The organism is Sphingobacterium kyonggiense (assembly GCF_039536825.1).
Classification (GTDB): Bacteria; Bacteroidota; Bacteroidia; order Sphingobacteriales; family Sphingobacteriaceae; genus Sphingobacterium; species Sphingobacterium kyonggiense.
In genome coordinates, this window is sequence record NZ_BAAAZI010000008.1 from 1 (window position 1) to 115,343 (window position 115,343).

Consider the following 115,343-nt stretch of genomic DNA (forward strand, 5'->3'; position numbering starts at 1 on the left):
TACTCATGTCGTTAAATTTACGTTTTAATTGTTCGGATTTTGTAAACCATTTTCAGGAACGGACATATGAGATATCAGACCGCTACGCTGTTAGATGTGAGACAAAATACAATGTAAAACTAGTTGAAGCATTTCTAAAATAGTGAACTGTTCCTAGATTTGGTTATAAAATTCTAGGTCATGATTAAGGTAAAATTTAAGAATCGGGCTTTTTAACCCATTTATGACAAATGAGGTAAAATACCTCGGACAAATTGGCTATGTTTGTCCATTTTGGGCAAATTATTTAAAATACGACAAAACAAAGGTTTAATTAGGTCATGATTGCAGATTTAGTAGACAAGGAAATCAAGGAAATATATAAAACCTCCATTATCCAACAAACGGCTTATTGGTCGGAAGTGAAAAAACTTCAAGGAGTAGAATCTTTAGCTTTTAATTTTAAGGTTAAAAATCGGGAGCTATTTGCTGATTCAACGGATGAAAGTTATTTCATTGGTGATTTCTTGATTATCACTCAGGCAATTGATCAGGATCATAGCATTGCTTATGTTCCTTACGGTCCAGAGATTGAACCATCTGAAGAAAATCAAGGTTATTTCCTGGAACAACTATCCGAAAGCCTACGTCATTATCTTCCTAAAAACTGTATCATGATTCGTTATGATCTTTCTTGGGAGTCACTATGGGCAAAAGACGAAGACTGTTATGACATTCATGGTAATTGGATTGGGGTACCTGATAAACGTATTCAAGAACTACGTTATAATTTCAATACAGAAAATTGGAATTTAAAGAAAGCGAATACTGATATTCTTCCTTCAAACACCATCTTCATGGACTTGAGAAATCCTGAAGATCAATTGTTAGGAATGATGAAGCCTAAAACACGCTATAACATCAATTTATCAACACGAAAGGGCGTTCAAGTGAGATCTTTAGGGTTAGAGAGCCTTGATATTTGGTATGAATTGTATCGTCAGACTGCTCAACGAAATAACTTTTTCCTTCACGATATTCAATATTTCCGTATCGTACTTTCAGCACGAGCTAACGACACTCAATCTCCAGCAGATGTATATTTATTGGTAGCTGAAGTGGATGAAAAGCCTTTAGCAGCTATGTTTTTAGTTGTTTCAGGAAATCGAGGCACCTATCTCTATGGTGCTTCAGCAACAGAAAACAGAAATTATATGGCCACTTATGCTCTACAATGGAAAGCCATGCAAGAAGCTAAAGATAAAGGATGTACGGAATATGATTTTTTTGGAATTTCTCCGCAAGCTGACCCATCTCACCCCATGTATGGACTTTATCGCTTTAAAAGTGGGTTCGGAGGCCAAATTTACCACCGCATGGGTTGTTGGGACTATCCATTGGATAAAGAAAAATACAGTTACTATGCTTCCATGGAATTCCAAAACCAGAGCTATCATCTTTGATGGAGTAGTGTTTAGCGGTAAATACTTAGTAAGTAATCCTTTGAGAGATAAAGTTGTATTGAGTTTAAAAAACCAAATCCCTTTTATGGTCTGCACCTATTTTTTTAATGGCTGATAATATTTTTTTCCTTATTTTAGGGACAAATTATTAATCTAACTACATGTTTGAACGATATAAGCCTGGGAAACATTTACTACTCACTTTACAGGTTTCCAACTTGGAGCTATTATGCTCTTTAGATGGCTTTATGACTTTTTGTACAGAACGTATAAAAGCCTATGACTTGCAGGTGGTAGGTCTATCATCTCATGTATTTGATGGGGATGGTTATACAGCAGCAATCTGTTTAAAAGAATCTCATATTTGTATTCATACTTGGCCTGAATTCAATCAACTAACGCTTGATATATATCTATGTAATTACCTAAAAGACAATTCAGAAAAGGTCTTTCAATTAGGTGAAGATTTCAAAAAATATTTTGAGGCGGAGGTATTAAATGAAACCATGGTAAACCGATAACCGATGCAAATAACCTGTTCTAAATGTCGTCATAAACAACAGTTCCAGTACGAAGTACAGGAATATAAGGGTTATGTTTGCCCGAATTGTCATGCTTATTTCAAAGGAACAAACCCTGAAAGTTGGGTGTTTGTAAAGAATTTCACCTTGCCTGAAAATCCTCTATGGCCAGTATTGAATGAAAAAGTAAGCATACATAATCGGGATTACTTTATCATTACGAAAATACAACGCGATAATGAAGGCACTTATAGCAATGAATATGTAGGATTGGCAAATAGCGAGGAAGATATTTATTTAAGCGAGGGTCCTGAATATGCATGTGAGTTAGAATTAATTGAACCAAAGAGAATTGACCGAGAATCTGCAGATTCGCTACGCTTGGATACCCAAACTTATGAATTTGAAGAATCGAGCACAGCAAAGGTGACCTATGCAGAAGGATTTGTCTTTGAAGATTTGGACAAAAGATCGAAGTCAACCACTTATATAAAAAGTTACGATGATTCTAAGTTTGTATCCAAAGAACTGATAGACGATGAAATGGAATACTATTTTGGAACATATTGGAATAAGACTGCCTTTGCAAGGTTGTTTTCTAAATATGACGCATTTCAAAACAATCAAAGAAAGGTTCAAGAAAAATTTTTACTAATTGTTTTGCCATTATTCTTGTTACCTGCAATTTTATTCTATTTCTTGAATCAAGAACATTTTGTCAAGCAAACCATAAAATTCAATGAAACCTTCACTTCAAGTGAAATTCAAAATAGCTTTATTTCTACGCCGTTTGAATTAAAAGGCACGAAAGCTAAACTATTAAAATATGATGGTTTTACAGTACCCAATATTGGAAATATTACCTTACAGATCAGTTTAGTAAATGAATTAACCAACCAGGTTACTGTCCTTAGGCCATTTATACATGCTACAAATCCGAAAAATCAAGCCAATGCTTTAACCATAGATTTTTGCAGGATAAAACCTGGGAAATATCATTTGGTTTATGAAACCTCAGGAAATCAAACTTTAACAAGCCCTCTTAAATTAGAAGAACAAGTAACTTTAGTTTATGGTGGTGCCAGTTATATGCCATTGATAATGACTTATATCATTGGAATTATTTTATTAGTGATTTTACTAATTGATTCTGGGAAAGTTAGCACGATAGAAAAATTGACTGTAGATGGAACAGTTAGCGGAATGACAGTCGCCAAACACAAAGGATTGGTGGTTTACCTATTGGCTCTTAGTTTATTGCTATACGGGCTTCAATATTATATTGAACACATGCAACCGTGCAGCCATACCGTGGATTTAGATGCACAAGTAGACCATACTCAAACAGGAACAACAAGAACATATAGGAGATCAGTTCTATTTTACGGAAACCATAAATAACAAGTATAACACATGAATTACGATTATTTTTTCAAAGGTATTGCAGCATCTGTGATTTATTCACTCATTGGGATTGTCATCTTACTTCTCGCTTATTTAATAATTGAGAAACTGACACCAGAGAAATCATGGCAAGAAATTGTAAAGAATCAAAATATGGCATTGGCGATTGTATTCGCGAGCTTTATTTTAGGCATTTCAATTATAATAGCTGCGTCCATTCATGGATAGAAAGAAGCATCTTTCCATTTTCCTATTATTAGCTGTATTCATCATTGCCATTTGTGGATTGGTATATGAATTGGTGGCGGGTGCATTAGCTAGTTATTTGTTAGGCGATTCGGTAAAGCAGTTTTCTTTTATCATTGGGACCTACCTATTCTCTATGGGAGTCGGTTCCTATTTGGCCAAATTCATACACAAAAATCTCTTTGATCGCTTCATTGAGATTGAATTACTTATTGGACTTATTGGAGGCACAAGTTCTGTTATCCTTTTTCTATTATTTCAGCAGGTCAATCATTTTCAATTCATTTTATACTTCATTGTATTCTTAACCGGTTGTTTATGTGGTATGGAAATTCCCTTGCTAATGAACATCTTAAAAGATCGCGTGAAATTTAAGGATTTAGTTTCAAATGTTTTTGCTTTTGATTATATAGGTGCTTTAATTGCTTCCGTATTATTCCCCATTTTGTTAATTCCAAAACTAGGAGTCATGGGGACTTCTTTGGTATTTGGAATTATAAATGTTTCGGTAGGTGTCTTTTTAGCTTTTTATTTGAGCAAATTTCTGAAAAGACCTTTACTCATGAAGATTAAGGCTATTCTGAGCTTAGTCTTCCTAATTGGCGTATTTGCCTATTCAGACAACTTACTGACCTATTCGGAGAATCAGCTTTACGGCAATAACATTATCTATAAGCACTCCACACCCTATCAACGTATTGTACTAACCTCTGATAATGGCAATTATCAGCTTTTCCTCAATAACAACTTACAGTTTAACACCAAAGACGAATACCGTTATCATGAAAGTCTAGTTCATCCGGCAATGTCTATTGCTAAGGAACCAAAGCATGTGTTGGTATTAGGCGGTGGCGATGGACTAGCTGCTCGAGAAATATTGAAGTATCCCTCCGTGGAGGAGATTGTATTGGTAGATTTGGATGAAGGAATGACTAAATTGTTTCAGACCAATGAAATCTTAAGGAAATACAATTCGGATGCATTGAATAGCCCTAAGATGAAAATCGTCAATCAAGACGCCTTTATTTGGTTACAAGATCACCACAATACCTATGATGTTATCATTATTGATTTTCCAGATCCTTCAAATTATAGTTTAGGTAAATTGTATACTACCGCCTTTTACAAGCGGTTAAGGGCTTTAATGAAGGAAAACACGCTCATAGCCGTTCAAACTACATCACCTTATTATGCCCCAAAGGCATACTGGTGTATACATGAAACTATTCGCTCAGTTTACCCACAAATACATGCCTATCATGCTTATGTACCTTCTTTTGGGGAATGGGGATACTGTTTGTTTTCGCCAGATCAGAAAGCAGATTTCAATGAAGTGAATCACCAAGTTAGCGGGCTTAAGTTTTACGACTATAAACTGGGGAAATTAAGTGATTTTGCGGAGGATATGCAACCTAGAAAGGTTGAAATTAATCGATTGGATAATCAAATATTAGTACGGTATTTTGATGAGGAGTGGAGTAAAATATAAGTGGAACCGTCGGGATTTTCTAAAGGGCTCTATCCTACTTGCTATCTCAACGCAATTTATCCAAGCATGTAAACGAGGAACGAACAAGTTATTTCTAAAGTTAACAGGTACCAATCATATCTTAGGACATCGATTGCGCTTTCCTGACTTCCCAAAACCAAGTAATGAAGTTCATATTCCTTACCTCATTTTAGGTGGTGGAATTGCTGGTTTATCAGCAGCTTATCAATTAAAAAACAAAGGAATATCAGACTTCCTTTTGATTGAAATGGAAGATAAACTGGGTGGTAATTCAAAATCTTCTGAAAACAAACATTCAAAATATCCCCTAGGCGCTCATTACCTACCAATTCCTAACGCCTCTAACAAAGAATTATATACTTTCTTAGAAAAGGCTAAAATAGTTACTGGATGGACAGCAGATCAAACGCCCATATTTGATGAGGAACAATTGTCTTTTGCCCCTCAAAGTCGATTATTTATTCATAATTATTGGCAATCCGGCGTAATTCCAGAGTATGGTCTAGAAGAAGATGATTTGAAGCAAACACAGCGTTTCCTTGCCCAAATGCAACATTTCAGCAATCTTAAAGGTCGTGATGATAAGTTTGTATTCGACATCCCAACTTTATTTGCATCAGAAGCACATGATTTCTGGGAATTGGATAAAATCACTCTGGCGGAATGGATGAAACAAGAAGGATATTCATCTAAATATCTATTTGAATATGTCAATTATGCCTGTCGTGATGACTTTGGGACAGGGGTAAATAACAGTTCAGCCTTTGCTGGAATACATTATTTTTCGAGTAGAAAACACGATTATTTCCCAAATGATGATCGGGTATTAACCTGGCAAGAAGGTAATGGACGATTAGTAGAAAAATTAAAAGAAATTGCTAGTCCCACATCCATAAAGAACAGTTTAGCTTATAAAATAGAGCAAGAAAAGGATATAGTTAAGGTTTATGTATATGATTCAAAAACCAATAAATCAACAATCTATACAACAAACAAATTGATCAATTGCTGTCCGCAATTTGTAAACCAATATTTGATTCCGGAAAGGAAAGAATTAAGTAAACATTGTCAATATGCGCCATGGTTAGTTGCAAGCATAGTGCTTGATGAATTTCCAGCGAGTATTGGTGAAAGTCTTTCTTGGGATAATGTAATTTACGGTGCTAATGGACTAGGATATATCTACAATCAACATCAAAGTGTGGCTCAATTTAAGAGTCCATTTGTTCTAAGTTATTACCATAGTTTAGATGGGAAGGATTTGAAAAAAGAGAGGCAAAAATTGTATGATTGGACAGAAGTACAATGGAAAGACTTCATCATAAAAGATCTTTCTATTGCACATTATGGAATTGAAAAGCATATTTCTTCCATTGAGGTTTATCGCCTAGGACACGGTATGATCTCTCCTGTACCAGGTTATTTAAGTAGTAGCATACGGAAGGATTTAGCAAAGCCAATTGGCAATCAGATCTTTTTTGCACATTCTGATTTATCAGGATTATCCTTGTTTGAGGAAGCTTTTTATCGAGGAATTCAAGCGGCTGATTACACAGTTACTTAAGCATGATTCAAATAAATACTATATAGTATTACATATCATAAATAGCGATATAAAATGATAGAAATTTAATTTAAATTTTAAGAGCAGTCCATTACAAGAATTATGAAAGTCCAAACGTCGAAATCCTTTAACAAGCAAGTTAAGAAGACCTTATTTACTATCGTTTTATTTATTCTCGTATACATACTCTTGGTGATTGCAGCCATTGCAGCAACTGGTTTATTAGCTTATTTTGGCTTTTATATAGTTACCAATTTCCCTAACGTGTATGTATGGATATTTGGATTGGCATTGGTGGCATCAGGCTTAATGATCCTGTTTTTCTTATTTAAATTCATATTCACCAAAAATCAAAATAGTTTAGAGGGTATGTTTGAAATTCAGGAAGCAGATCAACCTGAATTATTTGGGATGATTAATGAGATTGTTCAAGAAGTCGAGACTGATTTTCCTAAAAAAGTCTACTTAACGTATAATGTAAATGCTTCGGTTTTTTATAATTCTAGTTTTTGGAGCATGTTTATGCCCATACGTAAAAACCTACAAATTGGATTAGGACTGATTAACTCGGTTAACAAACAAGAGCTAAAAGCCATATTAGCCCATGAGTTTGGACACTTTTCGCAGCGAAGTATGAAGGTTGGGTCTTATGTTTATAATCTGAACCAGGTTATTTATAATATGCTTTATAATAATGATTCGGTAAATAATATCAGTAGTACCATAGCTGGTTTCAGTAGTATTGCAGCAATACCCATGCTTATCCCTTTATATTCCATAAGAGGAATACAAGCTTTATTAAGAGCGTTGTACAATTTTATTAATATAAATTATATGGCACTTTCTCGGGAGATGGAATTTCATGCAGACGAAATAGCAGCGAATGTTGCCGGCTCTAAGGCTTGCAGTAGCTCTTTATTAAGGTTGGGTTTTGCGGACTTTGCCTTAAACGAGACTATGAATTTTTATATTGATCGTTCAAATGATAATATCCATCCAAGGAACATTTATGCTGACCATCAAACTGTAAGTTTGTTTTTAGCAGAAAAGAATAAATACCCTATTCAAAACAACCTTCCTTCCATCGATTTAGAAAGCAATATAAAATACAACAAGTCCAAAGTTAATTTTCAGGACCAATGGGCTTCTCATCCAAGCACAGAAGACCGTGTAATGGCAATACAAAGATTAAACATCGAAGTTGAGAATGAAAAAATTGGTGATGCCATGAGTCTTATCAAAGGTACAGAAGAACTCATCACTAAAATTTCAACCTGGTTGTTTGGTACGGGCAATCCAGAACTTCCTCAAATAAATTGGGATACTAACCAATTTAAAGATGCTTATATCCGAGATTTCAATAAAAACAGTTTTGATGAATATTATAATGATTTTTATAACCTGAATTCTCCTACTAATTTTGATTTCAGTAAAGTTGATTTTAATGCGAATACTACTGGAAGCAATATGTTTTTCACTGACGAGGATACTGAACTTTCTTATGAATTGAATGGAATAAGACAGGATCTGGCAATTTTGGAGGCTATTCAACGCAATGAAATCAAACTGAAAACATTCGATTATGATGGCAAAAAACTCAAAAAACAGGAAACTAAAGACTTAATTCCACAACTAAAATTAGCAGAAACCCAAAAGGATGAGGAGCTGAAGTCCATCAACTTAAAAATATTTGAACATTATTTTCAAAAAGCAAAAAGCGTTAATCGGGAATTTGATTTTCGCCAAGCTCATGATACGTTAAGAGAATTTGAGAGTCAATTAAATCATCAGGTTAATTTCAATCAACAAGTCTACGATAAATTGGCCTTTTTGAGTCAAACATTAGAATTCACAGACATCTTCAAGAATTTGGATAATTTCAAACCAACAGAAAAGGAATTAAAAGAGGAAATAAAGACTCTTGTTAGTTTCCCTGGGATGAAAGAGCACATACATGTTGATTCACAGACTCAATTGAATACTTTTTTCGAGAAAGAAATGGTCTATTTTGACCACGGCACCTATTTAGATGATGAATTACAGGCTTTATCTACTGCTGTGAGATTGTATATTCCCTTAATAGATAAAAGACTATTCTTACAAAAGAAAATTATTTTAGACCTTAAAAGAGAAATACAATAAGCAACTGGTTTTTCTCAAAAAACTGAAGATTTAAAACAATAACATCAGGCACTCCCTATCTAGTGACACCAACTTAATTATTGGCAAAACATAATGCCACACATCTTAAATACCATTATAATTTGTATAATTTTATTGTAAATATTTAACAATACAGTTTAAAACAACCTTTTCGTTTTAACCCTATTGGATTTAAATTTCACTTACCTTTCTATTCATTCCCTATTATAACATCTCTATTCTGGCATGTTATCCCCCATTTTGAGCCAATTTTACACCTTAGCAAGTTTTCCTAGAATATTCTCTCTATTGATGTTATTGAAATAATCGATCTAATAAAAAATAATTATAAACATTATTTAATACAGAATTTTAAGATTATTTAACATTTAACAAGTAATTGTTGTAATTTGCATCTGGTTTTAACAGGGCCGACCTAATCGAAAAACAAAGAAGAATTAACAAACAATCAACTAAAAAACAACCAAAAACAGATCATGAAAAATATCTTTACTATGATGTTATTCATTGTCCTGTTCAGTTCGTTTGCACATGCACAGAGCAATCGACAAATAACAGGTACAATTAAGGACAACCAAAACCGTCCTGTGGTGAATGCCAGTATCTTGGTTAAGGGTACCAACTTAGGTACAGCCTCTGACGCTGGTGGTAATTTTGAGATTGCTGTTCCTACGACAGCATCCACCTTAATTTTCTCCGCAATTGGCTATGAGGATCAAGAAATTAGCTTTGGAAACAAAACTCGTTTAAATGTTATTCTTGCAGAAAAGAATACAGGAATTGACGAGGTCGTGGTAGTTGGTTATTCTACTGTAGACAAGAAGCACTTAGCGTCTTCGGTATCTCAGATGGATATGAGCCAAACGAAAACACGTCCAATTATGAAAATGGAACAGGCATTTAGTGGTACTATTCCAGGAGTAACCATGCTACAAGGAAACAGTTTGCCAGGTAGTGTTCCAGGAAGTATTGCTATTCGTGGTGTAAGTACTTTACAGAATGCCTCTCCCCTAGTAATCGTTGATGGTATGGAGCAATCTTTAACAGATATTGACCCGAACCAAATCAAAAGTCTTACTGTATTAAAAGATGCTGCATCCACGTCTATGTATGGTTCACGAGGTGCAAACGGGGTAATTATCATTGAAACCGAACGTGGTTCTACCGGTCAATTTAAGGTGGATATTAACGCTTGGGCTGCAATTGATGATCCTATCGACCTTCCGACATTTGTCAATGCAACAGATTACATGAAACTAAACAATGAAGCCAAATTGCTTCAAGGACAAACGCCATTGTATTCTGCAGAAGATATCAGCAAAGCGGAGTCAGGAGAAATCAAAAGTGTAAACTGGCTAAATGAAATTATGCAAAGTAAATCCTACTCCCATAATCAAGCTGCCTCTGTTTCTGGTGGTGGTGGTGTAGGTACTTTCAATTTGATGTTAGGACATATTCAAGAAAACGGTTTAAATAGCATTGAAGGTTCTGAGAAATTCTCAGCTCGTTTCAATACCAATGTGAATATTGCCAATAAGTTTGTCTTATTAGCTGACTTTTATGCGCATAGATTACAGGTTGACCGTTTATTAGCAAATGATGATGGTCATGGCCTTTACCAAATTGCTTGGAGAATGAACCCTACACAACAAATCTTTTTTGAGGGGACAGATATTCCTAATCACTACATGCTACACAACAACTTAAATCCTGTAGCATCCATCAATCATGGAGGTACTAAGAACTACATGCATGACCGTAGTACAATCAATTTAAGACCAAAATACTACATCAATCCAAACTTAAATATTGAAGGTAATGTGTCTTATATGATCAATAAATCGGCTAACAAATCCGTACGTGAGACCTTTAAATTTTATGATGTAAACGGTAAACCAGCGACAATTTGGGCTAACAGTGTTGGTGCAGAACAAGGTGTGAGTCAATCTCAAATTACTGCTAGAGCATTAGTAAACTACACCAAGGATCTACGTGGAAATAAGGATAAGCTTTATTTTACTGGAGGTACTGAAATTATGAACTTCACATACACTGATTACCGTGAAGTGAATAAAGCATCATTCTTTGGAAAATTAAACTACTCTTTTGCTGATCGTTATTTATTAGAGTTAACAGCTCGTTCAGATGGTAGCAGTAAATTTGCTCCTGGTCAAAAATGGGGTTTCTTCCCTTCTGCTGCTGTTGCCTGGAATTTACACAACGAGTCCTTTATGTCTAGCTTTTTGGAAAACAAAAGCATTACAAACTTTAAAATCCGTGGATCTTATGGTTTAATCGGTAATGAGAATGTTGATCCATATTTATGGCAAGAGGTTGTAAATACTTGGGGATGGATGATGCGTGTTCCAAATCCTAATTTTTCATGGGAAAAGCAAAAACAATGGAACATAGGTGCTGATGTCACTTTATTGAATAATCGTTTGAACTTAACTGCTGAGGTTTATGATAAGTTCTCTTACGACTTAATTTATTCTGACTTCCCTGTTCCTCCATTGACAGGTTCATACTCCTTAACTTCGGCTATTAACATTGGTGAGGTTAGAAATAAAGGATATGAGATATCCGCATCTTGGTCTGATAAGATCGGAAATGTGAACTATACCATTGGCGGTATGTTCTTCGACAACACCAATAAGGTAGAAAAAGCAGGCTATAACCGTACAGATACCTTAATTTTCAAAAACACCAACGATAAAATTTGGTACAATGGTATTGCAATCGACAACTATTATGGTTATGAAACAGATGGTTTCTTCCAGAATGAACAAGAGATTGAAGGTACTACAGCCAAGCTTTCAAATACTTTGCCTGGGGATGTTCGTTATAGAGATCAAAATGGAGATGGTATCATCAATGATGATGACCGTGTAGATTTAGGTGATCCATTCCCGCATTTAAATTATTCGATCAATTTGAACTTAAAGTACAAGCGTTGGGATTTTGCTGCATTGGGTCAAGGAGTAGGTCGTCGTACTGCTCGTTTATCAGGAATGGAAGGATACCCAATATTAGTTGATGGTACTTCTAATGCTTTAGGAGCTCCACGTCAAGAGTATGCGGACAACCGTTGGACACCAGAAACACCAAATTCAAGATTCCCACGTGTATGGACAGGCGCAAGTACCAATACATTCTTAAGTAATGTTTGGTTGAGTGATGCATCATTCTTCCGTATTAAAATGTTGCAATTGGGCTATACATTCCCGAAATGGGGTAATACATTCCACAACGTTCGTTTATACGTGAATGCACAGGATGCATTTACCTTCACCAAGTTTGAAGGTTTAGATCCAGAGCGTAATGGTGGAAATGGGAACTATCCGCGTATGGCAACTTATAGTTTTGGTGTTAAAGCCACAATCTTTTAATCTTTAATCTGAAAAGCAATGAGAAAATCAATCATATATTTTGGGCTTTTGGCAAGTATGTCTTTAGCCAGTTGTGAAAAATTCTTAGATAAAACCGATCCTACAGCTACCTCTTTTGTTGAATTCTTTAATACGGAAGAAGACCTTCGCCGTGTAATCTATAGTAGTTATGTGGATGTATTCACCTCTGTTGGGGCAAGAGGATTATTATTCTATCTTGATGATGGAAAAACAGACAATGCTTATAGCCGTGTCGAAGGTGATCACCACCAACGTATCGCAAATGGTAATATCAATGCAAACACGCCCGCATTCTTATATTATTATGAACTTCAAATGAAACATTTGGGTCGCTTAAATACTTTTATTGCAAATGCTAATGTACCATATGTAGAGGATGAGGCGGTTCGTACAAAGTTCAAAAGTATTTTAGAAGCAATGCGCGTGTGGCATTACTTTAAATTAACTAGCAGATGGGCAAATGTGCCATTCCTTTTGGAACCTGCTAACATGGAAACTGCCCTACAACCCGCTAAAAGTAAAGCGGAAATCTTAGAAACCTTATTCCCATTAGCAGAAGAAATCTCTAATAGATTACCGGATAAAGAATATACTTCTGATGCTTATATGTTCAATAAGTATTCTTTTAAAGCTATTATCATGCGCTATGCTTTGTACAATGGCCGATATGAATTAGCAGCAAAATTAGCAAAGGAAATCATGGATAGTGGAAATTACTCCCTACATCCAAAGTATGGTGATATGTTTAGCTATAAGGCAGACAAGACCAATAAAGAATATATCGTGAAGTTTGATATGGAAAGTCATGCCAACTCTGCTACAAATTCTTTCCGTGACTTAGCCCCACAATACCGTACAGGGAATGGACAATCGTATGTAGTTCCTACAAAAGCATTGGTGGATTCTTACTGGACTTTACAGGGACGCCCAATTGACGCATGTCCATTGCATACGAAAGAAGAGTATGAATTGAATCCTAAATTAAACCGTGACCCTCGTTTGGCTTCTAGTGTTTTTGGACAAGGAGATACTTTCTATGGGGATAAAATTGACATCTATAATACTGGAAGCTTGTTCTATTACGAAAATCAACGTTCTAGTAAATCAGGCTATTGGTTTAAGAAGTTTGTCGATGAGACGGATGCCTTCAAATCTGGTGGAAATATGCACTTTCCTCTATTGCGCTATGCTGAAGTTCTATTGACTTATGCTGAGGCACAAATCATGTTAGGTAATGTAGATGATTTAGCTAAAGATTGTATTAATCAAGTACGTAAGCGTGCTGGTTTGGATATGACAATTGCCGATGTGAAGTTGACTAACAAATCCAAAGAAGAATGGATTAAGTTGATTCAAAACGAGCGTCGTACAGAGCTGGCTGGAGAAGGTCTACGTTATGATGACATCTTGCGTTGGAAAATTGCAGAACAAGTTTTAAATCAACCAGCATTAGGTCACACCCGTATGGTAAATGGTAAAAAAGAAACCATTAAAATTGAAGACCGCGAGTTTAAACAGAATAACTATTTGTGGCCATTCCATGAGAATAGCTTACGCGTAGAACCGGGATTGGTACAAAATCCAGGATATTAATCTTCATAATTTCATTTTAATAAATTGGGACGGGTAAAATCGTCCCTTTTTTTGTTTGTCTTGTTATTATAGATATACTGGTATAATTTTGTTGTCCTATGAGTAGCTCTATCTATCAAGAGAATCCAATTAAGGTGCCTAGGTTTGAAGAATCCGCAGGATACTACACAACTAAGCGCCGGAGGAAAATAATGGCCAAAATCAAAGGAAAAGATAGTAAACCTGAATTACGATTAAGGAAAGCATTATATCTACTGGGATATCGTTATAGGCTACACGTTAAAGAACTTCCTGGTAAACCGGATATCGTCTTCAAAAAGTATAGGTTAGCCCTCTTTGTGGATGGAGAATTTTGGCATGGCTTCAACTGGGAAAACACAAAAAATCAAATAAAATCAAATCGAGGTTTTTGGATCCCGAAGATTGAACGCAACATGCAGAAGGACTATCAAGTGAACAAAGCATTACGAGATTTAGGCTACGTTGTTTTCCGCTTTTGGAGTTCGGATATTCTAAAAAGACTTCCTATTGTACTTAACCAAATACAATTATTCCTAGAGACCAGAAAAGAATACAAATAAAAAATGTGGCTTCATTTCACTTTAAAAGCAGACAGCTAATATTCATATCAGCCAAATAATATTTTTTCAATTTACCCTTCTGTGACTATTTATAATCAGCTTATTTTCTTACCTTTAAAATAAAGGATAATCCTATTTTATTTGACTCCAAGCAGTCAAATTTAACCAAGAAAAATAAACGATTTAAGTCAATATGATAAAACAATCTCCAGGAAAAGCATTAAGACTAGCCATTCAAAATGAAATCCCCTTACAAATAGTAGGTACCATAAATGCCAATCATGCTTTACTAGCTGAGCAATCAGGATTTAAGGCAATTTACTTATCAGGTGGAGGTGTTGCCGCGGGTTCATTAGGTATACCCGACTTAGGCATAACCAATCTTCAAGATGTTTTAATAGATGTGGAACGTATCACCAATGTTTCTAGCTTGCCCTTATTGGTAGATATTGACACGGGATTTGGACCTTCGGCATTTAATATAGCTCGAACGATAAAGTCATTAGATAAAGCCGGAGCGGCCGGAATTCACATGGAGGATCAGGTTGGAGCTAAACGTTGTGGACATCGACCGGGCAAGGAATTAGTCAGCCAGTTAGAAATGGTTGATCGCATCAAAGCAGCAGTAGACGCACGTATCGATCAAGAATTTGTATTAGGCGCTAGAACTGACGCTATTGCATCTGAAGGAATTGATCAAGCCTTAGAACGGGCTGTAGCGTATGCAGAGGCTGGAGCAGATTTTATTTTTGCAGAAGCAGTTACTAATTTATCGGATTATAAATTATTTGCTGAAGCTACTAAATTACCTGTTTTAGCTAATATTACAGAATTCGGAAAAACGGATCTTTTTACGGTTGAAGAACTTAGAGATGCGGATGTATCCATTGTTTTATACCCTTTATCTGCCTTTAGAGCAGCAAATAAAGCCGCATTAAATGTATTTCAACATATCCGTAATGACGGATCCCAACAAGCAGTAATAGATAGCATGCAAACTCGAGAAGAGCTATATCAGAGCATTGATTATTACGCTTATGAGGACAGATTAGACCAATTATTTAAAAACAAATAATATGAAGGAAGCTAATGATACTGGTTTTAAACCAAAGAAAAGTGTAGCCCTTTCGGGTGTTCCTGCTGGCAATACAAGCCTTTGTACGGTTGGTAGAAGTGGTAATGACTTACATTATCGTGGATATGATATTCTAGACTTGGCAGACCAAGCTAGCTTTGAAGAAGTGGCTTACCTGTTGATTCATGGAAAACTACCTAATCAAGTTGAACTAACTGCTTACCAGAAAAAACTAAAATCCCTACGTGGTTTGCCTCAAGCTTTAAAAGATGTATTGAAGCTGATCCCTAAAACAGCACATCCAATGGATGTTCTACGAACATCTGTATCTATGTTTGGAACTTTAGAGCCTGAGCCCCTTGCTCATGAAACTGAAAAGGCTCGTGATATTATTGATCGATTAATGGCAAGTATGGGCTCTGCCCTACTTTATTGGTATCATTTCAGTCATAACCATAAGGAAATCCAAGTGGAAACAGACGATGAAACCATTGCAGCACACTTCTTACATCTATTACACGGCACTAAACCTTCGGAGAATTGGATTAAGGCGATGCAAATCTCATTGAATCTTTATGCTGAGCATGAATTTAATGCTTCCACATTTACCGCACGTGTCATCGCTGGTACCGGATCGGATATTTATGCCAGTATCGCTGGTGCTATTGGTGCTTTAAGAGGTCCAAAACATGGTGGAGCGAATGAGGTTGCTTTTGAAATTCAAAGCCGTTATCAAAATGCTGATGAGGCTGAGCAAGACATTAAAAACAGACTTGCAAATAAAGAGGTTATCATAGGATTCGGACACCCTGTATACACGATAGCTGATCCGAGAAACCAAGTAATTAAGCGAGTAGCTAAAGAGCTATCAGAAGAATTGGGTGAAATAAAACTGTTCGATATTGCGGAAAGGTTGGAAACCTTGATGTGGAATGAGAAGAAAATGTTCCCAAATCTAGATTGGTTTTCAGCTGTTGCTTACCATATTATGGGCATTCCTACTGATATGTTCACACCATTGTTCGTGATGTCCAGAATCTCTGGATGGGGAGCACATGTGATTGAACAACGTGAAGATGGGAAAATCATTCGACCAAGTGCTAATTATACAGGTCCAGAAAATCAAGAATTCATTGTATTAGAAAACAGAAAATAAAATAATCATCAAAATAAAATAGAATAATTAAGGATATGTCATCACACATTTCAAATAACAGACCTGAACCAGATCAAGTATTGGTCGATATTGCAGACTACGTTTTAAATTACAAGGTAGATAGTGATTTAGCACTTGAAACAGCACACTATTGTTTTCTAGATACCATTGGCTGTGGTTTTGAAGCCCTAACCTATCCTGCCTGTACTAAGCTTTTAGGACCTATCGTACCAGGAACGATTGTTCCTAACGGCGCAAAGGTACCTGGAACTGCATATCAATTGGATCCTATTCAGGCTGCATTTAATATTGGAGCTATGGTTAGGTGGTTAGATTTCAATGATACTTGGTTAGCAGCTGAATGGGGTCATCCATCTGATAATCTAGGTGGAATCTTAGCAGTAGCTGATTGGATTAGCCGAAACAACATCGCTAATGGTAAAGCTCCATTAAATATGTCAACTGTAATTGCAGCAATGGTTAAGGCTCATGAAATACAAGGTGTTTTAGCGTTAGAGAATTCGTTCAATAAAGTTGGATTAGACCATGTGATTTTAGTTAAAGTAGCATCTACAGCGGTGGTTGGCATGCTATTAGGTTTAACTAGAGAGGAATTAATCAATGCATTGTCTCTAGCCTTTGTAGATGGTCAATCCTTAAGAACATACAGGCATGCGCCTAATACTGGTAGTCGCAAATCTTGGGCTGCTGGTGATGCAACTTCTAGAGCTGTGCGTTTAGCATTAATTGCGCAAAAGGGTGAAATGGGATACCCTTCTGTATTAACAGCTCCAACATGGGGCTTTTATGATGTGTCTTTCAAAGGTCAGGCATTCAAATTCCAACGTTCTTATGGAAGCTATGTAATGGAAAATGTATTGTTCAAAATCTCTTTTCCAGCAGAATTCCACTCACAAACAGCCGTAGAAGCTGCCATGACATTGCATACTCGTTTACAAGAAATGGGTAAATCTTCAGAAGACATCAAATCAATTAAAATACGTACGCATGAAGCGGCAATCCGTATTATTGATAAAAAAGGTCCATTACATAATCCTGCGGATCGTGATCATGCTATTCAATATATGGTAGCTGTACCATTGATCTTTGGAAGATTAACAGCTGCTGATTATGAAGATAATGTAGCTCAAGACGCAAGAATTGATATCCTAAGAGATAAAATCACTTGTGTGGAAGATCCTCAATTCACTCTTGATTACCATGACCCAGAGAAACGTTCCATTGCAAATGCTCTAACTGTCGAATTAAATGATGGGACTGTATTGGAAGAGGTGGTCGTTGAATATCCAATCGGACATAAGCGTAGAAGAGAAGAAGGTATTCCAAAATTGATAGAAAAATACAAGATCAATGTGGCTCGTATTTTCGCGGACAAACAACAAAAAGAAATATTAGATCGTACTTTGACTTATAAAAGTTTTGTCAATTCACCAGTAAATGAAATAGTAGATTTAATGGTCTAACCATTTATTAATCTCAACATAGAAACAGCCTCTATTGAAAAATAGAGGCTGTTTTATTTTTATAAAAATGAAATTGTATTACCAATTACTCTTAAATCCGGAATAGAATTTAAAGTCTTTTCTAGCCAATTCCTTTAACGAATGTGGCACCTCCCATTGCTCACCAAAGCGCTGGAATTCCAAACAGTCATTGACAAAGTTCTGTATTCCGACCTGATCAATATGACTGAAGACACCTCCGGTATGCATGGCATATCCAATTCCCAAAACAGAACCAACATCACCATCAGTAGGATTTGTTAAGATCCCACTTTCCAGGCAACGATAGCTATCAAGCGCTAGCACATGTAATAATCGATATTTTATCATTACTGGGCTAGGAAGCCCATCTTGTTTCACCAAATCAGGATCTTGCCAAGCCACTTTCCCTGTTTCTTTATTTCTATAATCATAAAATCCTAGACCAGACTTTCTACCATGTCTTCCAGAATTGGTTAGCTTCTTTAAATAAGCATAAGCTCTTTTCTGGCTATCATGGAGACTTGGAAGTTGATCATATACATGCAACATCAAGTCCAATGAAATTTCATCAAGAACAGCTAAAGGGCCTACTGCAAATCCGGCTTCTTTAGCTAATTTATCTACCTGCTGAACCGACACACCTTCCATAAGTAAGGTTATCCCCTCAAGTAAGTAATTGAAGAAAATCCTTGAGGTAAAAAAGGCAGGACCATCATTTACCACAATAGGTGTTTTCTTAAGCTTAGAAACAAATTGTAAAGCTTTATCTAATGTCTCATCATCAGTTTCTTTACCTCGAATAATCTCCACCAATTCCATTCTATCTACTGGTGAGAAGAAATGAAGTCCAATAAAACGATCAGGATCAGCGACATGCTTTGCAAGATTACTGATAGGTAAACTTGTAGTATTGGAAGCAAAAATGCCATTTTTATTTAATGCAGGTAAACTTTCTTGGATGACTTGAGCCTTTAAGGATTCATCTTCAAATACAGCTTCAATGATGATATCTTGATGATTCAAACCATTCAAATCAGCCTTTGGGTGAATTCTATTTAGAATTAAATCTTTTGAATCGACGTTCATTTTACCTAATTGAATAAGTTTAGAACAAACATTTTCAGAATAGGATTTGCCCCTTTCGGCAGCTTCCATACTAACATCTTTCAGTTGAACATCGAGACCTGCCCTAGCACCCTCATAAGCAATCCCCGCTCCCATCATCCCTGCTCCTAAAACAGTTAATTGTTGAAAATCATAAGGTGCTTTAGCTTGATAATTTCGTGCATTTTGAACCGCATAGTACATGGTTCTAACCATGGCTTCTGTCTCTCTACAATTTAAAATGTATTCAAATTGCACCAGTTCCATAGTTAACTGTTCCTCCTTACCAAGAAATTCTCCAGTATTAAAGATGATGAAACAAGAAACATGTGCAGGGATGTGAAGATTCGCTTGTTTATTTAACTTTTGAATTTCTTCATCCAAATTAATTGTCTCAGATTCCTTGCTCTCTTCAACATCTTGTTTATTCTTATAGAGAATATAATCCATTGCCCAAGATTGAGCATCCTCTTCACTTGAACAGCTTTGATCTAATAGGTTTAACTCCAAGGCTTGGTTAACACCATACATTTTACCCTTGGTCAGCACTTCGAAGGACCTTACGACCCCTATTTTGGATTTAAGATTAACTACGGAACCTAAACCTAATAAAATAGAATAAGCACCTTCAGGAAATCCAACTTTAACCTTAGGATCAGATGAAATTATTTTATTCCCCAGTAGACTCAGTGTAAAACCTAGTCCACTCAATGGCTTGTCAATAATGGAGACAATAGGCTTGTTTAACTTATCAAGCCCATTCATTAAGTTTAATATTTCAAATAATCTCTTCTTAAACTGACTCTTTTCTTTAGCCTGTAAAAACAGCTCTTTAAGCTCCATGCTTTCAAGAGGGACCGCGAAACGTAGAATTAGACCAGTTGCTTCCGTATCAGTAAGCATGCATAGCATACGATCCAAAATCAGCTTAAAATTATCCAGATCAATCGTTAAAGAAGTAGAATTCGATGTATATATTATCAGCTCTGTGATGCCTTCTTCAAGAGAGTTTTCAAAAAATATACTATCGTGAGGTTGTTGTTTTAAATTCATAATTTGAAATAATTTCAGGCCTATTTAGCAGCGTAGTCTACATCATCTATGATAATCTTTGCTAGAATTTCAAGCATGATTTCTGAGGTTCCTGCAATTATAGTTCCTACACGCACATCTCTATATAGACGAGCGATTTTATAATCTTCTGTAAAGCCGTAACCACCAAACATCTGCAAACATTCACCGACAATTTTAATGGCCAATTCACTAGTTTGAAGCTTCGCGATAGAACATTCCTTAACGGCATAAACACCTTCGTTTTGTAAATCGCAACAGTGATATACAAAAGCTTTAACTGTCTCTAAGTCTGCTTGCATTTGTGCAAAACGATGTCTTATTACTTGGAAATCTTTAATAGCACGATTAAAGGCATGTCTTTCTTTAATGTATTTCAAAGTATATTCCAGTGCAGATTCAGCAGTAGCATAACTGTGGATTGCAGCAGTTAATCGTTCTAATTGCAAACCTCCCATCAGGTATTTAAAACCTTGGCCCACTTCACCAACTAGATTGGACTTTGGAACACGAACTTGATCAAATGCAATCTCTGCAGTATCTGAAGCATGCCAGCCCAATTTATTAATTTTATTGCATGAAACTCCATCTGCATTCCGATCAATTACCAACAAGCTAATACCTTTACTTCCAACTTTGGGATCAGTCTTAACTGCTGTAATGAAAAAATCGCCATAATACCCATTGGTAATAAAAGTCTTTGAACCGTTGACTATATATTCATCGCCTTCTAATACTGCTGTAGTTTTCATTTGTTGAACATCAGAACCTACGCCGGGTTCAGTAATAGCAACTGCGCTAACCATATCACCATTTATGGTAGGTGCCAAATATTTTTCCTTTAACTCTTCAGACGCATACTTCCAAAGATATGGTGCTGACATATATTGTATAACCAGTGCAGATACACTGAATCCACCAGAATAGCATTTAGAGATCTCTTCACAGAATATCAATGAATAATAGAAATCCAGATTTAATCCACCATATTTTTCAGGAAAGATCAAACCCATAAAACCCATTTCACCCATTTTTTTCCAAATGGATTTATCAATTTCTCCTGATTTCTCCCAAGAGTCGATATGAGGTATAATTTCTTTTTGAATGAAAGCACGAAGAGTCTCTCTAAAAATCTGGTGTTCAGATAAAAATCGCATGATTTATTTATTTGTTTATACTTGGTGAAGCCTTGATTTAAATAATAGCATAATGATATTTTCTTGTAATCATTTATTTGGAGCCATCAGCTTCATTATGAAGTCTAATTTAGTTATAATGGACTAAAGATTAAATTTAATTTAACAATATTTCCATTTCATTCAGTAAAAATTAAGCGACAAAAATCAAAAGGTTAAACAAATTCAGTCAACCTTTTGATTAAAGCATTAGTTCTAAACAATTATTCGAAATACGCTAATTTCACTTCTTCAAGCTTTTCAGAAAAAATATTATTTGGGCAATTCAACAATTGGCGAATTGCTATGAGTTGATAAAAACTACGGTCATCTAAAATATTTAAGAATAAAAAGATCTCTTTTAAGATTAGACGCTCTTTATCATCTGAACGGGTAGACATAATTTCCAATAGTGATAACTTAATTTCATTCAAACTAAGATAATAGTGTGACAAGCCACCACCTAAACTCCAAAAACTTTGGTCAATGATATCTTTGTATTTAATTTTTTCAAACAAGGTATAAATCTCCATCTGCTGAGATTCATCTAGGTTTTCCAAGTTATTGTCTGATGTGAAGCAATTGAGAACTACTTCTCGCATTTTATCCGTTAAATTAAATGCTTCTGAATTGTTTGTTGTTATTTCCATGTATAGTTTATTTTTCGTTGAATACAATAAGCCCCTATATCCCCATTTAAGTGGAGACATGTGTTTTTTCCCTAGAATTTTTGTGACGGATAATTGAAGGAACCTTTCAATTATGTCATTGATTTAATAGACTCTACCTGACCATCATATTGTGCAGCAATAGATAATCACATATATATGCTCCCTTACAACGGAATACATATGCTATTTTATATCAACCTAATTCTTCTTATCCAAGAATTTATGTAACAAAAGTAATATATTATAAATTAAATTAATGTTAATTTATTAATAATTACCATATTTTTATTAAATCACATTTCTTAATTAGATATTTTCAGCAATTATTGCATAATATTTAAAATTTAAATTTATTAAATCTTTAATAAGCCAAATCCTTAAGTATCTTTAAGTACAATTGCCAATCAATAAATAACATGAACTATTAAATTTACTTTTACAAATCTTTTAATAATGATTCACACGGAAAGGCTTATCCTAACACCTATAGCTACTGAATATCGTCTCGATTTATTTGAGATGGATTCCAATCCTGCTGTTCATAAATATATTTACAACCAGCCCGTAAAGTCAATTTCAGAAGTAGATGAATACATCAAAGCAATTCGACAACAATATCTAACATTTAACACAGGAAGATTAGCTGTTTTGAATAAATCAACCAATGAATGTGTAGGATGGTGTGGCATTAAATACATTGACTTCCAAATGAACAATCATATCAATTTCTATGAATTAGGCTATCGATTCAAAGAAAGTGCATGGGGAAAAGGATATGCTTTTGAATCCAGCTTGGCAGTGATAAAACATGCCTTTGAAACATTTGCTATAGCAAGCATTTTTGCAACTACTCATCCCGATAACACAGCATCTAGAGTTGTGCTGGAGAAACTTGGGTTCCAATTTGTTGAACAATTTGAAGAGGAAACTATTGACTCCACCTGGTATTGCTTGGATAAAGCGACCTTTAAAGCTAAATTTGACAATTAGGCAAATAAAGCCATGATTACTCTTAAAAAATTCACATCGAAAGATTTCACGCAATTAATTCAATGGGTTGATAGCCCTAAACTACTTATTCAATTTGCTGGTCCAAACTTTAATTTCCCGCTAAATGAAGAACAATTAAAGCAACATTTAAAACTCCCGAACAGAAGGCATTTTGTTATTTATGACTCCAGCAGAGATCAACCTATTGGCCATGCGGAGATCCAAAAAATAGCGACTGAAACCGGTTTAATCTGCCGAGTAATATTGGGCAACCCTACTGATAGAGGTAAAGGTCTTGGCAAAATACTGATTAGCGAACTTTGTCATTATGGATTTGAGACCTGTCATTTCAAAAGTATGGAGCTGAATGTTTATGAATGGAATATCAATGCTATCAAGTGCTATGAATCGGTGGGATTCAAAGTAATTGAATCTCAAGAACATCTTGTGAAATATAATAATGAGCAATGGCGAATTGTGCGAATGCATCTAGATAACAAAAATTTCAAATCATATTTAAAAACATTTTAATTGTTACTAATTTAAAAAACCCTTTTGTACAAGCCTAGCCTAAAGAGGTTCTAGACAAGTAAGTCATAAAATTCCGAATATATTCAAGTATTAATACGGTTAATAATTTGTATATTTAATATTGAAATTCGATCAAATTAAAATGGGTATCATGACAACTTTTAATGATAATTTCTCCAAACAAGCCTCTATTTACGCTCAGTTTCGTCCATCTTATCCCCATGAGCTATATGATTACCTTTCAAATTTAACTTCAGCACATGATCTAGCATGGGATTGTGGAACTGGAAATGGACAATCGGCCATTCATTTAGCTGATTTTTACGATTCTGTATATGCCAGTGATCCAAGCCAAGCTCAAATTCAAAATGCTTTTGCTCATGACCGTGTAACGTATCATATCGAAAAAGCAGAAAGCTCAACATTAAATGACCGTTCTGTAGACTTAATCACCATCGCGCAAGCTATACATTGGTTTGATTTCGATAAGTTTTACCAAGAAGCCAAGCGTGTAATAAAAAAAGATGGTATTATAGCAACTTGGGCTTATGGCATCCCTAGCATCGATCGGACGATAGATCCATTGATCAAACATTTTCACAATAAAATAGTAGGCCCCTATTGGCCAATAGAAACCAAAAGCATAGATCAGGAATATACTACCATTCCATTTCCATTTCGAGAAATTGAACCTCCGGAATTCTATATCCGAAAACGGTTTAAATTAGAAGATTTATTGGGTCATTTACGCAGTTGGTCTGCTACCCAACTTTTTATTGAAAAAGAAGGTTATAACCCAATCGACAATTTACAAATGGAATTAGAAAAGCTATGGGGTGATTTAAACCAGCCTAAAAATTGCAGCTGGAGGTTGTATTTAAGGGTTGGTAAATTACCTGCTTAACATAAATTCATATTATTCAACATATTACAAAACATTTTCCAAGAAAATAGGTTTGTAATTTGGGCATGGTGATGAAACACACCTCTAGAAAACATGAAAGGCCAAATCTTAGAATTTGGCCTTATTTAGTTTATCAATAAGAATGAATTATATGATTATCTACTTTAACACCTTCTCATATGCCTTCCGCATTCCTCCTCGCAGGACCACTTCGCCACAATACGTATAACCTAATTTCTCAAAAACACGTAACATACCTACATTATCAAAATTGGTATCAACCTTAATCGTCTTATAGCCTTTTTCCAGACAGATTGGTTCAATTTTCTCCATCATGGAACTAGCCTGTCCTTTCACATAAGGCTCTTGGTTAACCGCTATTCGATGAACAACAGCATATGGCCAATCTGTTAACCATTCTCCATTAATATCTTCATATGCTGGTTCAACATCAAAAATAAGCGCTAAATAACCATAAACATGATTATTTCTATCTACATGTACATAAGCATAGCCAGCTTCTATATCCTCTTGAATAACTTTTAGATTCGGATAACCATTTTGCCACTGATCACTCCCCTCCTCTTTACGCTTCTGAATCGCCTGCTGAATGATACCCCAAATTGCTTCTGCTTCAGACATGACAGCAGGTCTAAAAATCAAATCTTTGACGGTAATAGAATCGCTCATTTTTAATCGAATTTTTATATAACAAATATAACAAGATCAAGGCTCTAATCCCTTACTTATTTAAAGAATTAACAACCCTAAAAACAGTAATTCCCCGATTCACATCGAGGAATTTACTTAAGAGCTAATTAATAAAAATCAGCTCTTTGAACCAATTGAATTAAAGATGTTTGTACTATATGTTTTACAGTTTTATTAAACAATTGAAATCGCCTTAAGCACAATACATTGTCCAAAACAGAGCATGCGTAAAGCATGTAACAGTATTGGAATTATTCGTAAAAATGATTTGCTTACTTCGGTTTAAGTTGTGGCAAATTTCAAATGTTGAAACTAATATACTAAATATATTTAAAAAACATAATTCTATTATCCATGTATTGCATTTATTACAAAAAAAGCACCTCCCCAAAAGGAGATGCCTAATAAACAAAAAGTATAAAAAGAAAAATTATGCAGTAGCAGCTTGATCTATATCCGATTTTATTGTTACTGCGGATACAAATGAAATTCGTTGACCATAATCTAATATATACTGCTGAATGGACTGCTCTATTCTTTCATTCGTATTCACACGTAAATAGAACTGTTTATCATCCAAGTCCAATGAAATAGACAAAATCTGCGGAAAACGTTTTTTCAATATTAAACTGATGTTTTCCCGATCCAATAAGGTCTTTAATGTTGCTCGAAATGAGAGAATATATTTTTCCATGTTGTTTTATATTTGGTATAGTAGAATGTATTCTATTACTATTTAAAAATCACTTTTGGTAATCCTGCTTCCCCATAATATAATGCTTTCACTACTGGCTTTAATAAATGAGTAAGAAGCAAGTAAATACTAGGATCAATAGCAGTATGTGCTCGGACTACAACTTTTTGATCTTCATACATTTTTAGATCCATAGATTCTAAAGCATGCTGCCATCTCATAAGATCAAATTCTTCTGGCTTCATAAATGCCATTCCCGCTGCTAAAGAGCTTAATTTATTTCCAATAACCATATATGCCCATGAAGGCACAATAGCATCTGTAGAACAATAAACCGCAACGTATTCATCCTGAAATATACTCCAGTCAAATTCTTTTATTTGCTCCTTAAACTCCTTTTCCTTAAGCATCAATCCTGCAAATAAAAATTGAGAGATATCGAGTGCCTTCGCCTTTTTTATTGGCTGATGTTCTAAAGGATCTAATGTTATTAATCCCAGCTGCTCCACCTTATTTACAAACTGCTCCATTTAGTAAATTGTATATGTTTATTGTTCCTATCAGAATCCTATTCAAATTTATAAAACAGCTTTAATTAAACAAGTTTTTAATTGTTTTATTAGTGTCATCATTTTATGATAAATCTCCTCGACAACTGAGTATTTAGCAGAAAAACATTCATATTAAATGATCTGAATTCATAACAAACACTCATATTGTTATAAAACAGTATATTTGTATTTAATTAAACAAGGAAATTATTGTTAATGAAAAAGAATAATGCTGATCAAATATTGATGTTGTTAAAGATGCGAGGCGAGTTAGATGCCTCAGTCATTGCTGAAGAGTTGAACTTGAGTAAGGAAGGTGCGAGACAACATTTGGTCAAGCTATTTGATGAAGGTTATGTGGAGAAAGTTTGTAAAAGCAACGGTGTTGGAAGACCTTTTACTTATTATTCATTAAGTCAAGTTGGAAAAGACAAGTTCCCAGACAGCCACGCTGATATTACCGTTCAACTCCTACGATCTGTAAAAAAGCTATTGGGTGAAAACGCATTGGATCTATTGATTGGAGATCGGGAACAATTAACCTATGCACGTTATTCTGAAAAGCTGGGGAATGCTAAGGGAATTGAAGATAAACTTTCCAAATTAGCAGAGATACGCAGCTGTGAGGGTTATATGGCAGAATGGAAAAAAGAAAATGACTGCTATTATTTTATAGAAAACCACTGCCCTATTTGTGCAGCGGCTACGGAGTGTCAACAATTCTGTCGTGCAGAGCTTAAAAATTTCCGCAACTTATTAGGTGAAGAATTTCAGGTTAATAGAACACAGCATATCCTAGCTAATGAAAGCAGATGTGTTTATGAAATAAAACCGCAACTTAAATCAGCAGTTAAATAATATTATTTATCGAATTTCCCTGGAGCGTCTATATAGTTCTTCCACCAATTTAGATTTCCTGAAACTAAAATCTGCCCCAAAGCTGTTAACAATTAATCCTCGAATTAAATTGTCCCTGGAAGAGATGGCGAATAAAATACTCTCATCAGCTGGATCGGTCATCCCTTCGAATCTATAAATATCATCGATGACAAACTCCTCGGGTGATAGCTCCGTAGATTTACCTGCGCATAACAGACATTCACCGTCTTCTGAAAATAAAAAGTCTTGAATGTATCCCTTTTGTTGTAGATCGTTGACCGCTTCACTAAGCGTATCATAACTGCGTTTTCCTTGATTAGCCATAAATAAAACTTATTTAAATGTGTAATTACCCAATCACTTCCCTGACAAGTTTAATTTACAGAAAATAACGCATAGACCTATAAACCAATCGTTTATTTACATTATTCAGACTTTGCTTAACTAAGTCCTAAATAAATTAAAACATCGGCATGGTTTTTACCGTTTTACAACTAAACACTTTTGTTATATGATCGTATCCCTATACATCTTCGGGTGTATCCTATTAATATTTAGTCTACTTCCCTTAATCCGAAATGATTATTGGACATTTCGTGTTTTTGAATATCCACGAATACAAAAACTACTATTGGTAATCCTATGGTTTCTAATGTTCTTTCTTTTCACCGATAATAGACCATTAGCTTTAAACATTTTGTTTGGCGCATTAATCCTTAATGCTGTTTATTTAGCTTGGCAAATTGCCCCTTATACTCCGCTAGGCAAAAAACAAGTGTATAAGATTAAACAAGACAATCAGGATAACCAATTAGCAGTCATGATTTCCAATGTCTATGAGGACAATACGAATTATCAAGGTTGTATAAACGAGATCAATAAAGCACAACCAGACATTATTTTATTATTGGAAACCAACCATGAATGGGAAAAGAAAACAGAGATCCTAGATGATACTTACAACTATCAAGTGAAAGTTCCGATAGATAATACCTATGGAATGCTCCTCTTTTCTAAGTTTCCTATCCATGAGCCTCAGGTGCATTATCTAGTAGAAGAAAACATACCAAGCATTTTCTGTAAGATAAAGCTTCCAAGTGGTCAATTAGTACAAGTATATGCGGTGCATCCAACACCCCCTGTACCTAATGAAAATCCAAGGTCAACAGAACGTGATAAAGAGTTATTATTAGTGGCTAAAAAAGCTGTCAAACAGAAATTACCGGTCCTTGTTATTGGCGATTTAAATGATGTAGCTTGGAGTTATACCACAGAACTATTCCTCAAAACAAGTAAACTATTGGACCCTAGGCGTGGAAGAGGTTTCTTTAATACATTTCATGCAAAAATACCTTTCCTTCAGTTCCCATTGGATCATGCCTTCATATCGACGGATTTTAAATTAATCAAGATTAAGAAATTGGATAATTTTGATTCAGATCACTACCCTATTTATGTGAAAATCCAATTTGAGAAACAAGCAGATGCCGAACAAGCGGAAAATGAACTAGAAGCAGATGCAGATGATAAAAAACTAGTACAGGAAAAAATAAATGCCGACACCTAGCATACATCCCTTTCTTAAATAGGAGCCCTTTCTTCTCTATGAAGCGATAAAATTATATTAACTTTACCTATAATAATTCAGCATAAAAACATGGAAACTACTAACGATTGGAAGAATTATATTGAAGTAAACAGGAAACTTTGGAACGATAAAACACCTGCGCACATAGAATCAGAATTCTATGACATGAAATCCTTTTTATCTGGAAAAAGCTCTTTAAATGATATTGAACTAAATCTTCTTGGGGATGTTCAGGACAAAAGAATTTTACACCTACAATGTCATTTCGGACAAGACAGCTTGTCTTTAGCCAGAATGGGTGCCGAAGTTACAGGGATTGACCTTTCAGATGAAGCAATTGCTACTGCAAAAGATTTAGCAAAAGAATTAGGTCTAAATACGGCATTCATTCGTTCTGATGTCTATGCTACTCCTGAAGAATTAAACGGACAATTCGACATCGTATTTACAAGTTATGGAACCATTGGCTGGTTACCGGATTTGAATAAATGGGCAGATGTTATCTACCGTTGTTTAAAGCCAGGCGGCAAACTCATCTTTGTAGAGTTCCATCCTATGGTATGGATGTTTAGCAATGATTTCTCTAACATTCAATACCCCTATTTCAATACAGAAGCAATCATTGAAACCAATGAAGGCACCTATGCAGACCGAAGTGCGGACATAAAGAACACCGAAATATCTTGGAATCATCCTTTATCCGAAGTACTACAAGCCTTAATAGCGAGCAACCTTCAGTTAAGCTCCTTTGATGAATTCAATTATTCACCTTATAACTGTTTCTTAAATACTGTAGAAATAGAAAAAGGCAAATATCAGATCAAAGGATTAGAAGGAAAAATCCCAATGGTATATGCCTTGGAAGCTTTAAAAAAATAACACACATGCATTTAAGGCTTGTTATAAAGACTACAATAGTTTTACTATTTCATTAATCCTATGAAAAACATATTATACTCCATTATAAAATTACGCTTAGTATTCGGCTTCTGTTTGATTTCAACTGTTTCAATGGCACAAGACAGCGAAGTTGCTCGAGAAGCCAGGGCTTATATTGAAGAAGATACATTTACGATTTGGAATGTTTCAGATAAAAAAGAAGCGGTCATATTTGCTAATATGGCCTATATCCGTGAAGAACCAAACAGTAAAAGCCTACTATTGGATTCCCTTCCTGTAGGATCAGCCATAAAATTTATTGGAAATGATGCCTACAATCCAACCTTTATACGAGGTATGGAACTACCATGGTATCATATTGAGTACACTGTGAACAACAAAAAGAAGAAAGGGTACATATGGTTAGGTTTAGTGTCCTTAGACGTGAAGAAAGACCCTAAAACAGGAAATCAATTTATCTATGGATTTCCATGGAAAAGTAATGAGGAGGATAATATTTATTATTGGTGTGAGCTGAAAGTCTTAGATGCATCAAAAAAAGTAATAGCTTCCAAATCTTTCCCATTCTACCACAATGAACAAAGCTATACTATAGCGGAATTCACAGAGCCAAATGGAACTCCTGAGGCAAAAAGCATCTACAGTATTCAGTTTTTAGGTGAAGCGTGTGGTATAAGTACCCAGGTTTTCAATTTTGCTTGGACAGGAAATAAACTTATCGATCTTCCTAAAACCACCTCTGTTAGTGATGCTGGTGTTTTTTATTATTCCGAAGAACTTCTATTTCCGAATCAACACAAAAAAGGTAAAAAACTTATTGTAAAAGCTATTGAAGAAGGCGAATCAGAAACCGACATCAATGACGAAACTGTTTCGGAGATAAAATATAAGGTGAAGAAATCAGAAGAGACCTACGAATGGGATGGAACAAACTATGTCAAAAAGAATATTTAAGATAAACACAAAATTAAAGCCTGATTAATTTCAGGCTTTTTATTTTAAGCATATTCCTCTTCTCTTGCATTCTGTAAATCCCAAGCCATTTGTAAGTTTAGCCAATATTCGGCACTGATCTTAAAAACCTTCTCTAGCTTTACAGCCAGTCTTGGAGAAATATTTCTTTTACCCTTCAGAATTTCACTTAAGTTAGTTGGTAAAATCTCTAATTGTTGTGCAACAGTTTTCTTCAGTAATTCTCTGTCCTCAATCTCTTCTTCAAGAAAAACTCCTGGATGAAACGCCTTAACCTCTAAAACGTTTCCTTTGCTGTCGTTAATTGTGTAGTTCATATTTTAATAAACTTCTATTCGATATCTAATGGAAACCTATATTCCCCTTCTGTATTTAAATAGCTACTAAACAAATTTACTAAATAATCATCCTCGATGACAATATACATCCCTACTTTCTTTTTCATTTTCATTCATGCTAAATGCCCATGATATTTAGAAATATATTGACACAACAATAACCACATTTTGGTAAATCAAAATGTGATTATTATGTATGATAAAAATTCTCTCTAGTGATTGTTAAAAAAACAAAAAGGCTGGCGCAAGCACCAACCCATTTGTTTCTTTTATTTGCATTACTTAATTAAGCAACGATGAATCTTGAATAACCTCTAAAATCACATCATAGACATGATTCAAATCCTCCTCCGAAATACAATATGGTGGAACCAGATAAATGGTATTTCCCAATGGTCTCATCAAAATCCCTTTATTTAAAAAGGCTTGATATAAGTACTCTTGTTGTGCATGGAAATAATCCGATTTCTCGGAGATACTACATTCAAAAGCTAAGATTGTTCCTGTTACACGAACGTTCTTAACCATCTTCATTTCTTGTAATACAGTTTTAAAACTTAGCTGTTGAGCACAAATCCTTTCTAAATTATGCTGCGTATTCTCAGCTAGCAATAAATCCAAACTAGCCAATGCAGCTGTACAGCCTATGGGACTAGCAGTGAAAGAATGTCCATGGAACAAGGCCTTTTTCTTTTCCTCCGCATAAAATGCTTGATAGAGCTCATTTGTACATGTGGTTATTCCCATCGCCATGGTACCACCCGTTAAGCCTTTTGAAAAACACATCACATCCGGCTCTTCAGTTAGATGATCAGCCGCAAACAATTTTCCCGTTCTTCCAAAGCCTACAAAAACCTCATCTTGAATCAAGAATATCCCTAATCCTTTACAGTAAGCCATTAATGCTGACAAATGATCTGCCTCATGCATCAACATTCCTGCTGCTCCTTGAATCAAAGGCTCGTAAATAAAACAGGCAATTTCCTTTTCATGCGTTTTAATGATATGCCTGATGGCATCCATATTCTCTGCAGTAGGCGTATCGATAAAGATGACCTCAAATAACTTATCAGAAAATGGAGCTGTCCAAACACCGCGTTCACTGACAGACATGGCGCCAAAGGTATCGCCATGATAGGCCTGCTTAAAGGCTAATATCTTCTTTCTATTAACTCCATGATTAAAATGAAACTGTAAACACATTTTCAAGGCCACCTCTACAGCTGTAGAGCCATTGTCTGTATAAAAGACCTTTTGTTGATTTTTAGGAAGTAATGCCAACAATCGCTCCGAAAGCTGAATCGCTGGCTCATGTGTGAATCCAGCAAATATCACTTGTTCTAAGGTCAACAACTGTTTATACAAGCGTTCTGCAATATATGGATTTGCATGCCCATGTATGCTCACCCACCAGGATGAGACCATATCCAAATATCGCTGTCCATTATAATCAAAAAGATAAGCTCCATCTCCCCTTTCAATTGGAAGGTGAAGGCTGGTTTTCATCTGACTATAGGGATGCCAATTAACCGCTTGATCTCTTTCTATTAGCTGTTGCTGCATGACATCACCTCCCGCTCCACTTTCATTGGTTTTAAACCAAGATTAGTCAACATCTGCATATCTTCTGAAACACCAGGATTCGGCGTGACTAAGAGTGTTTCCCTTTCTCCTGTGAAAATAGAATTTGCACCTGCCATAAAACACCAAGCTTGCTCCGTTTCCGTCATCTCAATCCTTCCTGCACTCAAACGCACCATAGAAGCAGGCATAACTATCCTTGCTGTGGCAATCGTACGAACCATATCCCATACATCTAACTTAGGAAGGTTTTCCAATGGTGTTCCTGCAACCCTAGCGAGTGCATTTATAGGAACAGACTCTGGATGCTTTTCCATATTACTCAAGGTCCGTAACATGGATATTCTATCTTCTATTCGCTCTCCTAACCCAATAATACCGCCTGAACAAACTGTAATACCAGCTTTTCGTACATTTTTGATCGTTTCAATCCGATTGTCAAATTTACGAGTAGAGATTATTTCATCGTAAAACTCCTCTGAAGTATCCAAATTATGGTTATAGGCATATAATCCTGCTTCCTGTAGACGCTGTGCTTGATCAGCTGTTAGCATCCCTAGCGTACAACATACTTCCAAACCCAAATCATTGACTCCTTTGACCATATCAATAATCCGATCGAAATCCCGGTTATCACGGACTTCTCGCCAGGCTGCTGCCATACAGAATCTAGAAGATCCCGAATCTTTTGCCTTTTGGGCATGTGCCAAAACGGTTTCAGTAGGAAGTAATGCTTGAACTTTAATATCGGTATGATATCTGGCTGCCTGACCACAGTAGGAACAATCCTCTGGACATCCCCCTGTTTTCACCGACAATAAGGTCGATATCTGAACCTCATCTGGCCTTTGCCACGCCCGATGAACGCTTGCTGCATCATAAACTAATTGTAATAAAGGTCGATTATAAATCTCCATCAACTCTTCCTTTGTCCAATCATGTCTTAATTCATTATCTGTTCTCATATGTTTTAATCTAATTCTTCAATACGTATAAAAGGCATTGCCTTCGTCAATTCTTCGGCAGTTAACTGCTCTAATTCTGGTAGGTAAATAAGTTTAGTACCCATGGGCACCTGTTTGCGAATTATCCGTTCACTTGCTGGATTAAAAGGTCCATTAAAAACAAGAAAACTTAATTCTAAGCCAGCATTTTGTATAGCCTGAATACTTAATATGCTATGGTTAATGCAGCCTAAGTAATCACGGCAGACCAAGACAATAGGTAAATTCAACCTTTTCATTAAATCCAGAATAAATAGATCTTCTGATAAAGGCACAAATAATCCTCCTGCACCTTCCACCAAGAGATTTCCCTCATAATTTGGAACTTTAAAAGCCTCTAAATCTATTTTGATTCCTTCTTCTGCTGCAGACTCATGAGGAGAAGCGGCTTTTTGTAATCGATATTGTTCTGGAAATACAAGCAAACGGTCCCCAAGCAATTCTTTCACACACTGCGTATCGGAGCTTTGCAAATCACCAGATTGAACAGGTTTCCAAAAAGCAGCATCCCATAATTTCAATAGAAATGCTGAACTGATGGTCTTTCCTACCCCTGTACCTATTCCCGTTAAAAAAAACTGTTTATGCATAATTTTTTAATATCTCAATCAATAAGTCCATATCTGCCATACGATGATCAGCATGAATACTTATTCTTAAACATTCCTGACCTAGGGGTACTGTTGGAGGCCAAATCGCATAGGTCAATAAACCCGCTGCCAAAAGTTGATCAACAAGTCCATTTAAGGAATTCCCTTCTGCTACTTTAAATATCTGAATTGGACTATCGGATTCAGCAGTTAATGGCAGTCCCGAAGACTGAAAATAAACGATGTTGTTTTGTAGCCTTTCTTGCAATTCCGAGGACTCTAATAAGTAATCATAGGATTCCTTGACCGCTAAGGCATGAAAGTCTGGAATAGCTGTACTGTATATGAATGGACTTGCGTTTTGTACTAAATAGTTTTTCAAAGCATGAGAACAGAGTATAGCCGCCCCATATAGTCCCATAGCCTTGCCATAAGTAACTGTAATGGCTAAAAATTCATGTTGTATTTTTTGCTGATTTGCCAAACCTAAACCAAATACACCCAAGGCATGTGCTTCATCCAAGATTACCTCAGCTTTATAGCGTTTCGCTAAGGCAATAACAGCAGCTAATGGAGCCTTGTCTCCATTCATGGAATACAGGCTCTCTACAGCTATGAAAATTCGTCCTGAGGACTTCTTTAAAAGCGACTCCAAATGCTGCATATCATTATGCTTAAACTTCCATCGAGTTCCTGTACTCATCAGGTAGCCATCCATAATGGATCGATGTACAAACTCATCAACGATAAGGGTATCTCCTTTTTTAATTAAAGTAGAAATAAGGGCAAGATTGGCCGTATATCCTGATGGGAATAGCAAAGCAGTATCCACTGCATGGAGTTTCGCTAGGTATCCTTCAACGGATGTCAACACATCAGAATTGCCGGAAATTAATCTCGAACCTGTATTTCCTAAGAGACTTTTCGGATGCTGCATTAAGGTTTCGTGAATTCTACTTAGGAATACTTTATCTTTTACAAGACCCAAATAATCATTCGAATAAAAATCAATTCCAGTATTACGTGGTTTTAATTTTCTAGTATGAATAATTGTTGGTTCTGGTTGGGATTCCTTAGGCAATTGATTCCACATTTTTGGTTTTGCTTTCTACATCTTTTACAATGGCTACTAACCAATCTGAAAACAGTTTATCTTCCATCATCAAAACTTCGTTGGCATAACTTTCCCAATCTGGATGAAAATCATTCAATTGACTGATCATCTCTTCTAAGTGTCCTTCTTCTTCTAAAATGATGGATTTCACCATTACTTTGGATTGAGCTGCACTTAACTCTTCCTGATAGATAGGATACAAAGCATCTGCTCGAACTTCAATAGCATAGGTTACAAATAAGTAAGCCGCATATTTTAACTCCTGTCCGCTCAATTGAAATTCGGACTTTAGATAACGACAGACCTGAATATCCAAACGATGTAGATATTGTTTTGATGCCTTTCCTGCAAGCATTGACGCCTCTTCATAAAATTGAAATCCGGAGACATCCAGTTTGCCAATTTGCTTTTTTAGGTAAAATGCATGTCGATGTTCTTCGGCAGCATGTTTCAGTTGAATGATGCCAGTCATGCATTCATCTTCGCAAGCAGAAATCTTTCGAGCTCCTGCATTTTCCATAAAAGAGAGACTATTTAGCCAACCAGCATGAAGCTCCGGATTGGCAATAATAAGGCGTAACGTTTGGTTCATGACTTTAATATTTCCAACAAATGTACTACCTTGCCGGACCATCTAAGGGTACCAGTATAAAGATGATAAATAGTCCGGTTGATATATTATATGCCAATTTCATCCATTTAGATCGAAATTCCAGTATTCCGATTTATTTACAAATAGCCAATCAATTGATTCTCGCTATTAATCGAGGAACATTGAAACCAGGCAGCAGGTTATTAGGTACTAGGCAACTAGCCAATCAACTTCAAGTTCACCGCAATACAGTTATAGCAGCATTCGAGGAACTCTTAGCTCAAGGTTGGGTAGAAATCAAGCCTAATAAGGGAACTTTTGTTGCTGAAGAACTTCCTTTAAGTCAAAAAGCATTAATATCACCTAAACGTTATCCTCAAAAAACTGGTTATTCCTTTGAGAAAACATTTCTTTTTGACAATCCCTATGAAATAAGCAATTGCCAGTACGTCTGGAATGATGGTACTCCAGATATTCGCTTAACGCAAATCAATGACCTTTCTCGGGTTTATAGTGCAAATTTAAAGCGAAGAAGCAACCAAGCTAAAATGGGTTATTACAACCAAGAAGGCAGCGAATACTTTAAAGAGCAATTATTAAGCTATTTGAAAACTTCTAGGGGCTTACGGATTAACCTCAGCAATCTATTGATTACTCGAAGTATGGAAATGAGTCTCTATATCCTGACCGAGATTCTTTTAAAACCTAAGGACATTGTCGTTATTACCGAATTGAATTACTTTTCCGCTAACATGACCTTCCAAAAATCCGGAAGTATTATACGAACTGTACCTGTTGATGAGGAAGGTTTAGATACTCAAGCATTACGGTCCATTTGTGAAAAGGAAAAGATAAGGATGGTTTATCTCAACTCTCACATGCATTATCCAACAGTGGTAAGCTTAAGTGCCAAACGCAGAATGGAAATCATGCAATTGGCCGTAGAGTTTAACTTCATTATTGTGGAAGACGATCCTGATTATGATTTCCAATTTGACAAACCTGCTTTGATGCCCTTGGCAGCCAATGATGAAAACGGAATGGTCATTTATATCAGTTCTTTTGGAAAGTCCCTTGCTCCTGGTTTTAGAACGGGATTTATCGTATGCCCAGACAATTTAATGCAGGAAATGTATAAATATTTAGGTTTAATTGACCGTCAGGGTGATGTCCTTATGGAACAAGCATTAGGGGAACTAATAGAGGAAGGATTGATCCATCGACATATCAAAAAATCCTTGAAGTCATATCGTGAAAGAAGAGACATCATGGCTAGAAAGTTGAATGAAGATTTTAAGGAGGAAATAACATTTGAAATTCCCAATTCTGGATTGGCTTATTGGTTGCATTGGAAGAAACCAATCAATTTGTTAAAGTTAAGCCAAATTGCAGCAAAACATGATCTCTTTATTCCTAAGACCTTATTATATCAGAAAAAGGATTTGTGTGCTATGCGTGTCGGATTTGGCAACCTGACGGCTGAGGAAATTATAGAATCACTTGATATCCTAAGGAAAAGCTTTAATGAATTAGAAAAATTGGGGTAATTAGTTACTGACTACCTTCATATCATCTTTTGATGAAACCGGGCTTTTATAATGAATGTATAATCGTTTATACTTAATCATTTCTCGAGTGTCAGCCATATAAGTCATCTTATTATCTCTAAAAACTAACCTTGCCGCTTTCTTCTCCATACTCGTGGCAAAATCTAGAAATTCTCTAAAGAAATTTCGACGTTCATTCGTGGAGAACCTACTCTGTTGACAAATCAATAGGATAATTCGCTCATTGAAAAATATCTTTATCCTTGACCCTTGTACATTCAACAAATAAACGATAGGCTCTGGACCATCATTAGGGAATAAGCCGAAGCCTACCCTTCCGGATTCATCATTAAATACATAGGCATAAAATTTAACAGTGCCTATTACACTTGAATCTACTAAAATATTCTTTGATAACATGTGGCAGTTAATTTTTGGACCTCATTATTAATCAATGAGTTGATATCAAAGATATAATTTTTTTCGATAAATCCTATAACCAGCCTTTTGAATTAACCCAAACTTAACGTAAAAACATCAAAACCCACTACAATCTTAATTTATAAGAGTAAATTGTCAAATATAACTTCCTTTATATCCAAATCATTACAATAATCGTAAACGACATAAAACCAATATCAATAATTTTTTACGCTAAAGAAGTAATATTTACACTTGGGAATTCCATGTGTTGAACTACATATTACCTCGTATTTCTCTTAAGTTTGCTTCGAGACGCTTAGGGAATTTCTAAGGATGTGATAGGGATCTCCTTCGGATCTCGTTCGGTCGGAACCGAACGAGATCCGAAGGAGATCCGAACAAGTTCCGAAGGAGATCCGTAAGAGTCTCGAATCCAACCCCTACCAAACCCTTGGGAAAGACGATGAGAATGCAGACAAAAGACATCAGAATTACTTGTCTTTTATTTAGGATTGAGTATTAAGTATGGAGAACTTCAGTTTGAAAAATGGAGTTAAATTATATCGGTGAACTTGAGAATTAAAGAGAAATAATACTGTTAGATCAAAAAGATGTTTAATTAAAAAATTCCAATGTTTCGGCAATTGCCTTTAGATCTTCCAAAATCTTCTGGTTGTTTTCCGTTTCGATGTTCGCATTAATTAGTACAATACGTCCTATATTGCTTTTCAGCTCTATTGATATGACTGCAAACACCCCAGGGTCACTACCTGTATGTGTCAATCTCCCTTTAGAATTATAGCTCCAAAACATGCCTTGGTTTATCGTGTTCTTTGTCAGATTCTGAGGAAGATTGTTAGCATCAAATTGCTTTTTAAAAAGCTTATTAAGTGATTCTGACACTAAAATCTTTGATGATCCATATGGAGAGGTAACCAAAACTTTGACATATTTTATTAAATCTTGCAAAGAAGTTTTCAAACTTCCATCTGGATAGGTTATTGAACTGTATATTTTCACCGATTTATCTTCATTCACAAGATCCTTATAAAATGGATAATTTGGCTTATTTATTTCATACAATGTTGCATATCGACCAGCTAATTGTTCATCATAAAACCAGTGTGTATCGCTTAGATTTAAAGGTTGGAAGATATATTTTTGGGTAAATTCATCAAAAGACATATTCGCCTTTACCTCTATCAGGTATGCCGCTAAAGCTGAGGCAATATTGGAATAACTATAAGTACTTCCCACAGGAGCTTTGTTAAAATTCTTTTTGCTGTAGGATTTACCAGTTTTACTAAGGCAATCTCTTAAGAAATCAGCAAGTGACTGATCATGTTTTTTACCAAGATGATAACTCTTTATAAAAGTATCTTCAAAATCAATGATTCCAGAGGTATGGGTAAATAGATGTTTTATTTTGATGATATCTTTGGGGCGATATGGATTTATAACCTCAAATGGGAGTATATCATTAATAGCAGTCTCTTCGTTGAAATAGTTTAATTCAAATGCCTTTACCAAAGCTAGAGCAATCATTGTTTTACTGATGGATGCCACAGGCATGATCGTTTGTGCTGTAAAAGGAGTTTTCCTCCCAACATCAGCATATCCATAAGCTTTTGAAAAAAGGATGGAATCATTCTTTATCACCCCTACTGCAAAGCCTGGAAAATCAGATTGTTTATATATTTTTTGGAATCTCTCATCAAGATTTTGAGAATTGGTCTGAGCACACAATGATATGGAAAGTAACAGCAATGGAAGGAAAAAGACCTTAAAATTCATGACAAGAAGTTCAATTAGTGGTATTTACAATCGAAAATACTAAATAATTCTAAGCATGAAAGCAGATAAATGTTTGAAATTTTAATAACCCTTTAGTAAAGGCATAAAAATGGGGTACAAAAAAAGCTTCTTATTTCTAAGAAGCTTTTTGGGTAAGTAATGGGGCTCGAACCCACGACCCCTAGAACCACAATCTAGTGCTCTAACCAACTGAGCTATACCTACCGTGATTTTGTGATACAAAAGTAGAACTAAAATCTATATACTCCAAATATTTTTAACAGCTTTTCTTGCTTTAACTCCGAATAAGCTCATTTCTAATTAGATATTTTTTTAGCCAGCTAAGTAAAATGCCTTAGTGCCGAGCAAAAATCGTACTTCCTTGCTATATAAAGCTCGATTTTTACTTGTGTTGTAAAGTAAAAGACATGTTTAAATCCTACGAAAATCGTAAATAAACAGCTTAATAAACCTAAAAAAGGGACAGCGTAATCTATTACACCATCCCTTTTTTTAATATCACCGAGCAAGGTATTCTTTGCTCGGTGCTGATATAGTAATCTAAAAATAGTCTTTTTATTAAATTAAATCCACACTGCGCTTCACAAATGCGGTTAATTCTGGACCTGTTAATAGGCCACGAGATAATAGAGCTAAGTCAAAAGCTTGTTTGGCTAATTTCTCTCCATCCTCATCGGAAGATTCTATAATGCGTTTCACTAATGGGTGATTACCATTTACAGTTACTTTGTAGTTATCCGGTAAATTGCCATAGAATCCCATGCCGCCACCTGTTTTAGCCATATCTTTCATACGACGCATAAACTCATCTAAAGTCACCGATACAGGTAAATCACTTTCAGATAATGCATCAACCTCCACTTTCATATCATTTCGGGAAATGGCTTTATCAAAGATCTCCGATGCTTTCTTGCTTTCTTCTTCGGACAAATTCAAGGTTAATTGCTCATCTTTAGGAATTAATTTCTCAATTACATCAGAATCCACACGTTTCAATTGTACCTTCTCTCCTCCTTTTTGCTCTAGATAACCTGCAAAGTGAACATCTAAAGGCCCATCTAATACCAATACATCATAGCCTTTTGCTTTTGCTCCAGAAATAAAGCTGTCTTGCTGAGACTGATCGTTCGTGTATAGATAAACAATGTTGCCATCCTTATCCACTTGGATATCTTTTACTTTCTCGTAAAACTCCTTCATGGTATAGTAAGCTGCATCTACATCCTTTAACAAACAGAAATCATTTGCCTTTTCAGCAAATTTCTCATCTGTCAGCATACCATATTTGATAAACAAACCGATGTCATTCCACTTTTCCTCAAAACCTTTACGATCAGCCTTGAAGATTTCCTGCAATTTATCAGCAACCTTTTTGGTAATGTAATTGTTGATTTTCTTGACATTGCTATCCGCTTGAAGGAATGAACGCGAAACGTTTAGTGGGATATCAGGTGAATCGATTACACCTTGTAATAGCATCAAAAACTCTGGAACGATATCTTTTACCTCATCAGTAATGAACACCTGACGAGAATACAACTTGATTTTATTTCGTTGAATCTCTAGTTCATTTTTGATTTTAGGGAAGTAAAGAATACCTGTTAGGTTAAATGGATAATCTACGTTCAAATGAATCCAGAACAAAGGCTCATCCATCGAGTGTGGATACAACTCATGGTAGAAATCCAAATAATCTTGATCAGTCAATTCAGAAGGCGCTTTTGTCCAAGCCGGATTGGTGATATTGATGATATTATCTTTTTCTACAGTTTTGTATTTTGGTTTACCATCAGCATCTTCCCCATCAGGTTCCGATTCTGTTTTTGTACCAAAACGAATTGGAACAGGTAAGAATTTAGCGTATTTATTTAAGATCTCCTGAATTCTACTTTTGTTCAGAAATTCGGCAGACTCTTCGTTGATATGAAGGATAACATCCGTCCCACGAGTAGTTCTTGTACCCTCATTGATTTCATAGGTTGTTGATCCATCACAAGTCCAGTGTGCAGGTTCAGCACCTTCTTGGTAAGATAAAGAATTGATTTCAACCTGGTCAGCAACCATAAATGCTGAATAGAATCCTAAACCAAAGCGACCTATGATCTCATTCGCATCATTTGCCTCTTTGAATTTCTCCATGAATTCGGTTGCACCCGAAAAAGCAATCTGATTAATATATTTCTTGATTTCTTCTGCAGTCATACCGATACCATGATCTGAAATGGTAATGGTCTTAGCTGTTTCATCCAATTTAACATCGATCGTTAAATCACCAACTTCGCCACTGTATTGACCTAGTGAAGCTAGTCTTTTGATCTTTTGTGAAGCATCTACTGCGTTGGATACTAATTCACGTAAAAAGATCTCGTTATCAGAATATAAGAATTTCTTAATTACCGGGAAGATGTTCTCGGTATGAATGGAAATGGTACCTTTCTCTTCTTGCATATAGTTATAAATGTTATGTCTTAATTAGTTTAGTTTTACCTTAACAATAGGCATTCCATTGTTAGAATTAGGTCAATTTGACATGATAAACTGCAATTTTTGCATAAAAGAGCTACATTAGCCTAAAATTTAGTGAAATTTCTTCCTATGATATTAAGTAAGCCCGACTTTTTAAAATCTCCCTTAGAACATTTCCGTGGAAATATTGAGCAAATATTTCGCAGTAAAGTGCAGATATTCCGAGAGAAATCGGTTAAAAATGGACTTCCTTTTGTTTATACCTTGGTACTCCAAGATCAACAGGAGCCATTATTGACCAGCATATCTTATGGGGCTTCATTCGCCATTGCGCCAGAACAAAAAAACAAGGTTGAGCTATTACTTCAGATGGAGACTAATGATATGGCTTGGGCACATGTGATTGGATACCTGGCCAATCATCTACGAGGTGATTGCCCATTTCATGAAGGAGAAATTATACGTTTTGGACAAATGATTAGTCAGGAATCCAAATTAAACAGCTTTGTCGTTTGTAAACCTGATATGGAGGAGCTTCAAGGAAGCATCATGGATAGCAGAAAATCAAGTAGCGTGCATCTCATGCAACTATTACCGATTTATGAAGAGGAAGTATTGAGCATTGCGAAGTATGGTTTAAATGGTTTTATTGACCGTTTAAAAGACAAAAAAACCGACCCAAAAAGAAAGCCTATATAATTTTTTCATTTCCTCATGTAGCATTTGATGTGACGTTACCGTATTTAAGAATGAACGTTCTAAAAAGTTACAGATAATTAGAGAAAAAGACCATGAGGAAAATTAGCATTTTATTCGTTTTAATTGCAGGAATATTTAGTTTGACGAGTTGTTTAAAAGACGACGAGGGGACTTATCCTGATGCTGCTGGAGTAGCCGTAGTAAACGCCTACCCTATTGAGAGCAATTTATATTTTTTAATTGGCGGCCGTGAACTTCCAAATTATGCCGGTCAATATAAAACTTACACAGGATTCTACGCCATCCCAGGAAATAAAAACTTTAAAGTATTTAACGGATTGAGCAATGAACTCCTAATTGATACCACCATGAATTTTGTGGATAGCTTATCCTATGCAACCTTTGTATATGGTGAAGCAGGAAAACCGATGTTCTTACGAGCTAAAGATGAAGCATTAAAGGACTTAGGTACAAAATCAGCAGCTCGTTTCTTCCATTTTGGAAACAAAGCTGGGAAAGTAAATTTATCCATTGACAACCAAGATATCACCGCTTTCAAAAATAGAGTTCGTGAAAGCAGTCAAACAGTAGAGAATACAGAAAAGTTCCAAGTAGTAAATTCAGGAACCTATACTATAACTGTTACAGATGAAACAGGACGTCAATTAGTTAAAAAAGAGAACGTAGAATTCCAAGCAGGAAAATACGTGAATATTATGCTCTTGGGAACCTTAGATGACAACAAATTCCCATTGGAATTGGGCGTAATCTATTAATATTAGGCAGCTTTACAATACATCCATAATTTAGGAGAGCCCATTTTACATGGGCTTTTCTTATTTTTACCCTATGAATAATCAAGAACCTAGCATACCTATTCTTGGAAAAAATGAAACATTTGCCGCACTCCATCTGAAGGCACATGAATACATTTTGGAAAAGCAAGAAGATTTAGAATACGAATATGGTTTTGGACAATACGATCGTTATACCTTAGATGAAAACAACCACATCCTCTCCTATTTCTTAGATAACGAATTGAAGCTTCAAATCGAATACCTGATTATTGGTCAATTTGAAAAGGACCTGCAGCAGTGGACCTGGCAATGGGTAGAACAAGCAGATCTATTGAACGAAGGAAGTGATTTGGAGATTATTCGCAATTATGGTGAGTTCTATGGTATGGAAGCCCTTCATCTGGATAAATGGATAGCTGACTTAGGCTATGCTTGGGCAGTGACTGCCATTGCAGCATATTTAAGGCGTTCATTGGGTATCTTTAGATTACAAGGAAATTCTATTGATCAATTCATCCTATTAAAAGAAATCGTCGCTTAAACTTATCGACATTTAATAAGAAGGACTATCCAACTATTATTTTAATCGTAGTTGAAAATCCTTATTTTCGCACACATTTGTTTTTTACGTAAAGAGAGGCGCATGCAGTTAACGAAGTTAGAGATTAAAGGGTTTAAGAGTTTCGGAGATAAGGTATCCATCAATTTCAATGAGGGGGTTACAGCAATTGTAGGTCCTAATGGCTGTGGCAAATCGAATGTTGTTGATGCCATTCGTTGGGTATTGGGTGAACAGAGTACCAAAAACCTTCGTTCGGAGAAAATGGAAAACATTATTTTCAACGGAACTAAAAATCGTAAACCAGCAAACCTTGCCGAAGTTTCTTTGACTTTTGACAATACAAAAAATATCCTTCCAACGGAGTTCACAACAGTTACCATCACCCGGAAATTATTTCGTACAGGTGAAAGTGAATACCGCCTGAATGATGTAAAATGTCGATTAAAAGATATTACCGATCTGTTTTTAGATACGGGTATTGGGGCAGATACTTATTCCATCATTGAATTAAAGATGATTGATGAAATCATTGCCAATAAAGACAATTCACGTAGGAATTTATTTGAGGAAGCCTCTGGTATCTCCAAATATAAAGTCCGCAAAAAACAAACGCTATCGAAGTTAAAAGATACGGAATCTGATCTTTCCCGAGTGGATGATCTACTGTATGAGATTAATAAGAATTTAAAATCCTTAGAAAACCAAGCTAAGAAAGCGGAGAAATATTTTGCCTTAAAAGCAGAATACAAAGAGGCTAGTATAGGCCTGGCTTATTATAAGTTAGAGGGTTTCCATCAAGACCTTGAACGCATTACGGAACAAGAAACCCAACAGCAAGATCTATTATTAAAAACCCAAACCCAGATTACGCAAAAAGAATCGGAGTTGCAGGCTTTAAAGCGAGAAATCTTAGCCAAGGAAAAGAATTTAGCTGCTCAACAAAAGGCAACCAACGAGTATGTCAATAAAATACGCAGCTATGAGTCTGAAAAGAAAATTAAGAATGCCCAAATGCGTCACCTTCAAGAGAAGGAGACTCGTCTAAGCAATGATTTAAATAATGATAAACAGCAACTCAACCATGTACTTTATAATATTAAAAGACTGAATGAGGAACTGTTTGAAGAGCAAGAGAAGCTAAATACAATACAGCAGGACCTAGAAGTCAACAAACAAGAAGTGGAGGCTTTACGTGGTCAACAACAAGCCGCTAAAGGAAAGTTAGATGAATTCAATAAATCCAACAACGATTTACAAAACAACATCTACAAATTAGAAAAGGATATTGCGGTACTGGGTATTCAAAAAGATGCCTTAGAACAAGAATCCTTACGCACCAGCAGTGATACACAATCAAAAGAACAGGAATTAAATCAATTCAATAAAGTGGTCGCTGAGCTGGAAGAACGTGTTAGCTTACAGCAAGAGCAATATGATGTAGCTATGCAAACCGAAGAGGAATTGCAAGCTCAAATACAGCAAACGGATGCTCAAATCAAAACCACGACAGAAGAGCTAAACAAGGAAATTCGTATTGCAGATGCAAAACAAAACGAGTATAACTTGACGAAGTCTTTGGTCGATAACTTGGAGGGCTTTCCAGAGTCCATTCGTTTTCTTAGGAAACATGCGGGATGGAAGAAACAACATCCCCTATTCTCGGACATCTTATTCTGTAAAGAGGATTATCGCATTGCCATTGAGAACTATCTGGAGCCTATCATGAATCACTATGTGGTAGAAACCAAAGATGAGGCCGTACAAGCGATTAAATTACTGAGTGAGGCATCACGTGGTCGAGCGAATTTCTTTATCCTAGACGCCGTTAAAACAGCGGATATCCAAAGGAAAGAATGGCCTATGGATGATCGCATGATTTCTGCAATGGATATCATTTCGGTAGAGGATAAATATAAGACGCTTTGTAGCACATTACTGCATGGGGTATTTTTATTGAAATCCGAAGAAGGAATGACTTTAGAGTCTGACCTTCCGACAGATGAACGTATCATTCTACAGCGAGAAGGTAAGTTTACCAAAAACAAATTAGGCCTTAGCGGTGGTTCTGTTGGTCTATTCGAAGGAAAAAGAATAGGTCGAGCTAAGAACTTGGAAAATTTAGCCAAAGAGATTAAAACGCTAAATCAACGAATTGAGACTTTCCAGAAAACAGAAAGAGAGCTTCAAGATCGAATCATTAGCTTAAGAGGAAGTTCTCAAAAAGAATTTATTGATGAACAGAGGGTTCAATTAAATCGCTTAAACAACGAATTGATTTCTGTTAAAACCAAACAGGAACAGTACCAGACTTTCATTACCAACAGTCAAAACCGCAAATTGGATATTGAGACAAAAGTTGCCACATTAAGTGTAGAATTGGAAAAAGCGGAACCAGAATTAACGACTTTAAAGATACAATCTGAAAACAACCAGGAAGAGCTCATGCGCCTGCAAGAAGCCTTTAGGGATGTTTCGGAAATTCTAACGGATAAATCCACCGTATTTAATCAGGAAAATATCAAATTCCATCAGCAACAAAGTAAGGTGTCTACCTTGAATAAGGACTTAGAATACCGAGAGCACCAGCAGATGGATTTTGAAAAGCGCATTGAGAAAAACGCTACGGAATACGATCAAGTTAAAGAAGATATTAAAGAGGCCATGAAGTATGTGGATCATAATGATACCGATCTATTGGCTATGTATGAACAGAAGGAATCCTTAGAAAAAGGTCTTCAAGAAGTTGAAGAAGATTTTTACGGCTCCCGTAAAGTTATCAATGATGTGGAAGATGATATCACATCCCTTCGTAAGAATAAAGACTTTACGGATACTTTGATATCGGATTTAAAAGACAAGAAAACTACGCTTCAGATAGACTTGAATGCCTTAAAAGAACGCTTATCTGTAGAATTCAATATTGAATTGCAAGACTTATTGGAGGGCGAGATTCCTGAGAATAGACCTGCAGCACAAGATCTGGAGCAACAGTGCAATAAATTAAAGAAGCAACTGGATGAATACGGCACGATCAATCCGATGGCCAAGGAGGCATACGATGAGATGAGTGACCGTCATAATTTCATTCAAAAGGAAAAGACGGACCTAATGGAAGCTAAAGCATCGCTTTTAAGCACTATTATGGAGATAGATCAAACAGCGAATGAAAAATTCATGTATGCCTTTACAACAGTTCGTGAGAATTTTATTCAGGTATTCCGCTCTTTATTCAATGAAGAGGATTCTTGTGATATTATTCTAAGTGACCCTAATAATCCATTGGAATCTGATATTGATATTGTAGCAAGACCAAAAGGAAAACGACCTTTATCAATTAATCAGCTTTCAGGTGGTGAGAAGACATTAACATCGACGGCTTTATTGTTTTCTTTGTACCTACTTAAACCTGCCCCATTCTGTATATTCGATGAGGTGGATGCACCTTTGGATGATACCAATATTGATAAATTCAATAATATTATCAGGGAATTCTCCAATCAGTCTCAGTTTATCGTGGTTTCTCATAATAAACGAACTATTGCAAGTACGGATATTATCTATGGAGTTACCATGGTGGAACAAGGTGTTTCCAGAGTGGTTGCAGTAGATTTAAGAGATGTAGCTTAGAGTTTCATCCTATATAGATAAAAAATAAAGCAGGAGCTAATTAACTCCTGCTTTTTTATTATAAAATATTTTTGTTTAAATTTACTATAACCAACTACAAATAAACCATTTATGTTATGACTTATAATCAATCCTTATTATTATTGGTTTCCATAGCAACATTTGGAACCGGTTTATTCTTTCTCCTGGATGGCATCCCCGATAATAACCATATAGGTTATATTTCTTTAGGGATTTTGATTGCCGCGAATGCCTTTTATTATTTCTTTTCCAATGAATGGCTAAATAGGAAAAAACGATTTTAGGCACTCTCCTATTTGTATTAGTCTACTTTTTCAAGGTATTTTCAAATAACTTGAATATCCGCTTATACTCATCGGTCCAGCTACTTGGAGTTACAAATCCATGATCTTCTACCGGATAGACTGCTAAATCCCAATTATCCTTTCCTAATTCAATCAGACGTTGGTTCAGACGAACAATATCTTGGAATTGGACATTCACATCAACCATCCCATGTAACATCAAAAGATTTCCTTTTAAGCCATCCGCAAAGTAGATTGGTGAACTTCGTTTAAAAGCAATAGGGTCCTCAATAGGCGTATTTAGAATGTTGGCTGTATAGCCGTGGTTATAATGAGCCCAATCCGTTACAGAGCGTAAAGCTGCACCTGATTGGAATCTATCAGCTTCGGTAAATAAGGCCATCAGGGTTATAAAACCACCATAAGATCCACCATAGATCCCTACATGATTAGGATTGACGTTGTAATTTTTCACTAAATAATCTACAGCATCGACCTGATCTGTCAGATCTTTTCCTCCCATGTGCCTATAGATACCTGTACGGTGATTACGACCATATCCAGAACTAGCGGTATAATCCACATCGATGACAGTATAGCCATTATCAGCTAGCATATTATTGAACATGTATTCTCTGAAATATTGGCTCCACCAGTAATGTACATTTTGCAAATAGCCGGCACCATGAACAAATACTACTGCAGGTTTATTTGGATGCGGGTTCTTAGCCGGGTAAACTCGAGCATAAACATCATCTCCATGTCGGTTTTGGAATTTCACCAATTCCGGTTCTCGCCAAGCATAGCTGTTAAATTCAGTACTGGTCGATTCCGTTACTTGTTTTGCATCTGCTTTTGGTTTATTAGCTTGGATATATAATTCCCATGGTTTATTGCTCGTGGAATGATTAATCGCCAACCAACGTTCATCCGGGGATAAGGTCACTTCATTTCCTCCTTTAGCAGTAGTTAACTGCGTAAAATTAGAACCATCGGTATTTAAGGAGTAAAAATGCGTTATTCCAGGATGCTCCTTGTTACCTGAGATATAAAAAGTCTTCTTATCATTGGACAATTGAACAGATTGCACTTCCCAATTTCCTTGAGTTAATTGTTTCTTCTGACCATTGGATAAATCATAGGTATAAAGGTGGGAATAACCTGTTGCTTCACTTTGGAAATAGAACGTATTTCCATCGATCCATCTAACCTCTCTTCCAATACCTGGACCAGATATCCATGCTTCATCATGCTGTCGATCGATTAAACTTAGGCTAGCATCTGTAGGATCAACTTTCAATATCCAAAAATCCTTATTGTCTTGAGATTTAGCGGTGATTACCCCATATTTTCCAGAAGGTGACCAAGTAAGCATCCCCCAATTAATTGGACGATCTTTATTTTCCTTTTTAAGTTGAGTTAAACGTTCAGGGTAATCCGATAAATAGGCAGGAAGGTCATTAATTCCCGGAATGGTAGATGCATTCAATTCCAAGACAGTATCACGATCCAACTGATAAACATAAGATGCGTAACGTGCTTGGCTATTGCCTACCTTGGTTCGCATGTTTAAGTCTTCTACATATCCTGATCGGGTAATAAAATCTGGAACGATTGTATTGCGATTACCTCTAGCCATATGTATCAACCTGTAATTGATATATTTCCCATCGGGATTGATACTTAATCCGGCTAACATAGCATCGCCAATATAAATTGGTTTTAGGGCTTTTGAGGCTCTATTTCTTTCAGGTTTATCTTTTTCCTTAAATACATCAAATAATTGCTCTTGATCCTTTTTTAACCATTCATCTTGTGGACTCAACATTGGACCTTTACTTGGCGCATTTCCCCGAACAAAATTACTTAGCTGTTTTGTTTCCAGGCTTGTAAGATCTAAACTGTAAATGTTTTCATTTCTGACATATGCTATTTGTTGCGTGTTTAAAAAGCCAATAAGGTTCTCACGTTCAATAGTTTGCGTAAGACGTTTAGTTCCTTTCTTTTTGACATCTACTAGAAATAGGTCGCCATCACGCTCATATAAAGCTAAACTACGGTTATCATTATAAACATAATTTGGAACCTGATCCAGCTGTGCAATACTATCTGTGCTCAGTTCATACTTTTGTTTATTGACATCCCAACGGTAAACTTCTGATTTCTCCAAGTTCTTAGGATTCCAATTAAAATAGAGAAACTTACTATCTGCTGACCAGCGGTAATTGCTAGGTGAAGTTCCCATCCATTTGGGATCACGCATGATTTTTTCCACTGTTAATGGTGCTAACTGTGCAAATACTTGAGCAGTAGGAAAAAGTAAAAACAGGGATACTTTAAAAGATAACTTCCGCATATCGTTATTTCATTTTTAGGATTATAGCAATAATACAAGATTATTGATTGATTGACAATAAAATTAGCCTTTTTCAGAGGGAATAACACGTAACATTTCCTTCTCAATTCCTCTTATTAGATTGCTTTAATTAGGGTACAAAAAAAACAGTGTCCCTTAAGAGGAACACTGTTTTAAATCGTTTAAGACAGGAACTTACAATTTTTTAACGCGAATATTGCGTAAGAATACTTCTGTTCCATGACCTAAGAAACCGATATGGCCTTTGCTATTTTGCAGACCTGGATGGTTCTTTTTATCAGCAGATCCATTCTTTGTAGCTTGTGCTAAATCGCCATCTACAATGACCTTGCCGTTCACAGTCACTTTAATTTTATTTCCTTGAACTCGAATTTCTTCTGTGTTCCATTCACCAACCGGATTCAATGAACCACGCTTTGCAGCGATGATACCATATACAGAACCGTGGTATTGATAAGGCTGTAAATTTTTGTAAACTTCAGCTCCATCGTCTAAGATCTGGATTTCCATACCTGCATAAGCGGCATCACCTTCTATTGGCGTACGGATACCAACACCGTTATTAGCTCCTGGCGTTAATTTGAATTCAAAACGATACACAAAATCACCATACTCTTCTTTGGTGTATAAATTCTTACCAAATTTAGCATTTGGGTTAGAACGGATCCATCCTTCCGGAGTGATCTCATAAGCTGGAGTACTGGTCCATTTATCTAGATTAGTACCATCAAATAACACATCAAAACCTTCTTGCTTTTCTTGCGCATTTAAACTGAAAACCTCTTTTCTAGGTAATTCTTTTACGAAGATATCACGATACCATACACGTGAACCATGTGCTTGAAGTTCAATTTGCTCCGTAGGGAAAATCGACTGGTTTCTGTCCCAATAGTTTTCCAATGGAACATTGTCTACTACTAATTTACCATTTAACCATACCCAAACGTTCTCACCTACCATCTTGATTTTGAACGTATTCCATTCTCCTAAAGCATTATCTGCTACTAATAATGGATCTTTCTTTCCTTTAGAATTGTTATATAAACCACCAGAACCTACTTGAGCACCTACATTTGTTCTCGAGATATCCCAAATTTGAACTTGAGGAGTACCACGTAAGTAAACACCTGCATCTGGTTCTTTTCCGTTTGGATCTAATTTCCAGTCCACCAACATTTCAAAGTCGCCATATTGCTTTACAGTAGCAATGTTATCTCCATGTCCGGAGAATACCATATCACCATCTACTGCAGACCAGCTATCACGCATTTTCTTGTCAGCTTCGACTTGTTTTTTAGCTAATTCATCAGCAGACATTTTAGAACGCTTGATCGGATTTTCTACCAATCCTTTCCAACCTGTTAAGTCTTTACCATTGAAGATAGAAACAAAGCCTTCACCTTGAGGCATCTCTGCCAATTGACGCACAATAGCTTCTTTTAAATAAGAACTCTCACTACCTGACAATTTACCAGAAGCTTTTTCCAAAATAGCACGAACATCCTTACCTACAAATGCACTGTTATCCATAGCAATATTCATGGCTACATTAGAAGCTGCATCTCCTAGTTCCTTATCATCCATGTATTTAGCAGCAAACATTAATGCTTGGTATGTTCCAGTAGACTGAAGATTATTTAATGCTGCTTTTCTTTGGTTAGCATTTTTAGCTATTTGGAAAGCATCACGTAAGTATAAAGTCTTTTGTTCTGGGGTAATTTTACTAGCATTGATCTGTTTGATCAAGCCGTTGAAAATCGTATTGAAAATAGTAGCATCCTTCTCTGTACGGGAAAGTTGAATTAAAGTTCCCAAAGATTCCGGATTAGACCAATTTGCCAATGCTTGAATAGCTTCAGCTTTCAAAGGTCCACGACTATTTACATAGTTCTGAACCGCTTTTAAGGCCTCAGAACCACCAACACCTGCGAATATAGGGAAATACTTCCCTGCAGATGGTGCTGCTGAACGTGAAATATTAGCCGCTAATTTTTGAATCTTAGCATCTTTATCCGAGCTAGCATTTAAAGCGATGATAGCTGCTTTTTGAGCTGCACTAATTTCTTCTGCATTTTCAGAATCTAAAAGTGTAATGGTTGCTTCAAAATTATCAGCATTTACTACGTTTGCTAATGCTTTGTAAGCTGCTAAACGAACCGCTGAATCAGAGGATTTCGTTAAACCAAGTACAGCAGCAGAGGATTTCTCATTCGAACGTTGAGATAGAATATCCAATAAAGCTAATTGCGTCTTAGAATCAGCATTAGCAATGGCAGCATTAACAACACCCATTGTTCCCATGTCTTTAGAAGAAAGGATTAATGTTTTGATATTTTTTAACTCTGCTTCTGATGCTGAAGGTATTTGTTTGATCAAGAATTCTGTATTTGAACCTTTACTCAATACTGATAAAGCATTAAGCGCTGCAATTTTAGCTTCTTCATCCTTCAGAGAAGAATAACCCTTTTCAATAGTTGAAATTGAATTTTTAGCGTCTTGGTGAGCTAAGAAATTCAAAACTGCTTCTTGCGCATCTGCATTTAAAACTTTAATGGATGAAGCAAGTTTCTTTAAATCAGAAGCAGAAGCTTCATCAGCTAACAATCCTAAAGCAACATTGCGCAATAATTTATCATCACTAGCAGCTAACTTAATTAAGTTCTTTTTCTGTTTTGAAGGTGCGATCTCAGTCAATACACTCAAAGCACCCGCCTGAATAGTTGAAGATTTAGCTGCGCTAGCTTTTTGGAATAAGCTAGTAGCAAACTTAGTTGCAGCAGAAGTTTCCTTTTTATCCACTAAGTTCTCGGCATATAAAACGGCTAAACCAGCAGCATTCGAACGGTCAAAAGCAAAGTTCTTTGCCTCTGCTTTTTGCAAGAATAAATCAGCAGATTTTACACCTGCAATCTTACTTAAAGCTGTTAAACCTGCGAATTGGAAGTTATCAGAATTGTATTTACTCAACAATTCCATAATCTTTGTTTCCGCATCAGCAGATTCTAAATCGCCTAATGCTGTAACTATTGCTGTAGCTATTTTTTCAGAAGATTCAGCTGCAAGGGCACTGTTTAGTGCTGCTGCAGATTCCTTCGTACGGATTCCATTTAATACGCGAGCAGCCTTTTCTGCTAATTGCTCATCAGCTAGATAAGGAACCACTTGTTGGATAGCATCATTCTTAGCACAGTTTTTCAATAGTTCTAAGATATAGCCTTTATTGTTCACATCAGTAAGTTTTGCTAATGCGCCTAATAAACCTTTTACATAGACTTCACGCTTGGCTTCCATTCCAGGTTGCATCACGTAAAATGCATAAGAATTTGTAGCATACTCTACAGGAGCATTATTTCCTCCTTGCGGTTTTAGACCAGTCAATAATGCGGTAATATCGTCTGCTGTGAAGTTTTCCAATTCCTTCATAGCTTGAGTAAATTTCCCAATCTCTTCAGCAGGTTGTTGTGCAAGAACATCAGCAATTTTGGTTGCTGTAGTTCTATTTGCAGGTTGCTGAGCGTAGGCAGCAACTTGTATAAATAATAATGCGGTTATCGTGTTAAATACTTTTTTCATGATTTAGTTTAGGTTTTAGAATGACCAAGGGCCTCTCATTGGTTGATTAATTAAACGGTTTGCTGCTTCATCATTCACAAACTCTTGTTTAGTAGAATCGTAATTAAGTGTTCTGTTTAAACGCAATGCCGCTAATCCCAAGTTCACCAATGTACATGAATAATAACCGTTCTCTTCATTTAAAGCAAACTTCTGACGAGTCCTTACAGCTTCAACAAAATCAGTTACCTGCGGTGCTGGATCAGGATATTGAGCTAATTTGCGTTCCATATCCGGAATATCCGATTTAAATCCACGGAATAATTTTCCATTTGGTCCTTCAATATAAGCTTTACCTTCTTCAGTACCGGCTCCATCTAAGATGATTTGACATCCATCAGCATAGGTATAAGTAATCATGCGCCAAGTACCAACTGCATCTGAATGCTGTTGAGGTGCATCCACCTCTATTTTCACAGGGCTCTCATTATCTTTACCTAGGAAGTATTGAACTGGATCTAAGTAGTGTTGTCCCATATCACCTAAACCACCACCATCATAATCCCAATATCCACGGAATGTTGTATGTACGCGGTGTGCACTATATGGTTTATGAGGTGCAGGACCTAACCACATTTCATAATCCAATTCTTTCGGAACTTGTTGTACTGGTAGATTTTCCTTCCCTACCCAATAGAATTTCCAGTCAAATCCTGTATGCTTACTGATCGTTACTTTCAGTGGCCATCCTAACATACCTGTATCCACCAATTTCTTGATCTTTTTAACAGGTACATTCATACCGTAGAAGTTCGCATCAAAACGGAACCAGGTATTCAAACGGAAAATATTACCATGCTGTTTTACAGCCTCTTTTACTTTCTTACCTTCTCCAATTGTTCTAGTCATCGGTTTCTCACACCAAATGTCTTTACCTGAGCGAGCAGCTTCAACAGCCATCAAGCCATGCCAATGTGGAGGAGTTGCAATATGAACGATATCTACTTCCGGATTATTAATTAAATCGCGGAAATCATGGTGCTCTTTAATACCACCACCTAGTGCTTTTTGCGCTAGTGCTAAGTGACGCGTATCTACATCACAGATGGCAACCGTCTTTGTGCCGGCATAGCCAAAATGTCCACGTCCCATAGAACCTACACCGATTACACCTTTGGTCAAATGATCACTCGGTGCTAGGTAGCCCTTACCTAAAACAAAACGGGGAACAATGGTAAATGCTGCCGCCCCGATCAAGGATTTCTTTAGGAAATCACGTCTAGAAGAATTTTTTATTTCTTTCATAATATTGATGGTTCCATAGAGGATAATCAAACACAAAACTCCCTTTTTAACGCTAGTTTTTAACGTCAAACACAGAGTAGATGCCGATTATTGCTTCATTAAAAATTTATATCGTAGATTTAGTTTACAAGTGTAATCAAACTTTTTAAAAATGTGTTATTCATTCCTGCCATTTCTGTATTTATTATAGACAATATCTGTCTTTTTTCTTAAAATTCATCTTATCAATCGATTGCGTAAATAGAATATTACGCATTTTGACTATATTTTGAATGCATTGCAGTTTATATGGATAATAACAGTAATAAAGTAAACCTCAATCATTACAATCCATCCCTAGTTTTCACAGCTTCTAATAATTTAATATTAACTTAATATTTAAGTGAAATGTCCTACTGTTAAACCTTATAAACGCCTTGAATAAAATTATTTAGCTAATATTCTACCTGATTTTATCCAATAGTTATTCAAATTTGTTTAAATATACCTAATAATTATGGTTTAAAAATAGATAAAAAGCTTAATTTAGCTTTCATCATTTTAGTATGGGTAATAAATAATAAGCTATAGCTTGTCATTTCCATTCAAAAATCCTTAATTTTAGCTAAAAGACATATCAATGCAAGTCGTACCTAACAGAACAGAGCAACTAAACCAAATAAAGACAACCGACAAATGGGATATTGTAATCATCGGAGGAGGCGCTACAGGCCTAGGAACTGCCGTTGATGCTGCAAGCCGTGGATATAAAGTATTGCTTATCGAAAAATATGATTTCGCTAAAGGAACCTCCAGTAAAAGCACTAAGCTTGTGCATGGAGGGGTTAGGTATTTAGCCAATGGTGATATTAAATTGGTGATTGGTGCCCTACGTGAGCGAGGCCTTCTATTTAAGAATGCACCACATGTTTCTTCGGTACAATCCTTCGTTATTCCAGTATATTCAACTTTTAGCAAGTTGAAATACCTGATCGGACTTAAATTATACGATTGGTTAGCTGGAGCCTTGCGTGTTGGGAACTCCATTTCCCTTTCTAAGAAAGATGTAGTCGAAAAATTACCTCATATTGAGCAAAAATCACTTCATGGAGGGGTATTATATTATGATGGCCAGTTTGATGATGCCCGTCTAGCAGTTAATCTTGCTCAGACAGCGATTGAACATGGTGCTACGGTTCTGAACTATGTGGAAGCAACAGGTTTCTCCAAGAATGAGCAAGGAAAAATCAATGGATTGACCATCTTCGACCGAGAAACCCAAGAATCCTACCAGGTCAAAGCAAAGGTTATTATTAATGCTACAGGCATCTTTGTTGATGATATCCTCAAACTCGATACTGCCAATCACAAAAATTTAGTTCGCCCAAGTCAGGGTTCACATATCGTAATTGATCAAAAATTCTTAGCTGGTAAAGATGCCTTAATGATTCCAGAAACCTCGGATGGCCGTGTTTTATTCGGGGTGCCTTGGCATGGAAAAGTTTTATTAGGAACAACAGATATCCCTATTGATCAGCATCAGATTGAGCCTAGACCGATGGAAGAGGAAATCGAGTTTATCCTAGCAACAGCTAAAAATTACCTTGATCCTGCTCCTACTCGTGCAGATATATTAAGCATATACGCCGGATTAAGGCCTTTAGCTGCTCCTACAGACAAAGATTCAGGAAGTACTAAGGAAATCTCAAGAGATCATAAACTGATCAAGAGCGAGTCTGATTTGATCACTATTACCGGTGGTAAATGGACCACCTACCGTAAGATGGCAGAAGATACTGTAAACTTAGCTATTGAGACTGCCAAGCTGATTGAAGTACCATGTAAAACGAAACAATTGCCTATTCACGGTGCTACCAAAGACAGGTATCATGGACACTGGAGTCTTTATGGTAAAGACTATGCTGCCATACAGCAATTAGCACAAGAAGATCCGAGTCTAAGAGAAGAGATAGTAGCTGGTTATGATTACCAAGCAGTAGAAGTCGTTTGGTCATGTCGCAACGAGATGATTTGTAAAGTGGAAGACTTTTTAGCACGTCGAAGTCGTTTGTTACTTCTGGATGCCAAGGCTTCTATGGTTGCAGCACCGAAGGTTGCAAGAATAATGGCCAAAGAGCTTGGTAAATCAGAAGAATGGATAGCACAAGAAATTAAAGCGTACGAGGAATTAGCTACTCGTTACTTACTATAAAATAACCTTTTATAAAACAACATAACATGAAAGAATACATTATTTCCTTAGACCAAGGAACGACGAGCTCTCGTGCAATTCTATTTAACAAAAAGGGCGAAATCGTTAATATCTCTCAAAAGGAATTCCAACAGTTTTACCCAAAATCTGGATGGGTAGAACATGATCCTCAAGAGATCTGGTCTAGTCAATTAGCTGTTTTCACTGAAGTACTTGCGAAATCTAAAACCAAACTTGATTTCCTTAAAGGCATCGGTATTACCAATCAACGCGAAACCACCATCGTTTGGAATAAACGCACCGGCACACCTATTTACAATGCTATTGTTTGGCAAGACCGTAGAACAGCCGATTATTGCGCTGAATTAATTAAGGCGGGTCATTTAGAAAAAGTACAGGAAAAAACAGGTCTCCTAATAGACTCATATTTCTCTGCTACAAAGATAAAATGGATTTTAGATCATGTCAAAGGTGCTCGAAAACTTGCTGAGCGTGGTGAATTAGCATTCGGAACGGTAGATAGCTGGTTAATTTGGAATCTAACAAATGGCGAAGTGCATGTTACGGATGTTTCCAACGCATCAAGAACCATGTTGTACAACATTAATGAGCTGAAATGGGATGAAGAGTTACTAGAACTATTTGATATTCCGGCAAACATCTTACCGGAGGTAAAAAGCTCTTCAGAAGTCTATGGAAACACATCTACCGAATTAGGCAATAAACAAATCCCTATTGCAGGGATTGCAGGAGATCAACAGGCTGCCCTATTTGGACAAATGTGTACGAAGAAAGGAATGGCTAAAAACACCTATGGTACGGGTTGTTTCTTATTGATGAACGTCGGTAATAAGCCTGTCAAATCAGAAAATAAATTGGTTACTACCATTGGTTGGAAGATTGGAAAAGATGTTGTTTATGCCTTAGAAGGCAGTGTATTCATTGGTGGTGCTGTTGTTCAATGGCTACGTGATGAACTGAAGATCATCAAGAAATCGAGTGATGTCGAGGCTTTAGCCAGCAGTGTACCTGATACCGATGGCGTATATTTAGTACCAGCTTTCGCAGGATTAGGCGCGCCACATTGGGATGCAAATGCTCGAGGAACTTTATTCGGTATCTCCAGAGGTACTTCAGATGCGCATATTGCTCGTGCTGCATTAGAAAGTATAGCATACCAAACCTATGATATTCTGAAAGCTATGGAAGCCGATTCGAAGACCAAGATCAAAGAATTGCGTGTAGATGGCGGAGCTACTCAAAATAATTTCTTGATACAATTCCAGGCAGACATCTTGAATAGCACGGTTGTAAGACCAGAAATCACCGAAACTACGGCTATGGGCGCTGCTTTCTTAGCAGGTTTAGCTGTTGGGTTTTGGAAAGACGTTAAAGAATTGGAAGCCCTTTGGAAAGAAGACAAGCGTTTTACACCTAAGAAAAATCCAAAATTAAAAGAATATATTGCATCATGGAACAGAGCAGTCAAATCAGTAATCTATTGGTCAGCGAATCCATAAACATGAATCTAATAACTAAACACTAAACCTTATATGACTCCATTTTTAGCAGAATTAATTGGTACCGGAGTAATGATCCTCCTTGGAGGAGGTGTGGTAGCCAATGTGGTTTTAAACAAAACAAAAGGCAATAATAGCGGTTGGATCGTTATCACAACAGCCTGGGCACTTGCTGTATTTGTAGGTGTCAACATAGCAGGCCCGTATAGCGGTGCGCATTTAAACTGTGCTGTAACTATTGCCAACCTAGCTATGGGTAAATTGGACGTAGCCACGTCCCTTTCTTATATTGGCGCACAATTCTTGGGTGCTATGATTGGTTCAGCCATCGTATGGCTGATGTACAAAAATCATTTTGACGAAACAGAAGATCCTGGAACTAAACAAGCAGTATTCTGTACTGCACCTGCCATCAGAAATTACCCAATCAACCTTATTTCCGAGATTGTCGGCACATTTGTACTAATCTTTACCATCCTGCATTTTCAGGATGCTAAGTTTGCAGACGATCAAGTTATTGGTTTGGGCTCTATAGGCGCCATACCTGTTGCTTTCTTAGTATGGGTAATCGGTTTATCTTTAGGAGGTACTACGGGATATGCTATTAACCCTGCTCGTGACTTAGGACCGCGCATCATGCACGCCATACTTCCAATTAAAAACAAAGCAGGATTCGACGGAGCCTATGCTTGGGTGCCTGTACTTGGCCCAATAATTGGAGCTTTATTGGCTGTAGGATTGAATTACTTCATCCATTAATCAGAAAATATTATGAAAAAGGGATTCTTTAAGTTTTTAAACAGCATCAATCAAAAGATCTTGCCCAAGTATAGCAAGAAGGACCCTTCTAAACTCAGTAAGCTACAACAGGCTGTTGTAGCTTACCGATATTTTGTTTTAATAAATTCGAAAGATTAGGTACTAGATAACTAATCACTCAAGTTTTCATCAATTCTTATTTCAATAGATTTCCTAGATTGGAAGCAGGAAAATTAACATCTGCTTTATCCAAAATCGCTTTGATCTCTTCACCCACCTCATTCTTAGTTGCCCAATAAACTTCACGTTTTGTCCAAGCGCGAATAGTTAAGGTAATACCAGAATCCTTCAAATCGCCTACAATAACCTCTGATTTCGGGGAATCTAAAATTCTTTTATCATTTGCTAAAGCAGTCATAATTGCTTCTCTTGCCGTCTTAATATTTGTATCATAGGAGATTAATACGCTAAATTGCATACGTCTTGCAGCAATCTTTGTAAAGTTCTTTATAACTGAATTCGCCAAAGTACCATTTGGACTAAAGACCCGAATCCCATCATCATCAATCAATGTAGTATAAAGTAAATCAATACGTTCTACAGATCCAGATGAACCATTAGCTGAAGAGATATAATCACCGACATCAAATGGTCTGAACATCAAAATCAACACCCCACCTGCAAAATTGGATAAGCTTCCTTGCAAGGCCATACCTACTGCTAAACCAAATGCCGATAATGCAGCAATAAAGGAGGTCGTTTGAATCCCCATGGTATTAGCAACCGTCAATAGCAATAAAGCGTATAAGGTAAATTTTATTAAGCTCTTAATAAATGAGCGTATGGAAATATCGACATTTCGCTTTTCAAAACGACGGTCAACAAACCTTAATGCAAAATGAATAACATATCGTCCAACGAATAAGATGAAAAATCCAATGGCGATACTCGGTAATTTCAACAATACCGAATCAAATAACTTTTCTAAACTTGTTTCTAAGTTTGCAAACTTCATACTACTGTGTGATTTATTGAACTGCAAAATTAAAAAATATATCGTTTTTAGCGTAGATATGGCAATATTTTAAATAACTTTAACATATGGGATTGATGTATTTTGATAATAATGCGACAACAAGAATTGATGATCAAGTCTTAGCCGTTATGATGCCGTATCTCCAAGAATCTTATGGAAATGCTTCTAGTGTTCAACATAAGTTAGGCCGACAGGCCAATCACGCTATTGAAAACGCTAGAAAACAAATCGCAAACTCCTTAAATTGCCATACCAAAGAATTATTTTTCTGTAGTGGTTCTACCGAGGCAATCAATACCGTTTTAAGGGCATTCCCTAAAGCATACAAAACCAAAGGAAATCATATTATCAGTTGTAAAACAGAACATAAAGCTATATTAAGTACTTGTGCAGCTATCCATAAAGAAGGAACTGATATTCAATTGTTAGATGTGGATTCTAATGGCAGCATAAATCTAAAAGAATTAGAAAATGCCATTCGAGAGGATACTATTTTAGTCAGCTTAATGGCAGCCAATAATGAAACCGGCGTACTACATCCCATCGCTGAAATTGCTGAAATTTGCACTAGAAAAGATGTCTTGTTTTTTTGTGATGCTACCCAATGGATCGGCAAAATACCTTTGGACCTTCAAAAGATTCCCATTGACATTCTTTGTTTCTCGGCACATAAATTCCATGGTCCTAAAGGAGCAGCTGCAATATTTATCCGTAGAAAATCTAAACCCATTCAGATTCCAGCTTTAATTGTAGGTGGGAATCAGGAAAGTGGTTTCCGAGGAGGAACCTATGCCGTCCCTCAAATAGCGGGAATGGGCGAATCCTTATTCTTATCAAATAAGAAACAGTATACAAGTGAATTACGAGACTATTTTGAAGAAGAACTTCAAAAGAACATACCCGACATAAGTATTCATGCAAAGGCAGTAAATAGACTACCCAACACCTCCAATATTCAATTTTTACATGTTCGAGGAGCAGAACTAATGACCAAGTTACCTGACATGTGTATATCTTCTGGTTCGGCATGTGTATCGGGTTCCCGAGATCCATCCCACGTGTTGAAAGCGATGGGCCTAAGCGACGAAGATGCCTTCTGTAGCCTCCGTTTCAGCTTTAGCAGACACAACACCATTCTCGAGATAGATCGAGCCGTAGAGCTGCTTAAAAACGTCGTCACACAAATTCGAGAGCAGTCTCCTATCTGGCAAATGTATAAGGAAGGCTTATTATGACAATGCGCAGATGATAGGAAAAACAGGAAAATGAAAAATTGATTAACTTTGTAAAATACTAGCAAGAGGAAAAAAAGCATGGTAACCATAACAGATAAAGCGAAGGAACGTATTGAAGAAATCATGAGCAGTGAAAACTACGACCAAAACTACTTTGTCCGCGTAGCGGTTGAAAGTGGCGGGTGCTCTGGTTTGTCTTATAAATTGAACTTTGATAACGAAGAGAAAAAAGGCGATCAATTTTTTGAAGATAATGGTATCAAGATCTGTCTTGATATTAAATCTTATCTCTATTTGGCAGGAACTGAATTAGATTATTCCGATGGATTGAATGGAAAGGGATTTGAATTCCATAACCCTAATGCATCCAGAACCTGTGCCTGCGGGGAAAGTTTTTCCGTTTAAGCGTTAATAGCAATTAATTTTTACCATAGACTCCACAAGAGGCTGCTTATTCAAGTGGCCTCTTGTTCTTTTCATAGGCAATTATTAATCGAGTTACCATTCCGTATCGAGCCATCCCCTCAGCTTGGTTATTATGCTTTAGGTATTGATCGTAAAACAAGCCTGATATATCCGCTATCCAACCCGTATAATTCTTCCAAAACTCTTGATCGGTTTTAAAATCCCCCAATACTTTTGGAGAAAGTTGCTCCTTATATCGCTTGAAAAGAACCGGATCTACTAAATAGAGCGAACGCAATAAATAGCTCACACTTTCATAATAGGCTGAGTAGGCAAACCAAGGATCTTGTTGCTGATGTAATTTGACGTAAGCAATAAAATTACACTCATCCTCAAATCCAATCCCCATTTGATGCGAAAGCTCATGTGCAACTGTAAATGGATAACTTGCCAGTGGCATCTTGCCATTGATATGCGCTTCATGGGTCAATGGATTGAAGTATCCGGAAACCCCAAAATAAGAAGCCAATGTATTGGAAAATGGGTATTTAATTTGAACTTGAGTTTTCGACAACATGGGAAAATCCATATCATTCTTCATCAAACTTTCAATACGCTTCTCTGCCTCTTTCCGTTGCAAACTATTAAAGTCTAACTTTTCACGAAGTGCATTAACTAGTTGAATATGATTAGATAAAACAGAAAGATGATCTTCTAAGAGTACAGTATCTGTATTTAAATTTAACTGTTTGCTAATTGGAGTCCTGTAATAATTCAGGCCCCAAGATATATGGAAGTAGGCATATATCCCCAACAATAAAATAATCAGTTTTGAAAAACTATATAAGGCTTTTTTACCCTGTTTTCGAAACAAAAGAAAGATGCTTTTGAGCAATAAATATATACCCAAAACCAGTAATAAAGCATAGCTAACATCACCAAAGCTAAAAGGAATCCATCCGAATAGAATCTTAGGAATCCATGAAAATATTGGGTAAAAACTCTTACTGTAGTAGTTTTCTACAAAGTTTCCATTGCTCATCAAACCATTTAATAAGAGTATAAGGAGCAATAAAGAGAATACCCAAATTCCTATGCGTTTCAGCGGATTACCCTTCATAAAAGTTATTCTTCGTTCTCGAAATACAACTTGTAATAGTTCATACCCTTATCATCATCATAGCCCTTCTCCAAATATTCTCTTTTACCATGAACATAGATGTGGAAATTCTTATCGAGTTTTAAAACCGATTTATAACTGCTCGCCATTTTCTTTACGGCATTTCCAGCAATATCAAAGTTCGATTGAAATGGCGATTCAAATTCATCTTCAAAGGATTGCTTATAATCTTTAAATAAGCTGACTGCCTCCGGATTACCAATCACCTCTTCATTAAATTCCTCCTCATCAAATGTCTCCTTGGATTTAAAGTAATTCATCGACCGATTCAACAAATCAATTTTATCCGCTTTATCCATGTCAAAAACTTCATCAATCTTATCGGTAACAAAGTTTTTATAGACCTTCATAAGATTTCCTGTTTGCTGAAAATTATCATTTCGAGTCTTAAGCTTCAAGAAGTCATCTTTCCAATATACGGCCTCAGAACCGTTCGTTTGATCTACACAAAGGACCTTATAGCCCTCCTCCTTCTCCGTATTGATAATGATCACACCTTTATCCAGCTTATTGATGTTAATAGCTTGCTGTTCATAGCTCACATCCAAACCATCAGCTTGAGGAAACACTTTCAAATAAGCCTCCTTATTTTCCGATTTGAAAATCCCGATTGCAGCATGCTCCTCTCCTTCCATTTGTACATTTTCCAAGGCAACGACATACAATTCTCCCGATTTAATCTTGGGATGCTCTGTCACTTCATATAAATACTTGGCAATGGAATGTGAGAAGTTCACAAAAGAGATCTTTTGATCAAAATATTGCTTCGAAAAGTAGTATAGTTCATTTAATTCCAATTCCTCATTGGGATGGTAGAATCGATATACTTCGTTTGCTTTTGCAAATGGACGCATAAAATATTGCATCAATAGATCGGTCAACACTTCATCAGACTGTAGGTCAATCTCATTGTCCGACAGCGTATAAAATTCATCCTGGCTTTTATTTCCTACATGATGGATGATTAGGTGATCAAAATTAGCGTCTTGATGAAAAAACATAAATAATATTTAGAATTCAAAAATAGTGATTGCACTTCTATAGGTATTGACATGTGCATTGACAATATCCTTAATTTGTGGTGAATATCCCCCACCCATACTGACCTCAACAGGGATTCCGCGTTCCTTACAGGCCATAAAAACCAAGTTATCACGTTTCATACAGCCTGCCATCGATAGTTTAAATTTACCTAACTTATCGCTTGCCAACACATCCACCCCTGCCTGATAATATATAAAATCGGGTTTTATTTTGTCGATGAAAGTATTCAATTCCCGATCCAATAGACTCAAATAGGCTTCATCTTCTATCCCGTCTTGTAAAGCAATATCCAAATGCGATTTTTCTTTTTTAAACGGAAAGTTCTTCTCTCCATGAATGGAAAAAGTAATAATATCCGAATGATCTTCAAAGATATGTGCTGTTCCGTTTCCTTGGTGCACATCCAGATCGACGATTAATATTTTCTTGGCAAATCCCTTTTCAAACAAATAAGCTGCTGCAACCGCTTGATCATTTAATAAACAGAAACCTTCGCCAAAATCTCGTCCGGCATGATGCGTGCCCCCAGCAGTATTAAATGCTACCCCATATTCCATGGCAAAATGACTCGCTTTAATCGTTCCATCTATGAGGTACAATTCCCGATCTACTAAGCTTCTCGACATGGGAAAACCGATCCTACGGATCATCTTAGGGTCTAAGGTCAATCCCAATAAATCATCCACATACTGCGACTCATGTGCTAAATAGACTGTCTCCCGATCAATTAATGTTGGCTCGAAAAAATTAGCCTCTTCCACCAGCCCCTCATATAGCAACTGAGAAGGTATTAAATCATATTTTAACATCGGAAATCGATGCCCTTCGGGCAAAGGATGTATATATGCCTTATGATGCGCAATCTTTAACAAGGATATTTTTTTAGAAACGAAGATATGCATTCCTTACCCAAAAAGGGATTATTAAGCGTATTAAAAACCAATTTTTAGCTTGTTTTTCATATTTTTTATTATCTTTAATTAACCAGGTATAACGTTCAATCCTTTGAATGCCTGTGGCATAACCAGTATAAACAAGGGTAATTACAGCAATTTAAAAGCAAGTATAGTCCATCATTTTATTAGAAAGCAAGGAGGTCATATGTTCCATCGTAGAAATAAAAACAACCCCAACGGACAATCCGAGAAGGCTTCTTCGCATCCATTTATCAAGACGCCAAAAATGATTACTGGCCTAGAACAAAATCGGGAGATCATAAAAAGGGTAATCGCGGATTTAAAGAATAAAAACTTTGAGTTCAGTATTAATTGAAAATTTTAAAACGAAAAAGCCCATTTGCTGTTATTCAAATACAAACTATTGATTAAACGGATATGGCTATAGACATTAATTCACTATTAGACGCAGAAATCGTACGCACTGAAGAGGATTCTATGACGCAGAGCATGGTTGTTACCCTTTTAGTCGATACAGAAGCCGGTGAGCATTCCCAAGAACGCAAGCTTCGTTTTGATCATGTGACGCATTACTCCAGATCCGAAATCCCTTATGAAGGTTACCCCGTAATCCTGGAAGTCTCAGAGGTCGTACCTGAAATCGATAAATCCTTTGATATTGACCCCAATAGAAAAAGATATAAAATCGATACTACTTCGGGAATTGTGGTCTTAGAGTTTGAAAAATGCGTGGAAATTGAAGAGTCCTAAATAATTTTCCCTAGTTTTACCTTTATTCAAAGGTCGACATGTATATCGATATTCATACACATCATCCTAAAACACAAAGCAATTCATACTTTGCACTAGCAAATATGATGGTTTCTAAGGATTATCTAACCTATAAACCTTGTTCCATAGGCATTCACCCTTGGTATATAGATGATAACTTTGATAAACAGCTTGAGGCTTTAGTCCAATTACAAGCCAACGAAGCTGTTATCGCTGTAGGCGAATGTGGATTGGATAAAATGCACAGTACGCCTTGGGATCGACAAGTAATGGCATTTGAAAGGCAGATTGCTTTGGCTAATGAATTAAATAAACCCATCATTGTACATTGTGTCCGGGCATATGCCGAAGTACTAACTTCATTAATGCGCATGAAAACCAAGGTACCGGTTATTCTCCATGGCTATTCCAAAAATTGGGAATTAGCCAAAACCTTACTCCACCATGGATATTACCTTTCACTTGGAGCAAACATCCTGAAAGGACAGCATTTAGATCTTTTACAAAACATCCCTCTGGACCGCCTTTTCTTAGAAACTGACGATAAAACTATAGCGATCTCCGATATTTATGCTTACTTTTGCCACGCTCGAAAATTGACTAAAGAGCAATTACAAGAGCAAATAGTACAGAATTTCAATCGGGTATTTAATTATAGTTTAGTTTAAATGATGGATTTATCTTGGTTGTCCCGTACCGAAGCCCTAGTCGGTCGTGAGGCATTGGAAAAATTAGCTAATTCACATGTTATGGTATTAGGTTTAGGTGGTGTAGGTTCCTTCGCCGCTGAATTTATTTGCCGTTCGGGTGTTGGTAAAATGACCATTATCGATGGTGATACGGTAGATCCAAGTAATCGTAATAGACAACTTCCGGCATTGGCTACCAATCATGGCGAAGCGAAAGCCCAGATCATGAAGGAGCGTTTATTAGCCATTAACCCCGAATTGCAACTAAATGTTATCCAAGAATTTATTTTACCGGACAGTATCCCTGGATTATTAGATCTTAAACCCGATTACTGTGTAGAAGCCATAGATAGCATAACCCCCAAACTTTTCTTTATTCGTAGAGCTTTAGAAGCTGGTATTCCATTCGTTAGCTCTATGGGTGCAGGTGGTAAATTAGACCCTACCAAAATCCGTATTGCTGATATTGGAAGCACCTTCAACTGTAAATTAGCACAGCATATTCGCAAAAAATTAAAGAAACACGGTATCAAAAAAGGCGTTAAAGTGGTATTCTCTACAGAATTGCCAGATAAAGAGTCCTTGCTTTATACAGATGGAAGTAATTATAAGAAGTCGGCTTATGGTACCATGTCTTACTTGCCAGCTGCATTCGGAGGTACGCTAGCCGCAGTAGCTATTCAAGACCTAATGGACAAAAAAGGTTAATACCTAAACGTATAATCATTGGTCAATTTCCTAATTCAGATTAACATCGAGTGAATCTCGACCAGTTTTGCTTGAGTCAAACCCCTATTTGCTTATACTTTGCTTTGGTACTCTCATGGAATTCTAATGGATCTGTTAGGGATCTCTTTCGGATCTCGTTCGCTTCTAACCGAACGAGATCCGAAAGAGATCCGAACAAGTTCCGAAGGAGATCCGAAGGAGTGTAAAAGAAAACCTATGTAAATAGATATGAGATATGGGACCACTACGCTATTAGATAGGAGATAAAAGGCCTTAAAATGCAACCAAAAAGGAAATAAAAAGAAAGCAGAACATATTTAAATTCTCAGGGGCTCCCATAAAACAAAAAGAATTATTTACCAGTCAATTACTGTTAAATAATTCTTTTTGTTTTATGATTGAGGGCTAATGTTAAACTTATATTTGCCTAAATGTAAAGCTTTCTGTTATTCCGAAATTTTACCAACCACTATTTTCAACATATCATCATAACCTAGATATTGTTGAGCTAAATCTTGTACCCGATCCGCTTGAATATTTAGAATACTGTCGGTATAATACTGGTAATAATCAAGGTCTAAACCAGAAAAGTAAACTGATTTGAATTTATCTACATGGGAGAAAATGGATTCTAAACTACCAAGCATACTTCCCAACATATAATTACGGACTAAATCTAGCTCATTGTCATCAGCTTTTTCTTGCTGTAAATGATCAATTTCTTTTTGGATTTGGACTAATGTATCAGCTGCATATTGTGTTCCTACATCGGTAGAAATGCTAAAGAATCCGGCATGATTTAGATTGGCTACCATGGACCCAATACTGTAGGTATAACCTTTATCTTCACGGATATTACTCATTAATCGAGATCCAAAATAACCACCAAACAAGGTATTAACGAATTGCAAGGCTGGATAATCTGGATGTATACGTTGTAGACTTTCTTTTCCTAATCGGATACTGGATTGTAAGGCATCCGCACGGTCAATGATTTGCAATTCTTTATTTCCCGTTCCTTCCGAAACAAAATTCTGAAGCACAATGGCTTTCTCCCCTTGCCATTGCTCCTCAAAATAAGATTTAAAGAGTGCAATAGTTTCATTACTGATGTTTCCAGAAAGGAAAAGGGTTGCATTCTGCGGCTGTATTTGTTGCTTATATAAGCTAATTAAATCAGGTTGATTAAGATCTGAAAGCAATTGTTGCGTTACCGTTCTACCATATCGTGTTGCACCAAATAGGTTCTGGTAAAAGGTACGTCTGGCTACAAAATCATTTTTCTCTAAGGATATCTGTAAACTTTGCTTGTTGTTTTTGATATAAGTATCCAATTCCAGTTGCGGAATCTGTGCATTGGTTAGCACATCATGAACTACTGGAAGAACCGCTTGAACATGTTTGCTCAAGCTATATAAGGTTAAAGCGTTATGATCAAAGCTAAATTCAGGCACCAAATAGGCTCCATAATAATCAATTTTGGATGCTATTTGGGCACTACTAAGTTTGGAAGTGCCTTCTTTCAGCATGGAACTTAAAGCTGAATTACGAATTGGGTTTTCCGGATCTTCAAATAGATTTTTAAAGACAAATTCAGCCTTGATTAATTCTTGTTCAGGTGCATGAAAAACAAATCCCTGAAGTCCGTTTTTAAAGACGATATGTTCTGGTTTTTCCAATTGTATATGACCAATTGGTTTCAAATCAGGTGCTGTATTTCTACTCAGCATGTTCAATTTTCTTTTGAGCGTGATAGATTAAGGTTGATGAATTTTCTTTTCGGAAGGTATCCGCAGCGTATCGCTGTATGTCGGCAGCAGTAACTGCTGCATAATGATCCACTTCTTGATTATACAAGTCAGCATCACCTAATAACTCATAAAAAGAAAGGTTCATAGCCTTATCCAATATGGAAAGTTCAGCAAAACGCATGGTTGATTCTGCCTTATTCTTCACTTTAATTAATTCTTCTTCAGCAATTGGTTCGGAAGCCAATAGCGCTAATTGCTGCCATAATGCTGTTTCAGCTTCTTCAAGACTTACAGATTCATGCGGTTTACCTTCAACAATCAATAAATTATGATCCAAGCTGCCCAAAACATAAGCGTTAACCTCAGAAAACAGGTTCTGATCTTTGACCAATCGTCTGTATAAACGTGAGGATGTTCCTCTTGAAAGGACATCGGTAAGTAAATCTGCCACATAATAATCCGGGTGTAAACGGTCGACAGTGTGGAAAGCCATATAAATACTGTCCACTGGAACTGCGGCATGTACATCTAACCGTCTTGGGCTCGATTGTGCCGGCTCTTGAGGTAAATTCCTTTGGTTATCTTCTCCTTTTGGAATATCTCCAAACCATTTCTCGGCCAAAGCCTTTACTTCATCCAATTTTACATTACCAGTAATGGCTACAATAGCATTATTGGGGCTGTAAAACTTCTTAAAGAAAGCTTTGACATCTTCCATCTTAGCTTCTTCAATATGGCGAATTTCCTTACCTATTGTAGCCCATTTGTATGGGTGGACTTGATAGGCTAATTCTCTTAATTTCAACCAAACATCACCATAAGGCTGATTTAAGTAGCGTTGTTTAAACTCTTCAATAACGACATTCCTTTGCACCTCCAATCCCTGTTCATTGAATGCAAGACCAAACATCCGGTCCGATTCTAACCAGAATGCGGTTTCTAAATTATTCGCAGGTAAAGTGATGTAATAATTGGTAATATCATTGGATGTGAATGCATTATTTTCCCCACCAACACGCTGTAGCGGCTGATCATAATTGGGAATATTAACCGATCCACTAAACATCAGGTGTTCGAATAAGTGGGCAAAACCCGTTTTATCCTCTTGTTCGTCACGTGCCCCCACGTCATATAAGATGTTCATGCATGCCATGGAACTGTGTGGATCTTCAGATACCAACACTCTCAACCCATTCTGCAGAACGAATTTCTCAAATTTTATCATTCAGATATATTTACTATTCGGTCCAATTAATTCCTTTTTTCAATAAGGAACTTGTCATTTCTTCTTTAGACCCAGGTTTTGTTTGAAAATTATAAAACCAATTTGCTTGTTCAGGAAGACTCATCAAAATGGATTCTATCCTTCCATTCGTTTCAAGACCAAATTTAGTTCCGGCATCATATACCAGGTTAAACTCTACATATCTACCACGACGCAGCAATTGCCAATCCTTCTCTTCCTCCGTAAAGGTTTTATCTCGATGTCTATTAACAATCTCTGTGTATATTTTTGGAAATAGGCGTCCTAAATCACAGGAGAAATCAAAGATTTCCTCCATGCTAATACCTGCCTTCTCTGCCGTTAGTTTATCATAAAATATTCCACCTATACCACGAGTTTCTTCTCGATGTTTGATAAAGAAATAATTATCAGCCCATTCTTTAAACTCTTTATAGAATTTATCGGAGTATTTATCGCATACATCTTTTAGGGATTGGTGAAAATCACGAGCATCCTCTTCAAATATATAATGTGGCGTTAAATCTATTCCACCCCCGAACCACCTCACTTGATCATTCAATTCGAAATAACGGATGTTCATGTGAATAATGGGCACCCAAGGGTTATTGGGATGGATGACAATCGAAACTCCGGTTGCAAAAAACTGATCTTCATCTACGCCAAAAGCTTTTTTAATTGGGGCTGGTAGTTCACCATGCACAGCAGAAAAATTCACACCACCTTTTTCCAAGATATTTCCATGTTGAATAATTCTTGTGCGACCACCGCCTCCACCTTCACGCTCCCAAACCTCTTCCTTAAACTTGGCCTTTCCGTCCAATTGTTCTAGTGCTTGGGTAATTTCGTCTTGAATGACTTTATATTTTTCAGCAATTTGTTCTTTTGTGATCATTAGCTTAACTTTTCCGACAACGCTTTCACAGCATGTGTGGCAGGTTGATTTTTATATAAAATATTGTAAACAGTATTACAGATCGGCATATCCAAGTGATGTTTATGAATTATATCTTGAATACATTCTGAGGCAAGATACCCTTCAGCCACCATATTCATCTCCAATTGTGCAGATTTCACCGAATAGCCCTTACCAATCATATTCCCAAAGGTTCTGTTTCGACTGAATTGCGAATATGAAGTGACTAATAGGTCCCCTAAATAAGCGGAATGATTAATTTCTCGGGTCTGAGGATCAATAGCATCCACAAAATATTCCATTTCGCGAATAGCATTTGAAATCAATACTGCCTGAAAATTATCGCCGTACCCTAGTCCATGACAAATACCGCAAGCAAGGGCATAAATATTCTTTAATACTGCCCCATACTCTACTCCTAGGAGATCATTGGAAACAATGGTGTTGATATAATGCGTTTGAAAAAACTGTGCAACCACAGCAGCATTCGCGGCATTTTTGGATGCGAAAGTTAGATAAGACAATTTTTCTAAGGAAACCTCTTCAGCATGGCAAGGACCACCAACAACCACAATATCTGCTAAAGGCACCTGAAATTGCTGATTGATAAATTCTCCCACGATCATGCGAATCGAAGGAACAATACCTTTGATAGCTGTTACGATGATTTTATCTTTAAGATCGATCTCATTTACTTCCGAAAGTGCATCTTCTAAATAAGCCGCTGGCGTATTCAGGATGATGATATCCGATTGTTGAATGACATCTTTGGCATCCAGAAAAAGGGCAATTTTATCTAACTTAACTTCTACGGCACTTAAATAAGAAGGATTATGATGGTATTGGCTAATGTATTCCAAATCTTCTTGGCGTCTTACCCACCAATTAATTTGTTTATCTTGTTGGTTATCACTAAGCATTTTAATCATGGCTGTAGCCCAACTTCCGCTACCGATAACTCCAATTTTTGCAGACATGAAATTTCTTGTTTTTGTTAAAACATCAAAGATACCAATAAATAGCTTGTTAAACCGCTAAATTCTCCTTGAATTGAATGTAAAAATGAATTATTTAATGGTATTTCGACAGCTTACAACTTCGTTAAGCAGGTCTTTCATTATTTGCTTATCATATTTCCTTTCCGCGGAATAAGCCTTCCCTTTAGGGTTCACATAAAAATCAATACTTTCAAAACCTTTATTTTGAAGAATTCTATAATTTTCTTCATCCGCATCAAAAGTGCTGGTGCCTAGAAAAAAGACTTCTTTTTCATTTTTATCCTTATCTCCGAACGGGCCATTCAATTTTAATTTATGCATCTCCCCTTTTTCATCAGGAATGTAAAAATGATAAGCTGAAGAACCGGATTCTAAACTGTCCTTGCATAGAAAAATTCCAGTTGAAGGAATATGTATACTCCGCTTTTTCTGATTAATGGAAACTGCAGCTGCACAATCTTCATTATAAACCAATCGTACAGAACCGGAAAATCCTTTTGGTAAATAAACATCCGTATAGGGTTGATAATTATACCAATAAAGGAAACCTATGGAAAAAGGAAAATAAAGTAATATTGGCAGAAAGGTTAAAAGCATTTTATTCCTAGTATTGGCACTCGAAAACCATAAGAAAAGAAGGCCAATAATAAATGCTGGAATACAAAAAAACAGCATATAATAACTCATAACAGCTAACAAGAAACTGACTATTATCAAGCTTAAACCAATATAAAAAGCTGTTTTTTTATTCATAATAAAGTGTATATCAAACATACAAAAAAATCCTGAGGTGGGGAACCTCAGGATTTTACCAAACCAATTATTAACCTAAATTATGAAATTATTTTACTCTTATTACTCTTTGCTTTCTTTACTACTAAAACGCCGATGCATAACTGATATTATATAGTAGTTGTTTAGTTAACATTCTTTAACAGATCACTTTACGAATGCTATAAAAAAGAAAATCCTGAAGCGGGGAGCTTCAGGATTTTACCAAACCAATTATTAACCTAAATTATGAAAATTTGAATGCTATTATCTAGCATCTTTCATTATACACCATAACGGTCAAAAGGTTGTTTATGATACAATCAAAAATGACATTAACATTTTTTAACAGTTTTACTTTGAATTGTGGAAGAACCTCTAACTGATAAAGACAAAGCCACTCTTCAGACTTATCAACTTATAATTAGAACATTAAATTACTTTTTAGCAAATAAATAGCCCAAGTAAGCCATTGGGAAATAAGCTAATGTAGCATCTACAATAGAAAACCAAGTTGGCGAAGGCAACATAAAAATGGTCATTATGCCTCCAATAAAGAATGCAAGACCTATAACCATTGCGAATAGTAGTTTTCGATTGGCTGCAATTTTAGACGCGACAAATGCACCAACCAAAGTTCCTAATGCATGAGCCAAAAATGGAAATAAAAAATTAATGGGTTTAAATAAATGCATTCCTGCCTTAAGACCTTCTTCTGTCGTTACATCTACCCCTTCTGGAGGTGGAATAACATGTCCAGAAATAGTTATTAGAGCACCATTGACTATACTACCGAGAACTAGTCCCAATATCACCGCCAAGATATTTCGAAGAATTGGATTCATAATATGTGTTTTTCTGTTAATAATAATTTGTAGATGTTGAACATGAAGTTAGAAAATAAATCTGCTGTATTTAACAAGAAACAATACAAATATTTTAAAGATCTCACTATCAAGCAGGTTTATATACTTTCAAATTGTTCCATTTACTTTCATTTTTTCTACAGCTTAAAATTTCCCATTAGTTTCGGTCATGATATCAATAAACAGCAGTGCATGCAGGCTATAATTTTAACATTCAAATACGATTAGAATATGAATACATTCATCAGGCAAATAAATCGAAGATTAAAATTTAATATTCCATTTAGGATTCGGCAAGAAGTAGAACCGGCTACTATTCTCTATCCCATCTTTCCCAATTACAAGCCAATACGTATTCCGAGGATATTTAATCATCGAGACCGCGTAAAATTCCCTAGCATCCGTAGAGGGTTTCCATTTGAATTTCCAGGCATCAAAATCAATAAAAACATTTAAAAAAGATTTTTATGATACGTATGGTCCGTATAAGAGCTGGATTGAATAGCACATTGTCTCAATTAAGCATCAATAATATTTTTATTTGTTATCTGCTAGAGGATAAGATCCGAGAGAAGAAAATCAAAGGAAAAACCTGTATTCCTGAAGGACTTTATACATTGAGGTTCAATCAGACAGCTGGTATGAATCAAATTTATGCCAGCAAGACAGGAAAGACACATTTGGGTATGATTGAAATCTCAGGAATTCCAAATTTCAATCTGGTGTTTTTTCATATTGGGAATAGGCATCAAGACACCGCAGGCTGCCCATTAACTGGAAGCTATTATCGCATTATTGGAAAGGAAGTTGAAGTTTTACAATCTGCCCAAGCCTATCGTACAGTGTATACATTGCTAAGCAAATACATTCAAGAAGGAAATGCCCAAATCGAAGTAGTAAACAAAATTGAAGAATCAAAGCATTTATGGTCATAAATCAGAAGTGCCCTTAATTAGAAAAAATGAAAACTATAATTAACACATTAATCGAAATCAGTAAGTCCATTTTAGCAGCTCCAATCCATGTACCAGAGAAGCTTAAACGTATAAACAAATACATACACTTTGGATTACAAGTCTTGAAACAGATTATTGAGATGCAAGAAAAAGAAAACGAAGGTAAACAGAAAAAGAAATCACGTTATGTATTTAGATAAATCACTAATTATGTCTCGCTGCGTAGGTAGTTTATGTGCCATTACAGCAAGTATAAATTGGCAAGACCTCTTCACGACAATTGGATTATCGCTGTTAGGTACAGGTGTCAGTTACTTTTTTAGTTGGCTTCTGACAAAAATAAGAGGTATAAGATAAGGTTAATTGTTGGGAGACGTTATATAACTGACGTCTCCCTTCTTGTATCTATGCAGGAAATAAGTAGATTTGTTCAACCTATAGCTGAAAACAATGAAATTAAAACCAATTTATGGGATTTTGTCTTTAATCAGTATTCTTATGATAGATCAACAATCAGGTTTTGCTCAGAAAACTGCCTTTGAAAACTCCGGAAACAAAAATATTACAGCGACCTATGCAGAGGTGACTCAGTACTATGCAAAATTATTAGCAGGTAGAAAGGATGCAAAAATAATCGATATCGGCCCTACTGATATAGGAAAGCCCTTGCAGTTAATTGTATTATCCGCTGATGGAGATTTTGATCCTAAAAGTGTGAAGGCAAAAAATAAAACGGTGATGCTAATTAATAATGGTATTCATCCTGGAGAACCAGAAGGAATTGATGCCAGCATGATGTTTATTAGAGATGTGCTTAAACAAAAGAGTTTGCCAAAGGATTTAGTCTTATGCGTGATTCCTGTTTATAATATTTCAGGAATGCTGAACAGAGGAGTTTCAAGGGTAAATCAGAATGGTCCAGAAGGCTATGGGTTTCGAGGTACTGCCCAAAACTATGATTTGAATAGGGACTTCTTGAAGGGCGATACACGTAATTCACGATTATTTCAAACCTTATTCACGACTTGGGATCCGGATATATTTTTTGACACACATACCAGCAATGGCGCAGATTATCAATATGTCATGACCTTAATTGAGACACAGAAAGATAAATTGAATCCAAAGCTGTCAGCATTTATGAAGAAACATATCACAAATGCCATGTATGCCGGCATGGAAAAGATCGGCTATCCCATGATACCATATGTTAATTCGCAGGGCGAAAAACCCGAAACCGGTATTGTATCATTTCTTGAAAGCCCAAGGTATTCCACAGGCTTTGCAGCCTTACACCATACCATCGGTTTCATGCCAGAAACGCATATGTGGAAGCCTTATGAGGATCGTGTTAAATCTACCTATGGGCTAATGAACATCCTTTTCAACCTAGCCAAAGATCATGGTTCAGAACTTCATGCCTTAAGATCAAAGGTGAAAGAAGAAGTTAAAAATCAAGAGGATTTTCCAATAAATTGGAAGTTGAATAGAAATATAGTCGAACAAATCGAGTTTTTAGGATTTGAATCTGGCAATAAAACGAGTGAAGTTTCGGGATTAGACCGCATGTATTATGATCGTTCAAAGCCTTTTAAAAAACAAATACCCTATTATACCACATATGAGCCAAGCATTATCGTTAAAAAGCCCAAGGCTTATATATTGCCACAAGGATATGATCATTTGGTCAATCTCATGAAAATAAATGGTGTCAAAATGAAACCACTGGAAAAGGATATGGAATTAGAAGTAGAAATGTATTATATCCGCGATTATAAGACATCTGCTAGCCCAAGTGAAGGGCATTATCCGCATCATAGTGTTGAAGTTGAGCCTAAACTGGTTAAACAACAATTTTTTGCTGGTGATTATTGGATCGAAATGAATCAAGAAGCTAATCGCTATGTGGTAGAAACGTTAGAGCCACAAGCCATAGATTCCTATTTCAATTGGAACTTTTTTGATGCTATCCTAAATCAAAAGGAATACTTTTCGGGATATATATTTGAAGATTCAGCTGCAGAACTATTAAAAAAAGACAAAAACTTAGCCCAAGAATTAGAAGCCGCTAAAAAAGCAGATTCAAAATTGGCAGAAAGTGCAAGGATGCAATTGGAATGGATTTATAAGCGGACTCCGCATTATGAAACAAGCCATTTGCGCTATCCTGTTGGACGAGTTTTAAAATAATTTTGTTCTTAAAATGCTGCTGACATAGGGCTGTCATTAAGTTGGATTAATTTTGAATCAGTACTTAATTAAAACAGCAATATTATGAAAACTGCAACATTTTTAAACAGAGACGAATTTTTAAATCATTGGCAAGGACACCGCAAATTAACACGAAGAACTATTGAGAAATTCCCAGAGGAGGAATTCTTCACATTCTCAATCGGAGGCATGCGTACGTTTGGTGAATTAGTTAAAGAGCTATTAACCATTTCTGTACCGGGCTTAGAAGGCATAGTAAACAAAGATGATAAGCCATTTTCACATGATATCGAACTAGCCGATAAAGCCGCTGCATTAAAAATGTGGGATGAACAGACGGAACAAATCAATGAACTGTACAATAAAATAAGTGATGAAGAGCTTTATGAGACTTTCAACTTATTTGGACAATATAAGGATCAGACCAACAATAATTTGATGTATTTCCATGACAATGAAATTCATCACCGTGCTCAAGGGTTTGTATACCTTAGAGCTTTGGGAATTGAACCTCCATTCTTCTGGGAAAGATAATATAGAAAAAGGCCTTCAGTAACATGAAGGCCTTTCTTTTTTAAATGTAATATATTGGAAAAACTACTTATTATGGAAAACGGAATTTACTTCTTTGATCACCCACCCAGCTTTTCCTTGTTGCATGGTTACATAATCTGTACGCGTGAAGTTGTCAAATTCTAAAGTCACTTTAGCAATACTGAAGTTTGCTGATTTTTCAATTAATTCATATTCAGTATCACAATCGAAGTTGATTCCCTTTTGACCTTTTAGGTGTTTAATATAAGCATCCTTGCCGATGGAGTTTTGATTGTGTTCTGTTTGAAAACGCTGAACGAAATTATTGTCGAATAATTGATTCAAATAGGTTGTTTCTCCTTTAACAGTACTGTTGATGTATGCATCAACTACGTTTTCTACGACTGCTTTGTTTAGGTCTTTACCATCTGCTGCAAAAAGACTTACTGATGAAGTTAATAATAGACCTGCTAATGCGAATGTTTTTACTAGAGTATTCATGGTTGTTATGTTTTTTATGTTTTTAATTTTTTTATTTCTTATTTGATACACCAAAGGTATAGCAAGAAATAAGGTCATAACAGCCGTTTTAGGTCAATTAGGAAGGGTTCTCGGTAAAGGCGGTATAATTTTCGGTGAAAATTCTTGTTGGTTTTTTACCGAGAGGATTTTAGTATTCGTTTTCATTTAAAAGCTTATGGCGGTGCCTATTTCCCCACTCTACAAGCTTTTCAATAATCTCCTTTGAGGTCCTACCATAATCTGTAATCGAATATTCAACGGAAATCGGTCTTGTGTTAAGTACTTCTCTTTTAACCATTTTATTAGCTTCCAAGTCTTTTAATTCCTTGGTCAACATCTTGGCAGAAATTCCAATAATCTCTCTTTGTATTTTTTTAAAAGTATTGACTTGATGATCTCTGGTCATTAGGTAATGGAGAATCAACAGTTTCCATTTCCCACCCAATACATCTAAAGTGTCACGCATAGCCAGTAAATTACTGGTACATTCAGGAGGATCATTTAATAAGGTCTTCATCAATCTTTAAATTAGTGTATGACAAATTTAAGGTTTACTTGTTATAAATAGTTACTAAAAGGTTACTGGTTACCAAAAGTTAACTCATATTATTAAATATTCTAGGCTTCGTAAATTTGTATTATACAATTGGAGGAATAAAAATGACAAATAGAAAAATAGAAAAGATCATTAAACCGACATCTTATAATTGGGTTGGCGATGCTTTTTATGTGGCATCGATGATTGGCAAAGAGATCTCCCGAAGAAGAATGGATCCGTTTTTAGTTTTTGATTACAATCAAACAGTAGACTTCAGTCCTCGGGAAGAACCTAGAGGTGTAGGAGCGCATCCTCATAAAGGTTTTGAGACAGTAACTCTTGCTTATCAAGGTCGAGTAGCTCATAAGGACAGCCGTGGCAATTCAGGTGTGATTGGTGAAGGTGATGTTCAGTGGATGACTGCTGGTGCGGGAATTATGCACCAAGAATACCATGAAGAGGAATGGTCAAAACAAGGTGGACCATTTCAGATGGTTCAGCTTTGGGTTAACCTTCCGGCAAAGGATAAAAATACACCCGCACATTATCAGGATTTAAAAGCTTCAAATATGCCAAAGGTGGTCTTGGATAATGGAGATGGAACAATTGATATTGTCGCCGGAGAATATAAGGGCGTAAATGGTTTAGCTGATACCTACTCTCCTGTTCATCTTTTCAATGCTTATCTAAATAAGAATGGTAAAGCTACATTTGAATTCCCTAATCATTACAATACTGCATTATTAGTAATAAGCGGTAGTATTAAAGTGAATGGCGAGGAAGTGATCGAGGCAGACTCCTTTGTTTTATTTGAAAATAATGGGGCTGAACAATTTGAAATTGAGGCCTTGTCTGATGATACGAAGGTGTTGTTATTAAGTGGCGAACCGTTAAATGAACCAATTGCTCACTATGGTCCATTTGTGATGAATACGCAAGAGGAATTGGTGCAAGCTTTTGAAGATTTTCAAAACGGAAAGTTTGGTGTGATTTAAGTTGATGAAATCTCGAATGAGATATATAAAATATCTGATGTATGAAATTGCATCAGGTATTTTGTTTTTACACCAACTTTTAGGGTGGATAAATGATATTATAAATCAAGTAAGTCAGGATGATTTAGTATGAAATTGGAAGCCCAATTTCTTATATAATAAGTGTTGTTCTAAGAAATAGAAAAAGTAAGATTATTATTTAGTTTCATGCTGGAAGCAGTAGCCATTTTTATTTTTTGTCTTTCGCTTACAACTTGCACCGGCTTTGGTCTTCCCTTTACATTGGACAGCTACTTGAAGTGCTCCTTGTGCTTCATTACTCCTAATTCCGAGGCCTCTAGAATTTGTTGTGTTGGTCAATCTATTGGCAGAAGAATTATTTGGGTTGCATTGTGTACATGGTTCAAGTCCAATTCTTAAGGCTTCATTGATTGTCATTCCATTGGAAACATTCTTTACATAACGACAAGTCGCGGTATGGTATTTTTTACCAGATGGCGTTTTGTAAACTGTTTGTGCGGAGATTTTGCTGACAAAAAGTAGAAAGAATATGGTTACGCAGTATTTCAAGGCAATAATTTGTTTGTCAAAATTAGTAATTGTTTATTGGATTACGGGTAAATTAATTGCTACACAGGTGTTAGGGTGTTGGAAGGAAGAAATGAGGGGAGATTGATGGGAGGTTTGTTTTTGATGTGGAGTGTTTATTTGAGGGATATGGTGAGTAATTTATTTAATCCAAGGTTTCTAGGAGCTAGTGTTAGGTTGGAGCTTGCATGCTTGGTGGAGCATTCCTCATCTTGCGATGAGCTTTATTGGATTTGATTTTGAATTTGTAATGGATGGGTTTGGTGAGGGATTGGTTCAGACGCTAGCTGGCGATAGGTTGGAGTATTCATGCTTCGTGAATAATTCCTCATCTTGCGATGAGCTATATTGGATTTGGTTTTGAATTTGTAATGGATGGGTTTGGTGAGGGATTGGTTCAGACGCTATCTAGCTATAGGTTGGAGCGTGCATGCTTGGTGGAGAATTCCTCATCTTGCGATGAGCTTTATTGGATTTGATTTTGAATTTGTAATGGATGGGTTTGGTGAGGGATTGGTTCAGACGCACGGAGGCCCGCACTTGACCCTGAACCATCCCTTTTGGGGGGTGGCTTCAACCAAATCAAGCCGCTCGTTTTGCTCGCTTGTTTTGTTGTTAATAGGGGTTGCTCAAACAAGTTTGGCAACCCCTATTAACAACAAAACCCACCTGACGGTGGGCTTTGATTTGGTTGGCGGAGAGTGAGGGATTCGAACCCCCGAACCTGTGACAGTTAACGGTTTTCAAGACCGCCGCATTCGACCACTCTGCCAACTCTCCGCGACAAAAGTACAAATTCTACCCTATTCTCCAAATTAAAAATGAAAAAAGAATGATAAAATATGCCCTTTAATCAGTAATAAGGCTGATTTTTAATACTTTATTGTTCCAAAAAAAATGAAAACTAATAAAAAATACTCCTTATCAGTTTATTTAGAGCAGGTAATGGAATTAAATAAAAAATATCTGATTGGAAGGCAATCAGTTAATAGTCATAACCTAAAAAAAAGACAATTTATTTTGCTTTTTAGCGCCAAATACCTACTTTTGCTTCACAAAATAAGCGCCAATAGCTCAGCTGGATAGAGCAACGGTTTTCTAAACCGTCGGTCAGGGGTTCGAATCCCTTTTGGCGTACTTAAAAGCCTGTTAAGTTTTATACTTGACAGGCTTTTCTGTTTTCTATTCATAGTTATTTCACGACAATTAAACATTAGGACAACCTTAAATTCATTTTTAATCAATACCTTAACCCTAAATTTTACCAAACAAAGATTATTAAATACTTTAAAGAATGGTGCTTAAACTTGAAAAATTCAGAGCAGATGATTTCCAACTATATTATTCTCTCGTTAATAATGAACAAGTCATGGCCATGATTACCGAACGTGCATTAGAATTTGATGAAGCCAAAAAAGATTTTGAAAAAATCATATCTTTTAACAGCAGGGATCCCCTACTCGGTTATTACAAAATCTTGGAAAAAGATAATCTTGAATTTATTGGATTGGGGAAATTGGAATTGGAGGACCTTGAAAAGAAAGAGGCGGAACTTGGCTATATGATATTACCACAATATTGGGGAAAAGGAATTGCAAGTACGATTTCCCTAACTTTGATTGAATTAGCAAAACTTAATACGTCAATTGACAAGCTTTATGCGATAATAGACCCTAAAAATGGACCTTCAAGAAAAGTTCTCACAAAAAATGGCTTTAAACACAAGGAATATTTAGAATATGAAGGTCTACCTGGGGAAATATTAGAACTTAAAATGAAACAAATCAATTAGCTAAAAACGGATTTAGATGGATTTAAATATTACACATTATAATGGAAAAGATATCCCAGAAGTAATATCTCAAGATATTATTATTAGTAATTATGAAGATGCATTGGACTTACTAGGCAGTATCTACTATCAAGGTTATGATGGTATTATAATCCATAAAAAGAACATTCACGAAGACTTCTTTGATTTAAGCACCAAAATGGCAGGTGATATTTTACAAAAATTTTCAAACTATAGAATGAAGCTAGCTATTGTAGGTGATTTTTCACAGTATCAAAGTAAAAGTTTGAAGGACTTCATTTTTGAAAGCAATAAATCCAGGCATATCAATTTCGTTTCAACTGTTGAAGAGGCATTTGAAAAACTAGTATAGGACATATGGTAAAGTTGGAGACCATCATTGCAGTAAAGGATATTCAAATTAGCAGGGATTTTTATCAAAAGGTTTTAGACCTCAGCCCGTCTCATGGCGGTGACTCTTTTGAAATGCTTAAATACGGAGAAGAGATAATTATTTGTCTACACAAATGGGGCGAACATGATCATCCCAGTATGTTGTATTCAACTAATCAAAATGGAATTGGATTAATCCTGTTTTTTAGGGTTGATGACCTAAATTGCATTTATCAAAATGCTTTAAGAATAGAAGCAAAAATCGAAAAAGCAATTCATTATAATCCGAACTCCTTAAGAAATCAATTTACATTGTTTGATCCTGATGGTTATTACATCATCATTTCTAATTAACAGGCATAACATAGAAAATCCTGAGGCGGGGAACCTCAGGATTTTTTCTAAACCAATTATTAACCTAATTATGAAATTTACTTTTATTACTCTTTTGCTCTCTTGCACTATAATAACGCAAGTAGAATACCAATAGTACTTTTCATTGGTTGTCTTAACAACATTTAACAGATTTATTGTTTTACAATTCTTTATAAATGCATATTCCTTACCTTTGGCAGATGTATTTAAAACGCCTAACCATATTTTTGTTTTTGATAACCTTATGCCTAGTAACAACTGCGCAAAAAGCAATTTTATGGGGCAAGATAGTTCGTATAGCTGATGGAGATACAGTAACCCTATTAGACAGTTTAAATCAACAGCATAGCATTCGATTACATGGAATAGATTGTCCAGAACGAACACAGGACTATTTTCAGGTAGCAAAAGATTTCACGGGACAATTTTGTACCAATAAACTGGTTCGAGCTGATGTATACTCCTATGATCAGTACAAAAGGGCAATTGCGCGTGTTTATGTGGATAGTATCGAATTAAACTATGCCCTATTGAAATCTGGATTAGCTTGGCATTTCACACAGTTTGATAAAACTACCTATTACGCAGAGGCTGAAGCAGAAGCCAAAATGTATAAGCGACAATTATGGTCAATACCTAACCCAATAGCCCCTTGGGAATTCCGCAAATGGAAAAGACAACAAAGGCAAAATTCAAAAGCAAAGAATTAATTCCTTCTTCGAATTCGATAAATCCATTTGATTAATTCGTTTATAAGCATTGGTACCAATCCAAATAATAGAATTATTCCCCAGTCTTGTACACTAATCAATTGCAATTTAAAGGATTCTCTCATTACAGGAATAAATAGAACCAATAATTGTAATGCAAAGCCTAAAACAATTGCCCCAATCAAATAAAGATTACTGAACAAACCAACTTGAAGAATTGACTTCCGTTCGTTTCTAAAGCTCAAACTATAGAATAATTGACATGCAATAATTGTTAGGAAGGCCATAGTCCTAGAATATGCATGAACCTCTTCGGGAATATTGGCATCAAAAACAGAATAGTTATGTTCATAGTAACCGAAAATAAAAGCTATAATAGTTAAAGATCCTATTAAAAGTCCACCAAGAATAATACGTTTTCCAGCACCATGCGAGAAAAAGTTTTCTTTTATAGAACGAGGTTTATCTTTCATGACTGCTTTATCTCCTGGATCCATTCCTAATGCGACTGCAGGTAGCGTGTCGGTAATTAAATTGATCCATAGAAGCTGAGTAGCCAAAAGTGGAACAGGCATGCCGGCTACAATTGCTGTAAACATGGCCATCACCTCTCCTACATTACTTGCCAAGAGAAATACCACTGATTTTTTGATGTTGTTATATATATTCCTTCCTTGTTCAATTGCCGAAATTATGGTAGAGAAGTTATCATCTGCTAGGATCATATCAGAAGCATTTTTTGCGACATCGGTTCCTGTGATCCCCATTGCAACACCTATATCGGCAGCATTCAAGGAAGGCGCATCATTTACGCCATCTCCTGTCATGGAGACGATATTGCCTTTTTCTTTAAATGCTTTGACGATGTTGACTTTATTTTCAGGAGATACACGGGCGAATACGGTATAGTTTTCAATTTTATTGGCAAGCTTCTGAGTATCTAAAGCATTCAATTCCATGCCAGTAATAGCCTGATCTGTATTTTCTGCAATTCCAAGTTCTTTCGCAATAGCAAAAGCAGTTTGCTTATGATCTCCTGTAATCATAATTGTGCGAATACCGGCATTCTTTGCCAATTGAATAGAATCCTTAACTTCTTGTCGAGGTGGATCGATCATCCCAACTAAACCTACAAATATTAAATCCTCCTCAAATTGATCTTCGGCTATATTTTTACTTGGTTCTTTATAAGCCAAAGCTAAAGTACGAAGTGCTTTTGCCGACATCTTATCTACGGCTTCAGAAATCAAGGTTTTGTGTGCATCAGTAATTGGAATTTGTTGTCCTTGTTCCAAAACTTTATTACATTTTAAGATCAGGTTATCAACTGCACCTTTGACATAAAGCTTATAACCATTTTGATCTTCATGAAGGGTAGACATCATTTTTCGATCAGAATCAAATGCCAACTCCTTAATACGTGGTTGATTCTCTATGATTTCTTTACGATTTATTCCCCAATGATCAGCTAACATTAAAAGCGCAACTTCTGTAGGATCACCTGTTTGTTTATCTGATTCAAGTGTGGCATCTGAAGCTAGAACCATTCCTTCAATCAAGAGCTTCTCCTCGGGTTGTATTTTCCCCTCCTCATCTACATCCACCAATTTATCAGCAAAGGTAAAAAGCTCCTTCACTGTCATTTTATTTTGGGTAAGTGTTCCTGTTTTATCCGAGCAAACAATATTTACGGAACCTAAGGTCTCCACTGCAGGAAGCTTTTTAATAATTGCTTTCTGTTTAGCCATCTTAGTTACGCCAATGGACAGCACGATGGCAACAATAGCCGCTAATCCTTCTGGAATAGATGCTACGGCCAGGGAAACTGATGTTAGGAACATCTCTGTTAAATCCCTTCCTTGAAAATAAGAAACAACGAATATAAAAACACAGATTCCTACAGCTAGTTTTCCAAGTGTCTTTCCTAAGTGAGCAAGTCTAATCTCTAAAGGAGTTTTGGTTTGTTGATCTTCTTTAAGAAAATCGGCAATCTTTCCTACTTCGGTTTTATTTCCTGTTGACACGACAATTCCAGTCCCTCTTCCATAGGTGACTAAACTGGTCATATAAGCCATGTTTACCCGGTCAGCTATGGCAACATCTTCATCTTGATATACTTCTTCGGCATTTTTCTCAACCGCAACAGATTCACCTGTTAAAGCAGACTCATCAATTTTTAGGTTTACAGTTTCTACTAATCGAAGATCAGCAGGCACATATCTTCCTGCATCTAAGAAGACTAGATCGCCTGGAACCAAATCTTCAGAATCAACTTCGAATTGTTCTCCAGACCTTCTAACCAATGCTTTTGGACTAGCCATACTTTGTAATGCCGCAATAGCATTACTGGCTTTAATCTCCTGAAACATCCCTAAGAATGCATTAATCAATATGACAATCAGGATAATTATTCCATCGGTATACTCACCCATAGCCACTGTAACAATGACCGCAGCTAACAATACATATATTAATGCGTCATTTAACTGACTAAAAAATATAGAAAACAATGATTTCTTTTTTTGGCCTGTAAGGACATTCTTTCCATATTCTTCCTGTCTTTTAGCAACTTCATTCTTGTCCAATCCTACATGAGGATCAACTAGCAATTGCTGATAAACTTCATCAGTTGAAAATTGAAAATATTGTTTGGTTTTGGGATGATGTCCAGTATCCATAGTTCGAGTACTTTATTAAGAGAACCAAATTTAAGGTCTATAGGTTTAATATTAATTGATTTTCATCACGATTTTAGTTAAAAAGAGTTACTATTAGCATAAAACGCAGATATTTTTAGTTTTACCATAAATCGAAAGGCATTCTTTTTATAAGTCAAACATTTAATAAGTATATTTATCTAATATTAACCATTCACCTACTTCCTATGAAAAATGCACTATTGGTACCAACTGATTTTTCAGAAAATGCATGGACTGCATTAAATTATGCTGTTCATTTAGCTGAAAGATTTCAATGGAATATTCAAGTTTTACATGTCTATCAAAGTTTTGGGAACATATTGGCTTCTGCTGAATTTAATGATGCAGTAAGTTTACATAGTCATGATGAAGCAGAAAAACAAATGGCAGACTTAAATGAAAAAATAAAAAAGCATTTCCCTGATACTTCAATAAGTACAGCTTGTATGGCAGGAAGTTTAAATGATGTCATTCAAGAAATGCTGTTAAACTCACCAATCCAATTTATTGTTATGGGAACAAAAGGAGCTAGTGGATTAAAACATGTTGCTCTTGGAAGTAATACCTATGAAGTGATACAACATTCGCCAATTGGTGTTTTAGCTGTTCCGGACACTTATCAGCAATTCAAGTTACAAAAACTAGGTTTATTGACTAATTTTAAACCCGCTGAATTGGAATTGTTGTCAGAATTTACACAAAGAACGAGCACTTCTTTTGACTTAGCTTTATTACATGTTTCAGAAGGTGATGCATTTCCTAATCAAGAAGATGTGTTGTTTTGGCAAGATCAGATATTAAAAACATTTAAACTAAATCAGGTAACTTATCACAGTAAAGAAATGGTCAATCGTCTTGATGTAAGTGAACCTATTACCAAATGTGTAGATCAATTTGTTGATGAAGAAGAAATTGATTTATTATTAGTCTCTTTTACACGCAAGAGCTTCTTCAGAAGACTTTTTAGCAGGAGTTTACCTAAAGCTTTAGCGCATCATATGAAAGTACCAACTTATTTCAGTGCTTTGGAAAAATAGAAAGATGGCATAATAACCATCTTTCTATTTTATAAATCGTTTCCCATCAAGGGGTCGGTCATGCTACTTTTTCCATTTTCAACATGGCCAGCAAACCGATAATAAAAGTCCTTATCATCTGAAAGCATAATCTCATAATCATACCAACCATAGCTTTCCTGAAGGGAAATACCTAATTCTTTAATTTTTTTTCTGTTAAACTCAATGGATTTCCTACTATAAGCCTGATCTTTCATAAAGGCATTTGATTTCAAATCACTTACTTTAATTCGTAAACCTTTTGAATGATTTGAGTCAATAGCTATCTGAGGAAAATGCTTCTTCACATGACCTTTAAATTCTCTAAAAAATCCATTTGGCCCATGAACTATAAAATGAAATTGCTGATTTTTAAAATCAGCATAAGACCAAGAGTAGGTTAATTTTTCTTTTGTTCTTACAGAAAAGTTCCAAGAATTAAAATCAGATGACTCACTTTTATATCCTGTGTAATTGATAACCAAAAAAGGCATACCAATTGTTTTGGTTGCAGGCAATTTACCTTCTAAAGAGAATTCCATTACGATCTGTTTTTGCTTATCGTCAAGTCTAATCATAACTTTCGGATCATATGGAATAGCGTTCGATGGTTTTATCCCCTTTTCTTGAATTCCTAAGCCTCCTTGTTTAAAGTCTATTTTATCCAATTCTGCTTTTGTCATTGCAACAAAATTACCAGGCAAGTTTTTATGTTGTGCTTGATGAATTCGCTCTACATAAGCATTACGATTGACGTTTGTTAAATCAGGTTTCTTAAGTTCTGGAATTGGCCTAAATACAGAAGTTAAGTTTCCACATACTAATCTTCTCCAAGAACTGATGTTTTCTTCTATTACTCGTTTTCCTGTTTTCTTCTCTATAAAATGCTCCATAAATTGGAGTCCAGAAGTTAAATCAAACAATTCTGAGTTCACCCATCCTCCTTTACTCCATGGAGATGCTATAACCATCGGCACCCGATAGCCTAAGCCAATTGGACTTTCCAAATTTGTATTTTTATTATTGGTTCGAATTCGCTCCTGCTCCACTGTTACATACTCATCCGCTGTATTGATATCGTTTGGCACTTTACCCATTTCTGGTTTTGTTGTCAAAGGAGGCACATAAGGAGGGATATGATCAAAATAGCCATCATTTTCATCATATGTAAGAATAAAGATGGTTTTTTTCCAAACATCGGGATTAGATGTTAAGATATCCAAAGTTTCCGAAACATACCATGCCCCATACCATGGAGATGAGGGGTGGTCCGAGAAACGACATGGAGCAACTAACCAAGACACTGTTGGTAATTTACCTGTTTTTACATCCTCTCTAAATTGATGAAAAACATCTCCTTTAGGAACTTCCACATGCTCAGTGCCATTCTTACCTGCGTACTGAATGGTTTGCAATTTATGGTAACTTGGGTCTCCTGTATTCGTTGTAAAAGCTCTTTTATGAATTTCTTGTTGATGTTTTGTTAATTTGGCAAATTCACCTGGGCTATATTTCTCTACATCCCGCTTAAATCTTTCTAAAGTATCTAGAACTTTCTGATAAGCTTCTTGTGAAGCATATCGAGCTACTGTAAGTTCATGCTCTATTTCCTTGACACGTCTTATTGCATAAGCATAATAAGCTGGGTGAAATTTCACTTGATATTGCTCATGAAATTCTAGATTATTATCAGTAAAATTTGCCAACCAATCTTCTTCTTCACCTTCAAAACCAATAGGTAGACTAAGTTCATTTTGATAAACACGCCAAGAAATACCAGCTTCTTGCAAACGTTCAGGATAGGTTTTCCATGAAATATTCTGATAATTGATTTGAGAATTATCAACATGTGCACTTGAGTGTGGATCTCTTGGATTTTCCCGAATAGTGCCAGTCCAGAAATAAGAACGATTGGCTGATGTTCCTGTCAACGAGGAGCAAAAATGTTGGTCACAAACTGTAAAAGCATCTGCAAAGGCATAGTAAAAAGGAATATCCTTTCGATCATAATATCCCATGGTTAGCGGGATATGTTTGAATTTACGATTACCAGGTCGTTTTGCTTCTAACCAGTTATCCATCTTACCATTATTCCGTGCAGCTACCATGTTAGACCAACTATGGGGTAAATCCCCCATCCATGTGGCTTGGGTATTTTCAATATCTAGACGAAAAGGTGTGTAATATTTCTGGTCTTTATCAGGTTGATACCAAACCGGGAATCCTTGTGGTCCTCTCAAAGCTCGAGGATCATTAAAACCACGAACACCCTTTAAGCTACCAAAACAATGATCAAAGGAACGGTTCTCTTGCATCAAAAACACAATATGTTCAGCATCTAAATAGGTAGAACCTGCAGGAGCTTCAATCGCTAAAGCTCGTTGAATGGATTCAGGTAATACATTAATCGCAGCCGATACTCCAGCAAGCATGGAAGCCTTTTTTAAAAAATCTCTTCTTGAATTCATATATGATTAAGTTGGCTAATAATAGGAAATTAAAACCAATCCAGCCATCAATAGCAATTTACTCCTTTTTTGATTATCAAGAAAAATCTAGTCAAGAATTTCAGTGTATTAAGAAAACTAGTAGAATCTATCATCAACATTTCGATTTGACTCATATTAACCAACAGGAAATTTTCAAAATTGAAAAATTTCGGATATATCAAGAACCAGGTAAATCAAAACTAAAAATAAAACATTTGTCATCAAGGTACTTAGACTTTATTTAAGCTGAATAAATCAGCCAGTGGATTATTAATTATATTATTAAAATAATTCATATAAAGTAATTATTTTTATATATATTTGATTGTATAACAAACCATTTTAAGAATTAATACCATAATTCGATGAGATTATTAATTTGGCTAGCTTGTTTTATTCCTGTGGCTTGGATATTAACAGAATACATTCATAAGAATGTACTACCATTGACAACTGATGGCGTTATTTTTCTCTTTTTACTTCAGATGGCCTTTGCTTATCTAATCCTTATAAATATAAAAACAAAGCGAAAGCAAGGATATTATTGAAGGTAATTAATCAATTGCATGTTCCATTTTTACTAATTAATTTTTAGAGGTTATTTCTATGTGAATAACCTTTTTTATTTACTGCTTCAGTAATAAAGGACCACTTCACCTATTAAGTGAATTGGTCCTTTATTTAATTTCTTTATTTCAAATATTATTTGAGCACTTCTTTTAGAAACATTAGTGTATGGTTCCATGCTCTTTTTGCCATAGTTTCATTGTAATCAGGAGATTCCGGATTAGTAAATGTATGCTTAGAATTCGCATAGGTAATAATTTGCCAATCTGCTTTTCCCTCATCCAATTCGACTATTAGTCCATCGTAATCCGACTTTGAGACAGATGCATCATCTGCGGGATGCAATACTAAAACTTTAGTATTAATGGCACTATTTGCTCTATTTGGTGATTTAGATAAGCCTCCATGTATACATACTGATCCTTTTACATCAAAACCGGCACGTGCAGTTTCTAAAGCACCGGAACCCCCAAAGCAATATCCAATTACTGCCACATCAGTAGCACCTTGCGTTTTAACGGCTTCTAAGGCCGCTTGAATTCTATTTTGATATAATTTAAAATCCTTTTTATAGGTTGAGGATAATTTGGAGGCAGCTGCATTATCACTTGGAGCATTTCCTTCACCGTATATATCAGCGATTAAGGCTATATAACCTTCTTTTTCAAGTGCTAGTGCTGCATCCTTAGATTCTTGATCAATACCTTTCCATGCTGGTAAAATAACAACAGCTGGTAATTTTTGCCCTGCATTTTTAGTCACCAAGCCTTTAAGCTTCTGAGTCCCTTCTGAATAAGAGATTTCTTTCAACTCCTGAGCTATAGCTGAATTGCCAATAATCATTCCCAATAACAACAATACTTTAAATGGTTTCATAACGAATAAATTTGATTTGTCCCTATTTAGCTAGAAATATCTTTAATGGAGAAATAAAACGCTCAAACACTTCAATATGTGGCAAGTGTCCCACATCATCCAATTCAACTAGTTCAGATCCTCTAATTAATTGCTGGGTCGATTTACCCAATAATTGATATTGACCCATTTTATCACGGGTTGACGGATCTTTTACACGATCTTTACCTATTGCCGTTCTATCACGCGTTCCTATAATTAACAAGGTAGAAACATTTAGGTTTTTAAATTCATATACCACAGGTTGAGTAAAGATCATATCTGTGGTTAGTGCATTATTATAGGCTACTTTAGGATATTCAGGATGTTTAATCCATCCTGTTAAAAGGTAAACCCATTCATCGTACTCAGGCTTCCATTTATTGTCATAATAAAAACGATTTTGATAAGCTTTAGTACTTTCATAATTCGCTTTTAATTCACTTTTGTAATTTTCTAGAATACTACTGTATGGAGCATATACCTTCCAATCTTCTAAGCCTATTGGATTTTCTAAAATCAACTTTTCTACTGTTTCAGGATACATTAATGCAAATCGCGTAGCCAACATACCCCCCATGGAATGTCCTAATAAATAGATCTTTTTGATTTGAAGTTTATCTAATACTTGTTTAGTGTTCTGAGCCAATTGTTGAAAAGAATACTGATAATTTGCCGGTTTAGAAGATTTTCCAAATCCTATCTGATCGGGTGCAATTACACGATAACCTTCTTTAGATAGAGCTTGAATCGTTGTTTTCCAGTAGGCTGAATTGAAGTTTTTTCCATGTAATAGAACAACAGTTTTATTATTTGCCTTTCCAGTGGGTTTTATATCCATAAAATACATTTCCAAAGTTTGGTTTTGATTGGAATCCAACGTTAATTTGGATGCAGGATAAGGATATTCATAATTCGTTAAATTGATGTCCAGAACCTTCCTGTTTTCTTGTGCTTGATTAACTTGATAACCCAACAATAGAATTAGTGCAAATAATAACTTCTTCATATATATACTTATTTATTCATGGATCGAGTCTTCAAATAGTCTAGAACTCCAATTACATCTTTTTCACCATAACCAGCATCATGAGCTTCTTGATAGGTTTTTTCTAACACTTTACTCATTGGCATATCAGCGCCTGCTGCAATAGCCAGATTTACATCTTTTAACATTAAATCCAGAGCAAAAGCTGGAGGGAAATTATTTTCAATTATAGCTTTGGTTTTCACTTTAGTTGCACCACTCCCACTTGCACTTTCATTAATAATAGCCATCATATTTTCTCGGCTAATACCTAATTTTTCTGCGAATAAAACGGTTTCCGCCATTCCTTGATACAATATGGATAGGTAATAGTTTATACAAAGTTTAGCTGCTATTCCAGCACCATTATCACCAAGATATTTAATCTCTTTGCCCATTAATGATAAATATGGCATTACTCTTTCTTTATCCTGATTACTACTACCTACCATAAAAATTAATGTACCATCCTTGGCTGGTTGAGTACTACCAGCTACAGGGGCATCAATAAATGTACCTCCTTTGGACTTTAAGGTCTCTGCAATAGCTTTTGATGCTTGTTCGGATATAGTACTCATATCAACAAACAATTTACCTTTCACATTTCCTGTAAGAATAGTCTCATAAACGGCATGAACAGCATCATCATTGGTTAACATCGTAAAAATGATATCTGTTTGTTCAACTAAATCAGCTATACTCGAACAAACAGTACTTCCCTCATTAAAGCCTATAGTTTTTTCTATGGAACGATTAAAAACAAATAAATCGACACCTGCTTTTTCTAAGTTTTTCGCCATAGGACTTCCCATGTTACCCAAGCCTATAAAACCAATTTTATCTTTAAAATCACTCATTCTATTTACTTTTTATATTTATCGTGCAACCCCTTTCCATCTAATATTAATGGTATGATTTTTTCAATTCGAGCAAACTTTGTTTTCTCTTGTTTAGCCTCATCAATATACTCTATATATTCTTTTTGCTTTCCAGGTGTTAGCTTATCAAATGCATTGTGAAATTCTTTATTTTGGTTCAATGCTTCTTTAAGAATACCAGTCACTTCTCTAGGTGCAGAGCGCTCAATTTTTATTTCTTTACCATCTCGTATGGTTTGAACAGATTCTTCAATATAAGCCAAGATTTTCTTTTCATTCATTTCGGATACATCCTTAAAACGCCATTGACGTAAAGCTTTTGTTTTTCCTTCTGATGCATTTACAAGCACTTTTTCTGCATCATTTAGAAATACGCCGTTATAAAACCATAATGAAAAGAAATCTTTAAAACCTCCCCATCCTATAACATTTTTTCCTTGAAAAGTATAAACATCTGACCCCCATTTAAATTCTTTTTTTAGTGGTGATTTAGTTTTTACAATAAGCTGATTCATAAATTCCTCTGCATCCACCCATGTACTTTTATGGGAATCCCAAGTTGGTCCTTTTTTATCCTTAAGTATATCCACATTAAAGGCTATTAATTTTCGAATAAGATCCTCTGGAATAGGTTTGTCTAATGGTATTTGAATAGCACCCTTAGATGTTTTAAAGGCTTTTAGATCTTTTTCAAAAGCTTCTATGGCAGCTGGTCCTGGATATAGCCCCAAGTGCTTTTTAAACAAAGCAAAATGCATCAGATTACCTTGGTACCGAAAAGTTGGCATTTTATAACTTATTGTCTCTTTGGTTTCCTTAGGACTTACTTCTTTAATAATCTGTCTTACTTGGTTTAATATATATTGCCCTTCTTTATCAAAAGAAGCGATATATTCATCTATGGTTGAAAAACTCGCATCATTCATAATCTAATAGCTTAAGATTTCATAAAATCAAATGCTCCATTACGGAGATTAATCCCATACTCTAGACTGGCCTTCAAACAAGCTAAAAAATTTGCCCATCCTTCTGTTTGTCCTATAGCTTGTTTAATACCATCCTCATCTTTTTCCATTCTACTCTCCCTTACCCTAACAACGGTTGATACCCCATCAACGTCCTCTAAAAACATCTCAACTAACATTCCTTCTGCACCACCACTCCAATCAAAAGAAACATATTCATTAGCTTTAATCAGTTTAGCCGTGACCGGAAATATATCATCAAATTCAGGAAATTTCCATTCCACAGTTACATCAGTTTCTAAATCACCTGTAGAATGTTCTATGAAATAATTGCTCATTTTATCTGCGGATATAATCGCATCAAATACTTCTGCAATAGGTTTTTGGATTTGTATGCCAGCCTTAGCTGTCAAATAGTTATCATTTATCATAGTTTCGAATAATATTAAGAATGCTAAAAATGAAATTACTTTCATCATTTATTATTAAACGAATATAATCAAGTTATAGTTGTGTTTTTGTAAAAATAAGCGAATGCATATAAATCAAAACTCCCAAATTCAACAATTATTCCTTAATTTCATTTCATCAATATCCTGGAAAATCATATCGAATAATTATATGAAGCAAACGGAAAAAATCATTAAGCAACAAGATTTACAGATCTATACACAGGCATTTGGAAACTCTTCAGATCCATGTATAGTCTTAATTGCAGGTGCCACTGTATCAATGCTCTTTTGGGATGAATCCTTTTGTAGTCAACTTGCAGCTAAAGGACTATATGTAATTAGATATGATCTTAGAGATACCGGCCAATCTACCTGCTATACAGCAGGCGAATTGAATTATAAAATCGATGACTTAGTGGATGATATCTTTTTGATTCTTGATGCGTACAATATAAATAATGCTCACCTCCTGGGCATTTCTCTTGGTGGAATGCTAGCTCAAATAGCTGCCATGAAACATTCTGAAAGAATTAATTCAATCAGTTTAATGAGTAGCATGCCTTGGGCAGATCCAATAATGCCTACTCCAGAAATGGATGAAGCTATTTTGGATTTCCAAGCTGATACTAGTTCAATAAATTGGGATAATGAAAATGAGGTACTTGACTATATGTTAAAAGGTTCTAAACTCATGTCTGGAAACAAGCCTTTGAATGTAGATAGAGCGAAAGAATACATATTGGCGAGTTTTAGAAGAGCCAATAATTTTAAAAGTCAATTCAATCACGCTCAGTTATCAGGAGGTGAAGAATATTACAATCAATTACAACTTGTAAGTTGTCCAAGTTTGATAATTCATGGGTCTGAAGATCGAATTTGCCACTTTAACAATGCATTGAGTTTAGTTCAATTGTTGAAATCACAAAATCTTACCATATTAGAAGGGACTGGACATGAACTTCACGAAGCGGATTGGAATATCATAATTGATGCTGTTGCTGGAATGGTTTTAACATTGGAAAATAAAAAATAACGAAAACCATTCTTTCGGTCTGTTTGTTTCCTTAAAATCTTGTCCTATGACAAGTGTAAGTCTAACTAATTCCTTTAAATTCGAATATCTATAATTGCTCACTAACCTGAAATGAAATGGAATACCAAAAAATAAACATTACAGCGACTATAAATGCTCCTATTGCTCAAGTTTGGGACGCTTACAATAATCCAAAAGACATTGTAAATTGGAATCAAGCATCCCCAGAATGGCATTGCCCATCATCTGAAAATGACCTACGTGTTGGAGGCAGATTCAAAAATAAGATGGCAGCAAAAGACGGGAGTTTTCAATTTGATTTCGAAGGCACCTATACTGAAGTAACCCCTCATAACTCGATATCCTATGTACTAGGAGGTGAACGAACTGTAGATACCACATTTACTGATGAAAATGGAAGTACTAAAATGGATATTTCATTTGATGCCGAAGGCAGTAATCCTGCTGACATGCAAAGAGAAGGTTGGCAAGCTATTTTAAATAGCTTTAAACAATATGTAGAAAATAAAACATCCTAATATCATGAGTGAACCTAAATTTAAACCAGGTCAAATTGTATGGGCTGATTTGACCAGCAATAAGGCCGATACCCTAAAAGAATTTTATAAATCTGTTGCCGGATGGCAGGAATTCCCTGTCGCTATGCGCGATGAAGAAGGTGAATATAACGATTATGCCATGCTGGTCGACCCAGAAAATGCAGCAGGTGGCATTTGTAATAAACGTGGCAAAAACAACAGTCTTCCAACACAATGGATCATGTATATCTATGCTGAAGATGTAGAAGAACGATTGAAAACCGCTCAAGAATTAGGCGGAAAATTAATTCATGAAAGTAGAAAACCTGATGGAACCTATAATTACGTAATTATTGAAGATCCTGTAGGTGCAGTTTTTGGAATTGGAAATATGCAATAATATGAAAACAGTCTTTTATTCAACAGAAATAAATGCCCCAGCTATGGAGGTATACAATACCATGTTGGACCGTAGCGGTTATCAACAATGGACAAAACCATTTAGTCCAACCTCAGATTTTAAAGGAAGTTGGAATGAAGGTGAAAAAATCTACTTTTCTTCTTTAGATGAAAATGGAAAAGAAGCAGGAATGATATCAGAAGTAATTAAAAATATACCTGCTGATCTTGTCATTGTCCGACATTTAGGTATGTGGAATGAAGATGGAGAAATATTTGAAGGACCTTTTGTAGATGATTGGAGAAACATATTGGAGATTTATCGATTCAACGAATCTGATGGAAAAACCATGGTTATTTGTTCTGTTGAATTAAGCGATAATGAGGATTCTCATAGCTTTGATAAAATGTGGACTGAGGCATTAAGTATCCTAAAAAAAATCTGTGAGAATTAATGGCAAAAGTAAAGACACAATTTACAGATGATGATGTACTTTCATTTGTTGAACAGGTAGATTCTGAACAAAAACGTATTGATAGTATTCGACTTATCGAATTAATGGAAGAAGCAACTGGAGAAAAGGCAAAAATGTTCGGACCTTCGATAATAGGCTTTGGAAAATATCATTACAAGTACGCTACTGGTCATGAGGGAGTTGCTCCATTATTAGGTTTTTCCCCTAGGAAAGCCGCTATTTCACTTTATACTTATACAGGGAGTCCTAAACACGAATATTTATTGGAAGGCTTAGGAAAATATAAAATAGGAAAAGCGTGTATTTACATCAAAAAACTAAGCGACATCGATGAGGATGTTTTGAAAAGGATGATGAAAGAATCCATTGATTTTATTTCTACTTTATATACCCGAATTTAAGTGTTAAACTATTCTATCTGATGAAAACACATAGTACAAATTATTATAACACCTTGATAACAGTAGCTGAGGATTCAAAGGCAAATGAGGCTTATATTCCTGAAAAAAAAGAAGGAAAAGTAACTATTGCTAATTTACAATATGACTTATTAAATAGCTCCAATAAAGAAATGACTTCCGATGATTTATTGTTTGAAATTCATAGTATCAGAAAGGATATATTAGATGAGGATAAAGTAGAAGAAAGGAACAATTACTTTTCAAAGGGACAGCCTTGCTTAAGAACCTCTCCTTTATGTAAAACATATGGATGGGCAATTTTTCATGATGACAAAGGCAAAATCAGCTTGATCAATCCTAACAGTGAAAAATATGAAGAATTATTGCATAATGACGATATTAAAAAGATTCCAGCTATGCGGAGTAGTAAGGCCTAATATAAGACTCACATAAGGTGAGTCTTTTTATTTTTATTACTTGTCCTATGGCAAGTTGATTTGAAATTATCTACTCTAACTTAGTCCTACCGAATGGGAATAAAAATTAATACATACAGAAATAAAATCACACTGTTATGGAAAACGCAAATAATTATCAATTCAATATTCAAGGAAAAGAATTGACTATTCAAAGAGAATTCAACGGTACACTTGCCCAAGTTTGGAGAGCCTATACAGATTCAGAAATTTTAGATTTATGGTGGGCTCCAAAACCTTGGAAGTGTAATACCAAGAGCCAAGACTTTCGTGTTGGTGGAAGATGGTTATATGCCATGGTTGGTCCCGAGAATGAAGAGCATTGGGCAACTTTTATATATGACCAAATTGAAAACGAATCTCTTTTCTCCGGAAAGGATGCTTTTACAGACTCAGAAGGAAATGAAAACAAGGATATGCCTGCCTCCCATTGGAAAATAACTTTCGAAGGAAATGTAGATAATACAATTGTTCGTAATTACTGTAGCTATGAAAGCGAAGATATTCTACAACAATTTCTAGATATGGGATTTAAGGAAGGGTATGAATCCGGAATGTCTAATCTAGATAATCTACTAAAAAACGGTATTTAATATAAAAGATAATATCCTGCTGACAAACCGTTGTCAGCAACACGAACTAAATTAGAACAATTAAACATACAAAAACATACAATTATGGCAAAGATTCATGCTTATTTAAACTTTAATGGGAATTGTAAAGAGGCTTTCGATTTCTACAAAAATGTATTTAAAACTGATTTAGTTGGCACTTATACTTATGATGGTATGCCTGCAGATCCGAATTCTCCTCCTCTACCTGAGGATGCAAAAGGAAAAATCATGCATACTTCACTAAATATCAACGACACAACCATGTTAATGGGTGCTGATGTAATTGAAACATTTTCTCCTAAAGCGACTTCTGGAAATGCTACCTACATCATGTTAGACACAGAAAGTGCTGATGAAGCGAAAGAGTTATTTCAAGCACTTTCAGCAAATGCTAAAGTTATGGAAATGGAACTTGGAGAAACTTTCTTTGCAGAACAGTTTGCTTCCTTCCAAGATCAATTTGGTATTTACTGGATGATTCACTTTGAAGGAAACAAAAAAATGGATTAACAATAATCCAAATCAAAAAAATATAGCCTGTCCTTCCCTTAAAGGACAGGCTAATTTAAAAAATCACCTATGGAACCCTTTCGATTAAAAGCCACGAACAAAATCATACTTTCTATTCCTGATAGTGAATTTGAAAAAGCGGTTATCTTTTTCAGTGAAATTCTTCTATTAAAGGAACACCAAAATGACAACAAATCGAATAAGTATTCCAAGAATCAAATCACACTCACTATTGGTGAAATAAAATTGCAGTTAAATAAAGTAAAACCAGGTAGTAAATCGTCTATACATTTAGTTATGGAATCCACTGATTTAAAAGCTTGTTATAATTATTTGCAAACCAATGATATCGATTGTTATATCCAAGAGAATCAGTACTATGAAAATGTGTTAATCTCAAATTATATTCCTGCCATTCAGCTTGATATAATGAGTAAACAGGAGGTTGGCAGAAGTAATTATGTTCAAGATCGACAAATCTAATTCAATATAAAATTGTTTATCAGATGGTACACGACATTATTTTATTGGCTCAGTTTTATAAAAAAGTAAAGAAAAACATCATGAAAAATGCAATTATACCTGCTTTATGGTTTGATCAACAAGCCTTAGAAGCCTTTGAATTTTATTCTGAAGTATTTCCCGATACGTCAATTACTAAATCTGATCCTATAGTCGTGGAAGGAAGTATTATGGGGATAGATTTTATAGGAATTAACGGTGGACCTATGTTTAAACCAAATCCCACCATTTCTTTTATGGCAGTATTTGAATCTAAGGAAGTTTTAACTGCCTCTTGGGAAAAACTATCAACAACAGGCAAAATAATGATGCCACTTGATAGTTATCCTTATAGCGAGCTATATGGGTGGGTAGAAGATCAATATGGGGTTAGTTGGCAATTATATTATGGAAAACTATCTGACGTTAATAATCAAGCTATTTTACCTACCATCATGTTCTGCGACCAACAACAGGGTAATTGTAAAGAAGCTTTGGCTTTTTACAATTCTATGTTTAAAGACTATCAAAGTCAAGGTGTAAAGGAATATCCAGAAGGCGATGTAAAAGGCCAAGTAATGCATACGCAATTTGAAATCAAGGACTTTACAATGGCTGCCATGGATAGCGGTGTCCCTATGCCTTTCAATTTCACGGAAGGAGTCTCACTTACCATCACTTGTAAAGATCAAGAAGAAATTGACTATTACTGGAATACAATCACGGAAAAAGGCCAAGAAAGTATGTGTGGATGGTGTAAAGATCAATTTGGAATGAGTTGGCAAATTGTACCAATAAATATAAGTAAGATCCTGGCAAACAACCCGAATGCTGGTCAAGCTATCATGAAAATGAAAAAAATCAGTATTGCTGAACTTGAAAATGCTTAAGTTTTTAAGATCAATTCTTATGAATTGATTATATTTAAGATCACATCAAACTAAAAAGCTTTATGAAGAGACTATTTTTATCAAGTATTTGTGCCGCAATTTTATTTTCAGCCTGCAACAATTCAAAGGAAAAATCGAATGAGAATCAAGACAGTGTAATTGTAACAGGAACTGAAAAAGTAAATGCTACAAACACAGATACTGTCAAAACAACATTCAACTTAGATGATATCCCTGTTTCAACTGCGGAATTGGGTGAATTTCCATTCTTCACTACCATTGAAGGAACACAATTCATCAATGATCCTAAGGTAAAATCATTTGATTTTTTATATGTTGCTTTACCTGATGGTAGTTTAGTAAAAAAGGAGGGAAAAGTTTTCCGAGCATTTATCCAAGGAAACAATGCCAATTCAAAGGAAGAAATCACCACAGCTGCAATCAACAAACATTTTGAAGATGCTATAACAAAAGCAGGCGGAATGCTTATTCATGAAGGCAGATGGTCAGAATCGCAAATTAATAATTATGACGAATTAGCCACTTACAAAGGATCTGATGGAACAATTGATGTCTATAACAATCCAGTTAAGACCTATGTTATTCATAGAAATGACGGAAATATTTATATTCAATTGGAATCAAAATCAGACAATGCTGGGACTTTCCAAATTGTTCAAGAATCTGCTACTAAATAAAATTGTAAATTGAAATCCTATATCATTTTTCTTCGAGCAGTAAATGTATCTGGCAAGAATATTATCAAAATGTCAGCATTAAAATCAATTTTAGAAGAAAATGGATTGCAAAATGTTCTTACTTATATACAAAGTGGTAATATCTATTTAAAAACAGAATTAGAGAAAAAAGACTTAGAAAGACAACTTCAACAAATAATCAAAGATCATTTTCACTTAGATATTTCTTGTTTTGTAATAGAGCCTACCAAATTAGAACAGATACTACAAGAAAATCCATATTGTAATGGTGAAGAACCTAATAAAGTCTTTATTACATTTCTGGATGCTATACCAGATTCCAATTTGATTGCAGATTTAAAATCAATTGATTATAGTCCAGAGACCTTTTTCATTAATAAGGATATTTTGTATTATCATTTGCCCATGGGGATGGCAAAGAGTAAATACAATAATAATTTCTTTGAGAAAAAACTTAAATTGAAAGCCACAGGACGTAATGTTAATACAGTACTTAAAATGCATCAACTTTTGAAATAAATCAATAAAATAAAAACATAAAAACCAATATCATTAATCATGAAAATTTTAAAATACCTTTTATTTATCATATTAGGTCTAGTTGGCCTAATACTAATCGTTGCAGCTGTGGTTCCGAAAGAATTCCACGCAGGAAGTGAAATTGTCATACAAAAACCTAGTCAAGAAGTTTTTGATTATGTAAAATTAATCAGAAACCAAGGAAATTATGACAATTGGTCTCGTCAAGATCCTAATATTGAAAGACACTATGAAGGAACAGATGGCACACCAGGTTTTACCTATACTTGGAAAAGTAAAAAAGTAGGCGATGGCAAACAAGTTCTAACCAAAATAGATGAAGGAAAACGTGTTGATATGGATCTGTTTTTCAATGGCTCAGACGATCCTAATCCTTCTTATATGGAAATAACACCTATCGATTCGACAAGTACAAAAGTTGCATGGAAAATTGATGGAAAAATGCCCTATCCTTTTAATCTTATGTCGCTGTTCTTTGATATGAACAAAGATTTTGCTGCTGGATTATCCAATTTAAAAGAAATTTTAGAAAAACAATAAGATGAAAATTACATCTCCTCAAGACTGTGACAATTCACCTAAAAGAAGGATAGTAAAGGAACTAAACATTGCCTTTGCTGAAGCTAATATTCCGGCATTAGAGGAATTCTTTCACCCCAATATCGAATGGGATATGGTTGGTGATCGAACAATAAAAGGTCTTGAGGAGATAATAAAATTTTTAGAAGGTATAAAGGTTCAGAAGGCTATAGCCCTTAATCTGGAGCAAATTATCACACATGGAAAATATGCTTCTGCAGTGGGTATATTGACTTTCAAAGAGAATAAAATCGCTTTCCATGATCACTATGAATTCACCTCTGCCGGTTCAAGTAAAGTAAGGAAAATAATCAGTTTCGCCATTCCTGTTAAGTAATGAAAAACATTTTTTAATTATTAGGGTCCTTAATAGGAAATATCCAATTAGTTATGAAAAATCTGCTTTTAATATTCATTTTGGCAATACTGTGTTCATGTCAATCCAATTCCAATAAAACTGTAAAGGTTAAACAAGACAGTATTATAGTTGCTTCTGTTAAATCGGATGCCTGTACCTGGTTGAAGCAGAATGTTGAAGCATTCTTTAATTCAGATGATCAATCTATTATGGAAACAATGACTACTGCCGACTATTTCGATTATAAAATGGATGCCATTAATCTAGATTTGGATGTAGATGGTAGTTTAACGGGGGATGAATTTAAGAAAAAATGGTCTTCTAAATTCAATACCGATTATGCAGGAAAAGGTGTTGGATTCTTGATATCCACTCAAGATTGGGGATCCATTCAAGTTTCAACTTGTGATGTGATTCATGAAGATGTAAACAGCATAACCTTAAAATCAATAATTTCTGATTGTGAATTTCAAACGGATTACCATCGAGAAATTACTTTATTGAAAGAAAATAACAGCTTTAAAATCAAAGATGTAAAAGAATTTGATTAAAGTTTATTAGCATATACCTTTCCCAGCCAATGAAATAACTTTTCATTTTCTAAGCCTTCAATTTCTATATCTAGTGCCTCCATGACTTCATCAAAAACACCTGCTATTAGGAGGTCATCACGATTGCTGAACATCGAAACGGACTTTCCTTTAATTGGATAAAAAACAACAATATTATGAAAACCTGTACTTTCACCTGAATGGAACAGAATATCCTCTCCCGCTTTATCTTTTCCAATAAACCAACCAAAAGAATAAGATACATTTAGATTTATAGGGAATCGATTTGCATTCCAAAAATAGAAATCCTGACCTATTGGATTAGACAACAATTTCGATAAATGGCCTAGCCAGATTGCATAATCTGAAGCAGTGGTATAGACTCCTCCATCACCCATGGTTCCGCTGGTTAAGCTCTGATCTGCAAATATAAACTTCCCCTTGTCCGGATGATATCCATATGCACGTGGATTTGGCACTCGCTCCTTACTCATAATGAGTGAATTCTTCATGCCTAGATATTGAAAAACATGTCGTTGCATATAAGAAGGATAGCTTTGATTAGAAACTTTTTCAATAATTAAAGCCAATAAACAATAGGCTGTATTGCTATATCTGAATTTACTTCCAATTGGAAAATAGGTTTCAGTAACTGGTTCAATAATCTTGAGCACATCAGCATCAGTTAGTTGAACAGTCCATTTATCACCCATCAGATTCTCATAATCTGCAATTCCAGAGCAATGGTTTAATAACTGCTTTATTGTAATTGCACCTACATTACTATTTAATGTTGGAAAATAATAGTCTATACGTTGATTTAAGTTTAGTTTTTGATTGTTGGCTAATTGATAAATAGCAAAAGCAGTAAATTGTTTACTTACTGATGCCATTCTAAAAGGCATATGAATGTCAATGTTTTCCTTGGATTTTAAACTTGCTAAACCCGTACTTGCTGAAGATACTTTTTGCCCTTCAAGTACATAAATCACAGCACCTGGCCCTGTTTTATCAGGATAATTCTTCTCTAAAATACCCTGTAAGGTGGAAGATAGATCCTGTCCTTTAGTACTAGAAAACCAAAATAGAAAACAGGAAAATAAAATTAGGTTTAGTTTATACATACTCAATACTAAGGATTATTTTTGTCAATTTGAAACCAAATAAAAAGGGATTAAAGCATTTTCATGCTTCAACCCCTTTGTTGTAAATACTTAACTTATTTTTATTTTGGAATGGTAAACCCTGCAGGATTTAACTTACGGTGTTTTCTGTAACGATCAATTTCATCAGCCAACTTTGAAATCGCAAATCCAACAATAGAAGCATCATCCAACCATCCTAATACTGGAATTAGGTCAGGAATAGCATCTAATGGAGACACCGCATATAAAATCGTGGCTACAATAACGGATAAATTCCATTTGTTCATTTTATATCGGCCAGAAAAAGTATCTTTCACCATATCAATCAATAATTTGAAATCACTCGCTTTTTCATCTAAATGATGTGCTTTATCTTCTGCAGCTGCAATATCTTCATTTGTTAATTTCCTATTTTTAAAGGTATTGAACAATAATAATGCTCTGCTAAAGTAGTTTTTCTTCATTTTTTTTATATCCATATTTCCATTATGACCAATTAGTATTCAAACGGTTTAACAAGATTAAAATTATTTTTCAGAGATGAAAAGCATGAATATTAAAAATTTATTAAAAAAATATTAAGTCATACACAATATACCGAATTCCTAGTCGTTATATATGTAAAGAAGAGGTTATTTTATTCTTACTATGACGAGATGTTATAAGAAAAAAGTAAGATAACTTTTTAAAGAAAGCGGTTGATTAGAATTAATCAACCGCTTTTAATTTTTATCTTCCAAACGCAAAATAAGGAGTTAGGGGGTGTTTCTCATTTTTTAACCAAGTAGCAACCATCTGCATCCCAGTTACCGAGAAGGTTATACCATTACCTCCGAACCCTAATACGAAATAGGAATTCTTGAACTTTTTATGTTCCCCGATATAGGGTAGTCCATCCTTAGTGGAACCAAATGTTCCTGCCCAAGCAAAATCGGTATAAAAATCTTTTCCTTTGAATATCTTTAAAAATTCCTTCCTCAGCTTTTTTGCTTTAACAGGCAATAACTTATCCCGCTTTTCCGGATTTCTGAACTCCTCATCCTCACCTCCTATTAAAAAACGATCATCGTCTGTTGTCCGCATATACAAATAAGGATCCGAAGTATTCCAAATCAAAACGTCCTTATAGCTCTGATTAAGTTTATAATCTACTTCAGAAACAATCGCAAAAGTACTCAACAAATCAACAAACTTTTCTGGAATCATATTCGCACTTTCATAGCCAACACAGTAAATAATTTTTTTAGCTTTTATATGATAGCCGGTCTCAAATTCAGCAAGCTCATGTCCTCTTTTAGATTGAACTTTGATCAATTCTGTCTTGTCAAAAACTTTTAATCCTTTTTTAGAGTTATAAGCGATCAATTCATGAGCTAACATAAAGGCATCCACACTTGCACCCAGTACAGATAACATTCCTCCGTAAGCAAGATGGATATCATATTTATCACATATTTCCGTTTCACTTAGCCAATCCAATTTGAAGCCTGCATCTTTTCTTGCCTTATACTCCTTTTCCAACCATCGGACATCCTTTTTCCGACTAGCATAGTACAGTGAGTCCTTAAGTTTATACCCTGCCTTAGATTTTATACTGGAACAAATTTCCCCTAGGTCTCTTATCGCTTGAGCACAAGCCTCATAACTGGCAATCGCACCTTCCTCTCCTATTAATTCCTTTAATTGATATAATGGTATATCGATTTCATATTGTAGCATTGAAGTAGTAGCAGAAGAACTCCCATTTACTAATTCCCTCTTATCTACTATTATGGTATTATATCCTTCCTTAATACATTGATGAGCGATTAGACTTCCCGTAATACCTGAACCAACCACTAATATTTCACATTCTAAATTTTCTCGCAAAGAGGGGTAAGAATTCATAATACCATCCTTTACAAGCCAAAAAGGTTCGTTTGATTTTAAATCCATAAATATCCAAATAATGCTTTATCAAGCTAGTTTATTGGAATAAGTATGAAAAGTATGAAAATGTTTGATTAATTAGGTTTTTTGACCATGTGCGGAACCCAATTTATCGTGTAATACTGCTTCATCTAAGCCATTTTCATATTTTGCAACAACAAGGGTCGCGGCCGCATTTCCTATTATATTGGTCAATGCACGTGCCTCACTCATAAAACGGTCGATACCTAGAATAAGGCCTACAGCTTCTACAGGAACATGCCCTACTACCGGAAGTGTAGCCGCTAAAGTCACAAAACCACTACCTGTAACACCAGCAGCCCCTTTTGAAGTGAGTAATAAGACCAACAGCAATGTAATCTCCTGCTCTAAGCTCAGATGCATATTTAACGCCTGAGAAATGAATACAGCCGCCATAGTAAGGTAAATACAAGTTCCATCTAAATTGAAGGAGTATCCAGTAGGAATTACCAATCCGACAATTGGCTTTGAACAACCTGCATCCTCCAACTTCTGCATCAAACCTGGTAATGCTGATTCTGAAGAAGAAGTCCCTAAAACGATCAGTAACTCTTCCTTGATATACTTTAATAATTTGAAAATATTGATGTTTACATAAAAATATAAAACTGCCCCAATGACGAAAACAATGAAAACAATACAGGTTAAGTAAAAGGAGATCATCAATAAGCCTAATGATGATAGAGCTTCCACCCCATATTTTCCTATTGTAAAACCAATAGCGCCCATGGCACCAATAGGCGCCAAATACATGATCATTTTTATGATGGCAAATAATGCTTTAAGAAATGATTGGAGAACAGTTAAAACAGGTTCCGAATTCTTTTCCCCAATTTTGGTTAAACCAATACCAAATAGAACTGCAAAAACTAAAACCTGTAGAAGATTATCAGAAGCTACTGCTGCAATGACGTTATGAGGTATTATGCTGAGGATGAAATCCATCACATTTTTATGCTCTTCAGATTGCTTTACATAATTTGATACGGCCTCAGGATCTAAACTTGCTGGATCAATATTCATCCCTGTTCCTGGCTGAATCCAATTGACAAATACTAATCCAATAATCAATGCCACGGTTGTCATCACCTCAAAGTAGATTAATGAGCTCAGACCTATTTTACCAACCTTCTTAATATCCTGCATCCCAGCGATTCCGATGACTATAGAGCTAAAAATCAATGGCGCAATGACCATTTTAATTAGCTTAATAAATCCATCGCCCAAAGGCTTTAATTTTACAGCAAAATCAGGATAGAATATTCCACATAGAATTCCTATTAATATTCCCAAAATAACCTGTACATATAGGCTGGAAAAGAATCTTTTCATTGGTGTTTGTTCAGTTTAAGTTTAATTGAGGTGATATAGTATGCAATCAAAATAAGTAAAAAAGTATGAAGTCAAAAAATTAATTTTAGAACCGAAGATTTTCCAATCCTAAAATCCCATGATTATTCTATTAAAAAACTCAATTTTTCTAGAAATCTAAACATATATCACATTTCAATGACATCAATTATCTAAATAAATAGCTAGTTTTACTACAGAAAAATTACCAAACGAATAAAACATTTTACTGAGCAGATAATTATCAGATTAAAAGGATTATATCGTTTAGTTAATAAAATATATGTATCGTAGTCACTTTATTTTTTTCATGTCTAATGAATTTACATTCAATATTACCCAAGCTGTCACCCTATTGAATAAGAATCAAAAACTAAATTGGCAATTAATAGGATTAAAGTTCCATTTCGATACAACCCATATTCAAAATTTCTAAAACCATTCATAAAAACAAAACAATCATGAAGACTTCAAACAGAAGAACATTTGTAAAAAGTAGCGTAGTAGCAGCTGCTGCTGTATTATTAGCTGGAAGTACAATGGCGGAATCCCTAGTTGGTGAACCAACTTTGGCACCGGTAAAATTTGAAATCGCAAAATTAACCTATCAATATGCTGATATGGAGCCTGCCATTGATCAGACGACAATGCAGATCCACTATGAGAAACATTATAGTGCATACGTAAATAACGCTAATGAAGCAATTGCAGCTGAAAAAGTACAAGAGACTGATGCGAAAAAATTATTAGCAAATATCTCTAAGTATTCTTCAAAATTACGTAACAACGCAGGTGGTGCATACAATCATGAATTATTCTGGTCTCTACTTCGTAAACCAACTCAAAATAACGCTCCTACAGGCGAATTATTAACTGCAATCAATAAATCATTTGGTTCATTTGAAAAATTCCAAGAAGAGTTTGCTAAAGCCGCAGCTGGACAATTCGGATCTGGATGGGCATGGTTGGTAAAGGATGGAAACCAATTGAAAATCGGATCTACAGCAAATCAAGACAATCCATTAATGGATGTTTCTAAATTCAAAGGAACGCCAATTCTTGCTCTAGATGTATGGGAACATGCTTATTATCTTCATTATCAAAATAAACGTGCAGACTATATCAAAAACTTTTGGTCTGTTGTCAATTGGGATCAAGTCGCAAAATTGTACAAAAACTAAGATCTCATTCTAAATAACAAAACACAAAATAACCTTACCAATTGGCAAGGTTATTTTTATTTATAGGGTTGTATGAATTCAAAAGAATGGAGGCACCTGAAAACTTCAAAAAAGCTATATAGGTAAAGAACGTTTTTCCAAAAACTTATTTAAAGACTCCCCTAAAATTCGTTCCCATCCAGATTCAAATTTTGCATGTGTATAATTCTCTCCAGCATCCTTAAAATTCTCTAGACCCTCATGTGTTAGATGCAATGTCGTTGCTCCCCTTCGTGGAATCAAACGCCAAGTGATAACCGAAGTACCTTGACTTTGTTTCGGATGTCGCCATGTAAATTTAAATATTTCTGGAGCCTTCGATTCAACAACCTGACAATGATGCATCAGATTCTTATCATCATTCGATTTATAAAACTCGAATTCTCCTCCTACCTCTGTTGTAAAATTTGGAATCTCAAAAAACCAATCTTTCATGCTCTCTTGGTTGGTCAATGCCTGCCAAAGTTTATCTGCAGTAATAGGGTATGTACGTTCAATGTGAATTGTTTCTGGGCGCATGGGGACCTCCTTGTATGTAAATGTGTCGTGTATTTAAATATAAACAATATATCTACCGGTTAGTGTTAATTCTTTATTAACACTAAGTAAAAATAAAGTCATAAAAGATACTATCCATTTAAGTTTTCTTAATTCCAATTAACTGGATCTAAATTGGAACATTTAAATTAATAGCCTATCTCGTCAAACAGTAGCTTCTAAACACTTTATATTTCATGAAAAGCTATGTATCTTTGTTATCAGATGAATGTGAATAGTTTATTAGCGCGCGCATTAGAATTCGACTTCCTAACAAAGGAAGAAGGAATCTTCTTATATCACGAAGCTGCTACTGCCGATTTGGTTTATGTAGCCAATGAACTTCGTAAGATCCAAGTACCTCACGGTAAAGTAACTTGGCAAATTGATCGAAATGTCAATACCACGAATGTATGTATAGCAAACTGTAAGTTTTGTAATTTCTTCCGTAGGCCAGGTCACGAGGAAAGTTATATTACAGATATTGAAACCTACAAACAAAAGATTGAAGAAACCTTCCGTTATGGAGGCGATCAACTACTTCTTCAAGGAGGGCACCACCCAGACCTAGGTTTAGAGTTCTATGCTACTCTTTTCAAACAATTGAAGGAACTATACCCAACCTTAAAACTGCACTCCTTAGGCCCCCCAGAAATAGCTCATATTGCCAAACTTGAAGGCATGAGTCATATCGATGTTTTAAAAGCTTTAAAAGAAGCTGGATTAGATTCATTACCTGGTGCAGGTGCTGAAATTTTAAATGATCGTGTAAGACGTTTGATTTCTAAAGGAAAATGTGGCGGACAAGAATGGCTAGATGTTATGCGTGCTGCCCATAAAATCAATTTACCTACATCAGCAACCATGATGTTTGGACATATTGAAACAATCGAAGAACGATTTGAACATTTAGTATGGATTCGTGAAGTTCAACAAGAAAAACCAGAAGGAAATCATGGATTTATAGCTTTCATCCCTTGGCCGTTCCAAGATGATGGTACCTTGTTGAAAAGATTACGTGGAATCACCAATGACGTTACTGGAGATGAATATATCCGCATGATTGCATTAAGCCGTATTATGCTACCGAATGTAAAAAACATTCAAGCCTCTTGGTTGACCGTTGGAAAACAAACTGCTGAGCTTTGTTTACATGCCGGAGCAAATGATTTTGGATCCATTATGATTGAGGAAAATGTGGTATCAGCAGCAGGTGCTCCACATCGTTTCACCTCCAAATCTATTCAAGATGCAATCCGTGATGCAGGATTTGAACCTCAATTAAGAACTCAAACCTATCAGTTCCGCGAACTACCAGAGCACATGGAAGAGCAGGTTATTAATTACTAATCATTACTTTGAAAGATATACTTTTAAATATCGAAGCCATTATCTTTGCTTCAACTGAAGGAATTAGTCAAAAAGACTTACGTGAAGTATTACAAGATGCGTTGGCAATTGAAATCACCAAAACGGAGTTAGCCGAATTCATTGGGCGTATTAAAGAAAAATATTCCTCAGAGGATCAGGCTCTATTATTGGCCAATATCAATGATCAATTGCAATTCTTGACCAAGCCGGCTTACCATGATGCCATCAATCAATTACAGATTCATAAGGAGAAGAAAAAGCTTAGCCAAGCAGCATTGGAAACCCTTGCAATTATTGCTTACAGACAACCCATCACGAAACTGGAAGTAGAGCAAATTCGAGGTGTCAATTGTGACTATTCTATTCAACGTCTTCTAGAAAAAGGATTGATTCAAATAGCTGGAAAAGCTGATAGTATTGGCAAACCTATTCTTTATGCGACAAGTGGTCAATTTATGAACCATTTCGGTTTAAGTAGTGTTAAAGACCTCCCACAGCTAAAAGACATTGTCGCTGAGGAAAATAGCATTGGAGAAATTGTTGAATAAATACTTGCTTTTTTAGAAAATTTTTAGGTGCTAAATAATTTAAAAAAAATATTTACCAATTGAATTTTCTTGTATAATTTTACGTTACTAAAGTAAATATCACAATATACAACATGGCTACAATGCAAGCAATTGAAACTGAAGAAATGGTTGATGAAAGAGTGCTCAACTTCAATGGTCCTGATGATGATTCAGATGATGTCTTTGATGACGATGATGATTTTGGATTAGATGATATCGACTCAATTGGGGGATATGATGATTTTGATGATGATGACGACTTTTAGTCATTAATAACGATTGAATCACCTAATACCATAGTAACATCGACTTGATTTAATGCAGTATCCGATTTATCGGATCTATACAGTCTAAACGCATTTTAAACGCTTGGGAGAAGATCTCAAGCGTTTTATTATTATATAAATCATCATAATCTCGGATAAAATATACAGCAAAAAAAGACGACTGAATATAAACTCAGTCGTCTTAATAAAGCTAAAATTATTAATTATTGATCATCCTTACTTAATGAGAAGGGTAAATCCGATTTATTAACTCCTCTGCTTTTATTTGGTGCAGAGCCCATATCAAAATTGAGCTTAGCCCCTTTCATGAGTTCGCTGTGTTTGATATAATTTTTCGAGTAATTTTTACCATTCCATTTTAGACCTTGAATATATCTATTGGAATCTGAATTATTTTTACTTTCCAAAATTACTTTCTTTCCGTTTTGAAGATGTAAGGTCACTTTATCAAAAATTGGTGAACCTAATACATATTCATCTGTAGCAGGTGTCACCGGATAAAATCCTAACGCTGAAAACACATACCATGCAGATGTTTGTCCATTATCTTCATCACCACAATAACCATCTGGATTTGGAGAATACATTCTATTCATCGTCTCGCGAACCCAATATTGGGCCTTCCAAGGTGCTCCAACGTGATTATATAAATAAATCATATGTTGAATCGGCTGATTACCATGTGCATACTGACCCATATTAGCAATCTGCATTTCGCGAATCTCATGTATTGGAAAACCATAATAGCTATCATCAAATACAGGAGGTAATGAGAAAACAGAATCAAGTTTGATTTCCATGGCTTGATGTCCTCCCATCAATTTAGATAATCCTTCAATGTCTTGGAATACGGACCAGCTATAATGCCAACTATTTCCTTCCGTAAAAGCGTCTCCCCATTTAAACGGATTGAAAGGTGTGGACCAAGATCCATCTTTATTTTTTCCACGCATTAATCCAGTCGAAGGATCAAAGAGCTTGCTATAATTGTAGGAACGTTTTTTATAAAATGCTTGATCTTCTGCCGATTTATTCAACGATTTTGCCAATTGATAAATAGAAAAATCATCATAAGCATACTCTAAACTACGTGCAGCATTTTCATTAATCTTAACATCATAAGGCACATAACCCAGTTCATTATAATATTCGGCACCTGCACGCCCAACAGCTGTCATTGGTCCAGCATGATTTGCCCCTTTAATGACTGCCTCATAAAGTGTTTCGATATCTTTAGAACGAACGCCTTTTATCCAGGCATCAGCTACTACTGATGCAGAGTTGTTTCCAACCATTATGTTTCGATATCCCGGACTTGCCCATTCAGGCAACCAGCCTCCCTCTCTATAAGCATTTGCAAGCCCTTCCTGCATCTTTTCATTTACTTCTGGATACATGAGGTTTAAAAATGGAAACAAGGCTCTGAATGTATCCCAGAATCCTGTATCGGTGAACATGTAACCCGGCAACACTTTTCCATTGTAAGGCGAGTAATGCATGACCTGACCATTTCCGTCAATCTCATAAAACATTCTTGGAAATAATAAGGAACGATAAAGACTGGAATAAAATGTACGCATCTGATCTATCGTAGCGCCTTCAACTTCAATTCTACTCAAAGCCTTATTCCAAATATCTTCACCTTTTTTTACTTGCTCATCAAAAGATTGACCATCGAGTTCTTTTAAGTTTAGGACTGCTTGCTCTGGGCTAATAAATGAAGAGGCTACTTTAACAAGTACCTTTTCTCCAGCATTGGCAGTTTGAAATCCTAATAAGGCACCTACATGGTTTGCTTGAACTTTATAACGACCATCCGTTAATAAAGAGTCCGCAAATGTCGCTACATTGGCAAATGGACGATCAAATTCCAAAACAAAATAATTCTTGAAATTATCAGGTACTCCTCCACTATTTTTAGTGGAATATCCAACAATACGTTGTTCTCTAGGTAATACCTCGACAAAAGATCCTTTATCAAAGGCATCAATTAAAACATATGCAGAATCGGTTTTAGGAAATGTAAAACGAAAATAAGAAGCTCTCTCTGTAGGTGTAATTTCAACCTTGGTATCATAATCAGCTAGATAAACGGAATAGTAATGTGGTTTTGCCACTTCTGCTTTATGGGAAAAATAACTTGCTCGCTTATCCTGATCAAATGTTTTATTTCCTACCATGGCCATTATGGAAAATTGACCATAATCATTCATCCATGGTGAAGGTTGATGCGTCTGCTTAATCCCCCTGATTTTTTCAGCAGTATAAGAATACATCCATCCATCGCCCATTTTTCCTGTTTGAGGACTCCAAAAATTCATCCCCCAAGGCAAAGCAATTGCAGGATATGTATTTCCACTTGATAAAAAATAAGTTGACTGCGTACCGACTAAAGTACTTACCATATCAATTGGTTTCTCAATCTTACCTACCTTCTGTGCAAAAACACCCAGTATGCTCCCACCTAAAAAAATTGCTGTTGTAATGATTTTTAAGTTCATATTTTTTTTAGAATAGGTTATCTCTTGGAATAAAAATAATAAAAAAAACCAATAATTAGATAGCTAAAAGTATTTAGCCATTCATTATAAGAACTATCTTACCAAAATGTTGATAACTATCGAAGTACTGATGAGCTTGAACAACTTCTTCTAAAGTAAATACTTTTGTTAACATGGATTGAAAATTACCCTTTGCAAATAATGGTATGACCTGTTCTTTTATTTCTTTCGTCAAAGCCCGTTTAAAGTCCACATCTCTTGCCCTAAGTGTTGACCCCGTCAATAGAATACGCTTCTGCATCAACTTAAGTAAATTCAAATTCACCTTTGCTCCTTCAGTGGCATTAATTTGAATTAATCGTCCATCTTCAATTAGAAGATTAAGATTCTTTTCAAAATAAGACCCTCCAATACTATCGAGTATAATATTTATTCCAAAATCTTTTAATTCACTTTCAAAATTCTCCTGATGATAATTGATGGTCTTTACTGCTCCCATTTTTAAGGCAAATTGAGCTTTTTCCTCATTTCCCACTGTACAATAAACCGAAGTACCGAATT

110 protein-coding genes and 3 tRNA genes (1 of these 113 running past the window's edge) are annotated in these 115,343 nt (G+C 35.7%); 65 read left to right on the top strand and 48 right to left on the bottom strand.

The genetic code is table 11. From position 1 onward, the window contains the following. Positions 1-320 precede the first annotated feature (320 nt). The 13 genes from ABD676_RS10120 to ABD676_RS10180 all read left to right on the top strand — a co-directional run bounded on the left by ABD676_RS10120 (position 321) and on the right by ABD676_RS10180 (position 18,149). Positions 321-1,442: a lipid II:glycine glycyltransferase FemX gene (locus ABD676_RS10120; protein WP_344674552.1), complete on the top strand. Its 1,122-nt coding sequence runs from the start codon at positions 321-323 to the stop codon at positions 1,440-1,442. A 161-nt stretch (positions 1,443-1,603) separates the two neighbouring features. After that, the gene (locus ABD676_RS10125; protein WP_344674553.1) at positions 1,604-1,963 is read left to right on the top strand and encodes an S-adenosylmethionine decarboxylase family protein; all 360 of its coding nucleotides are present in this window, start codon (positions 1,604-1,606) and stop codon (positions 1,961-1,963) included. 3 nt (positions 1,964-1,966) lie between these two features. Then, complete coding sequence (locus ABD676_RS10130) at positions 1,967-3,364, top strand: DUF4178 domain-containing protein (protein WP_344674554.1); 1,398 nt, start codon at positions 1,967-1,969, stop codon at positions 3,362-3,364. A 12-nt stretch (positions 3,365-3,376) separates the two neighbouring features. After that, complete coding sequence (locus ABD676_RS10135) at positions 3,377-3,595, top strand: DUF350 domain-containing protein (RefSeq protein WP_344674555.1); 219 nt, start codon at positions 3,377-3,379, stop codon at positions 3,593-3,595. Next, positions 3,588-5,102: a polyamine aminopropyltransferase gene (locus tag ABD676_RS10140; protein ID WP_344674556.1), complete on the top strand. Its 1,515-nt coding sequence runs from the start codon at positions 3,588-3,590 to the stop codon at positions 5,100-5,102. The genes ABD676_RS10135 and ABD676_RS10140 overlap by 8 nt, the downstream gene beginning before the upstream one ends. Continuing rightward, positions 5,080-6,687, top strand: a complete 1,608-nt coding sequence (locus ABD676_RS10145; RefSeq protein ID WP_344674557.1) for a flavin monoamine oxidase family protein — start codon at positions 5,080-5,082, stop codon at positions 6,685-6,687. Before ABD676_RS10140 ends, ABD676_RS10145 begins: the two co-directional genes overlap by 23 nt. 102 nt (positions 6,688-6,789) lie before the next feature. Next, the gene (locus ABD676_RS10150) at positions 6,790-8,829 is read left to right on the top strand and encodes a M48 family metalloprotease (RefSeq protein WP_344674558.1); all 2,040 of its coding nucleotides are present in this window, start codon (positions 6,790-6,792) and stop codon (positions 8,827-8,829) included. A 497-nt stretch (positions 8,830-9,326) separates the two neighbouring features. After that, positions 9,327-12,239 (top strand): SusC/RagA family TonB-linked outer membrane protein, encoded by a 2,913-nt coding sequence (locus ABD676_RS10155; RefSeq protein WP_344674559.1) that lies wholly within the window; start codon positions 9,327-9,329, stop codon positions 12,237-12,239. An 18-nt stretch (positions 12,240-12,257) separates the two neighbouring features. After that, entirely contained in the window at positions 12,258-13,853 is a 1,596-nt protein-coding gene (locus tag ABD676_RS10160; RefSeq protein ID WP_344674560.1) for a RagB/SusD family nutrient uptake outer membrane protein, read from the top strand. A 98-nt stretch (positions 13,854-13,951) separates the two neighbouring features. Continuing rightward, a complete protein-coding gene (locus ABD676_RS10165) occupies positions 13,952-14,434 on the top strand; it encodes a very short patch repair endonuclease (RefSeq protein WP_344674561.1) in 483 nt (160 codons plus the stop codon). 193 nt (positions 14,435-14,627) lie between these two features. Beyond that, on the top strand, positions 14,628-15,509 hold the full coding sequence (gene prpB / locus ABD676_RS10170; protein ID WP_344674562.1) for a methylisocitrate lyase: 882 nt from the start codon (positions 14,628-14,630) through the stop codon (positions 15,507-15,509). A 1-nt stretch (position 15,510) separates the two neighbouring features. Further along, positions 15,511-16,665: a bifunctional 2-methylcitrate synthase/citrate synthase gene (prpC, locus tag ABD676_RS10175; RefSeq protein WP_344674563.1), complete on the top strand. Its 1,155-nt coding sequence runs from the start codon at positions 15,511-15,513 to the stop codon at positions 16,663-16,665. 35 nt (positions 16,666-16,700) lie between these two features. Continuing rightward, positions 16,701-18,149, top strand: a complete 1,449-nt coding sequence (locus ABD676_RS10180) for a bifunctional 2-methylcitrate dehydratase/aconitate hydratase (RefSeq protein ID WP_344674564.1) — start codon at positions 16,701-16,703, stop codon at positions 18,147-18,149. A 78-nt stretch (positions 18,150-18,227) separates the two neighbouring features. On the opposite strand, the gene ABD676_RS10185 is transcribed toward ABD676_RS10180, so the two are convergent. The 3 genes from ABD676_RS10185 to ABD676_RS10195 all read right to left on the bottom strand — a co-directional run bounded on the left by ABD676_RS10185 (position 18,228) and on the right by ABD676_RS10195 (position 22,170). After that, a complete protein-coding gene (locus ABD676_RS10185) occupies positions 18,228-20,327 on the bottom strand; it encodes a 3-hydroxyacyl-CoA dehydrogenase NAD-binding domain-containing protein (RefSeq protein WP_344674565.1) in 2,100 nt (699 codons plus the stop codon). Between the two features lie 20 nt (positions 20,328-20,347). Then, complete coding sequence (locus tag ABD676_RS10190) at positions 20,348-21,502, bottom strand: acyl-CoA dehydrogenase family protein (RefSeq protein ID WP_344674566.1); 1,155 nt, start codon at positions 21,500-21,502, stop codon at positions 20,348-20,350. A 242-nt stretch (positions 21,503-21,744) separates the two neighbouring features. After that, positions 21,745-22,170 (bottom strand): hypothetical protein, encoded by a 426-nt coding sequence (locus ABD676_RS10195; protein ID WP_344674567.1) that lies wholly within the window; start codon positions 22,168-22,170, stop codon positions 21,745-21,747. Between the two features lie 474 nt (positions 22,171-22,644). Here ABD676_RS10195 and ABD676_RS10200 point away from each other — a divergent pair, with 474 nt between their 5' ends. The 3 genes from ABD676_RS10200 to ABD676_RS10210 all read left to right on the top strand — a co-directional run bounded on the left by ABD676_RS10200 (position 22,645) and on the right by ABD676_RS10210 (position 24,616). Then, complete coding sequence (locus ABD676_RS10200) at positions 22,645-23,181, top strand: GNAT family N-acetyltransferase (RefSeq protein WP_344674568.1); 537 nt, start codon at positions 22,645-22,647, stop codon at positions 23,179-23,181. Between the two features lie 12 nt (positions 23,182-23,193). After that, positions 23,194-23,712 (top strand): GNAT family N-acetyltransferase, encoded by a 519-nt coding sequence (locus tag ABD676_RS10205; RefSeq protein WP_344674569.1) that lies wholly within the window; start codon positions 23,194-23,196, stop codon positions 23,710-23,712. Positions 23,713-23,863: 151 nt separating this feature from the next. Further along, on the top strand, positions 23,864-24,616 hold the full coding sequence (locus tag ABD676_RS10210) for a class I SAM-dependent methyltransferase (RefSeq protein WP_344674570.1): 753 nt from the start codon (positions 23,864-23,866) through the stop codon (positions 24,614-24,616). 159 nt (positions 24,617-24,775) lie between these two features. Here ABD676_RS10210 and ABD676_RS10215 read toward each other — a convergent pair whose 3' ends face one another. From ABD676_RS10215 to ABD676_RS10225, 3 genes are all read right to left on the bottom strand, one after another. Next, the gene (locus ABD676_RS10215; RefSeq protein WP_344674571.1) at positions 24,776-25,306 is read right to left on the bottom strand and encodes a GNAT family N-acetyltransferase; all 531 of its coding nucleotides are present in this window, start codon (positions 25,304-25,306) and stop codon (positions 24,776-24,778) included. A 451-nt stretch (positions 25,307-25,757) separates the two neighbouring features. Beyond that, positions 25,758-26,021 carry a hypothetical protein gene (locus ABD676_RS10220; RefSeq protein WP_344674572.1) on the bottom strand — a complete coding sequence of 88 codons (264 nt, stop codon included), beginning with the start codon at positions 26,019-26,021 and terminating at the stop codon, positions 25,758-25,760. Positions 26,022-26,059: 38 nt separating this feature from the next. Further along, a complete protein-coding gene (locus tag ABD676_RS10225; RefSeq protein ID WP_344674573.1) occupies positions 26,060-26,551 on the bottom strand; it encodes a DUF2480 family protein in 492 nt (163 codons plus the stop codon). Between the two features lie 237 nt (positions 26,552-26,788). Here ABD676_RS10225 and ABD676_RS10230 point away from each other — a divergent pair, with 237 nt between their 5' ends. Continuing rightward, the gene (locus ABD676_RS10230; protein ID WP_344674574.1) at positions 26,789-27,430 is read left to right on the top strand and encodes a helix-turn-helix transcriptional regulator; all 642 of its coding nucleotides are present in this window, start codon (positions 26,789-26,791) and stop codon (positions 27,428-27,430) included. A gap of 6 nt (positions 27,431-27,436) precedes the next feature. Here the strand turns inward: ABD676_RS10230 and ABD676_RS10235 are convergent, their stop codons facing one another. Beyond that, complete coding sequence (locus ABD676_RS10235) at positions 27,437-27,775, bottom strand: phosphoribosylpyrophosphate synthetase (RefSeq protein ID WP_344674575.1); 339 nt, start codon at positions 27,773-27,775, stop codon at positions 27,437-27,439. A 187-nt stretch (positions 27,776-27,962) separates the two neighbouring features. On the opposite strand from ABD676_RS10235, the gene ABD676_RS10240 reads away from it, so the two are divergent. The 3 genes from ABD676_RS10240 to ABD676_RS10250 all read left to right on the top strand — a co-directional run bounded on the left by ABD676_RS10240 (position 27,963) and on the right by ABD676_RS10250 (position 30,893). Continuing rightward, positions 27,963-29,018, top strand: a complete 1,056-nt coding sequence (locus ABD676_RS10240; protein ID WP_344674576.1) for an endonuclease/exonuclease/phosphatase family protein — start codon at positions 27,963-27,965, stop codon at positions 29,016-29,018. 90 nt (positions 29,019-29,108) lie between these two features. Then, complete coding sequence (locus ABD676_RS10245; protein ID WP_344674577.1) at positions 29,109-29,918, top strand: class I SAM-dependent methyltransferase; 810 nt, start codon at positions 29,109-29,111, stop codon at positions 29,916-29,918. A 60-nt stretch (positions 29,919-29,978) separates the two neighbouring features. Next, on the top strand, positions 29,979-30,893 hold the full coding sequence (locus ABD676_RS10250; protein ID WP_344674578.1) for a hypothetical protein: 915 nt from the start codon (positions 29,979-29,981) through the stop codon (positions 30,891-30,893). 44 nt (positions 30,894-30,937) lie between these two features. Here the strand turns inward: ABD676_RS10250 and ABD676_RS10255 are convergent, their stop codons facing one another. From ABD676_RS10255 to ABD676_RS10280, 6 genes are all read right to left on the bottom strand, one after another. Then, entirely contained in the window at positions 30,938-31,228 is a 291-nt protein-coding gene (locus ABD676_RS10255; protein WP_344674579.1) for a HigA family addiction module antitoxin, read from the bottom strand. Positions 31,229-31,531: 303 nt separating this feature from the next. Then, on the bottom strand, positions 31,532-32,812 hold the full coding sequence (gene bioA / locus ABD676_RS10260) for an adenosylmethionine--8-amino-7-oxononanoate transaminase (RefSeq protein ID WP_344674580.1): 1,281 nt from the start codon (positions 32,810-32,812) through the stop codon (positions 31,532-31,534). Beyond that, positions 32,797-33,795: a biotin synthase BioB gene (gene bioB / locus ABD676_RS10265; protein ID WP_344674581.1), complete on the bottom strand. Its 999-nt coding sequence runs from the start codon at positions 33,793-33,795 to the stop codon at positions 32,797-32,799. Before bioB ends, bioA begins: the two co-directional genes overlap by 16 nt. A gap of 5 nt (positions 33,796-33,800) precedes the next feature. Next, positions 33,801-34,424 carry a dethiobiotin synthase gene (gene bioD / locus ABD676_RS10270; RefSeq protein WP_344674582.1) on the bottom strand — a complete coding sequence of 208 codons (624 nt, stop codon included), beginning with the start codon at positions 34,422-34,424 and terminating at the stop codon, positions 33,801-33,803. Then, the gene (locus ABD676_RS10275) at positions 34,417-35,517 is read right to left on the bottom strand and encodes an aminotransferase class I/II-fold pyridoxal phosphate-dependent enzyme (RefSeq protein WP_344674583.1); all 1,101 of its coding nucleotides are present in this window, start codon (positions 35,515-35,517) and stop codon (positions 34,417-34,419) included. Before ABD676_RS10275 ends, bioD begins: the two co-directional genes overlap by 8 nt. Continuing rightward, positions 35,498-36,130 (bottom strand): hypothetical protein, encoded by a 633-nt coding sequence (locus ABD676_RS10280; protein ID WP_344674584.1) that lies wholly within the window; start codon positions 36,128-36,130, stop codon positions 35,498-35,500. The genes ABD676_RS10275 and ABD676_RS10280 overlap by 20 nt, the downstream gene beginning before the upstream one ends. A 20-nt stretch (positions 36,131-36,150) precedes the next feature. Between ABD676_RS10280 and ABD676_RS10285 the strand changes: the two genes are divergently transcribed. Further along, entirely contained in the window at positions 36,151-37,677 is a 1,527-nt protein-coding gene (locus ABD676_RS10285) for an aminotransferase-like domain-containing protein (RefSeq protein WP_344674585.1), read from the top strand. Here ABD676_RS10285 and ABD676_RS10290 read toward each other — a convergent pair whose 3' ends face one another. From ABD676_RS10290 to htpG, 4 genes are all read right to left on the bottom strand, one after another. Further along, entirely contained in the window at positions 37,678-38,097 is a 420-nt protein-coding gene (locus ABD676_RS10290; RefSeq protein ID WP_344674586.1) for a hypothetical protein, read from the bottom strand. Between the two features lie 618 nt (positions 38,098-38,715). Next, positions 38,716-39,894 (bottom strand): serine hydrolase domain-containing protein, encoded by a 1,179-nt coding sequence (locus ABD676_RS10295; RefSeq protein ID WP_344674587.1) that lies wholly within the window; start codon positions 39,892-39,894, stop codon positions 38,716-38,718. 151 nt (positions 39,895-40,045) lie between these two features. Beyond that, positions 40,046-40,119: transfer RNA gene (locus ABD676_RS10300), tRNA-His, on the bottom strand. Positions 40,120-40,473: 354 nt separating this feature from the next. Then, the gene (gene htpG, locus ABD676_RS10305; protein WP_344674588.1) at positions 40,474-42,363 is read right to left on the bottom strand and encodes a molecular chaperone HtpG; all 1,890 of its coding nucleotides are present in this window, start codon (positions 42,361-42,363) and stop codon (positions 40,474-40,476) included. 147 nt (positions 42,364-42,510) lie between these two features. On the opposite strand from htpG, the gene ABD676_RS10310 reads away from it, so the two are divergent. The 5 genes from ABD676_RS10310 to ABD676_RS10330 all read left to right on the top strand — a co-directional run bounded on the left by ABD676_RS10310 (position 42,511) and on the right by ABD676_RS10330 (position 48,371). After that, a complete protein-coding gene (locus tag ABD676_RS10310; RefSeq protein WP_344674589.1) occupies positions 42,511-43,080 on the top strand; it encodes a suppressor of fused domain protein in 570 nt (189 codons plus the stop codon). A gap of 92 nt (positions 43,081-43,172) precedes the next feature. Further along, positions 43,173-43,856 (top strand): DUF4397 domain-containing protein, encoded by a 684-nt coding sequence (locus ABD676_RS10315; RefSeq protein ID WP_344674590.1) that lies wholly within the window; start codon positions 43,173-43,175, stop codon positions 43,854-43,856. Positions 43,857-43,929: 73 nt separating this feature from the next. Next, on the top strand, positions 43,930-44,418 hold the full coding sequence (locus ABD676_RS10320) for a DUF6882 domain-containing protein (protein WP_344674591.1): 489 nt from the start codon (positions 43,930-43,932) through the stop codon (positions 44,416-44,418). A gap of 102 nt (positions 44,419-44,520) precedes the next feature. After that, complete coding sequence (smc, locus tag ABD676_RS10325) at positions 44,521-48,066, top strand: chromosome segregation protein SMC (RefSeq protein ID WP_344674592.1); 3,546 nt, start codon at positions 44,521-44,523, stop codon at positions 48,064-48,066. A 116-nt stretch (positions 48,067-48,182) separates the two neighbouring features. Further along, entirely contained in the window at positions 48,183-48,371 is a 189-nt protein-coding gene (locus ABD676_RS10330) for a hypothetical protein (RefSeq protein ID WP_344674593.1), read from the top strand. 22 nt (positions 48,372-48,393) lie between these two features. Here the strand turns inward: ABD676_RS10330 and ABD676_RS10335 are convergent, their stop codons facing one another. From ABD676_RS10335 to ABD676_RS10345, 3 genes are all read right to left on the bottom strand, one after another. Further along, positions 48,394-50,727, bottom strand: a complete 2,334-nt coding sequence (locus ABD676_RS10335; RefSeq protein ID WP_344674594.1) for a S9 family peptidase — start codon at positions 50,725-50,727, stop codon at positions 48,394-48,396. 195 nt (positions 50,728-50,922) lie between these two features. After that, positions 50,923-54,321 (bottom strand): 3-keto-alpha-glucoside-1,2-lyase-like domain-containing protein, encoded by a 3,399-nt coding sequence (locus ABD676_RS10340; protein WP_344674595.1) that lies wholly within the window; start codon positions 54,319-54,321, stop codon positions 50,923-50,925. 15 nt (positions 54,322-54,336) lie between these two features. Next, positions 54,337-55,605 carry a Gfo/Idh/MocA family oxidoreductase gene (locus ABD676_RS10345; RefSeq protein WP_344674596.1) on the bottom strand — a complete coding sequence of 423 codons (1,269 nt, stop codon included), beginning with the start codon at positions 55,603-55,605 and terminating at the stop codon, positions 54,337-54,339. Between the two features lie 619 nt (positions 55,606-56,224). Here ABD676_RS10345 and ABD676_RS10350 point away from each other — a divergent pair. The 3 genes from ABD676_RS10350 to ABD676_RS10360 are packed head-to-tail and all read left to right on the top strand — an operon-like array spanning position 56,225 to position 60,075. Then, positions 56,225-57,796, top strand: a complete 1,572-nt coding sequence (locus ABD676_RS10350; RefSeq protein ID WP_344674597.1) for a glycerol-3-phosphate dehydrogenase/oxidase — start codon at positions 56,225-56,227, stop codon at positions 57,794-57,796. Between the two features lie 26 nt (positions 57,797-57,822). After that, entirely contained in the window at positions 57,823-59,316 is a 1,494-nt protein-coding gene (gene glpK, locus ABD676_RS10355) for a glycerol kinase GlpK (RefSeq protein ID WP_344674598.1), read from the top strand. Between the two features lie 33 nt (positions 59,317-59,349). Continuing rightward, on the top strand, positions 59,350-60,075 hold the full coding sequence (locus ABD676_RS10360; protein ID WP_344674599.1) for an MIP/aquaporin family protein: 726 nt from the start codon (positions 59,350-59,352) through the stop codon (positions 60,073-60,075). A gap of 196 nt (positions 60,076-60,271) precedes the next feature. On the opposite strand, the gene ABD676_RS10365 is transcribed toward ABD676_RS10360, so the two are convergent. Next, positions 60,272-61,090, bottom strand: coding sequence for a mechanosensitive ion channel family protein (locus ABD676_RS10365; protein WP_344674600.1), 819 nt, complete (start codon positions 61,088-61,090; stop codon positions 60,272-60,274). A gap of 86 nt (positions 61,091-61,176) precedes the next feature. Between ABD676_RS10365 and ABD676_RS10370 the strand changes: the two genes are divergently transcribed. Together ABD676_RS10370 and ABD676_RS10375 are read left to right on the top strand one after the other, a co-directional pair. Then, entirely contained in the window at positions 61,177-62,346 is a 1,170-nt protein-coding gene (locus tag ABD676_RS10370; RefSeq protein WP_344674601.1) for a cysteine desulfurase family protein, read from the top strand. Positions 62,347-62,424: 78 nt separating this feature from the next. Next, positions 62,425-62,751, top strand: a complete 327-nt coding sequence (locus ABD676_RS10375) for a HesB/IscA family protein (protein WP_344674602.1) — start codon at positions 62,425-62,427, stop codon at positions 62,749-62,751. 46 nt (positions 62,752-62,797) lie between these two features. Here the strand turns inward: ABD676_RS10375 and ABD676_RS10380 are convergent, their stop codons facing one another. Genes ABD676_RS10380 through ABD676_RS10390 form a run of 3 tightly spaced genes read right to left on the bottom strand, consistent with a single transcriptional unit; the run spans position 62,798 to position 65,877 of the window. Then, positions 62,798-63,871: a DUF3810 domain-containing protein gene (locus tag ABD676_RS10380; protein WP_344674603.1), complete on the bottom strand. Its 1,074-nt coding sequence runs from the start codon at positions 63,869-63,871 to the stop codon at positions 62,798-62,800. 5 nt (positions 63,872-63,876) lie between these two features. Further along, complete coding sequence (locus ABD676_RS10385; protein ID WP_344674604.1) at positions 63,877-64,932, bottom strand: nucleoid-associated protein; 1,056 nt, start codon at positions 64,930-64,932, stop codon at positions 63,877-63,879. Positions 64,933-64,941: 9 nt separating this feature from the next. Continuing rightward, on the bottom strand, positions 64,942-65,877 hold the full coding sequence (locus ABD676_RS10390; RefSeq protein WP_344674605.1) for a histone deacetylase family protein: 936 nt from the start codon (positions 65,875-65,877) through the stop codon (positions 64,942-64,944). Positions 65,878-66,309: 432 nt separating this feature from the next. Here ABD676_RS10390 and ABD676_RS10395 point away from each other — a divergent pair, with 432 nt between their 5' ends. The 3 genes from ABD676_RS10395 to ABD676_RS10405 are packed head-to-tail and all read left to right on the top strand — an operon-like array spanning position 66,310 to position 68,060. After that, positions 66,310-66,642, top strand: coding sequence for a hypothetical protein (locus ABD676_RS10395; protein ID WP_344674606.1), 333 nt, complete (start codon positions 66,310-66,312; stop codon positions 66,640-66,642). Between the two features lie 38 nt (positions 66,643-66,680). After that, positions 66,681-67,331, top strand: coding sequence for a TatD family hydrolase (locus ABD676_RS10400; protein WP_344674607.1), 651 nt, complete (start codon positions 66,681-66,683; stop codon positions 67,329-67,331). Continuing rightward, the gene (locus tag ABD676_RS10405) at positions 67,332-68,060 is read left to right on the top strand and encodes a tRNA threonylcarbamoyladenosine dehydratase (protein WP_344674608.1); all 729 of its coding nucleotides are present in this window, start codon (positions 67,332-67,334) and stop codon (positions 68,058-68,060) included. A gap of 467 nt (positions 68,061-68,527) precedes the next feature. On the opposite strand, the gene ABD676_RS10410 is transcribed toward ABD676_RS10405, so the two are convergent. The 6 genes from ABD676_RS10410 to ABD676_RS10435 form a co-directional block, all read right to left on the bottom strand. Further along, positions 68,528-69,811 carry a M16 family metallopeptidase gene (locus ABD676_RS10410; protein WP_344674609.1) on the bottom strand — a complete coding sequence of 428 codons (1,284 nt, stop codon included), beginning with the start codon at positions 69,809-69,811 and terminating at the stop codon, positions 68,528-68,530. Next, a complete protein-coding gene (locus ABD676_RS10415; protein ID WP_344674610.1) occupies positions 69,801-71,057 on the bottom strand; it encodes a M16 family metallopeptidase in 1,257 nt (418 codons plus the stop codon). The genes ABD676_RS10410 and ABD676_RS10415 overlap by 11 nt, the downstream gene beginning before the upstream one ends. 13 nt (positions 71,058-71,070) lie before the next feature. Further along, entirely contained in the window at positions 71,071-71,970 is a 900-nt protein-coding gene (hemF, locus tag ABD676_RS10420; RefSeq protein ID WP_344674611.1) for an oxygen-dependent coproporphyrinogen oxidase, read from the bottom strand. Next, positions 71,970-72,968, bottom strand: coding sequence for an NAD(P)H-dependent glycerol-3-phosphate dehydrogenase (locus tag ABD676_RS10425; RefSeq protein ID WP_344674612.1), 999 nt, complete (start codon positions 72,966-72,968; stop codon positions 71,970-71,972). The genes hemF and ABD676_RS10425 overlap by 1 nt, the downstream gene beginning before the upstream one ends. A 90-nt stretch (positions 72,969-73,058) precedes the next feature. Further along, on the bottom strand, positions 73,059-73,742 hold the full coding sequence (locus tag ABD676_RS10430; RefSeq protein ID WP_344674613.1) for a DUF6843 domain-containing protein: 684 nt from the start codon (positions 73,740-73,742) through the stop codon (positions 73,059-73,061). Between the two features lie 455 nt (positions 73,743-74,197). Beyond that, a complete protein-coding gene (locus ABD676_RS10435) occupies positions 74,198-74,605 on the bottom strand; it encodes a hypothetical protein (protein ID WP_344674614.1) in 408 nt (135 codons plus the stop codon). 497 nt (positions 74,606-75,102) lie between these two features. On the opposite strand from ABD676_RS10435, the gene ABD676_RS10440 reads away from it, so the two are divergent. The 4 genes from ABD676_RS10440 to ABD676_RS10455 all read left to right on the top strand — a co-directional run bounded on the left by ABD676_RS10440 (position 75,103) and on the right by ABD676_RS10455 (position 78,327). Continuing rightward, on the top strand, positions 75,103-75,561 hold the full coding sequence (locus ABD676_RS10440) for a DUF5675 family protein (RefSeq protein ID WP_344674615.1): 459 nt from the start codon (positions 75,103-75,105) through the stop codon (positions 75,559-75,561). Positions 75,562-75,587: 26 nt separating this feature from the next. After that, the gene (locus tag ABD676_RS10445) at positions 75,588-75,782 is read left to right on the top strand and encodes a hypothetical protein (protein ID WP_344674616.1); all 195 of its coding nucleotides are present in this window, start codon (positions 75,588-75,590) and stop codon (positions 75,780-75,782) included. Between the two features lie 298 nt (positions 75,783-76,080). Beyond that, positions 76,081-77,772: a M14 family zinc carboxypeptidase gene (locus tag ABD676_RS10450; protein WP_344674617.1), complete on the top strand. Its 1,692-nt coding sequence runs from the start codon at positions 76,081-76,083 to the stop codon at positions 77,770-77,772. A gap of 84 nt (positions 77,773-77,856) precedes the next feature. Beyond that, a complete protein-coding gene (locus tag ABD676_RS10455; RefSeq protein WP_344674618.1) occupies positions 77,857-78,327 on the top strand; it encodes a DinB family protein in 471 nt (156 codons plus the stop codon). 63 nt (positions 78,328-78,390) lie between these two features. On the opposite strand, the gene ABD676_RS10460 is transcribed toward ABD676_RS10455, so the two are convergent. After that, positions 78,391-78,828 (bottom strand): nuclear transport factor 2 family protein, encoded by a 438-nt coding sequence (locus ABD676_RS10460; RefSeq protein ID WP_344674619.1) that lies wholly within the window; start codon positions 78,826-78,828, stop codon positions 78,391-78,393. Between the two features lie 169 nt (positions 78,829-78,997). After that, a complete protein-coding gene (locus ABD676_RS10465) occupies positions 78,998-79,366 on the bottom strand; it encodes a winged helix-turn-helix transcriptional regulator (RefSeq protein WP_344674620.1) in 369 nt (122 codons plus the stop codon). A gap of 143 nt (positions 79,367-79,509) precedes the next feature. Between ABD676_RS10465 and ABD676_RS10470 the strand changes: the two genes are divergently transcribed. Beyond that, positions 79,510-80,382: a pirin family protein gene (locus tag ABD676_RS10470; RefSeq protein ID WP_344674621.1), complete on the top strand. Its 873-nt coding sequence runs from the start codon at positions 79,510-79,512 to the stop codon at positions 80,380-80,382. Between the two features lie 195 nt (positions 80,383-80,577). Here ABD676_RS10470 and ABD676_RS10475 read toward each other — a convergent pair whose 3' ends face one another. Both ABD676_RS10475 and ABD676_RS10480 read right to left on the bottom strand, forming a co-directional pair. Further along, positions 80,578-80,952, bottom strand: coding sequence for a hypothetical protein (locus ABD676_RS10475; RefSeq protein WP_344674622.1), 375 nt, complete (start codon positions 80,950-80,952; stop codon positions 80,578-80,580). Positions 80,953-81,662: 710 nt separating this feature from the next. Then, positions 81,663-81,750, bottom strand: a tRNA-Ser gene (locus ABD676_RS10480). Positions 81,751-81,867: 117 nt separating this feature from the next. On the opposite strand from ABD676_RS10480, the gene ABD676_RS10485 reads away from it, so the two are divergent. From ABD676_RS10485 to ABD676_RS10510, 6 genes are all read left to right on the top strand, one after another. Continuing rightward, positions 81,868-82,056, top strand: a complete 189-nt coding sequence (locus ABD676_RS10485; protein WP_344674623.1) for a hypothetical protein — start codon at positions 81,868-81,870, stop codon at positions 82,054-82,056. After that, positions 82,034-82,107, top strand: a tRNA-Arg gene (locus ABD676_RS10490). Before ABD676_RS10485 ends, ABD676_RS10490 begins: the two co-directional genes overlap by 23 nt. Before the next feature lie 157 nt (positions 82,108-82,264). Further along, a complete protein-coding gene (locus ABD676_RS10495) occupies positions 82,265-82,762 on the top strand; it encodes a GNAT family N-acetyltransferase (RefSeq protein ID WP_344674624.1) in 498 nt (165 codons plus the stop codon). Between the two features lie 16 nt (positions 82,763-82,778). Next, positions 82,779-83,135, top strand: coding sequence for a DUF4180 domain-containing protein (locus ABD676_RS10500; protein ID WP_344674625.1), 357 nt, complete (start codon positions 82,779-82,781; stop codon positions 83,133-83,135). A 5-nt stretch (positions 83,136-83,140) separates the two neighbouring features. Beyond that, positions 83,141-83,509 (top strand): VOC family protein, encoded by a 369-nt coding sequence (locus tag ABD676_RS10505; protein ID WP_344674626.1) that lies wholly within the window; start codon positions 83,141-83,143, stop codon positions 83,507-83,509. Positions 83,510-83,706: 197 nt separating this feature from the next. Then, positions 83,707-84,240, top strand: coding sequence for a thermonuclease family protein (locus ABD676_RS10510; protein ID WP_344674627.1), 534 nt, complete (start codon positions 83,707-83,709; stop codon positions 84,238-84,240). On the opposite strand, the gene ABD676_RS10515 is transcribed toward ABD676_RS10510, so the two are convergent. Next, entirely contained in the window at positions 84,237-86,918 is a 2,682-nt protein-coding gene (locus ABD676_RS10515; RefSeq protein WP_344674628.1) for a cation-translocating P-type ATPase, read from the bottom strand. The genes ABD676_RS10510 and ABD676_RS10515 overlap by 4 nt on opposite strands. 206 nt (positions 86,919-87,124) lie before the next feature. Between ABD676_RS10515 and ABD676_RS10520 the strand changes: the two genes are divergently transcribed. Then, the gene (locus tag ABD676_RS10520; protein ID WP_344674629.1) at positions 87,125-87,976 is read left to right on the top strand and encodes a universal stress protein; all 852 of its coding nucleotides are present in this window, start codon (positions 87,125-87,127) and stop codon (positions 87,974-87,976) included. 29 nt (positions 87,977-88,005) lie between these two features. Here ABD676_RS10520 and ABD676_RS10525 read toward each other — a convergent pair whose 3' ends face one another. From ABD676_RS10525 to ABD676_RS10550, 6 genes are all read right to left on the bottom strand, one after another. Continuing rightward, positions 88,006-90,462, bottom strand: coding sequence for a phosphocholine-specific phospholipase C (locus tag ABD676_RS10525; protein ID WP_344674630.1), 2,457 nt, complete (start codon positions 90,460-90,462; stop codon positions 88,006-88,008). A 723-nt stretch (positions 90,463-91,185) separates the two neighbouring features. Then, positions 91,186-91,926, bottom strand: coding sequence for a dienelactone hydrolase family protein (locus ABD676_RS10530; protein WP_344674631.1), 741 nt, complete (start codon positions 91,924-91,926; stop codon positions 91,186-91,188). A 22-nt stretch (positions 91,927-91,948) separates the two neighbouring features. Beyond that, positions 91,949-92,953 (bottom strand): alpha/beta fold hydrolase, encoded by a 1,005-nt coding sequence (locus tag ABD676_RS10535; RefSeq protein ID WP_344674632.1) that lies wholly within the window; start codon positions 92,951-92,953, stop codon positions 91,949-91,951. 8 nt (positions 92,954-92,961) lie between these two features. After that, positions 92,962-93,828 carry an NAD(P)-dependent oxidoreductase gene (locus ABD676_RS10540; RefSeq protein WP_344674633.1) on the bottom strand — a complete coding sequence of 289 codons (867 nt, stop codon included), beginning with the start codon at positions 93,826-93,828 and terminating at the stop codon, positions 92,962-92,964. Between the two features lie 5 nt (positions 93,829-93,833). Continuing rightward, on the bottom strand, positions 93,834-94,775 hold the full coding sequence (locus ABD676_RS10545; RefSeq protein WP_344674634.1) for a DUF1801 domain-containing protein: 942 nt from the start codon (positions 94,773-94,775) through the stop codon (positions 93,834-93,836). Positions 94,776-94,786: 11 nt separating this feature from the next. Further along, positions 94,787-95,293: an SRPBCC domain-containing protein gene (locus tag ABD676_RS10550; RefSeq protein ID WP_344674635.1), complete on the bottom strand. Its 507-nt coding sequence runs from the start codon at positions 95,291-95,293 to the stop codon at positions 94,787-94,789. A gap of 142 nt (positions 95,294-95,435) precedes the next feature. On the opposite strand from ABD676_RS10550, the gene ABD676_RS10555 reads away from it, so the two are divergent. The 15 genes from ABD676_RS10555 to ABD676_RS10625 all read left to right on the top strand — a co-directional run bounded on the left by ABD676_RS10555 (position 95,436) and on the right by ABD676_RS10625 (position 103,852). Then, entirely contained in the window at positions 95,436-96,299 is an 864-nt protein-coding gene (locus ABD676_RS10555; RefSeq protein ID WP_344674636.1) for an alpha/beta fold hydrolase, read from the top strand. A 116-nt stretch (positions 96,300-96,415) separates the two neighbouring features. After that, positions 96,416-96,838, top strand: a complete 423-nt coding sequence (locus ABD676_RS10560; RefSeq protein ID WP_344674637.1) for an SRPBCC family protein — start codon at positions 96,416-96,418, stop codon at positions 96,836-96,838. 4 nt (positions 96,839-96,842) lie between these two features. Then, positions 96,843-97,238, top strand: coding sequence for a VOC family protein (locus ABD676_RS10565; RefSeq protein WP_344674638.1), 396 nt, complete (start codon positions 96,843-96,845; stop codon positions 97,236-97,238). Position 97,239: 1 nt separating this feature from the next. Further along, on the top strand, positions 97,240-97,692 hold the full coding sequence (locus ABD676_RS10570) for an SRPBCC domain-containing protein (RefSeq protein WP_344674639.1): 453 nt from the start codon (positions 97,240-97,242) through the stop codon (positions 97,690-97,692). Beyond that, on the top strand, positions 97,692-98,114 hold the full coding sequence (locus tag ABD676_RS10575; RefSeq protein WP_344674640.1) for a DUF1801 domain-containing protein: 423 nt from the start codon (positions 97,692-97,694) through the stop codon (positions 98,112-98,114). The genes ABD676_RS10570 and ABD676_RS10575 overlap by 1 nt, the downstream gene beginning before the upstream one ends. Before the next feature lie 20 nt (positions 98,115-98,134). Then, positions 98,135-98,551 carry a DUF6157 family protein gene (locus ABD676_RS10580; RefSeq protein ID WP_344674641.1) on the top strand — a complete coding sequence of 139 codons (417 nt, stop codon included), beginning with the start codon at positions 98,135-98,137 and terminating at the stop codon, positions 98,549-98,551. 137 nt (positions 98,552-98,688) lie between these two features. After that, positions 98,689-99,183, top strand: a complete 495-nt coding sequence (locus tag ABD676_RS10585) for an SRPBCC family protein (protein WP_344674642.1) — start codon at positions 98,689-98,691, stop codon at positions 99,181-99,183. Between the two features lie 84 nt (positions 99,184-99,267). Then, positions 99,268-99,714, top strand: coding sequence for a VOC family protein (locus ABD676_RS10590; RefSeq protein WP_344674643.1), 447 nt, complete (start codon positions 99,268-99,270; stop codon positions 99,712-99,714). Positions 99,715-99,783: 69 nt separating this feature from the next. Beyond that, positions 99,784-100,197 carry a hypothetical protein gene (locus ABD676_RS10595; protein ID WP_344674644.1) on the top strand — a complete coding sequence of 138 codons (414 nt, stop codon included), beginning with the start codon at positions 99,784-99,786 and terminating at the stop codon, positions 100,195-100,197. A 23-nt stretch (positions 100,198-100,220) separates the two neighbouring features. Further along, positions 100,221-101,105, top strand: coding sequence for a VOC family protein (locus tag ABD676_RS10600; protein ID WP_344674645.1), 885 nt, complete (start codon positions 100,221-100,223; stop codon positions 101,103-101,105). Between the two features lie 62 nt (positions 101,106-101,167). Further along, on the top strand, positions 101,168-101,803 hold the full coding sequence (locus ABD676_RS10605; protein ID WP_344674646.1) for a hypothetical protein: 636 nt from the start codon (positions 101,168-101,170) through the stop codon (positions 101,801-101,803). A gap of 9 nt (positions 101,804-101,812) precedes the next feature. Then, the gene (locus tag ABD676_RS10610) at positions 101,813-102,343 is read left to right on the top strand and encodes a DUF1697 domain-containing protein (protein WP_344674647.1); all 531 of its coding nucleotides are present in this window, start codon (positions 101,813-101,815) and stop codon (positions 102,341-102,343) included. 39 nt (positions 102,344-102,382) lie between these two features. Continuing rightward, positions 102,383-102,904, top strand: a complete 522-nt coding sequence (locus tag ABD676_RS10615; protein WP_344674648.1) for an SRPBCC family protein — start codon at positions 102,383-102,385, stop codon at positions 102,902-102,904. Between the two features lies 1 nt (position 102,905). Beyond that, positions 102,906-103,280 (top strand): nuclear transport factor 2 family protein, encoded by a 375-nt coding sequence (locus ABD676_RS10620; protein ID WP_344674649.1) that lies wholly within the window; start codon positions 102,906-102,908, stop codon positions 103,278-103,280. Positions 103,281-103,333: 53 nt separating this feature from the next. Next, positions 103,334-103,852, top strand: coding sequence for a hypothetical protein (locus ABD676_RS10625; RefSeq protein ID WP_344674650.1), 519 nt, complete (start codon positions 103,334-103,336; stop codon positions 103,850-103,852). Here ABD676_RS10625 and ABD676_RS10630 read toward each other — a convergent pair. From ABD676_RS10630 to dctA, 4 genes are all read right to left on the bottom strand, one after another. Continuing rightward, positions 103,849-104,976, bottom strand: coding sequence for a serine hydrolase domain-containing protein (locus ABD676_RS10630; RefSeq protein WP_344674651.1), 1,128 nt, complete (start codon positions 104,974-104,976; stop codon positions 103,849-103,851). The two genes, ABD676_RS10625 and ABD676_RS10630, sit on opposite strands and share 4 nt — an antisense overlap. 101 nt (positions 104,977-105,077) lie before the next feature. Then, positions 105,078-105,461, bottom strand: a complete 384-nt coding sequence (locus tag ABD676_RS10635; protein ID WP_344674652.1) for a YkvA family protein — start codon at positions 105,459-105,461, stop codon at positions 105,078-105,080. A gap of 265 nt (positions 105,462-105,726) precedes the next feature. Next, complete coding sequence (locus ABD676_RS10640; protein ID WP_344674653.1) at positions 105,727-106,932, bottom strand: NAD(P)/FAD-dependent oxidoreductase; 1,206 nt, start codon at positions 106,930-106,932, stop codon at positions 105,727-105,729. A 72-nt stretch (positions 106,933-107,004) separates the two neighbouring features. Then, on the bottom strand, positions 107,005-108,279 hold the full coding sequence (gene dctA, locus ABD676_RS10645) for a C4-dicarboxylate transporter DctA (protein WP_344674654.1): 1,275 nt from the start codon (positions 108,277-108,279) through the stop codon (positions 107,005-107,007). A 479-nt stretch (positions 108,280-108,758) separates the two neighbouring features. Here dctA and ABD676_RS10650 point away from each other — a divergent pair, with 479 nt between their 5' ends. Beyond that, complete coding sequence (locus ABD676_RS10650) at positions 108,759-109,478, top strand: superoxide dismutase (RefSeq protein WP_344674655.1); 720 nt, start codon at positions 108,759-108,761, stop codon at positions 109,476-109,478. A 114-nt stretch (positions 109,479-109,592) separates the two neighbouring features. Here ABD676_RS10650 and ABD676_RS10655 read toward each other — a convergent pair whose 3' ends face one another. Continuing rightward, a complete protein-coding gene (locus ABD676_RS10655; RefSeq protein WP_344674656.1) occupies positions 109,593-110,036 on the bottom strand; it encodes an SRPBCC family protein in 444 nt (147 codons plus the stop codon). Between the two features lie 243 nt (positions 110,037-110,279). Here ABD676_RS10655 and mqnC point away from each other — a divergent pair, with 243 nt between their 5' ends. From mqnC to ABD676_RS10670, 3 genes are all read left to right on the top strand, one after another. Next, the gene (mqnC, locus tag ABD676_RS10660; RefSeq protein WP_344674666.1) at positions 110,280-111,404 is read left to right on the top strand and encodes a cyclic dehypoxanthinyl futalosine synthase; all 1,125 of its coding nucleotides are present in this window, start codon (positions 110,280-110,282) and stop codon (positions 111,402-111,404) included. A gap of 8 nt (positions 111,405-111,412) precedes the next feature. Next, on the top strand, positions 111,413-111,973 hold the full coding sequence (gene scpB, locus ABD676_RS10665) for an SMC-Scp complex subunit ScpB (RefSeq protein WP_344674657.1): 561 nt from the start codon (positions 111,413-111,415) through the stop codon (positions 111,971-111,973). Positions 111,974-112,086: 113 nt separating this feature from the next. Continuing rightward, on the top strand, positions 112,087-112,260 hold the full coding sequence (locus tag ABD676_RS10670; protein ID WP_344674658.1) for a hypothetical protein: 174 nt from the start codon (positions 112,087-112,089) through the stop codon (positions 112,258-112,260). Between the two features lie 224 nt (positions 112,261-112,484). Here ABD676_RS10670 and ABD676_RS10675 read toward each other — a convergent pair whose 3' ends face one another. Then, positions 112,485-114,782: a GH92 family glycosyl hydrolase gene (locus ABD676_RS10675; RefSeq protein WP_344674659.1), complete on the bottom strand. Its 2,298-nt coding sequence runs from the start codon at positions 114,780-114,782 to the stop codon at positions 112,485-112,487. A 73-nt stretch (positions 114,783-114,855) separates the two neighbouring features. Then, positions 114,856-115,343, bottom strand: the 3' portion of a protein-coding gene (locus ABD676_RS10680) for an NAD(P)H-quinone oxidoreductase (RefSeq protein WP_344674660.1). Its footprint extends 487 nt past the window's final position; 488 of the gene's 975 nt are visible here — the last part of the coding sequence; its start codon lies off the right edge, out of view; the stop codon is at positions 114,856-114,858.

Coding starts and splice junctions, on each gene's coding strand:
- ABD676_RS10120 (WP_344674552.1), top strand. CDS start 321: ATGATTGCAGATTTAGTAGACAAGGAAATCAAGGAAATATATAAAACC.
- ABD676_RS10125 (WP_344674553.1), top strand. CDS start 1,604: ATGTTTGAACGATATAAGCCTGGGAAACATTTACTACTCACTTTACAG.
- ABD676_RS10130 (WP_344674554.1), top strand. CDS start 1,967: ATGCAAATAACCTGTTCTAAATGTCGTCATAAACAACAGTTCCAGTAC.
- ABD676_RS10135 (WP_344674555.1), top strand. CDS start 3,377: ATGAATTACGATTATTTTTTCAAAGGTATTGCAGCATCTGTGATTTAT.
- ABD676_RS10140 (WP_344674556.1), top strand. CDS start 3,588: ATGGATAGAAAGAAGCATCTTTCCATTTTCCTATTATTAGCTGTATTC.
- ABD676_RS10145 (WP_344674557.1), top strand. CDS start 5,080: ATGAGGAGTGGAGTAAAATATAAGTGGAACCGTCGGGATTTTCTAAAG.
- ABD676_RS10150 (WP_344674558.1), top strand. CDS start 6,790: ATGAAAGTCCAAACGTCGAAATCCTTTAACAAGCAAGTTAAGAAGACC.
- ABD676_RS10155 (WP_344674559.1), top strand. CDS start 9,327: ATGAAAAATATCTTTACTATGATGTTATTCATTGTCCTGTTCAGTTCG.
- ABD676_RS10160 (WP_344674560.1), top strand. CDS start 12,258: ATGAGAAAATCAATCATATATTTTGGGCTTTTGGCAAGTATGTCTTTA.
- ABD676_RS10165 (WP_344674561.1), top strand. CDS start 13,952: ATGAGTAGCTCTATCTATCAAGAGAATCCAATTAAGGTGCCTAGGTTT.
- prpB (WP_344674562.1), top strand. CDS start 14,628: ATGATAAAACAATCTCCAGGAAAAGCATTAAGACTAGCCATTCAAAAT.
- prpC (WP_344674563.1), top strand. CDS start 15,511: ATGAAGGAAGCTAATGATACTGGTTTTAAACCAAAGAAAAGTGTAGCC.
- ABD676_RS10180 (WP_344674564.1), top strand. CDS start 16,701: ATGTCATCACACATTTCAAATAACAGACCTGAACCAGATCAAGTATTG.
- ABD676_RS10185 (WP_344674565.1), bottom strand. CDS start 20,327: ATGAATTTAAAACAACAACCTCACGATAGTATATTTTTTGAAAACTCT.
- ABD676_RS10190 (WP_344674566.1), bottom strand. CDS start 21,502: ATGCGATTTTTATCTGAACACCAGATTTTTAGAGAGACTCTTCGTGCT.
- ABD676_RS10195 (WP_344674567.1), bottom strand. CDS start 22,170: ATGGAAATAACAACAAACAATTCAGAAGCATTTAATTTAACGGATAAA.
- ABD676_RS10200 (WP_344674568.1), top strand. CDS start 22,645: ATGATTCACACGGAAAGGCTTATCCTAACACCTATAGCTACTGAATAT.
- ABD676_RS10205 (WP_344674569.1), top strand. CDS start 23,194: ATGATTACTCTTAAAAAATTCACATCGAAAGATTTCACGCAATTAATT.
- ABD676_RS10210 (WP_344674570.1), top strand. CDS start 23,864: ATGACAACTTTTAATGATAATTTCTCCAAACAAGCCTCTATTTACGCT.
- ABD676_RS10215 (WP_344674571.1), bottom strand. CDS start 25,306: ATGAGCGATTCTATTACCGTCAAAGATTTGATTTTTAGACCTGCTGTC.
- ABD676_RS10220 (WP_344674572.1), bottom strand. CDS start 26,021: ATGGAAAAATATATTCTCTCATTTCGAGCAACATTAAAGACCTTATTG.
- ABD676_RS10225 (WP_344674573.1), bottom strand. CDS start 26,551: ATGGAGCAGTTTGTAAATAAGGTGGAGCAGCTGGGATTAATAACATTA.
- ABD676_RS10230 (WP_344674574.1), top strand. CDS start 26,789: ATGAAAAAGAATAATGCTGATCAAATATTGATGTTGTTAAAGATGCGA.
- ABD676_RS10235 (WP_344674575.1), bottom strand. CDS start 27,775: ATGGCTAATCAAGGAAAACGCAGTTATGATACGCTTAGTGAAGCGGTC.
- ABD676_RS10240 (WP_344674576.1), top strand. CDS start 27,963: ATGATCGTATCCCTATACATCTTCGGGTGTATCCTATTAATATTTAGT.
- ABD676_RS10245 (WP_344674577.1), top strand. CDS start 29,109: ATGGAAACTACTAACGATTGGAAGAATTATATTGAAGTAAACAGGAAA.
- ABD676_RS10250 (WP_344674578.1), top strand. CDS start 29,979: ATGAAAAACATATTATACTCCATTATAAAATTACGCTTAGTATTCGGC.
- ABD676_RS10255 (WP_344674579.1), bottom strand. CDS start 31,228: ATGAACTACACAATTAACGACAGCAAAGGAAACGTTTTAGAGGTTAAG.
- bioA (WP_344674580.1), bottom strand. CDS start 32,812: ATGCAGCAACAGCTAATAGAAAGAGATCAAGCGGTTAATTGGCATCCC.
- bioB (WP_344674581.1), bottom strand. CDS start 33,795: ATGAGAACAGATAATGAATTAAGACATGATTGGACAAAGGAAGAGTTG.
- bioD (WP_344674582.1), bottom strand. CDS start 34,424: ATGCATAAACAGTTTTTTTTAACGGGAATAGGTACAGGGGTAGGAAAG.
- ABD676_RS10275 (WP_344674583.1), bottom strand. CDS start 35,517: ATGTGGAATCAATTGCCTAAGGAATCCCAACCAGAACCAACAATTATT.
- ABD676_RS10280 (WP_344674584.1), bottom strand. CDS start 36,130: ATGAACCAAACGTTACGCCTTATTATTGCCAATCCGGAGCTTCATGCT.
- ABD676_RS10285 (WP_344674585.1), top strand. CDS start 36,151: ATGTACTACCTTGCCGGACCATCTAAGGGTACCAGTATAAAGATGATA.
- ABD676_RS10290 (WP_344674586.1), bottom strand. CDS start 38,097: ATGTTATCAAAGAATATTTTAGTAGATTCAAGTGTAATAGGCACTGTT.
- ABD676_RS10295 (WP_344674587.1), bottom strand. CDS start 39,894: ATGAATTTTAAGGTCTTTTTCCTTCCATTGCTGTTACTTTCCATATCA.
- htpG (WP_344674588.1), bottom strand. CDS start 42,363: ATGCAAGAAGAGAAAGGTACCATTTCCATTCATACCGAGAACATCTTC.
- ABD676_RS10310 (WP_344674589.1), top strand. CDS start 42,511: ATGATATTAAGTAAGCCCGACTTTTTAAAATCTCCCTTAGAACATTTC.
- ABD676_RS10315 (WP_344674590.1), top strand. CDS start 43,173: ATGAGGAAAATTAGCATTTTATTCGTTTTAATTGCAGGAATATTTAGT.
- ABD676_RS10320 (WP_344674591.1), top strand. CDS start 43,930: ATGAATAATCAAGAACCTAGCATACCTATTCTTGGAAAAAATGAAACA.
- smc (WP_344674592.1), top strand. CDS start 44,521: ATGCAGTTAACGAAGTTAGAGATTAAAGGGTTTAAGAGTTTCGGAGAT.
- ABD676_RS10330 (WP_344674593.1), top strand. CDS start 48,183: ATGACTTATAATCAATCCTTATTATTATTGGTTTCCATAGCAACATTT.
- ABD676_RS10335 (WP_344674594.1), bottom strand. CDS start 50,727: ATGCGGAAGTTATCTTTTAAAGTATCCCTGTTTTTACTTTTTCCTACT.
- ABD676_RS10340 (WP_344674595.1), bottom strand. CDS start 54,321: ATGAAAAAAGTATTTAACACGATAACCGCATTATTATTTATACAAGTT.
- ABD676_RS10345 (WP_344674596.1), bottom strand. CDS start 55,605: ATGAAAGAAATAAAAAATTCTTCTAGACGTGATTTCCTAAAGAAATCC.
- ABD676_RS10350 (WP_344674597.1), top strand. CDS start 56,225: ATGCAAGTCGTACCTAACAGAACAGAGCAACTAAACCAAATAAAGACA.
- glpK (WP_344674598.1), top strand. CDS start 57,823: ATGAAAGAATACATTATTTCCTTAGACCAAGGAACGACGAGCTCTCGT.
- ABD676_RS10360 (WP_344674599.1), top strand. CDS start 59,350: ATGACTCCATTTTTAGCAGAATTAATTGGTACCGGAGTAATGATCCTC.
- ABD676_RS10365 (WP_344674600.1), bottom strand. CDS start 61,090: ATGAAGTTTGCAAACTTAGAAACAAGTTTAGAAAAGTTATTTGATTCG.
- ABD676_RS10370 (WP_344674601.1), top strand. CDS start 61,177: ATGGGATTGATGTATTTTGATAATAATGCGACAACAAGAATTGATGAT.
- ABD676_RS10375 (WP_344674602.1), top strand. CDS start 62,425: ATGGTAACCATAACAGATAAAGCGAAGGAACGTATTGAAGAAATCATG.
- ABD676_RS10380 (WP_344674603.1), bottom strand. CDS start 63,871: ATGAAGGGTAATCCGCTGAAACGCATAGGAATTTGGGTATTCTCTTTA.
- ABD676_RS10385 (WP_344674604.1), bottom strand. CDS start 64,932: ATGTTTTTTCATCAAGACGCTAATTTTGATCACCTAATCATCCATCAT.
- ABD676_RS10390 (WP_344674605.1), bottom strand. CDS start 65,877: ATGCATATCTTCGTTTCTAAAAAAATATCCTTGTTAAAGATTGCGCAT.
- ABD676_RS10395 (WP_344674606.1), top strand. CDS start 66,310: ATGGCTATAGACATTAATTCACTATTAGACGCAGAAATCGTACGCACT.
- ABD676_RS10400 (WP_344674607.1), top strand. CDS start 66,681: ATGTATATCGATATTCATACACATCATCCTAAAACACAAAGCAATTCA.
- ABD676_RS10405 (WP_344674608.1), top strand. CDS start 67,332: ATGATGGATTTATCTTGGTTGTCCCGTACCGAAGCCCTAGTCGGTCGT.
- ABD676_RS10410 (WP_344674609.1), bottom strand. CDS start 69,811: ATGCTGAGTAGAAATACAGCACCTGATTTGAAACCAATTGGTCATATA.
- ABD676_RS10415 (WP_344674610.1), bottom strand. CDS start 71,057: ATGATAAAATTTGAGAAATTCGTTCTGCAGAATGGGTTGAGAGTGTTG.
- hemF (WP_344674611.1), bottom strand. CDS start 71,970: ATGATCACAAAAGAACAAATTGCTGAAAAATATAAAGTCATTCAAGAC.
- ABD676_RS10425 (WP_344674612.1), bottom strand. CDS start 72,968: ATGTCTGCAAAAATTGGAGTTATCGGTAGCGGAAGTTGGGCTACAGCC.
- ABD676_RS10430 (WP_344674613.1), bottom strand. CDS start 73,742: ATGAATAAAAAAACAGCTTTTTATATTGGTTTAAGCTTGATAATAGTC.
- ABD676_RS10435 (WP_344674614.1), bottom strand. CDS start 74,605: ATGAATCCAATTCTTCGAAATATCTTGGCGGTGATATTGGGACTAGTT.
- ABD676_RS10440 (WP_344674615.1), top strand. CDS start 75,103: ATGGTCCGTATAAGAGCTGGATTGAATAGCACATTGTCTCAATTAAGC.
- ABD676_RS10445 (WP_344674616.1), top strand. CDS start 75,588: ATGAAAACTATAATTAACACATTAATCGAAATCAGTAAGTCCATTTTA.
- ABD676_RS10450 (WP_344674617.1), top strand. CDS start 76,081: ATGATAGATCAACAATCAGGTTTTGCTCAGAAAACTGCCTTTGAAAAC.
- ABD676_RS10455 (WP_344674618.1), top strand. CDS start 77,857: ATGAAAACTGCAACATTTTTAAACAGAGACGAATTTTTAAATCATTGG.
- ABD676_RS10460 (WP_344674619.1), bottom strand. CDS start 78,828: ATGAATACTCTAGTAAAAACATTCGCATTAGCAGGTCTATTATTAACT.
- ABD676_RS10465 (WP_344674620.1), bottom strand. CDS start 79,366: ATGAAGACCTTATTAAATGATCCTCCTGAATGTACCAGTAATTTACTG.
- ABD676_RS10470 (WP_344674621.1), top strand. CDS start 79,510: ATGACAAATAGAAAAATAGAAAAGATCATTAAACCGACATCTTATAAT.
- ABD676_RS10485 (WP_344674623.1), top strand. CDS start 81,868: ATGAAAACTAATAAAAAATACTCCTTATCAGTTTATTTAGAGCAGGTA.
- ABD676_RS10495 (WP_344674624.1), top strand. CDS start 82,265: ATGGTGCTTAAACTTGAAAAATTCAGAGCAGATGATTTCCAACTATAT.
- ABD676_RS10500 (WP_344674625.1), top strand. CDS start 82,779: ATGGATTTAAATATTACACATTATAATGGAAAAGATATCCCAGAAGTA.
- ABD676_RS10505 (WP_344674626.1), top strand. CDS start 83,141: ATGGTAAAGTTGGAGACCATCATTGCAGTAAAGGATATTCAAATTAGC.
- ABD676_RS10510 (WP_344674627.1), top strand. CDS start 83,707: ATGCATATTCCTTACCTTTGGCAGATGTATTTAAAACGCCTAACCATA.
- ABD676_RS10515 (WP_344674628.1), bottom strand. CDS start 86,918: ATGGATACTGGACATCATCCCAAAACCAAACAATATTTTCAATTTTCA.
- ABD676_RS10520 (WP_344674629.1), top strand. CDS start 87,125: ATGAAAAATGCACTATTGGTACCAACTGATTTTTCAGAAAATGCATGG.
- ABD676_RS10525 (WP_344674630.1), bottom strand. CDS start 90,462: ATGAATTCAAGAAGAGATTTTTTAAAAAAGGCTTCCATGCTTGCTGGA.
- ABD676_RS10530 (WP_344674631.1), bottom strand. CDS start 91,926: ATGAAACCATTTAAAGTATTGTTGTTATTGGGAATGATTATTGGCAAT.
- ABD676_RS10535 (WP_344674632.1), bottom strand. CDS start 92,953: ATGAAGAAGTTATTATTTGCACTAATTCTATTGTTGGGTTATCAAGTT.
- ABD676_RS10540 (WP_344674633.1), bottom strand. CDS start 93,828: ATGAGTGATTTTAAAGATAAAATTGGTTTTATAGGCTTGGGTAACATG.
- ABD676_RS10545 (WP_344674634.1), bottom strand. CDS start 94,775: ATGAATGATGCGAGTTTTTCAACCATAGATGAATATATCGCTTCTTTT.
- ABD676_RS10550 (WP_344674635.1), bottom strand. CDS start 95,293: ATGATGAAAGTAATTTCATTTTTAGCATTCTTAATATTATTCGAAACT.
- ABD676_RS10555 (WP_344674636.1), top strand. CDS start 95,436: ATGAAGCAAACGGAAAAAATCATTAAGCAACAAGATTTACAGATCTAT.
- ABD676_RS10560 (WP_344674637.1), top strand. CDS start 96,416: ATGGAATACCAAAAAATAAACATTACAGCGACTATAAATGCTCCTATT.
- ABD676_RS10565 (WP_344674638.1), top strand. CDS start 96,843: ATGAGTGAACCTAAATTTAAACCAGGTCAAATTGTATGGGCTGATTTG.
- ABD676_RS10570 (WP_344674639.1), top strand. CDS start 97,240: ATGAAAACAGTCTTTTATTCAACAGAAATAAATGCCCCAGCTATGGAG.
- ABD676_RS10575 (WP_344674640.1), top strand. CDS start 97,692: ATGGCAAAAGTAAAGACACAATTTACAGATGATGATGTACTTTCATTT.
- ABD676_RS10580 (WP_344674641.1), top strand. CDS start 98,135: ATGAAAACACATAGTACAAATTATTATAACACCTTGATAACAGTAGCT.
- ABD676_RS10585 (WP_344674642.1), top strand. CDS start 98,689: ATGGAAAACGCAAATAATTATCAATTCAATATTCAAGGAAAAGAATTG.
- ABD676_RS10590 (WP_344674643.1), top strand. CDS start 99,268: ATGGCAAAGATTCATGCTTATTTAAACTTTAATGGGAATTGTAAAGAG.
- ABD676_RS10595 (WP_344674644.1), top strand. CDS start 99,784: ATGGAACCCTTTCGATTAAAAGCCACGAACAAAATCATACTTTCTATT.
- ABD676_RS10600 (WP_344674645.1), top strand. CDS start 100,221: ATGGTACACGACATTATTTTATTGGCTCAGTTTTATAAAAAAGTAAAG.
- ABD676_RS10605 (WP_344674646.1), top strand. CDS start 101,168: ATGAAGAGACTATTTTTATCAAGTATTTGTGCCGCAATTTTATTTTCA.
- ABD676_RS10615 (WP_344674648.1), top strand. CDS start 102,383: ATGAAAATTTTAAAATACCTTTTATTTATCATATTAGGTCTAGTTGGC.
- ABD676_RS10620 (WP_344674649.1), top strand. CDS start 102,906: ATGAAAATTACATCTCCTCAAGACTGTGACAATTCACCTAAAAGAAGG.
- ABD676_RS10625 (WP_344674650.1), top strand. CDS start 103,334: ATGAAAAATCTGCTTTTAATATTCATTTTGGCAATACTGTGTTCATGT.
- ABD676_RS10630 (WP_344674651.1), bottom strand. CDS start 104,976: ATGTATAAACTAAACCTAATTTTATTTTCCTGTTTTCTATTTTGGTTT.
- ABD676_RS10635 (WP_344674652.1), bottom strand. CDS start 105,461: ATGAAGAAAAACTACTTTAGCAGAGCATTATTATTGTTCAATACCTTT.
- ABD676_RS10640 (WP_344674653.1), bottom strand. CDS start 106,932: ATGGATTTAAAATCAAACGAACCTTTTTGGCTTGTAAAGGATGGTATT.
- dctA (WP_344674654.1), bottom strand. CDS start 108,279: ATGAAAAGATTCTTTTCCAGCCTATATGTACAGGTTATTTTGGGAATA.
- ABD676_RS10650 (WP_344674655.1), top strand. CDS start 108,759: ATGAAGACTTCAAACAGAAGAACATTTGTAAAAAGTAGCGTAGTAGCA.
- ABD676_RS10655 (WP_344674656.1), bottom strand. CDS start 110,036: ATGCGCCCAGAAACAATTCACATTGAACGTACATACCCTATTACTGCA.
- mqnC (WP_344674666.1), top strand. CDS start 110,280: ATGAATGTGAATAGTTTATTAGCGCGCGCATTAGAATTCGACTTCCTA.
- ABD676_RS10670 (WP_344674658.1), top strand. CDS start 112,087: ATGGCTACAATGCAAGCAATTGAAACTGAAGAAATGGTTGATGAAAGA.
- ABD676_RS10675 (WP_344674659.1), bottom strand. CDS start 114,782: ATGAACTTAAAAATCATTACAACAGCAATTTTTTTAGGTGGGAGCATA.